The organism is Flavobacterium sp. H4147, assembly GCF_029360735.1.
Classification (GTDB): Bacteria; Bacteroidota; Bacteroidia; order Flavobacteriales; family Flavobacteriaceae; genus Flavobacterium; species Flavobacterium endoglycinae.
Map to the genome: position 1 here is coordinate 346029 of NZ_JARKNB010000005.1, position 95993 is coordinate 442021.

The 95993-nt window shown below is 33.6% G+C and carries 101 protein-coding genes, 4 tRNA genes and 1 rRNA gene (1 of these 106 only partly in view); 35 read left to right on the forward strand and 71 right to left on the reverse strand.

Going from position 1 to position 95993, the window contains the following annotated elements:
- A protein-coding gene (locus tag P2W75_RS21905) for a MarC family NAAT transporter (RefSeq protein ID WP_276382080.1) crosses the window boundary here: on the forward strand, positions 1–347 show its 3' portion. It extends 283 nt beyond the left edge of the window; only the last 347 of its 630 coding nucleotides appear in the window; the start codon falls outside the window, past its left edge; it ends in the stop codon at positions 345–347.
- Positions 348–416: 69 nt separating this feature from the next.
- Here the strand turns inward: P2W75_RS21905 and ctlX are convergent, their stop codons facing one another.
- From ctlX to rpsL, 37 genes are all read right to left on the reverse strand, one after another.
- Complete coding sequence (gene ctlX / locus P2W75_RS21910) at positions 417–1352, reverse strand: citrulline utilization hydrolase CtlX (RefSeq protein ID WP_276382081.1); 936 nt, start codon at positions 1350–1352, stop codon at positions 417–419.
- A gap of 52 nt (positions 1353–1404) precedes the next feature.
- Positions 1405–2319 (reverse strand): dimethylarginine dimethylaminohydrolase family protein, encoded by a 915-nt coding sequence (locus P2W75_RS21915; RefSeq protein WP_276382082.1) that lies wholly within the window; start codon positions 2317–2319, stop codon positions 1405–1407.
- Between the two features lie 65 nt (positions 2320–2384).
- Positions 2385–3659, reverse strand: a complete 1275-nt coding sequence (locus P2W75_RS21920) for a citrate synthase (protein ID WP_207294659.1) — start codon at positions 3657–3659, stop codon at positions 2385–2387.
- A gap of 157 nt (positions 3660–3816) precedes the next feature.
- Positions 3817–5109: a phosphopyruvate hydratase gene (gene eno, locus P2W75_RS21925; protein WP_207294658.1), complete on the reverse strand. Its 1293-nt coding sequence runs from the start codon at positions 5107–5109 to the stop codon at positions 3817–3819.
- 102 nt (positions 5110–5211) lie between these two features.
- Positions 5212–6330, reverse strand: a complete 1119-nt coding sequence (gene carA, locus P2W75_RS21930) for a glutamine-hydrolyzing carbamoyl-phosphate synthase small subunit (RefSeq protein WP_207294657.1) — start codon at positions 6328–6330, stop codon at positions 5212–5214.
- Between the two features lie 241 nt (positions 6331–6571).
- Positions 6572–7063: a 50S ribosomal protein L17 gene (gene rplQ, locus P2W75_RS21935; RefSeq protein ID WP_207294656.1), complete on the reverse strand. Its 492-nt coding sequence runs from the start codon at positions 7061–7063 to the stop codon at positions 6572–6574.
- 62 nt (positions 7064–7125) lie between these two features.
- On the reverse strand, positions 7126–8118 hold the full coding sequence (locus P2W75_RS21940) for a DNA-directed RNA polymerase subunit alpha (protein ID WP_008464329.1): 993 nt from the start codon (positions 8116–8118) through the stop codon (positions 7126–7128).
- Positions 8119–8139: 21 nt separating this feature from the next.
- Positions 8140–8745 (reverse strand): 30S ribosomal protein S4, encoded by a 606-nt coding sequence (gene rpsD / locus P2W75_RS21945; protein WP_111364450.1) that lies wholly within the window; start codon positions 8743–8745, stop codon positions 8140–8142.
- Between the two features lie 91 nt (positions 8746–8836).
- Positions 8837–9220 carry a 30S ribosomal protein S11 gene (gene rpsK / locus P2W75_RS21950; RefSeq protein WP_012022477.1) on the reverse strand — a complete coding sequence of 128 codons (384 nt, stop codon included), beginning with the start codon at positions 9218–9220 and terminating at the stop codon, positions 8837–8839.
- An 8-nt stretch (positions 9221–9228) separates the two neighbouring features.
- Positions 9229–9603: a 30S ribosomal protein S13 gene (gene rpsM, locus P2W75_RS21955; protein WP_026727867.1), complete on the reverse strand. Its 375-nt coding sequence runs from the start codon at positions 9601–9603 to the stop codon at positions 9229–9231.
- 2 nt (positions 9604–9605) lie between these two features.
- Positions 9606–9722 carry a type B 50S ribosomal protein L36 gene (gene ykgO, locus P2W75_RS21960; protein WP_002987490.1) on the reverse strand — a complete coding sequence of 39 codons (117 nt, stop codon included), beginning with the start codon at positions 9720–9722 and terminating at the stop codon, positions 9606–9608.
- A 12-nt stretch (positions 9723–9734) separates the two neighbouring features.
- Positions 9735–9950, reverse strand: coding sequence for a translation initiation factor IF-1 (infA, locus tag P2W75_RS21965; protein WP_007136545.1), 216 nt, complete (start codon positions 9948–9950; stop codon positions 9735–9737).
- Positions 9951–9958: 8 nt separating this feature from the next.
- On the reverse strand, positions 9959–11305 hold the full coding sequence (gene secY, locus P2W75_RS21970; RefSeq protein WP_207294655.1) for a preprotein translocase subunit SecY: 1347 nt from the start codon (positions 11303–11305) through the stop codon (positions 9959–9961).
- Positions 11306–11318: 13 nt separating this feature from the next.
- Positions 11319–11771 carry a 50S ribosomal protein L15 gene (gene rplO / locus P2W75_RS21975; RefSeq protein ID WP_012022480.1) on the reverse strand — a complete coding sequence of 151 codons (453 nt, stop codon included), beginning with the start codon at positions 11769–11771 and terminating at the stop codon, positions 11319–11321.
- Between the two features lie 11 nt (positions 11772–11782).
- Complete coding sequence (gene rpmD / locus P2W75_RS21980; protein WP_012022481.1) at positions 11783–11965, reverse strand: 50S ribosomal protein L30; 183 nt, start codon at positions 11963–11965, stop codon at positions 11783–11785.
- 11 nt (positions 11966–11976) lie between these two features.
- Complete coding sequence (rpsE, locus tag P2W75_RS21985) at positions 11977–12501, reverse strand: 30S ribosomal protein S5 (protein ID WP_085949269.1); 525 nt, start codon at positions 12499–12501, stop codon at positions 11977–11979.
- Between the two features lie 3 nt (positions 12502–12504).
- Positions 12505–12855, reverse strand: a complete 351-nt coding sequence (rplR, locus tag P2W75_RS21990) for a 50S ribosomal protein L18 (protein ID WP_035650451.1) — start codon at positions 12853–12855, stop codon at positions 12505–12507.
- Between the two features lie 11 nt (positions 12856–12866).
- A complete protein-coding gene (gene rplF / locus P2W75_RS21995) occupies positions 12867–13409 on the reverse strand; it encodes a 50S ribosomal protein L6 (protein ID WP_012022483.1) in 543 nt (180 codons plus the stop codon).
- A gap of 18 nt (positions 13410–13427) precedes the next feature.
- Positions 13428–13826: a 30S ribosomal protein S8 gene (rpsH, locus tag P2W75_RS22000; RefSeq protein WP_008464306.1), complete on the reverse strand. Its 399-nt coding sequence runs from the start codon at positions 13824–13826 to the stop codon at positions 13428–13430.
- A 105-nt stretch (positions 13827–13931) separates the two neighbouring features.
- On the reverse strand, positions 13932–14201 hold the full coding sequence (gene rpsN, locus P2W75_RS22005) for a 30S ribosomal protein S14 (protein ID WP_008464305.1): 270 nt from the start codon (positions 14199–14201) through the stop codon (positions 13932–13934).
- Between the two features lie 3 nt (positions 14202–14204).
- Positions 14205–14756 (reverse strand): 50S ribosomal protein L5, encoded by a 552-nt coding sequence (gene rplE, locus P2W75_RS22010; RefSeq protein WP_207294654.1) that lies wholly within the window; start codon positions 14754–14756, stop codon positions 14205–14207.
- 2 nt (positions 14757–14758) lie between these two features.
- The gene (gene rplX / locus P2W75_RS22015; RefSeq protein WP_207294653.1) at positions 14759–15073 is read right to left on the reverse strand and encodes a 50S ribosomal protein L24; all 315 of its coding nucleotides are present in this window, start codon (positions 15071–15073) and stop codon (positions 14759–14761) included.
- An 11-nt stretch (positions 15074–15084) separates the two neighbouring features.
- Positions 15085–15453 carry a 50S ribosomal protein L14 gene (gene rplN / locus P2W75_RS22020; RefSeq protein WP_007803649.1) on the reverse strand — a complete coding sequence of 123 codons (369 nt, stop codon included), beginning with the start codon at positions 15451–15453 and terminating at the stop codon, positions 15085–15087.
- A 2-nt stretch (positions 15454–15455) separates the two neighbouring features.
- Complete coding sequence (gene rpsQ / locus P2W75_RS22025) at positions 15456–15716, reverse strand: 30S ribosomal protein S17 (RefSeq protein WP_008464298.1); 261 nt, start codon at positions 15714–15716, stop codon at positions 15456–15458.
- 17 nt (positions 15717–15733) lie between these two features.
- Positions 15734–15925, reverse strand: coding sequence for a 50S ribosomal protein L29 (gene rpmC / locus P2W75_RS22030; protein ID WP_026727874.1), 192 nt, complete (start codon positions 15923–15925; stop codon positions 15734–15736).
- Between the two features lie 12 nt (positions 15926–15937).
- On the reverse strand, positions 15938–16363 hold the full coding sequence (gene rplP, locus P2W75_RS22035; protein ID WP_008464295.1) for a 50S ribosomal protein L16: 426 nt from the start codon (positions 16361–16363) through the stop codon (positions 15938–15940).
- 19 nt (positions 16364–16382) lie between these two features.
- Entirely contained in the window at positions 16383–17141 is a 759-nt protein-coding gene (gene rpsC / locus P2W75_RS22040; protein ID WP_121360089.1) for a 30S ribosomal protein S3, read from the reverse strand.
- A gap of 5 nt (positions 17142–17146) precedes the next feature.
- Complete coding sequence (gene rplV / locus P2W75_RS22045; protein ID WP_007803631.1) at positions 17147–17560, reverse strand: 50S ribosomal protein L22; 414 nt, start codon at positions 17558–17560, stop codon at positions 17147–17149.
- Positions 17561–17568: 8 nt separating this feature from the next.
- Positions 17569–17847, reverse strand: a complete 279-nt coding sequence (rpsS, locus tag P2W75_RS22050) for a 30S ribosomal protein S19 (RefSeq protein ID WP_008464288.1) — start codon at positions 17845–17847, stop codon at positions 17569–17571.
- Between the two features lie 6 nt (positions 17848–17853).
- Positions 17854–18678 (reverse strand): 50S ribosomal protein L2, encoded by an 825-nt coding sequence (gene rplB, locus P2W75_RS22055; RefSeq protein WP_091496650.1) that lies wholly within the window; start codon positions 18676–18678, stop codon positions 17854–17856.
- Between the two features lie 9 nt (positions 18679–18687).
- Positions 18688–18978, reverse strand: a complete 291-nt coding sequence (rplW, locus tag P2W75_RS22060) for a 50S ribosomal protein L23 (RefSeq protein ID WP_207294652.1) — start codon at positions 18976–18978, stop codon at positions 18688–18690.
- Positions 18979–18985: 7 nt separating this feature from the next.
- Positions 18986–19615, reverse strand: a complete 630-nt coding sequence (gene rplD, locus P2W75_RS22065) for a 50S ribosomal protein L4 (protein WP_135222813.1) — start codon at positions 19613–19615, stop codon at positions 18986–18988.
- Positions 19615–20232, reverse strand: a complete 618-nt coding sequence (rplC, locus tag P2W75_RS22070; RefSeq protein WP_276382095.1) for a 50S ribosomal protein L3 — start codon at positions 20230–20232, stop codon at positions 19615–19617. Before rplC ends, rplD begins: the two co-directional genes overlap by 1 nt.
- Before the next feature lie 404 nt (positions 20233–20636).
- Complete coding sequence (gene rpsJ, locus P2W75_RS22075; protein ID WP_007803605.1) at positions 20637–20942, reverse strand: 30S ribosomal protein S10; 306 nt, start codon at positions 20940–20942, stop codon at positions 20637–20639.
- A gap of 10 nt (positions 20943–20952) precedes the next feature.
- A complete protein-coding gene (gene fusA / locus P2W75_RS22080; protein WP_073418342.1) occupies positions 20953–23109 on the reverse strand; it encodes an elongation factor G in 2157 nt (718 codons plus the stop codon).
- A gap of 11 nt (positions 23110–23120) precedes the next feature.
- A complete protein-coding gene (gene rpsG / locus P2W75_RS22085) occupies positions 23121–23597 on the reverse strand; it encodes a 30S ribosomal protein S7 (RefSeq protein WP_012022493.1) in 477 nt (158 codons plus the stop codon).
- Positions 23598–23621: 24 nt separating this feature from the next.
- Complete coding sequence (gene rpsL / locus P2W75_RS22090; protein ID WP_007136570.1) at positions 23622–24005, reverse strand: 30S ribosomal protein S12; 384 nt, start codon at positions 24003–24005, stop codon at positions 23622–23624.
- Between the two features lie 181 nt (positions 24006–24186).
- On the opposite strand from rpsL, the gene P2W75_RS22095 reads away from it, so the two are divergent.
- The 5 genes from P2W75_RS22095 (at position 24187) to P2W75_RS22115 (ending at position 32369) form a co-directional block, all read left to right on the forward strand.
- Positions 24187–25890 (forward strand): hypothetical protein, encoded by a 1704-nt coding sequence (locus P2W75_RS22095; protein WP_306801553.1) that lies wholly within the window; start codon positions 24187–24189, stop codon positions 25888–25890.
- Positions 25891–25974: 84 nt separating this feature from the next.
- Entirely contained in the window at positions 25975–29226 is a 3252-nt protein-coding gene (locus tag P2W75_RS22100) for a SusC/RagA family TonB-linked outer membrane protein (RefSeq protein WP_207294649.1), read from the forward strand.
- Positions 29227–29229: 3 nt separating this feature from the next.
- Positions 29230–30696: a SusD/RagB family nutrient-binding outer membrane lipoprotein gene (locus P2W75_RS22105; protein ID WP_207294648.1), complete on the forward strand. Its 1467-nt coding sequence runs from the start codon at positions 29230–29232 to the stop codon at positions 30694–30696.
- Positions 30697–30782: 86 nt separating this feature from the next.
- Complete coding sequence (gene rlmB, locus P2W75_RS22110) at positions 30783–31517, forward strand: 23S rRNA (guanosine(2251)-2'-O)-methyltransferase RlmB (RefSeq protein ID WP_207294647.1); 735 nt, start codon at positions 30783–30785, stop codon at positions 31515–31517.
- A gap of 51 nt (positions 31518–31568) precedes the next feature.
- The gene (locus P2W75_RS22115; protein ID WP_276382096.1) at positions 31569–32369 is read left to right on the forward strand and encodes a DUF2490 domain-containing protein; all 801 of its coding nucleotides are present in this window, start codon (positions 31569–31571) and stop codon (positions 32367–32369) included.
- Between the two features lie 3 nt (positions 32370–32372).
- On the opposite strand, the gene P2W75_RS22120 is transcribed toward P2W75_RS22115, so the two are convergent.
- Both P2W75_RS22120 and P2W75_RS22125 read right to left on the reverse strand, forming a co-directional pair.
- The gene (locus P2W75_RS22120; RefSeq protein WP_276382097.1) at positions 32373–32873 is read right to left on the reverse strand and encodes a hypothetical protein; all 501 of its coding nucleotides are present in this window, start codon (positions 32871–32873) and stop codon (positions 32373–32375) included.
- A gap of 57 nt (positions 32874–32930) precedes the next feature.
- Positions 32931–33701: a rhomboid family intramembrane serine protease gene (locus P2W75_RS22125; protein ID WP_276382098.1), complete on the reverse strand. Its 771-nt coding sequence runs from the start codon at positions 33699–33701 to the stop codon at positions 32931–32933.
- A 154-nt stretch (positions 33702–33855) separates the two neighbouring features.
- Here P2W75_RS22125 and P2W75_RS22130 point away from each other — a divergent pair, with 154 nt between their 5' ends.
- Positions 33856–35133, forward strand: coding sequence for a replication-associated recombination protein A (locus tag P2W75_RS22130; RefSeq protein ID WP_276382099.1), 1278 nt, complete (start codon positions 33856–33858; stop codon positions 35131–35133).
- 44 nt (positions 35134–35177) lie between these two features.
- Here the strand turns inward: P2W75_RS22130 and P2W75_RS22135 are convergent, their stop codons facing one another.
- From P2W75_RS22135 to radC, 3 genes are read right to left on the reverse strand one after another with little or no spacing between them, the layout of a single operon-like run.
- Positions 35178–35936, reverse strand: coding sequence for a hypothetical protein (locus tag P2W75_RS22135; protein WP_306801554.1), 759 nt, complete (start codon positions 35934–35936; stop codon positions 35178–35180).
- Positions 35936–36622, reverse strand: a complete 687-nt coding sequence (locus P2W75_RS22140; protein WP_207294642.1) for a YjjG family noncanonical pyrimidine nucleotidase — start codon at positions 36620–36622, stop codon at positions 35936–35938. Before P2W75_RS22140 ends, P2W75_RS22135 begins: the two co-directional genes overlap by 1 nt.
- Positions 36623–36625: 3 nt before the next feature.
- Positions 36626–37315, reverse strand: a complete 690-nt coding sequence (gene radC / locus P2W75_RS22145) for a DNA repair protein RadC (RefSeq protein ID WP_276382100.1) — start codon at positions 37313–37315, stop codon at positions 36626–36628.
- A gap of 100 nt (positions 37316–37415) precedes the next feature.
- Between radC and P2W75_RS22150 the strand changes: the two genes are divergently transcribed.
- Positions 37416–38048, forward strand: coding sequence for a DUF1287 domain-containing protein (locus P2W75_RS22150; protein ID WP_276382101.1), 633 nt, complete (start codon positions 37416–37418; stop codon positions 38046–38048).
- A 101-nt stretch (positions 38049–38149) separates the two neighbouring features.
- On the opposite strand, the gene murC is transcribed toward P2W75_RS22150, so the two are convergent.
- A complete protein-coding gene (gene murC / locus P2W75_RS22155) occupies positions 38150–39505 on the reverse strand; it encodes a UDP-N-acetylmuramate--L-alanine ligase (RefSeq protein ID WP_276382102.1) in 1356 nt (451 codons plus the stop codon).
- Between the two features lie 62 nt (positions 39506–39567).
- Positions 39568–40254, reverse strand: coding sequence for a lipopolysaccharide assembly protein LapB (locus P2W75_RS22160; protein ID WP_276382103.1), 687 nt, complete (start codon positions 40252–40254; stop codon positions 39568–39570).
- Positions 40255–40383: 129 nt separating this feature from the next.
- Here P2W75_RS22160 and P2W75_RS22165 point away from each other — a divergent pair, with 129 nt between their 5' ends.
- Both P2W75_RS22165 and P2W75_RS22170 read left to right on the forward strand, forming a co-directional pair.
- Entirely contained in the window at positions 40384–44352 is a 3969-nt protein-coding gene (locus tag P2W75_RS22165; RefSeq protein ID WP_276382104.1) for an MG2 domain-containing protein, read from the forward strand.
- A 51-nt stretch (positions 44353–44403) separates the two neighbouring features.
- Positions 44404–46947 (forward strand): alpha-2-macroglobulin family protein, encoded by a 2544-nt coding sequence (locus P2W75_RS22170; RefSeq protein ID WP_276382105.1) that lies wholly within the window; start codon positions 44404–44406, stop codon positions 46945–46947.
- Between the two features lie 179 nt (positions 46948–47126).
- Here P2W75_RS22170 and P2W75_RS22175 read toward each other — a convergent pair whose 3' ends face one another.
- From P2W75_RS22175 to hpt, 5 genes are all read right to left on the reverse strand, one after another.
- A complete protein-coding gene (locus tag P2W75_RS22175; protein ID WP_276382106.1) occupies positions 47127–49271 on the reverse strand; it encodes a S46 family peptidase in 2145 nt (714 codons plus the stop codon).
- 187 nt (positions 49272–49458) lie between these two features.
- On the reverse strand, positions 49459–50460 hold the full coding sequence (obgE, locus tag P2W75_RS22180) for a GTPase ObgE (RefSeq protein WP_207294636.1): 1002 nt from the start codon (positions 50458–50460) through the stop codon (positions 49459–49461).
- Positions 50461–50600: 140 nt separating this feature from the next.
- Entirely contained in the window at positions 50601–51875 is a 1275-nt protein-coding gene (locus P2W75_RS22185) for a hemolysin family protein (RefSeq protein ID WP_207294635.1), read from the reverse strand.
- Positions 51876–52078: 203 nt separating this feature from the next.
- Positions 52079–52651, reverse strand: a complete 573-nt coding sequence (locus tag P2W75_RS22190; protein WP_207294634.1) for an adenylate kinase — start codon at positions 52649–52651, stop codon at positions 52079–52081.
- A 74-nt stretch (positions 52652–52725) separates the two neighbouring features.
- Complete coding sequence (hpt, locus tag P2W75_RS22195) at positions 52726–53256, reverse strand: hypoxanthine phosphoribosyltransferase (protein WP_207294633.1); 531 nt, start codon at positions 53254–53256, stop codon at positions 52726–52728.
- 186 nt (positions 53257–53442) lie between these two features.
- On the opposite strand from hpt, the gene P2W75_RS22200 reads away from it, so the two are divergent.
- The 7 genes from P2W75_RS22200 (at position 53443) to P2W75_RS22230 (ending at position 62684) form a co-directional block, all read left to right on the forward strand.
- Positions 53443–54714 carry a sorbosone dehydrogenase family protein gene (locus tag P2W75_RS22200; protein WP_276382107.1) on the forward strand — a complete coding sequence of 424 codons (1272 nt, stop codon included), beginning with the start codon at positions 53443–53445 and terminating at the stop codon, positions 54712–54714.
- Positions 54715–54941: 227 nt separating this feature from the next.
- The gene (locus P2W75_RS22205) at positions 54942–57032 is read left to right on the forward strand and encodes a TonB-dependent receptor (protein ID WP_276382108.1); all 2091 of its coding nucleotides are present in this window, start codon (positions 54942–54944) and stop codon (positions 57030–57032) included.
- Between the two features lie 24 nt (positions 57033–57056).
- The gene (locus P2W75_RS22210; protein WP_276382109.1) at positions 57057–57614 is read left to right on the forward strand and encodes a hypothetical protein; all 558 of its coding nucleotides are present in this window, start codon (positions 57057–57059) and stop codon (positions 57612–57614) included.
- Positions 57615–57747: 133 nt separating this feature from the next.
- Positions 57748–58905: a 5-(carboxyamino)imidazole ribonucleotide synthase gene (locus P2W75_RS22215; RefSeq protein WP_276382110.1), complete on the forward strand. Its 1158-nt coding sequence runs from the start codon at positions 57748–57750 to the stop codon at positions 58903–58905.
- 345 nt (positions 58906–59250) lie between these two features.
- Positions 59251–59736 (forward strand): 5-(carboxyamino)imidazole ribonucleotide mutase, encoded by a 486-nt coding sequence (gene purE / locus P2W75_RS22220; RefSeq protein WP_110305564.1) that lies wholly within the window; start codon positions 59251–59253, stop codon positions 59734–59736.
- 123 nt (positions 59737–59859) lie between these two features.
- Positions 59860–61887, forward strand: coding sequence for a M3 family metallopeptidase (locus P2W75_RS22225; protein WP_276382111.1), 2028 nt, complete (start codon positions 59860–59862; stop codon positions 61885–61887).
- A 137-nt stretch (positions 61888–62024) separates the two neighbouring features.
- A complete protein-coding gene (locus P2W75_RS22230) occupies positions 62025–62684 on the forward strand; it encodes a vancomycin high temperature exclusion protein (protein WP_276382112.1) in 660 nt (219 codons plus the stop codon).
- A 109-nt stretch (positions 62685–62793) separates the two neighbouring features.
- On the opposite strand, the gene P2W75_RS22235 is transcribed toward P2W75_RS22230, so the two are convergent.
- From P2W75_RS22235 to P2W75_RS22260, 6 genes are all read right to left on the reverse strand, one after another.
- Positions 62794–64056 (reverse strand): sodium:proton antiporter, encoded by a 1263-nt coding sequence (locus P2W75_RS22235; protein WP_276382113.1) that lies wholly within the window; start codon positions 64054–64056, stop codon positions 62794–62796.
- Between the two features lie 165 nt (positions 64057–64221).
- The gene (locus tag P2W75_RS22240) at positions 64222–65697 is read right to left on the reverse strand and encodes a hypothetical protein (protein ID WP_276382114.1); all 1476 of its coding nucleotides are present in this window, start codon (positions 65695–65697) and stop codon (positions 64222–64224) included.
- A gap of 163 nt (positions 65698–65860) precedes the next feature.
- Positions 65861–66274, reverse strand: a complete 414-nt coding sequence (locus P2W75_RS22245; protein ID WP_207294621.1) for a DUF1842 domain-containing protein — start codon at positions 66272–66274, stop codon at positions 65861–65863.
- Positions 66275–66553: 279 nt separating this feature from the next.
- Positions 66554–67045: an AidA/PixA family protein gene (locus tag P2W75_RS22250; RefSeq protein WP_276382116.1), complete on the reverse strand. Its 492-nt coding sequence runs from the start codon at positions 67043–67045 to the stop codon at positions 66554–66556.
- 33 nt (positions 67046–67078) lie between these two features.
- Positions 67079–67594: an AidA/PixA family protein gene (locus P2W75_RS22255; protein WP_276382117.1), complete on the reverse strand. Its 516-nt coding sequence runs from the start codon at positions 67592–67594 to the stop codon at positions 67079–67081.
- 63 nt (positions 67595–67657) lie between these two features.
- Entirely contained in the window at positions 67658–68173 is a 516-nt protein-coding gene (locus tag P2W75_RS22260; RefSeq protein ID WP_207294618.1) for an inclusion body family protein, read from the reverse strand.
- Positions 68174–68482: 309 nt separating this feature from the next.
- Between P2W75_RS22260 and P2W75_RS22265 the strand changes: the two genes are divergently transcribed.
- The 5 genes from P2W75_RS22265 (at position 68483) to P2W75_RS22570 (ending at position 71515) form a co-directional block, all read left to right on the forward strand.
- On the forward strand, positions 68483–68986 hold the full coding sequence (locus tag P2W75_RS22265) for a GbsR/MarR family transcriptional regulator (RefSeq protein WP_207294617.1): 504 nt from the start codon (positions 68483–68485) through the stop codon (positions 68984–68986).
- Between the two features lie 101 nt (positions 68987–69087).
- Positions 69088–69435 carry a hypothetical protein gene (locus tag P2W75_RS22270; RefSeq protein WP_207294616.1) on the forward strand — a complete coding sequence of 116 codons (348 nt, stop codon included), beginning with the start codon at positions 69088–69090 and terminating at the stop codon, positions 69433–69435.
- A gap of 18 nt (positions 69436–69453) precedes the next feature.
- Entirely contained in the window at positions 69454–69840 is a 387-nt protein-coding gene (locus P2W75_RS22275) for a hypothetical protein (protein ID WP_276382118.1), read from the forward strand.
- A gap of 107 nt (positions 69841–69947) precedes the next feature.
- Positions 69948–70856: a TIGR01777 family oxidoreductase gene (locus tag P2W75_RS22280; protein ID WP_276382119.1), complete on the forward strand. Its 909-nt coding sequence runs from the start codon at positions 69948–69950 to the stop codon at positions 70854–70856.
- Positions 70857–71275: 419 nt separating this feature from the next.
- Entirely contained in the window at positions 71276–71515 is a 240-nt protein-coding gene (locus tag P2W75_RS22570) for a hypothetical protein (RefSeq protein ID WP_306801555.1), read from the forward strand.
- Between the two features lie 472 nt (positions 71516–71987).
- On the opposite strand, the gene P2W75_RS22290 is transcribed toward P2W75_RS22570, so the two are convergent.
- Positions 71988–72803: a hypothetical protein gene (locus P2W75_RS22290; protein WP_276382120.1), complete on the reverse strand. Its 816-nt coding sequence runs from the start codon at positions 72801–72803 to the stop codon at positions 71988–71990.
- 193 nt (positions 72804–72996) lie between these two features.
- Between P2W75_RS22290 and gcvP the strand changes: the two genes are divergently transcribed.
- From gcvP to P2W75_RS22320, 6 genes are all read left to right on the forward strand, one after another.
- Entirely contained in the window at positions 72997–75846 is a 2850-nt protein-coding gene (gene gcvP / locus P2W75_RS22295) for an aminomethyl-transferring glycine dehydrogenase (protein WP_276382121.1), read from the forward strand.
- A gap of 436 nt (positions 75847–76282) precedes the next feature.
- The gene (locus P2W75_RS22300; protein WP_207294610.1) at positions 76283–77341 is read left to right on the forward strand and encodes a 3-oxoacyl-ACP synthase III family protein; all 1059 of its coding nucleotides are present in this window, start codon (positions 76283–76285) and stop codon (positions 77339–77341) included.
- Positions 77342–77504: 163 nt separating this feature from the next.
- Positions 77505–78026, forward strand: a complete 522-nt coding sequence (locus P2W75_RS22305) for a methyltransferase (RefSeq protein ID WP_207294609.1) — start codon at positions 77505–77507, stop codon at positions 78024–78026.
- A 128-nt stretch (positions 78027–78154) separates the two neighbouring features.
- Positions 78155–79003 carry a glycosyltransferase family 2 protein gene (locus tag P2W75_RS22310; RefSeq protein ID WP_276382122.1) on the forward strand — a complete coding sequence of 283 codons (849 nt, stop codon included), beginning with the start codon at positions 78155–78157 and terminating at the stop codon, positions 79001–79003.
- Between the two features lie 79 nt (positions 79004–79082).
- Complete coding sequence (locus P2W75_RS22315) at positions 79083–79829, forward strand: ABC transporter permease (RefSeq protein ID WP_207294607.1); 747 nt, start codon at positions 79083–79085, stop codon at positions 79827–79829.
- The gene (locus P2W75_RS22320; RefSeq protein ID WP_207294606.1) at positions 79829–80590 is read left to right on the forward strand and encodes an ABC transporter ATP-binding protein; all 762 of its coding nucleotides are present in this window, start codon (positions 79829–79831) and stop codon (positions 80588–80590) included. The genes P2W75_RS22315 and P2W75_RS22320 overlap by 1 nt, the downstream gene beginning before the upstream one ends.
- Before the next feature lie 76 nt (positions 80591–80666).
- Here P2W75_RS22320 and P2W75_RS22325 read toward each other — a convergent pair whose 3' ends face one another.
- The 6 genes from P2W75_RS22325 to P2W75_RS22350 all read right to left on the reverse strand — a co-directional run bounded on the left by P2W75_RS22325 (position 80667) and on the right by P2W75_RS22350 (position 85180).
- Positions 80667–81203, reverse strand: a complete 537-nt coding sequence (locus P2W75_RS22325) for a hypothetical protein (protein WP_276382123.1) — start codon at positions 81201–81203, stop codon at positions 80667–80669.
- An 11-nt stretch (positions 81204–81214) separates the two neighbouring features.
- Positions 81215–81817 carry a SprT-like domain-containing protein gene (locus tag P2W75_RS22330; RefSeq protein WP_207294604.1) on the reverse strand — a complete coding sequence of 201 codons (603 nt, stop codon included), beginning with the start codon at positions 81815–81817 and terminating at the stop codon, positions 81215–81217.
- A 12-nt stretch (positions 81818–81829) separates the two neighbouring features.
- Positions 81830–82198 carry a four helix bundle protein gene (locus tag P2W75_RS22335; RefSeq protein WP_276382124.1) on the reverse strand — a complete coding sequence of 123 codons (369 nt, stop codon included), beginning with the start codon at positions 82196–82198 and terminating at the stop codon, positions 81830–81832.
- 28 nt (positions 82199–82226) lie between these two features.
- On the reverse strand, positions 82227–82904 hold the full coding sequence (locus tag P2W75_RS22340; protein WP_276382125.1) for an SDR family oxidoreductase: 678 nt from the start codon (positions 82902–82904) through the stop codon (positions 82227–82229).
- A gap of 35 nt (positions 82905–82939) precedes the next feature.
- Positions 82940–83917, reverse strand: a complete 978-nt coding sequence (locus tag P2W75_RS22345) for a M20/M25/M40 family metallo-hydrolase (protein WP_276382127.1) — start codon at positions 83915–83917, stop codon at positions 82940–82942.
- A gap of 120 nt (positions 83918–84037) precedes the next feature.
- Positions 84038–85180, reverse strand: coding sequence for an acyl-CoA dehydrogenase (locus P2W75_RS22350; RefSeq protein WP_207294600.1), 1143 nt, complete (start codon positions 85178–85180; stop codon positions 84038–84040).
- Positions 85181–85659: 479 nt separating this feature from the next.
- Here P2W75_RS22350 and P2W75_RS22355 point away from each other — a divergent pair, with 479 nt between their 5' ends.
- The 3 genes from P2W75_RS22355 (at position 85660) to P2W75_RS22365 (ending at position 88811) form a co-directional block, all read left to right on the forward strand.
- The gene (locus tag P2W75_RS22355) at positions 85660–86235 is read left to right on the forward strand and encodes a chalcone isomerase family protein (RefSeq protein WP_207294599.1); all 576 of its coding nucleotides are present in this window, start codon (positions 85660–85662) and stop codon (positions 86233–86235) included.
- 142 nt (positions 86236–86377) lie between these two features.
- Positions 86378–87604 (forward strand): Glu/Leu/Phe/Val dehydrogenase, encoded by a 1227-nt coding sequence (locus P2W75_RS22360; RefSeq protein WP_207294598.1) that lies wholly within the window; start codon positions 86378–86380, stop codon positions 87602–87604.
- 301 nt (positions 87605–87905) lie between these two features.
- Entirely contained in the window at positions 87906–88811 is a 906-nt protein-coding gene (locus tag P2W75_RS22365; protein WP_276382128.1) for an energy transducer TonB, read from the forward strand.
- Between the two features lie 435 nt (positions 88812–89246).
- On the opposite strand, the gene P2W75_RS22370 is transcribed toward P2W75_RS22365, so the two are convergent.
- Together P2W75_RS22370 and P2W75_RS22375 are read right to left on the reverse strand one after the other, a co-directional pair.
- The gene (locus tag P2W75_RS22370; RefSeq protein WP_125723780.1) at positions 89247–89642 is read right to left on the reverse strand and encodes a biopolymer transporter ExbD; all 396 of its coding nucleotides are present in this window, start codon (positions 89640–89642) and stop codon (positions 89247–89249) included.
- Between the two features lie 3 nt (positions 89643–89645).
- The gene (locus tag P2W75_RS22375; protein WP_207294596.1) at positions 89646–90338 is read right to left on the reverse strand and encodes a MotA/TolQ/ExbB proton channel family protein; all 693 of its coding nucleotides are present in this window, start codon (positions 90336–90338) and stop codon (positions 89646–89648) included.
- Positions 90339–90469: 131 nt separating this feature from the next.
- On the opposite strand from P2W75_RS22375, the gene P2W75_RS22380 reads away from it, so the two are divergent.
- From P2W75_RS22380 to P2W75_RS22395, 4 genes are all read left to right on the forward strand, one after another.
- Entirely contained in the window at positions 90470–91696 is a 1227-nt protein-coding gene (locus tag P2W75_RS22380; protein ID WP_276382129.1) for a folylpolyglutamate synthase/dihydrofolate synthase family protein, read from the forward strand.
- A gap of 178 nt (positions 91697–91874) precedes the next feature.
- A tRNA-Val gene (locus P2W75_RS22385) sits at positions 91875–91949 on the forward strand.
- A gap of 155 nt (positions 91950–92104) precedes the next feature.
- A tRNA-Val gene (locus P2W75_RS22390) sits at positions 92105–92179 on the forward strand.
- 333 nt (positions 92180–92512) lie between these two features.
- The gene (locus P2W75_RS22395) at positions 92513–92920 is read left to right on the forward strand and encodes a helix-turn-helix domain-containing protein (RefSeq protein ID WP_276382130.1); all 408 of its coding nucleotides are present in this window, start codon (positions 92513–92515) and stop codon (positions 92918–92920) included.
- Positions 92921–92999: 79 nt separating this feature from the next.
- Here P2W75_RS22395 and P2W75_RS22400 read toward each other — a convergent pair whose 3' ends face one another.
- The 7 genes from P2W75_RS22400 to rrf all read right to left on the reverse strand — a co-directional run bounded on the left by P2W75_RS22400 (position 93000) and on the right by rrf (position 95980).
- A complete protein-coding gene (locus P2W75_RS22400) occupies positions 93000–93503 on the reverse strand; it encodes an endonuclease V (protein WP_276382131.1) in 504 nt (167 codons plus the stop codon).
- A gap of 16 nt (positions 93504–93519) precedes the next feature.
- Entirely contained in the window at positions 93520–94086 is a 567-nt protein-coding gene (locus P2W75_RS22405; RefSeq protein WP_276382132.1) for a DUF4256 domain-containing protein, read from the reverse strand.
- A 12-nt stretch (positions 94087–94098) separates the two neighbouring features.
- Entirely contained in the window at positions 94099–94545 is a 447-nt protein-coding gene (locus tag P2W75_RS22410; RefSeq protein WP_276382133.1) for an SRPBCC domain-containing protein, read from the reverse strand.
- Positions 94546–94555: 10 nt separating this feature from the next.
- Positions 94556–95149: a YdeI family protein gene (locus P2W75_RS22415; RefSeq protein WP_276382134.1), complete on the reverse strand. Its 594-nt coding sequence runs from the start codon at positions 95147–95149 to the stop codon at positions 94556–94558.
- A 495-nt stretch (positions 95150–95644) separates the two neighbouring features.
- A tRNA-Leu gene (locus P2W75_RS22420) sits at positions 95645–95730 on the reverse strand.
- A gap of 6 nt (positions 95731–95736) precedes the next feature.
- Positions 95737–95809 (reverse strand) — tRNA-Phe (locus P2W75_RS22425).
- 62 nt (positions 95810–95871) lie between these two features.
- Positions 95872–95980 (reverse strand): 5S ribosomal RNA (gene rrf, locus P2W75_RS22430).
- Between the last annotated feature and the right edge of the window lie 13 nt (positions 95981–95993).

The following is a 95993-nucleotide window of genomic DNA, read 5'->3' on the forward strand; positions in this document are numbered from 1 at the left end:
AACGAGGAATCAATAAAAAAATTGAGAATGAAGCGCAACAGAGAAATGATATTGCATTAACACCTCTCGCAATTCCTATGCTGGCCGGACCAGGTTCTATTTCTTTATTAATTGCATTTTATCAGGAACATCACCAGATAGACGAAATCATTATTTCATCTCTTGCTATTCTAGCTATAGGGATTGCAATTTTTATAATTTTAAAAAGTGCTCATTATCTCGCAAGGATATTAGGAGCTTCTGGGATTGTAGCAATTTCTCGAATTGTTGGTTTTATTGTAATTTCTATCGGAATTCAATATATCGTGAGTTCGATTATAAATATCATTAAAGGAAATCTAATGTAGTTTTAAAGTAATAAAAAACGGGATAGTTAAATGGCTATCCCGTTTTTTATTTTTATATCGAATAAATTTTTAATTTCTTGGTAAAAAAACTTCGGCCATCATGCATCTGGCACTTCCACCTCCGCAAGCCTCTATTGTATCTAAACTAGAACTTAAAATTTCGGCATGTTTTTCTAATTGTTCAATTTGTTTAGGAGTCAAACTTTGATGTGCAGACGCACTCATAACAATATATCGTTTGTCATTTGTTCCTCGTACTTCGAGCATATTACCCGCAAAATTATTCACTTGATCTTCTGTAATTAAAATGATTTCTTTTTTATCATCTTTTAAATTATCAAGAACCATTTTGCGTTCTTTTTTATCATCAATACAATCTGCACAAATAACAGCAAAAGTTTCACCTAAACACATCATCACATTGGTATGATAAATTAGTTTACGTTCTCCATCAACGGTTTGAAATGCTTCAAAAATGACTGGAGCGTAATCAAAATCTTCGCAGAATTCAATAAACAACTCTTCGTCTGCTCTTGGAGACAATGCACAATACGCTTTTCCATTTGCTCTGTCTAACAATAAACTTCCTGTTCCTTCTAAGAAAATCTCATCTTCTTCTGCAGACGTATAATCCATAATATTAGAAATCTCAAAACCTTTTTCTTCAAGTGTATCTAAGATATCTTCACGACGCTCCTGACGACGATTTTCTGCAAACATCGGATAAAGAGCTACATCTCCATTTTCATGAAATGAAACCCAGTTGTTTGGAAAAATACTATCGGGAGTATCTGTTTCTAAAGTATCTTCTATTACTGTAACATCAACTCCAACAGCTCTAAGCTTTTCAACAAAAGTATCAAACTCTTGCTGCGCTTTTGCATTTACTGTACTTGGCAATAATCCATCTAATACTTTTTGGTAATAATTATTTACTGCAGTCTGTTCGTTCATTCTAAAAGCAACAGGCCGAATCATAACGATTGCATTTGTTGTCTGTTTCATATGTATATTTTTTAATATAGAAGATGCACTGCAGTGCGCCTCTACTGATTTTTTAGTCTCTAATTAATGGTAAAGTGGAACATCTCAACAACCCTTCTTGCTTTGCAATTTCGGCATACGGAATTTCTTCGACTGTAAAACCATTTGCACGCAGCCAGTTATTTAATCGGGTAAAGTTTTTCTCAGAAACCACAACATTTTTATCGATTGAAAAAACATTCGAAAACATGTGATACATTTCTTCTCTTTCAATATGAAATAAGTTTTCTTTTCCGAAAAGATTTACCAAATACAAATAGTCAGCTTCTTCTCGGAAACCTCTTTTATAAATGATTCCTTTATTTTCTCCAACTGGCTGAAAACAGCAATCTAGATGTAATGCGTTATCTCTTGCTTCTAATTTGGATTTAACTAAATCGAACTCCTTTACAATTTTATTTGGAAACAATTCCTTAATGAAATTAACGCCATGCATATTTGTTCTTGCCGTAATATAATCTTTGTAGTCACTTCCTTTATAAGTTCCTATAAAAATGTGATCATTCCAAAGCATAACATCACCACCTTCAATATGTACTTCTTCAGGAGGACGAACTACTTTTTGAGGATCCATTTGATCAATTACGTATTGAATTGCGTCTAATTCGCGCTCACGATCAGGAAGAATATTAGATTTTATAAAAACATCATCAATTACAAATCCAATATCTCGGGCGAAAATCTGATTGTAATTCTCAATCATTTCAGGTCGATATACTTTAACATCATATTTCTGAAAAACGGAATTAAAAGCATCCATTTCAGCAACCATGTCTTTTTCGATTGGATATGTTCCTGCTTTAATATGTTCCAATGATTTAGGATCATAGGCTTCCTCTAAACTAGGAGTTGGCCCATTATGAACGGCTGAACCCAAGACAACTGCTCGCAATCTTGACGTTTCGTTCTTTACATTTAATTGCAACATAACTTTATTATATTTTGGACAAAGATAAAAAAAGCTTCACAGTAAGTGAAGCTTTCTATTTTTATTTATTTACGTTTAAACTCACGTAAAGGATGTCCTGTATAAATTTGTCTTGGTCTTCCAATTGGTTCTTTATTTTCACGCATTTCTTTCCATTGCGCAATCCAACCTGGTAATCTACCAATTGCAAACATTACTGTAAACATATCTGTTGGGATTCCTAATGCTCTGTAAATAATTCCAGAGTAGAAATCAACATTTGGATATAAGTTTCTTGATTTGAAGTATTCGTCTTCAAGAGCAGCTGTTTCTAATTTTCTTGCGATATCTAAAATTGGATCTTCAACTCCTAAAGTTTCTAAAACTTCCTGAGCCGCTTTTTTAATGATTTTTGCTCTTGGATCGAAATTTTTATAAACTCTGTGTCCAAAGCCCATTAAACGGAAAGGATCATTTTTGTCTTTTGCTTTCGCCAAAAATTTATCTGTATCGCCACCATCTTTGTTGATCTCTTCAAGCATCTCAAGTACCGCTTGGTTAGCACCTCCGTGAAGAGGTCCCCAAAGAGCAGAAACACCTGCAGAAACTGAAGCAAATAAACCCGCATGAGATGAACCAACCATTCTAACAGTTGAAGTAGAACAGTTTTGCTCATGATCTGCATGAAGAATAAATAATTTATCTAAAGCATTTACAATTACTGGATTTGCAGAGTAAGGCCCCGTAGGCAATTGGAACATCAATTGCATAAAGCTTTCTACGTAACCTTTTGTATTATCATAATAATTCAAAGGATAGCCCATTGATTTTCTGTATGTCCATGTAGCAATTACAAGGAATTTTGCCATTGTTTTGCAAATAGCCTCATACATTTCTTTTTCGTTATCAACATTTACTGCTTTAGGATTAAATGCTGTTAAAGCACTTGTTAAAGCAGATAATACTCCCATTGGGTGAGCTGTTTTTGGAAAACCGTCAATGATATTTTTCATTTCCTCGTTTACCAAAGAATGTTTTCTAATACCATTTTCGAACTGCTCTAATTCTTCTGCAGTTGGTAATTCTCCGAAAATCAAAAGATAAGACACTTCTAAGAAACTAGCTTTTTCTGCTAAATCTTCGATTGAATATCCTCTGTAACGTAAAATTCCTAATTCTCCGTCAAGGAAAGTGATTTCACTTTTACAAGATCCTGAATTTTTATATCCCGGGTCAATTGTAATAATACCAGTTAAATCACGTAATTTGTTAATATCGATAGCTGATTCATTTTCACTTCCTGTAATTACTGGAAGTTCAATTTTCTTACCATCTACTTCTAATGTAGCTATTTTTGACATAATATATCGGAAATAAATCTTATAAAATAATAATTTCTCAAATCTAAGGAATTTAAGACTAATTTAAAAAAGAATACTGCTATGAATTTGTTAAAAGTCCAAAAAAAAACCATTCGTTAAAAAACGAATGGTTAATCTTAATATATAACTCTAAAAATTATTTAATCTTAAAAGCTTTTAAGCCTGGGAAATAAGCAGTACTTCCTAATTCTTCTTCAATTCTTAATAATTGGTTGTATTTTGCCATACGATCAGAACGAGAAGCAGAACCAGTTTTAATTTGTCCACAGTTTAAAGCAACTGCTAAGTCAGCAATTGTATTATCTTCTGTTTCTCCAGAGCGGTGAGACATTACTGAAGTATATCCAGCGTTTTTAGCCATATTTACAGCAGCAATAGTTTCAGTTAAAGTACCTATTTGATTTACTTTTACTAAGATTGAATTTGCAATACCTTTCTCAATACCAGTTGATAAACGAGCAACGTTAGTAACAAATAAATCATCACCTACTAATTGAACTTTATCTCCAATTTTCTCAGTTAAAGCTTTCCATCCATCCCAGTCATCTTCGTACATACCATCTTCAATAGAGATAATTGGATATTTAGCAGCAAGTTCAGCTAAGTATTGAGCTTGTTCTTCAGAAGTTCTGATTTTTCCTGTTTCACCTTCAAATTTAGTGTAATCGTATTTTCCGTTTACATAAAACTCAGAAGCAGCACAGTCAAGAGCAATCATAATTTCGTCACCAAAAGTATATCCTGCTTTCTCAACAGCTAATTTAATAGTATCCAAAGCATCTTCAGTTCCACCAGCTAAGTTTGGAGCGAAACCACCTTCATCACCAACAGCAGTACTTAAACCTCTGTCGTGTAAAACTTTTTTCAAGCTATGGAAAATTTCAGTTCCCATTTGCATAGCATGTGTAAAAGAAGTTGCTTTTACTGGGAAAATCATAAACTCTTGAAATGCAATAGGTGCATCAGAGTGAGAACCTCCATTAATAATATTCATCATTGGTACTGGAAGCGTGTTTGCAGAAACACCACCTACGTATCTGTATAATGGCAATCCTAATTCATTTGCAGCAGCTTTTGCAGCAGCTAATGAAACACCTAAAATTGCGTTAGCTCCTAATTTAGATTTGTTTGGAGTTCCATCTAAATCAATCATTAATTGATCGATAGTGTTTTGCTCAAATACAGAAGTACCAACTAATTCTTCAGCAATAACAGTATTTACATTGTTCACTGCGTTTAAAACTCCTTTTCCTAAGTAGGCTTTACCTCCATCACGTAATTCAACAGCTTCGTGCTCTCCAGTTGAAGCTCCAGATGGAACAGCAGCTCTACCTAAAACTCCATTTTCAGTTACTACATCAACTTCGATAGTAGGATTTCCTCTGGAATCCAAAATTTGTCTTGCGTGAACTTTAATTATAATACTCATTATTTTTGTTTTTTATTAATAGATTATAGATTTTTTTTCGAAATTATAAAAATATTTAATATTAAAAACGGATTTTCTCTACTAAACACCTTTATTTATTAACTACATCGTTTTAGACACAGCTAGTTTTATATTCTCAACAAATTGATCAAATAAATATGACGAATCATGCGGTCCAGGACTTGCCTCTGGGTGATATTGTACTGAAAAACAATTTTTATTCTTCATTCTCATTCCAGCTACTGTATCATCATTTAAATGAATATGTGTAAGCTCTAATTCTGGATGTCCCTCTAAAGCTTCTCTTTTTACAGCAAATCCATGATTTTGAGAAGTAATTTCACCTTTACCTGTTAAAAGATTTTTTACCGGATGATTAATTCCTCTATGTCCACCAAACATTTTATAAGTTTGGACTCCATTAGCCAAAGCAATAATCTGGTGGCCTAAACAAATTCCGAATAATGGTCTGTCATCAGCAATAATTTTTTTAGCTACTTCAATAACTCCGTGTAGCGGATCTGGATCTCCAGGACCGTTTGACAAGAAAAACCCATCTGGATTAAAAGAATTTAATTCCTCGTATGAGGCATCATAAGGAAAGACTTTAATGTAGCAATCTCTTTTTGCAAAGTTTCTTAAAATATTTTTCTTAATTCCAAGATCAAGTGCCGAAATTTTGTACGTTGCATTTTCATCACCAACAAAATAAGGTTCTTTAGTTGAAACTTTAGAAGCTAATTCCAGACCTTCCATATTTGGAACATTTGCTAATTCTTTTTTCAAATCTTCAATTGAAGTTCCATCTGTGCAGATCACGGCATTCATTGCACCATTATCACGAATATAACTAACCAGAGCTCTTGTATCAACATCCGAAATACAAATTAAGTTTTGTTTTGCGAAATAATCCTCTAAGCTTCCAGAAGCACCTACTCTTGAATAATTAAAACTAAAGTTTTTACAAACTAAACCAGCAATTTTTACATCTTCAGATTCTACCTCCTGATCATTTACACCGTAATTACCAATATGCGGATTAGTAGTTACCATGATTTGTCCAAAATAAGAAGGATCTGTAAAAATCTCCTGATATCCCGTCATTCCAGTGTTAAAACAAACTTCACCAAAAGTTTTACCGCTAATACCGATAGATTTACCATGAAAAATAGTTCCATCACTTAGTAATAAAATGGCGCTTTGTCGTGTTGTGTATTTCATTCTTTAATTGTATTGTTTTTAATCGTCTTATGAAACTTTACAGTTTCACTGTAATTAGATATTTTGCAAATTTACTTCTTTAAAAGAGCGCTTCCAAGATTTTTTAAAACTTTCATTCGTAAAAATAAAACCGATCATTTTAAATAAGTTAGATTTTTTTTATGTTTCAAAAAAATCAAAAAAAAAGGATAAACTAAAAATTAGCTTATCCTTGATTTTTATAGAATCATTACTTTCATAATTATTCAGAAGCTTCTGTAGTCGTTTCTGATTCAGCAGCTGGAGCTTCAGGAGCAGTACCTTCAGCTTTTTTAGCTTTACCACCACGACGGCTTTTAGCTTTTTTAACTTCTTTTTTACCTCCGTTGTAAAGTTCGTTAAAATCTACAAGTTCGATCATAGCCATATCAGCATTATCTCCCAAACGATTTCCAACTTTAATGATACGAGTGTATCCTCCTGGACGGTCACCTACTTTAGCAGCAACATCTCTGAACAAATCAGTTACAGCATATTTGTTACGTAAGTATGCAAAAACAACACGACGGTTATGAGTCGTATCTTCTTTTGATTTTGTGATTAAAGGCTCAACAAATTGTTTAAGCGCTTTAGCTTTAGCAACAGTTGTGTTAATACGTTTGTGCTCAATAAGAGAACAAGCCATATTAGCTAACATAGCTTTTCTATGTCCAGTCTGTCTGCTTAAGTGGTTGATTTTTTTTCCGTGTCTCATGACGTGTTTTTTTTATCTTCATCTTGCTACAATCCAGTCTGGAGAGCAAAATATGAAGTAAATTATTCTTTATCTAATTTGTATTTAGCTAAATCCATTCCGAAAGTTAAATTTTTAACTGCTACAAGCTCATCAAGCTCAGTTAAAGATTTTTTACCGAAGTTACGGAACTTCATTAGGTCATTTTTATTGAAAGATACTAAATCACCAAGTGTATCAACTTCAGCCGCTTTCAAGCAATTTAATGCTCTCACAGATAAATCCATATCAACAAGCTTAGTTTTAAGCAATTGTCTCATATGCAATGACTCTTCATCATACGATTCTGTTTGCGCAATTTCGTCAGCCTCAAGTGTAATTCTTTCATCAGAAAACAACATGAAATGGTGAATTAAAACTTTAGCAGCTTCAGTAAGAGCATCTTTAGGATTAATAGATCCATCAGTTTTGATTTCAAAAACTAATTTCTCGTAATCTGTTTTTTGCTCAACACGGAAATTTTCGATTGCATATTTTACATTTTTTACCGGAGTAAAAATAGAATCTGTAAAAATTGTTCCAATTGCAGCATTCTGTTTTTTGTTCTCTTCAGCAGGAACGTATCCTCTACCTTTTTCGATAGTTAAATCGAAATTTAGTTTGATTTTAGAATCTAAATTACAGATTACAAGGTCTGGATTCAACACTTGGAAACCTGAGATAAATTTTTGAAAATCACCAGCTGTCAATTGATCTTTACCAGAAACAGAAATAGTAACTGATTCATTATCGATATCTTCGATCTGACGTTTGAAACGTACTTGTTTTAGATTAAGGATAATTTCGGTAACATCTTCAACAACACCTGAAATAGTAGAAAACTCATGATCTACACCTTCGATACGAACAGATGTAATTGCATAACCTTCTAATGCTGAAAGCAAAACTCTTCTAAGTGCATTACCAACTGTCAATCCGTAACCAGGTTCTAAAGGTCTAAATTCAAATTTACCTTCAAAATCGGTTGAATCGATCATGATAACTTTATCGGGCTTTTGAAAATTAAATATTGCCATAAATTTCGACTAAGTCAATTATTATTTGTTGTACAACTCTACGATTAATTGCTCTTTAATGTTTTCTGGAATTTGTAATCTTGCAGGTACAGAAACAAAAGTTCCTTCTTTAAGATCATTGTTCCAAGTAATCCATTCATAAACATGACTTGAATTTGATAAAGAACGCTCGATAGCTTCTAAAGATTTAGATTTTTCACGAACTGCAACTTTATCACCAGGCTTAAGGTGGTAAGAAGGAATATTAACAACTTCTCCATTTACAGTAATGTGTCTGTGAGAAACGATTTGACGCGCACCTCTTCTAGATGGAGCAATTCCCATTCTAAAAACAACATTATCTAATCTTGCTTCGCATAATTGTAATAAAACTTCACCAGTAACTCCTTTTGTAGCTGATGCTTTTTCGAATAAATTTCTGAATTGTTTTTCTAAAATTCCATAAGAATATTTAGCTTTTTGCTTTTCCATTAACTGAACAGCGTACTCAGATTTTTTTCCTCTTTTTTTAGCCATCCCGTGTTGTCCAGGTGGGTAATTTCTTTTTTCGAAAGATCTGTCATCTCCGAAGATTGCTTCGCCGAATTTACGAGCGATTTTGGTTTTAGGACCAGTATATCTTGCCATTTTAAAAAAATTTTAAGGTAGAGATTATGAATTCAGGTCTAATCCTCCGATAATCTATGTTCTACCTTGTTTATACTATAAAAATAAAAAATTAAACTCTACGTCTTTTTGGAGGACGACATCCGTTGTGTGGCATTGGAGTAACATCAATAATTTCAGTAACTTCAATTCCACCGTTATGAATAGAACGGATAGCAGACTCACGTCCGTTACCTGGTCCTTTTACATAAACTTTTACTTTTTTAAGTCCTGCCTCAAGAGCTACTTTACTACAATCTTCTGCTGCCATTTGAGCTGCGTACGGAGTATTCTTTTTAGAACCTCTGAAACCCATTTTACCAGCTGAAGACCAAGCAATAACTTCACCTTTCTTATTTGTCAAAGAAATGATAATATTGTTGAAAGTCGAAGAAATATGCGCTTCACCCGTTGATTCAACGATAACTTTACGTTTTTTTGCAGTTGCTTTAGCCATATTACTTATTATTTAGTTGCTTTTTTCTTGTTAGCAACAGTTTTTCTTTTTCCTTTTCTTGTTCTAGAGTTGTTTTTAGTTCTTTGTCCTCTTAATGGAAGACCAGATCTATGACGAATTCCTCTATAACAACCAATATCCATTAAACGTTTGATGTTCAAAGAAATTTCAGAACGTAATTCTCCTTCAATTTTGTAAAATGAAACGGCATCACGAATTGCTCCGATCTCGTCATCATTCCAATCTTGAACTTTTTTATCTTGGCTAACTTGAGCTTTCTCTAAAATCTCAATAGCTCTACTTTTCCCTAATCCGAAGATGTAGGTAAGTGCAATAACACCTCTTTTGTTTTTTGGGATATCTACCCCTGCTATTCTTGCCATAATTATCCTTGTCTTTGTTTAAATCTAGGATTCTTTTTGTTTATCACGTACAATCTTCCTTTTCTACGCACGATAATGCACTCGGCACTTCTCTTTTTTACTGATGCTCTAACTTTCATATTGAATATCCTTTAATATCGATAAGTAATTCTTGCTTTTGACAAATCGTAAGGACTCATTTCTAGTTTCACTTTATCACCAGGTAATAATTTGATGTAATGCATTCGCATTTTTCCAGAAATATGAGCAATTACAATATGTCCATTTTCTAACTCCACACGGAACATGGCATTTGACAATGCTTCAATGATTGATCCGTCTTGTTCTATTGCTGATTGTTTTGCCATAAATAATATTAAGCTACTGCTTTTCTATTTTTACCAGTCTTCATTAAACCATCATAATGTTTGTTTAACAAGTATGAATTGATTTGTTGAATAGTATCTATTGCAACTCCAACCATAATTATTAATGAGGTACCTCCAAAAAACATTGCCCAAGATTGTTGTACATCCATAATACTTACAACAATAGCTGGGAACACAGCAATCAAAGCAAGGAATAAAGATCCTGGGAAAGTTATTAAAGACATCACTTTATCAAGAAAATCCGAAGTTTCAGCTCCAGGACGTACTCCAGGAATAAAACCACCACTTCTTTTTAAATCATCAGCCATTTTATTAGTAGGCACAGTGATCGCAGTGTAAAAGAATGTAAATACAATAATTAAAGTTGCAAAAACAAAATTATACCAGAAACCAAAGATATTACTAAATGCACCAACAATTGATTGTGATGTATCTGATTTAGACAATCCAGCTACAGCAGCCGGAATAAACATAATTGCCTGAGCAAAAATGATTGGCATAACTCCAGAAGCATTAAGCTTTAGAGGAATCCATTGTCTATTACCACCTGCCAAATCTTGTTCGTAATCACCAGTTGTTGTACGACGAGCGTATTGAACTGGAATTCTACGTACTGCCATTGTAAGCAATACACAAGAAATGATAACTAATAACCACACAATAATTTCAATAACTAACAACATTGGACCTCCATTGTTATTGGTAACTCTCGTAGTAAACTCTTGAATAAAAGCTTGTGGTAAACGAGCTAGGATACCAACCATAATTAATAATGAAATTCCATTTCCAATACCTTTATCTGTAATTTTCTCACCAAGCCACATAGCAAAAATTGTACCTGTAACTAAGATGATAACTGAAGAGAACAAAAATTCAGGAGAATTAAAGCCCAGTAGAAATGCACTACTAGGCAATGTTCTATACAAATTATAGATATAAGTTGGACCTTGAACCAGTGTAATAGCTATAGTCAACCAACGAGTGATTTGATTAATCTTTTTTCTACCACTTTCTCCATCGTTTTGAAGTTTTTGTAAATAAGGAATAGCAATTCCCATTAGCTGAACTACAATAGATGCAGAAATATAAGGCATAATACCTAAAGCAAAAACTGAAGCTTTAGAGAAAGCACCCCCAGTAAACATGTCTAGGATAGATCCTAAACCATTTTTAGTTTGTCCCGCTAAACCTGTCAATTGAGTTGCGTCAATTCCAGGAAGCGTAACGTGTGCACCAAAACGATATACTAAAAGCAATCCTAATGTAATTAAGATTCTGTTTTTCAGTTCTTCGATTTTCCAAACATTACTTAGTGATTCAATAAATTTCTTCATCTTAATAGATAAGTTATATAGTTACAGCTTCACCACCAGCAGCTTCAATAGCCGCTTTTGCAGTAGCAGTAAATTTGTGGGCAGTTACTTTTAATTTTGCTTTCAATTCTCCTCTTCCTAAAATCTTAACGATTTCATTTTTAGAAGCTAGACGATTAGCTACGAAATCTGTCATAGAAACAGAATCAGTAATTACACCATTGTCTACTAATAATTGAAGCGTATCTAAATTAACACCTTCGTATTCTTTACGATTGATGTTTTTGAAACCAAACTTAGGAACACGTCTTTGAAGTGGCATTTGTCCACCCTCAAAACCAATCTTTTTAGAATAACCAGAACGAGATTTTGCTCCTTTGTGTCCTCTTGCAGCGGTACCACCTTTTCCAGAACCTTCTCCTCTACCTACTCTTTTATTTTGATTGTGCGTTGATCCTTCAGCAGGCTGTAAGTTACTTAAATTCATAACAGTATTTGTTATTTAGCTTCTTCTACAGAAACTAAGTGTTTAACTTTGTTTATCATCCCAAGGATAGCAGGATTTGACTCATGCTCCACAACTTGTCCTAATTTACGTAGACCTAAAGCTTCTAAACCTCTCTTTTGAGAAAGAGGACAGTTGATCTTGCTTCTTACTTGTTTTACTAATAATTTAGCCATAATTTCCTTGATTAACCTTTAAAAACTTTTTCTAAAGAAACACCTCTTTGTTTTGCAACAGTGTGAGCGCTTCTCATTTGTAATAAAGCATCAAAAGTTGCTTTAACTACGTTATGAGGATTTGATGATCCTTGAGATTTAGATAATACGTCGTGAATACCTACTGACTCAAGAACTGAACGAACAGCTCCACCAGCAATAACTCCTGTACCATGAGAAGCAGGAATTAAGAATACACGTGCACCACCAAATTTTCCTTTTTGTTCGTGAGGAACAGATTGACCATTTAAAGGAATTCTAACTAAGTTTTTCTTAGCATCTTCTACTGCTTTCGCAATTGCTTCAGAAACGTCTTTAGATTTTCCTAATCCGTGACCAACTACTCCATTTTCATCACCTACAACTACAATAGCAGAAAAACCGAAAGCTCTACCTCCTTTTGTAACTTTAGTAACACGATTTACACTAACCAGACGATCTTTAAGTTCAAGACCACTAGGTTTTACCAATTCTACATTTTTGTATTTAGACATAATATATTAGAATTTAAGTCCAGCGGCTCTTGCGCCTTCTGCTAATGATTTAATACGACCGTGATATAAATAACCACCTCTATCAAAAGTGATTGTATCAATCCCAGCTTTTAACGCTTTCTCTGCAACTAATTTTCCAACAGCAGCAGCTACTTCAACGTTAGTACCTTTTCCTATTTCTTTTTCTCTTGAAGATGCAGCTAATATAGTAACTCCATTTACATCATCAATAATTTGAGCGTAAATTTCTTTATTACTTCTAAAAACAGAAAGTCTAGGTCTTGCAGCAGAACCACTAACCGATTTTCTAATTCTGAATTTAATTCTCTGTCTTCTTTCAGATTTTGTTAATGACATAATCTTATATTTTAAGCTGATTTACCTGCTTTTCTTCTTAATACTTCACCCACAAACTTAACACCTTTTCCTTTGTATGGCTCTGGCTTACGGAAACCTCTGATTTTCGCAGCAACTTGTCCTAAAAGTTGTTTATCAAATGATGTTAATTTTACGATTGGGTTCTTACCTTTTTCAGATATTGTTTCTAAACTTACTTCTGGAGCAATTTCTAAAACAATATTGTGAGAATATCCAAGAGCTAAATCTAATTTTTGACCTTGGTTTGAAGCTCTATAACCAACTCCAACTAATTCTAGTTCTTTTGTGAAACCTTCAGAAACACCAACAACCATATTACTGATCAAAGATCTAAATAATCCGTGTTTTGCTCTATGGTCTTTATGATCAGACGATCTTTCAACTAAAACTTGATCGCCTTCAACAGTTACATTTACGTCCGAAAACTCCTGAACTAGTTGACCTTTTTTTCCTTTTACTGTAATAATACCGTCTTTAACTTCAACAGTTACACCAGCAGGGATTACAATTGGGCTTTTACCTATTCTTGACATCTTATCTAGTGTTTAAAATTAGTATACGTAACAAATTACTTCACCACCTACATTTAACTGCTTAGCTTGTTTTCCTGTCATCAAACCTTTTGATGTAGAAACAATAGCAATTCCTAATCCGTTAAGGATTCTCGGTAATTTGGCAGCACCTGCGTACTTACGTAAACCAGGTTTACTAATTCTTTGGATATCTTTGATTACAGGCTCTTTAGTATCTTTATCATACTTCAAAGCAATTTTGATAGAACCTTGAACTGTGTTCTGCTCAAATTTGTAACTTAAGATGTAACCTTGATCAAATAAGATCTTAGTTATCTCTTTTTTAAGATTAGATGCTGGAATTTCAACAACTTTGTGGTTTGCAGCCACAGCGTTACGAACTCTAGTCAAATAATCTGCAATAGGATCTGTATACATATGTATTTGATTGCGATTATGGTTTTCGGGAGATACTCATCTCCCGAACCTTTAATCAATTAAAAATTATTTTTTGGATTGCAAAAGTAATAACTTATTGCCAGATTACCAAGATGCTTTTTTAACACCAGGAATTAATCCATTGTTAGCCATTTCACGGAAAGTTACACGTGAAATACCGAATTGACGGATGTAACCTCTAGGTCTACCTGTTAATTTACAACGATTGTGTAAACGAACTGGTGAAGCATTTTTAGGCAATCTTTGTAAGCCTTCGTAGTCACCAGCTTCTAATAAAGCTTTTCTCTTCTCAGCATACTTAGCTACCGTTTTCTCTCTTTTCACCTCGCGGGCTTTCATTGATTCTTTAGCCATGTCTTAATTCTTTTTAAAAGGTAATCCTAATTCAGCCAATAATGACTTTGCTTCCTTGTCTGTTTTTGCAGTGGTAACAAAAGTAATATCCATTCCTGAAATTTTGTTTACTTTGTCAATATCAATTTCTGGGAAAATGATTTGCTCTAAAACTCCAAGATTGTAGTTACCTCTTCCGTCGAAACCAGTAGCTTTAATACCACTAAAATCTCTAACTCGTGGTAAAGATGAAGTAATAAGTCTATCTAAAAACTCATACATTCTTTCTCCACGTAAAGTAACTTTTGCTCCAATAGGCATTCCTTTTCTTAATTTAAAAGACGCAACGTCTTTCTTAGAAATTGTAGCTACTGCTTTTTGTCCAGTGATCTTTGTTAACTCATCAACTGCGTAGTCAATAAGTTTTTTATCAGATACAGCTGCACCAACTCCACGGCTCAAAACGATTTTTTCAAGTTTAGGAACTTGCATTACGTTTTTATATCCGAACTCTTCTGTAAGAGCAGAGATTACTCTACTCTTATATTCTTCTTTTAGTCTAGGTGTATATGCCATTACTATAGTACTTGATTAGATTTTTTTGAAAATCTTACTTTCTTATCTCCTTCTACTCTAATACCTACTCTAGTTGTTTCCTTACTTTTAGGATCAATTAGAGCAATGTTAGAAATTTGAATAGAAGCCTCTTTCTTAACGATACCACCTTGAGGGTTTTTAGCACTTGGTTTAGTATGTTTTGAAACCAGGTTTACACCTTCAACGATCGCTTTGTTTTTTTCACGGTAAACACGTAAAACTTTACCTTCAGCACCTTTATGGTCTCCAGCAATAACTCTTACGATATCTCCTGATTTTATTTTTAGCTTTATCATCTTAAAACGAATTAAAGCACTTCTGGTGCTAATGATACAATTTTCATGAATTGTTTTTCACGAAGTTCTCTTGCTACCGGACCAAAAACACGAGTTCCTCTCATTTCTCCTGCAGCATTCAAAAGAACACATGCATTGTCATCGAAACGGATATAAGAACCATCAGCTCTTCTCACTTCTTTTTTAGTACGTACAACAACTGCAGTTGAAACAGCTCCTTTTTTTACGTTTCCGTTTGGAGTTGCATCTTTGATAGAAACTACAATTTTGTCACCAACAGAGGCATATCTTCTTTTAGTACCTCCTAAAACACGAATAGTTAAAACTTCTTTAGCTCCCGTGTTATCTGCTACTTTTAGTCTTGATTCTTGTTGTACCATAATTATTTAGCTCTTTCTAAGATTTCAACTAATCTCCAACATTTTGTTTTACTTAAAGGACGCGTTTCGCTAATTCTTACAGTATCTCCAATGTTACAGTCGTTTTTTTCGTCGTGTGCAACATATTTCTTAGTTTTCAACACGAACTTACCGTATAATGGGTGTTTTACTTTTCTTACTTCCGAAATAACGATAGATTTATCCATCTTATTTGAAGTAACAACACCTATTCTTTCTTTTCTTAAATTTCTTTTTTCTTCCATCTTTCAGCAGAATACAATTATTGTAACTCTCTTTTAGTTAACTCTGTAGCTAGTCTTGCAACTGTTCTTCTAACACTTCTAATTTGAAGTGGGTTAGCAATTGGAGAAATAGCATGAGCCATTTTTAGGTCAGCATATAGTTTCTTAGTTTGACTAAGCTTTTCTTGCAACTCCGCTGCAGAAAGATCTTTTATTTCTGATTGTTTCATAATAAATATAAATTATGCTTCGAAATCTCTAGCAACGACGAACTTAGTTTTTACTGGAAGTTTTTGAGCTGCAAGACGTAAAGCCTCTTTTGCAACTGACAATGGAACCCCTCCAACTTCAAACATAATTCTTCCTGGTTTAACAACAGCAGCCCAATATTCAACTGCTCCTTTACCTTTACCCATACGTACTTCAAGAGGCTTCTTAGTGATAGGTTTGTCTGGGAAAATTTTAATCCACAATTGTCCTTCTCTCTTCATGTAACGAGTTGCAGCAATACGCGCAGCTTCGATTTGACGTGAAGTTAAAAACATTCCATCTTCATGCACAGATTTAATACCAAACATTCCATTTGAAAGTTCATGCCCTCTTTGAGAGTTACCCTTCATTCTACCTTTTTGTACCTTACGGTATTTTGTTCTTTTAGGCTGTAACATTTTTCTTTAGTTTAAAAATTTACTTTCTTTTACGAGCGTCTGGTTTTCCACCTTTATTAAAGTTAGATTTACCTCTAGGGGCATCTCCACCTTTACCACTGCCAGTACCAGATTGTTTTTTATCCATTCCAGCTAGCGGAGAAAGATCTCTCTTTCCATAAACTTCACCTTTCATGATCCATACTTTGATACCCATTCTACCGTAAGTAGTGTGAGCTTCAGCCAAAGCATAATCAATATCAGCTCTGAAAGTTGATAGAGGAATTCTACCTTCTTTGAAACCTTCAGAACGTGCCATCTCAGCACCATTCAAACGTCCAGAAATCAAAACTTTGATACCTTCAGCGTTCATACGCATTGAAGCAGCAATAGCCATTTTGATTGCACGTCTGTAAGAAATACGGCTTTCGATTTGACGAGCGATGCTTGTCGCCACAAGATAAGCATCTAACTCAGGTCTTTTAATTTCAAAGATGTTAATTTGAACCTCTTTATCAGTAACTTTCTTAAGTTCCTCTTTTAACTTGTCTACCTCTTGCCCACCTTTTCCGATAATAATACCAGGTCTAGCAGTAGTGATAGTAACGGTTACAAGCTTTAAAGTTCTCTCGATGATTACTTTAGATACACTAGCTTTTGATAAACGAGCGTGGATATACTTTCTGATTTTGTGATCTTCAGCTAATTTATCGCCATAATCATTTCCACCATACCAGTTTGAGTCCCATCCTCTGATGATACCAAGTCTATTTCCAATTGGATTTGTCTTTTGTCCCATGCTGCTTAAGAATTGCTTTGTGTGTTATTGATAGCTCCAAGCACGATTGTTACGTGATTAGAACGTTTTCTTATTCTGTGTGCACGACCTTGTGGAGCTGGACGAAGTCTTTTTAACATCATTCCACCATCTACTCTGATCTCTTTAACAAATAATCCAGCTTCTTCTAAATTACCTTCACTATTTTTTTGCTCCCAGTTGTTGATTGCAGATAATAATAGTTTTTCTAATTTTCTTGAAGCTTCTTTAGAACTGAATCTTAAAATGTTAAGTGCTCTTTCTACCTTCTGACCTCTTACCAAGTCCGCTACTAAGCGCATTTTTCTAGGTGAAGTAGGGCAGTTATTCAATTTTGCGAAAGCGATAGACTTATTAGCCTCTTTTCTCGCATCTGCTGTTTCTCTTTTACGAACTCCCATTGCTTCTTTTATTTTTTACCTTTATTTTTTGCTCCAGCATGACCTCTAAAAGATCTAGTTGGTGAAAACTCTCCTAATTTGTGACCTACCATGTTTTCTGTTACGTAAACTGGTACAAATTGACGACCGTTATGAACTGCGATAGTTTGTCCAACGAAATCTGGAGTAATCATTGAAGCTCTAGACCAAGTCTTTACAACTGCATTTTTACCACTTTCTACGTTTTCTTGAACTTTTTTATCTAATTTATAATGAACAAAAGGTCCTTTTTTTAATGAACGTGCCATATCTTATTATTTCTTTCTACGTTCTACGATATACTTGTTACTCGGGTTTTTCTTAGAACGAGTTCTGTAACCTTTAGCTGGCAATCCTTTTCTTGAACGTGGATGCCCTCCAGAAGAACGTCCTTCACCACCTCCCATAGGGTGATCAACTGGGTTCATCGCTACTGGTCTAGTTCTAGGTCTTCTTCCTAACCATCTTGTTCTACCTGCTTTTCCAGATACAACTAATTGGTGGTCAGAATTAGAAACAGCTCCAATTGTAGCCGAACAAGTTAACAAGATTAATCTTGTCTCACCAGATGGCATTTTAATTGTTGCATATTTCCCGTCTCTTGCCATTAACTGAGCAAAAGTTCCAGCTGAACGAGCGATTACAGCTCCTTGTCCTGGACGTAACTCAATACAAGATATAACAGTTCCAAGAGGAATTCTGCTTAAAGGTAAAGTATTACCAATCTCTGGTTGAGATTCTGGTCCAGAAACTAATTTCTGACCAACTTTCAATCCGTTTTGAGCGATAATATAAGTTTTCTCTCCATCAGCATAAGCTAATAAAGCGATAAATGCAGTACGATTTGGATCGTATTCGATTGATTTCACTGTAGCTGGAATTCCATCTTTAGTTCTTTTGAAATCAATAATACGATATCTCTGCTTGTGACCACCACCCGTATAACGCATGGTCATCTTTCCTTGACTATTTCTACCTCCTGAGTTTTTTATCGGCGCTATCAAAGAGCGTTCCGGCTTATCAGTTGTAATAGCGTCATAACCATTCACAACTCTAAATCGCTGACCCGGGGTAATAGGTTTTAATTTTCTTACTGACATTTTTCTATCTTAGATATTGTTGTAAAAATCAATTGTTTCTCCTTCTTGTACTTGAACAATTGCTTTTTTAATTGCATTTGTCTTTCCACTGATTAAACCACTTTTAGTGTATTTAGTAGATCTATCCGGTCTAACATTCATTGTATTAACAGAAACGATAGTTACTCCATAAGCAGCTTCAATAGCTTTCTTAATTTCAACTTTGTTTGCTTTTTTGTCAACAACGAATCCAAAGCGGTTTAAAACTTCACTTTCTTTGGTTACTTTTTCAGTTACTATAGGTCTAATTATGATACTCATACTCCTATTATTTGCTTAAATTTTCTTCAATTAACTCTAAAGAACCCTCCAAAAGCACTAAATTATTAGTGTTTAATATTGCGTAAGTGCTTAATTCTGAGCTAGTTACGACATTAGAAGCCTTTAAATTGCGTGACGACAAATATACATTTTTATTTGACTCACCCAATACAAATAGAGATTTTTTATTTTCTAACCCTAAAGCTTTCAAAACGTTAATGAAATTTTTAGTGTTTGGCACATCAAAATTAAAGTCTTCAAGAACGATAATATTTGACTCCTTTGCTTTGATTGAGAAAGCTGATTTTCTAGCCAATCTTTTTAAACCTTTATTCAATTTGAATGAATAACTTCTTGGTCTTGGCCCGAAAACTGTTCCTCCACCTTTAAACAAAGGATTCTTAACACTTCCAGCACGAGCTGTACCCGTACCTTTTTGTTTTTTAATCTTACGAGTACTTCCAGTTACTTCAGCTCTTTCTTTAGCTTTATGAGTACCTTGTCTTTGATTAGCAAGATATTGCTTAACATCAAGATATACTGCGTGATTGTTTGGTTCAATTGCGAATACTGAATCAGAAAGTTGAACTTTTCTACCAGTATCTTTTCCGTTGAAATCTAATACTTTTACTTCCATTACTTCTGAATGATTACGTAAGAGTTTTTGTGACCAGGAATACATCCTTTAACAACAAGTAAGTTCTTTTCAGCAACTACTTTTAAAACTCTAAGGTTTTGAACTTTTACATTATCTCCTCCCATTCTTCCAGCCATACGCATTCCTTTGAATACTCTAGATGGATAAGAAGAAGCTCCTACAGAACCCGGCGCTCTTAAACGGTTGTGCTGACCATGAGTAGCTTGTCCAACCCCACCAAAACCGTGACGCTTAACAACACCTTGGAAACCTTTACCTTTAGATACACCTTGTACATCTACAAATTCTCCTTCTTCAAAAATAGAAACATCGATAAGATCTCCTAATTTTTGTTCAGTTGCAAATTCTTTGAATTCAACGACTTTTTTCTTAGCAACAGTTCCAGCTTTTTTAAAGTGACCTAAAGCCGCTTTAGTAGAATGTTTCTCGTTTTTGTCATCGAAACCAAGTTGCAACGCTTCATACCCGTCAACCTCGTTGGTTCTGACTTGGGTAACAACACACGGCCCAGCTTCGATTACTGTACAAGGAATGTTTTTCCCGTTTTCATCGAAAATACTAGTCATGCCGATTTTTTTACCAATTAACCCAGACATAAATATTAATTATTAATTACTAAAATTCCCTTCAATTTGAAAATAACAGAAATTTTCAAACAGGGAGTGCAAAAGTAGTTATTAAAAATGAATATACCAAACAGTTACAAAAATTAAATCGCTCAGTATCAAAATCCAAGCTTCAAATCAACCATCAAAGCACTTTCATGTTCTAAAAATTTATCTCTTTATTTTCAACTCTAAAAAATCTATCTGCTTAATGATTAATTAATCAAAATAAAACAAAAACGTTCGCACAGCCTTAAAACAAAGGGATTTAAAAACCATCCCCACTAATACAAACTTAAAATCAATTGCAAAAACTAAATACATAATAATATTCAACAACAAAAAAAAGCGAGACATTTCTGACTCGCTTTTTGTATGTAAAATTTAATAAAAAATTATACTTTAATCTCTACTTCAACTCCACTTGGCAATTCAAGTTTCATTAAAGCATCAATAGTTTTAGATGAAGATGAATAAATATCAATCAATCTCTTGTATGACATTACTTCAAATTGCTCTCTCGCTTTTTTGTTAACGTGCGGAGAACGCAATACAGTGAAAAGTTTTTTGTGAGTTGGCAACGGAATAGGACCTGTTACAACCGCTCCAGTAGTTTTTACTGTTTTTACAATCTTTTCAGCAGATTTATCTACCAACATGTGATCGTAAGATTTTAGTTTTATTCTGATTTTTTGACTCATTTTCTTAAAATTAAGCGTTACCTTTTGCTTTTTTGATTACCTCTTCTGAAATGTTAGAAGGTGTTTCTGCATAATGAGAAAACTCCATTGTAGATGTTGCTCTACCAGATGATAATGTTCTTAATGTAGTAACATAACCAAACATCTCAGCCAATGGCACATCTGCCTTAATAGTTTTCGCTCCGTTTCTATCACCCATATCATTTACCTGACCTCTACGACGGTTCAAGTCACCTACAATATCACCCATGTTTTCTTCTGGAGTAATAACTTCGATTTTCATGATTGGCTCTAAGATAACAGCTCCAGCAGCTTTACCAGATTCCTTATAACCCATTCTTGCAGCTAATTCAAAAGAAAGAGCATCAGAATCCACAGGGTGGAAAGATCCATCTAATAAAGTAACTTTCAAACTATCCACAGCATACCCAGCTAAAGGTCCAGTTTTCATAGCTTCACGGAAACCTTTTTCAACTGCAGGAATATACTCCTTAGGAACGTTACCTCCTTTTACCTCATTCACAAACTGTAATCCAACAGGAACTTTTCCATCAACTTCATCAGCAGGCTCGATTCTAAATACGATATCACCGAATTTACCACGACCTCCAGATTGTTTTTTGTAAGTCTCTCTATGTTGAGCAGATCTTGTAAACGCCTCTTTATATTCAACTTGAGGCTCACCTTGATTTACCTCTACTTTAAACTCACGTTTCATACGATCAACTAAGATATCTAAGTGAAGCTCACCCATACCAGAGATAATCGTTTGACCTGAAGCTTCGTCAGTTCTAACTGTAAATGTTGGATCCTCTTCAGCCAATTTAGCCAAAGCCATACCCATTTTATCTACGTCAGCTTTAGTTTTAGGCTCAATAGCGATACCAATTACTGGATCTGGGAATTTCATAGATTCCAAAATAATTGGATTCTTTTCATCAGAAAGTGTATCCCCAGTTTTAATATCTTTAAATCCTACAGCAGCCCCAATATCTCCAGCCTCAATAAATTCGATTGGATTTTGTTTGTTAGCATGCATTTGGTAGATACGAGAGATTCTCTCTTTGTTACCAGAACGAGTATTTAAAACATAAGAACCAGCATCTAAACGCCCAGAGTAAGCACGGAAGAAAGCTAAACGTCCAACGAATGGATCAGTAGCAATTTTAAATGCTAAAGCAGCGAAAGGCTCTTTTACATCTGGTCTACGTAAAATTTTCTTTTGATCTTCTTCTAATAAATCAGCATCATCAGGGTGAATTCCTTCAATACCTTCTTTATCTAATGGAGATGGTAAATACTTACAAACAGCATCTAACATAAATTGAACTCCTTTATTTTTGAAAGAAGAACCTGCAAGCATTGGAATGATCGCCATATCAATAGTAGCAGCTCTTAAAGCATTATTGATTTCTTCTTCTGTAATAGAGTTCTCATCCTCCATGTATTTATCCAAAAGATTTTCATCATAAGTTGCAATCTCTTCGATAAGGATAGAACGGTAGTGCTTCACATCATCAACCATATCCGCAGGGATATCAACGATATCAAAAGTAGCTCCTTGTGTTTCATCATGCCATACAATAGCTTGATTTTTCACTAAGTCAACAATACCTTTAAAATCTGCCTCATCACCGATAGGTAAAGTAATTGCAACCGCATTCGATTTCAACATATCTTTAACCTGTCCGCATACAGCTAAAAAGTTAGCACCTTGACGGTCCATTTTGTTTACGAATCCCATACGAGGAACTCTATATTGATCTGCAAGTCTCCAGTTAGTTTCCGATTGTGGCTCAACACCATCAACAGCACTAAATAAGAAAACTAAACCATCAAGTACACGTAAAGAACGGTTTACCTCTACAGTAAAGTCAACGTGTCCAGGAGTATCAATAATATTAAAGTGGTAAGGTAATGATTCTGGAAGAACTTTACCTTGCTCTGTTGGGAAGTTCCAAGTACAAGTTGTAGCAGCAGAAGTAATTGTAATACCTCTTTCTTGCTCTTGCGCCATCCAGTCCATTGTTGCAGCACCATCGTGCACCTCACCAATTTTGTGTGACTTTCCAGTATAAAAAAGAATACGCTCAGTAGTTGTTGTTTTACCAGCATCAATATGAGCAGCGATCCCGATATTTCTTGTATATTTTAAATCTCTAGCCATTTCTTTACGAATTAAAATCTAAAGTGAGAGAATGCTTTGTTAGCTTCTGCCATTTTGTGAGTATCCATTCTTTTCTTAACCGCAGCACCTTCTTCTTTAGCAGCAGCTAAACATTCTGACGCTAAACGTTGTGCCATAGATTTTTCGTTTCTTCTTCTAGCATAAAGTATTAACCACTTCATAGCCATAGAAATTTTTCTGTCTGGACGAATCTGCATTGGGATTTGGAATGTAGCTCCACCAACTCTACGGCTACGTACTTCTACGTGAGGCATAACGTTTGTTAAAGCATCTTTCCAAATTTCTAATGAAGTTTTCTCATCATTTTGCTTTTTAGTTTCGATGATATCAATAGCATCATAAAATACTTTAAAAGCTGTAGATTTCTTACCATCCCACATTAAGTTATTCACAAAACGCGTTACTAATTGGTCGTTAAACCTCGGATCCGGTAAAAGTGGTCTTTTCTTTGCCGCTCTTTTTCTCATGTCTTTTTCTTAAAAGTTTTTAAATTACTTTTTTGCTTCTTTTGGGCGTTTAGCACCGTACTTAGATCTTCTTTGCGTTCTTCCTGCAACACCTGACGTGTCAAGCGCTCCACGAACGATATGATATCTAACACCTGGTAAATCTTTTACCCTTCCACCTCTAACTAATACTATCGAGTGCTCTTGTAAATTGTGTCCTTCTCCAGGGATGTAAGCATTCACCTCATTACCATTTGTCAAACGTACACGCGCAACTTTACGCATTGCAGAGTTTGGTTTTTTTGGTGTAGTAGTGTAAACACGCGTACAAACCCCTCTTCTTTGAGGACAAGAATCTAAAGCAACCGATTTACTCTTCTTAGTTATCTGAGTTCTTCCTGTTCTTACTAATTGTTGAATTGTTGGCATAATTAATACTAAAAATTAATATGATATTAAATTCCCGCTTTTTACGGGGTTGCAAATGTATAAAATAAATTTCACTATACAAACGTTAATCTATTAATTTTCAATAACATTATTTCTCTTCTATGTTTTTACAAACAAACAATAGATATTTGCAATTCATATAATTACAAAAACCACACGCTTGAAACTTTTTTTTCAGACATTCTTTTTTATAATGCTAAGCTTATCAGCTTACACTCAAAACTTGTATCTTAAAATAAACGGAACAAATAATATCGAAAACCAAATTATTGATTCCATTAATTACAATATTAAACATCCAAATTTAAAATCATTATTTAATGAAATAGAAAAAACCTCTAAAACCCTGTCAAAAAAAGGTTTTTTAAACAACAAAACACTAAGCATCAATAAGATAAATGACACCACATACAACTCTATCATTAACCTAAAAGAAAGAATAAAAACTATACATATATATATAGGTATAAATAATTCATTTTTCAGTTCAAACAAAAAACAAAAAGACACTATAATATTACCCTACGATCAAGTCGAAAACTACTTAAACAACAAAATTATTGAGGCAGAAAAAAATGGCTACTCCTTAAATAAAATAAAACTGGAAAATATTAGAAAAGAGAAATCGATAATTTATGCTGATCTAAATTTTAAATCCGAAAAAAAACGCAGTTTAAATTCCATTATTCTAAATTATAAAAACGAAGATTCAAAAGATTTTTTCCCAAAAGGATATTTAAAACAACTCAATAAAAAATATCTCAACAAAACATTCAACCAAGAAATCACCAAAGAGCTTTATAACGAAATTAACAGTTACGAATTTTTAAGCCAAACAAAATATCCTGAAATTTTATTCACCGACGACTCCACAAAAGTTTTTGCATATATCGAAAAAAGAAAAGCAAATACATTTGACGGCTACATTGGATTTTCAAATGATGAAAATAAGAAAGCTGTCCTAAATGGATATTTAGATATTTCGTTATTAAACACTCTTCATGCAGGAGAAAAATTTTCTTTATATTGGAAAAGCGATGGCAATCAACAAAAAACATTTAATACAAAACTAGAATTACCATATATATTCAAATCGCCATTTGGAATAAAAGCCCAATTAAACATTTTCAAACAAGACAGCACTTTCCAAAACACAAAAACATCTATTGATCTTGGGTATTACATTAATTACAATTCAAAATTATACTTAGGATATCAATCAATAGAATCTAGTGATATACAAAATATAAATAATTCTATAATAAGCGACTTCGATAATTCATATATCACATCCACATATGAATACAAAAGAATTGATCCGAACAACAATCTGTTACCTCAAAAAGCATTTTTAAATTCAATTATTGGATTTGGAAAACGAGAAACAAATAACAACACAGAAACAGCTCAACCAAGCAAACAATTTTACATAAATTTAAATGCAGCTTATAATTTTGAGCTTAATACTAAAAATTTTATTAACATAAATTCTCAAAATTTCTATTTAGACAGTAAAAATTACATTTCGAACGAATTATTTAGATTTGGCGGAATGAATTCAATTAGGGGATTTTCAGAAAATAGTCTTCAAGCAAATTTCTATTCAGCAATTCTTACAGAATATAGATATATGTTTTCAAAAAACACTTATATTCATTCTGTTACGGATTACGCTATATATCAAGACTTAACGAATATTTCAAATCCTAAAAAAATTAAGAAATTAATAGGAATTGGAATTGGTGCAGGAATACAAACAAAAAGCGGAATTTTACGAATAATTCTCACGAATGGTCACGAAAATCAACAGGAAATACAATTATATAACACTATCATAAACATATGTTATAATGTTAAATTTTAAAGTTTACCAAAAAAAGATTTTTATTTATTAGGAAAGTTAACAAATTATTAAGAGTTTTGCGATACTAATTCAAAATATTTAAAAATGAAACTAAAGTTCAATGGATTCTTAGTGCTTTTATTAGTACTAGTTGCGCAACTTTCTTTTGCGCAAGAAAGAGCTGTTTCGGGAACAGTTTCTGACAATGCAGGAATGCCTCTACCAGGTGTTAGTGTATTAGTTAAAGGAACCAAAGCTGGAACGCAAACCGATTTTGATGGTAAATACACTATCAAAGCATCATCAAGCCAAGTATTGGTATTTAGCTACATTGGGATGAAATCTCAAGAAATAGCTGCAACTTCATCAACAGTTAACGTAAAATTAGCTGGAGATGCACAAGAACTTGAAAGTGTTGTTGTAACAACAGCTTTAGGTATTAAAAGAGAGAAAAAATCTCTTGGTTATGCTACACAAGAGGTTAAAGGAGGAGATTTAAGAAATGGTACTTCTAGTGGTAACTTCTTAAATGAGCTTTCTGGTAAAGTTGCCGGTGTTAACATCACTAGAAACTCTAACTTTGGAGGTTCTACAAGTGCAATTTCACGAGGAGTTAAAGCTATTGGTCAAACAAACGAAATGTTAATTGTTATTGACGGTATGCCAATTAACAACGGAAATAACACTAACGATGGAACAACAGCTCAATCATCTGGTGGTCGTGGATTTGACTATGGTAACAACGGTATGGATATTAACCCAGAAGATATCGAAAGTGTGAACGTATTAAAAGGTGCAGCTGCATCTGCTTTATACGGATACTTAGCTGGTAACGGGGTATTAATGATCACAACCAAAAAAGGTAAAGCTAAAAAAGGATTAGGAATTACTGTTTCTTCTGAGGTTGTAACAGGTGCTCCAGATAAAAATACTTTCGTAAAATACCAAAAACAATATGGTGCTGGTTACGGATCTTCTTTCTCATCACAAGATATTGATGGTGATGGTGTAAATGACAGAGTAGTTTTCTTTGGAGATGATGCTTCTGTAGGTAATGCTTTTGATCCTTCATTAAATGTTTACCAGTGGGATGCATTCTCTGCATATCCAGGAAACAATAATTATGGACAAAAAACTCCATGGAAAGCAGCTGCTAATGATCCTTTTAAATTCTTCCAAAATTCACTTTCTTTAGTGAATACAATCTCATTTGAAGATGGAAATGAAAAAACAAATGTTGTTTTCAACTATACTAACACTAAACAAACAGGTGTATTACCAAATAGTGAATTAAGAAAAAACAACTTCAGTTTAAAATTAAACCACCAATTTACAGACAGATTGTCTTTAAGCACATTTGCTAATTTCTCTGCTCAAGAAACTATAGGTAGAAACATGACTGGATATAGCGACAACATGATTTCTGGTTTCCGTCAGTGGTGGCAAACAAACGTTGATATCAAAGAATTAGAAAGAGCATACAACAATTCAGGTGGACAAAACATCACTTGGAACAGAAAATCTGTTGATGATGCAACTCCAGCATATTGGAACAACCCTTATTTTGAGCGTTATAAAAACTACCAAAATGATAGCAGAAACCGTTTCATAGGTTATGCTAACTTTACATACAAAATTGCTGACTGGGTTTCTGCAACTGCTAAAATCTCTACAGATACGTATTCTGAAATCCGTGAAGAAAGAGTTGCTCAAGGTTCTGTTTCTAAAACTTTCGGTATTAATGCTCTTGATGAAACTTCAGGATACCAACGTTATAATGGTAACTTCTCTGAGCAGAACTACGATTTACTATTGACTTTCAACAAAAAATTTGGTGAAGATTTTAGTTTAAATGGAGTAGCTGGGGGAACAATTAGAAATACGTATTTCAACCAAATTACAGCTTCAACTCAAGGAGGTTTAATTATTCCTGGAATCTACAGTTTATCTAACTCTAAAGCTGCTAGCCCATATCCTTACGAAAGAGAAACTAATGCTTCTGTAAATAGTTATTACGTTTCTGCTTCTTTAGGTTATTTGGATACATATTTCATCGATGCAACTGCTCGTAGAGATGCTTTCTCAAACTTACCTGCTGATGATAACCACATTCCAAGTTATTCAGTTTCTGGTAGCTGGGTTTTCTCTAAAAACATTGATGCAAGCTGGTTAACTTTTGGTAAATTAAGAGGAGGTTACTCTGAAAGCCCACTTGGAACACCACCATTAGCTTTAGTTGATACATATACAAAATATGATCCGTTCAACAACAACCAGATGTACTCTGTTAACTCTATCAAAAACAATCCTGATTTAAAGCCTATCAAAACAAATACTACAGAGGTTGGTCTTGAGATGCAGTTCTTAAATAGAAGAATTGGATTTGACGTGAGTTTGTACAAAAACATAAATGATGGAGAAGCTGTAAGAGTTCCTTATTCAACTGCTACAGGTTATACATCTAAATATGTAAACGCTGCAACAATTGAAAACAAAGGTATCGAGGTTCAATTCAATGTTACTCCAATCAAAACAAGCAACTTTGCTTGGGACATCAATGTTAACTGGTCTAAAAATGACAACGAAGTTACTGCTTTAGCTGATGGTGTAACTAACTTACAAGTTGCTTCTTTCCCTGGTACAGTATCATTAAATGCTGTTGTTGGACAACCATTCGGAGTATTAAAAGGAACAGATTATACTTACACTGCTGATGGACAAAAAATTGTTAACCCAACAACAGGTAGATATGTAATCAACACTTCTACTAACAACATTATTGGTAACATCAATCCTGATTGGATTGGAGGTATTAGAAACAAATTCTCTTACAAAAGTTTATCTTTCAGTTTCTTAATTGACATGAAAAAAGGTGGAGATATCTTTTCTACTGACCAATGGTATGGTGTTGGAACTGGTTTAACTGATGAAACAGCTGGAAACAATGATCTTGGAAACCCAAAAAGAAATACTATTGCTAACGGTGGTGGTGTAATCAACCCTGGTGTTTATGCAGATGGAACTCCAAATACTACAAGAACAGCTTACTCTACTGGTGGTGCTATTACAAACGCTTATAGTAATGGTCCAAGAAGCCAGTACGTTTACGATGCAAGTTTTGTTAAGTTAAGAGAGGTAAATATTACTTATACATTACCATCTTCATTAGTTCAAAAAATCAAATTAGTAGACGCAAAAATCTCTCTTATTGGTTCTAACTTATGGATAATCCATAAAAATCTTCCAGATGCAGACCCAGAAAGTGGATTAGGATCTAACATAGGATCTCAAGGTCTTTCTATCGGTTCTCTACCAACAACTAGAAATATCGGTTGTAACTTAACAATAAAATTCTAAGCTATGAAAAATAGACTAATAATATTACTATCGTTCATAACCTTATTTTCATCATGCTCTGATGATTTTGGGAACATGAACCAAGACACAAAAAACCCTACTACCACTGCTCCAGAATATTTATTCACAAATGCTGAAAAATTCATGATGGATCAGGTGACAAGTACATCTGTAAACTTTAACGTATTCAGATTATTTGCTCAACAATGGGCTGAAGTACAATACCCACAAGAAACTCAATATGACTTAACTGGACGTACTATTCCAGATCGTCATTGGGCGACTTACTATCGTGATGTATTAAAAGATTTTAAAGAAGCTAAATCTCTTTTGAATCAACAAAAAGCAAACTATACTGGAGCTCCTGAAGGATTAGTGGTAATTGATAACAAAATCGCAATTATTGATATTTTATCTTCTTACTGCTACGGAATCTTAGTTGATACTTTTGGAGATGTACCTTACACTGAAGCATTAGATATTGACGGTCATCCACAACCAAAATACGATGATGCTGAAACTATCTACAGAGATTTGCTTACTGTATTAACTGCTGCATCTCACAAATTAGATCAATCTGCTGAAAGCTATGGTGATGCAGATCTTATTTACGGTGGAGACACTGCTAAATGGGCTAAATTTGCTAACTCTTTACGTTTCAGAATGGCTATCACAATGGACGATGTTGATCATGCTTATGCTAGCACACAAGCATTAGCTGCACAAGCTGATGGTTTAATCCTTAACAGTGCTGATGGAGCTTACATGCCATACGCTACAAATACTACAAATAACAACCCGTTATACCTTGACTTAGTAGCTAGTGGACGTGATGACTTTATTCCAGCTAACACTTTTGTAAACAAATTGAATGCTTTATCTGATCCAAGAAGAGCTAAATACTTTACAGAGTATCCAGCAGGTTCAGGACAATACAAAGGTGGTGTATATGGAACTGTTAACGTTTATGGAGACTTCTCTCACATCACTGAAACAATTAAAGATCCTGTTTATCCAGGTGTAATCTTTACTTACTCTGAAGTTGAATTCTTATTAGCTGAAGCTGTAGAAAGAGGTATTCCTGTAGGTGGTACTGCTGCAACTCACTACACTGCCGCTGTAACTGCATCTTTACAAGATTGGGGAGTAGCCGCTGCTGATATTGCAACTTACTTAGCAAGAACTGATGTTGCTTACGCTACAGCAACTGGAACATGGAAACAAAAAATTGGAGAACAAGCTTGGATCGCTTATTATAACAGAGGTTTCGAAGCTTGGACATCTTACAGAAGATTAGATTTCCCTGCTTTAGTAGCTCCTCCAGTAACTTTCGGTGATATCACTGAAGTTCCAAAACGTTACTCTTACCCAGGTATCGAGCAAACATTAAATGCTGCTAACTTACAAGCTGCAGTTGCTAAACTTGGTAACAACAATGTAACAACAAAACTTTTCTGGGATAAACACTAATATTTATACCAAAATTTAAATAATAAACCACTCCGTTCATTCGGGGTGGTTTTTTTTTATATAAACATTATACCTATATTTGTTCCATGGAAAAAGAACATCAAATATTTGGCATTAGAGCCATTATAGAAGCAATACAAGCTGGTCAGGAAGTTGATAAAGTATTCATTCAGAAAGAGATTTCAGGAGACTTAATGAAAGACCTAATGAAAGTGATGAAACGAGCTAACATCAATTTTTCATATGTACCAGTTGAAAAACTAAACCGATTAACTCCAAATAACCATCAAGGTGCTGTTGCTACAATTTCGCCAATTGGTTTTATTGATATTGAACATTTAGTAGAATCAACTATTGCTTCGGGTTCTAAACCCCTTTTTTTAATATTAGATCAGATTTCTGATGCACGAAACTTTGGCGCTATCATTAGAACTGCAGAATGCACCGGAGTGAATGGTATTATCATTCAAAAAGCAGGATCGGCACCAGTAAACGGTGACACGGTTAAAACTTCTGCAGGAGCTGTATTTAATGTACCAATATGCAAAGTTGAACATATTAAAGATGCTATTTTTTATCTTCAGGGATCAGGTATAAAAACTGTTGCCGCTACCGAAAAAACAGATCACAATATTTACGATATATCCCTAAATGAGCCTTTGGCAATTATTATGGGGTCTGAAGACAGAGGAATCAACCCTTCAGTTCTTAAAATTGTCGATGAAAAAGCCAAATTACCAATGTTTGGATCAATAGGTTCTTTAAATGTTTCTGTTGCCTGCGGAGCATTTTTATACGAAGCTGTACGCCAGAGAAAATAGAATACTGTTTTTGAGAATTTGAATTCGAATAAGTAATTAAAATACTTAATAATGCTTTCAAAATCTATTCTAAAATCGTCAGTTAATTTATTCTGCTGCTTGTTTGTATTGTTACCAATTACAAAAAGCAACGGACAAAATACTACTTACAATCAGTTTTGGAGTGAAATTCAATTCAATCAAACTATAAGCAAAAAGTGGTCTACTGAAATAGATTTCGGAGCAGCTTATTCAAGTACCGAATCATCTTCGAATTTATTTGAAAATACTATTCAGAGATCCGTAAGAGGATGGGGACATTATTATTTTTCTCCAAGATGGAAATTTTCCTCTTTTCTAGCGTATTACAGCAATAAAGATGTTCCCGAAATTGGCCAATTTGAATCTCCAGAATGGCGTTTTGCATTACAGGGAATTTATTATTTTCACAAAACAGGTTACACATTGAGTACTCGCGCGCGTACTGAATTTCGTTACATGAAAAATCAGGATGATGATTATGAAAATGTCATTCGTTACCGCCAGCAGATAAAATATCTTCAACCCTTAAACAGTAAAGCTCTAAGAGAAGGTGTTGTTTATGCTGTGGCATCTGATGAAATTTACATAAAATCAGGAACTAAAGTTACAGGAGAGAGTTTTTTCGACAGGAATCGATTTAATATAGGAGCCGGATATTTATTTACAGATAATATTCAAATCGAATTGACTTATGCAAATGAATATTTACCAAGAAACAGTGGAAACCAATTTACAAATGCGCTTTCTCTTAATTTGAGTTTCAATAATCTTATGCGAAATATCAAAAAGAGAATTCTAGAGAATATTCATAAGGACAGTGATGATGAATAAATTCTATTCTTCTTTTCGAATACATTTAATCTGTTCCATTATGGCAGTTTTATGGAGTTTAAAATTATAATCTCGAATGAATTCTGTGCCTTTCATATTAATTTTTGCCGTTACTGCCTCGTAGTTCGAAAATGCTTCTAAATCTTTTTGATCCATTAAATACAAAACCTCCATTATTGAATCATTATTTCTATATTGAGTATCAAAATGTGACAATGTATAGGTATTATGATCTGCCAGAATAATTGTTAAATCATCTTTGATTTTCTTCCCTTCTTTCCTATCAGGAAAAGGTGTAGGTTGCAGAGCAATGAAATAATGTTCTTTGTCGGTAAGAATATTAATTTTCAAAGATTTAGATTTAGTCGAATAGAAAACAGCTGGATCAAAAAAATATACCATCGTTCCATCAGGCTGGATTTTATTTTTGATTTCACATTGCCCGACAGCCTGAAAACTTGAAAAATAAAAACAAAGCAAAATTAAATAACTTATTTTTTTCATAATCTAAATTATTCAATTGGTTAGTAATCACAAATTTAGTCTTTTAATCTCATATGACTACTCCATATTTCCTTTATCTTCTGATTCTGTTTTAGTTACAACATAATTTACTGGATAGCTAGAAATAAAATATCCATCTTCAGGTATAAGTTCTTCTTCATGAACAGTATTAACAAAATTTCCGTTTTCATCAAAGTGCTTCATAAAAGGGTCATTTTGCGGATCAAAATCAGGCTTCTGCCAATCGTAAACAATCGGTTTAGAATATTCGGGAGTTTTGTAGTAAAGTGTCAATAGAAATCCACCAATTAAACCTCCTAGATGACCTTCCCAGGAAATCGACTGATCGACATCTGGAAAAACATACCAAATCATACCGCCGTAAACCAAAATTACAGTTAGTGATAAAGCAACCAATCGATAGTATTTAGTTTGAATTCCTTTAAAAAATATAAAACTGACCAAAACGTAAATCAAGCCACTAGCACCAATATGGAAATTGTTACGACCAATTAACCATGTAATGAATCCTGACAACAAAATTCCATAAACAATAACTCCAAAAGTTTGTTTAGGATAAAAGAAAGGCATCGCCGCTAAAAGGATTAAAAGCGGAATTGAATTATTATAAAGGTGATCTAAGTTTTCGTGTATAAACGGACTAAAAATCACGCCTTGCAATCCTGAAAAATCTCGTGGATAAATCCCATTTTTGTAAAAATCAAAGTCAAAACGAATCTGAATCCAATAGATTATCCAAAGCAATAAAACAAAGAGAACTGGTAATCCAACAACGGAAGTAGAAAACTTAAATTGGTTGTCATTCATTTTTTTCGGTTTTGATTTATAATACGATATCAAAAAACTTTCCAATTGCATATTACTGATATTTTGTCAGCTGCAAAAATTCAATAATTGGTTTTATAAAGTTAAAAGATTCAAAACCTCTAAAAATAAATTCTGAAAATAGTAAATTTACAAAATGGAAGCACCTTTAGCAGAACGAATTCGCCCGCAAAAATTAGAAGATTATGTTAGTCAGCATCATTTGGTTGGACCAAACGGATCGTTGACACAGCAAATTGCAAAAGGAATAATCCCTTCTTTAATTTTTTGGGGACCTCCGGGAACTGGAAAAACAACTTTGGCACAAATTATTGCTCAGGAATCAAAACGTCCTTTTTATGTTTTGAGTGCGATTAATTCTGGTGTTAAAGACATTCGTGATGTTATTGACAAAGCCAAACAAAGCGGCGGACTCTTTACTGCCAAAAACCCAATTTTGTTTATTGATGAGATTCACCGTTTCAGCAAATCACAACAGGATTCTCTTTTAGCTGCTGTAGAAAAAGGCTGGATTACACTTATTGGTGCCACGACCGAAAACCCAAGTTTTGAGGTTATTCCCGCTTTATTATCGCGTTGTCAGGTATATGTTTTAAATGCTTTTACAAAAGATGATCTAGAAGCGCTATTACATCGTGCAATGAAAGTAGATACCTATATGGCTTCCAAAAACATTAATTTAAAAGAAACCGAAGCTTTATTAAGACTTTCAGGCGGAGATGGCAGAAAACTGCTCAATATATTTGAACTTGTTGTTAATGCATCAGCTGGAGATGAAGTAACGATTACAAATGATCGTGTTCTAGAACTGGTACAGCAAAATACCGTTTTATATGACAAAACAGGCGAACAGCATTATGACATTGTTTCGGCATTTATAAAATCGATGCGAGGAAGCGATCCTAATGGAGCAGTATATTGGTTAGCCCGCATGATTGAAGGTGGTGAAGATGTAAAATTTATTGCCCGAAGAATGTTGATTCTGGCAAGCGAAGACATTGGAAATGCAAATCCAACGGCACTTATAATGGCCAATAATACTTTTCAGGCGGTTACTACAATTGGATATCCTGAAAGTCGTATTATCTTAAGCCAATGCGCAATTTATTTAGCGACTTCTCCAAAAAGCAACGCTTCGTATATGGCAATTGGAAATGCACAGCAATTAGTAAAACAAACTGGTGATCTCCCCGTTCCTATTCATTTAAGAAATGCTCCTACCAAACTTATGAAAGAACTTGGTTATGGAGAAGATTATAAATATTCACACGATTATGCTAATAATTTTGCTGAACAGGAATTCTTGCCAGATGCTATAAAAGAAACGGTTCTTTACAATCCTGGAAACAATTCTAGAGAGAACAGTACCCGTGAATTCTTAAAGAACCGTTGGAAAGATAAATATGGTTATTAGTTTTTGTCTTTACAAAAAGAAACCTAAGTGTTGAATTCTAAAATTTAAAACTTAACAGAAACTTTTTCAGAAACTAATTTGTCATTTTGATAGTATTCGAAATACCACTGATTGTCTTTAGCATTTAAAGAACCTTGAATTCCATCTTTAACAGCAATAAATGAATCTGCGCGAGAAGTTTTGAAAAGCTTCATAACAACCTTTGGTGTTTTATCAATTAACTGATATCCATTTTCCGTTGGTTGAGCATAAAGCAAATTCGGATCTGAAACATTAACTGCAGGTGTTGAAACTACTGCAGTTTGTACGGGTGCTGTAGTATTCACTGCTGGAAGTGTTTCTGCTGTAACGGCTCTCGAAGGTGCAACTGGAGATTTACCACTGTATTTATAATGAAGATTGGCAATCGAAACAAAAGCATTGTCTAAACTTTCTCTGTAAGCTACTTCATATTCTTTTTCCCTGCTTTTTCCTGTTTCAGAAGTATAGATCACTTTTCCATAACAATCTTTAAATTCAACAAAAAGTTTAGTTACCAAAAAAGCATTATCCTTTTTCACATCAATATACAAAAGATCACAGCGATCTGCATAACCTGCAGGAAGTTCTTCATTTGTATAATATGCCGTAAAACCAGCTTTTAATAAATTAGATTTCGTTAAAGTCGCCAGACGGTATTGATTTTCTGTTTTTATGAAATCATACTTTAAAGGTATAATCACCGCTTTATAATCATTTACAGACTGTGCAAAACCAACAGCTGAACAAATTAATGCAGTTAATAAAAATTTTATCTTCATCATTATAAATAATTTTTTAGTTCTAATAAATGGTTTATTTGTTTGAAATTCTGAGTTATTTCAATTTTTTTATCGTTAAAAAAGATAGCATCTAAACCGGCATTCAAAGCTCCATTGACATCTGCATCAAGATCGTCTCCAATCATAATGCTGTTTTCTTTGGAAGTATTAGCTAGTTTAAGAGCATAATCAAAGATAATACTATTTGGTTTTTTAACACCTGCTAATTCAGAATTTGTAATAGTTGTGAAATAACCGCCTAAAGCAGCGTTTCTAATTTTCTTTTCCTGAACGTTTGCAAAACCATTAGTGATGATATGCAATTTGTATTTTGGTTTTAAATATTCCAATACTTCAATTGCACCATCAAAAAGGTAATTGTTATCTGTTAAAAACTCAATATAATCATTTGCGATCTCTAGAATATTTTCATCAGAAATCACATAATTTAAAGCATTAAAAGAAAACTTTAATCGGTTGTAACGAAGTTCTTCGTGTGTTATGAGATCGTTTTGGTACAATCTCCAACATTCCTGATTAATGGGTACGTATTCTTTAATAAAATCCTGTGTTTGTATTTCGGCATATTTACTTTTAAAGATCCGTTCAAATGCCATTTCTGAATTTTTGTCGAAATCCCAAAGCGTATGGTCTAAGTCAAAAAAGATATCTGTGATTTTGGTATTCATAAATTAAAAAATTCCTTCATCTACAAAACTATAATATTTTGCTCCAGATATAATCAAATGATCCAAAACTTTAACATCTAAACTCTCCCCCGCTACTTTTAATTTCTTTGTAACTTGCTTATCAGCATCACTTGGTATTAGACTTCCAGAAGGATGATTGTGGCACAAAATCACGCCTGTAGCGAAATATTCTAAGGCAAGTTTAAAAACTAATCTTGCGTCTACAACAGTTCCAGCAATTCCTCCTTTACTTAATTGCGCTTTAGAAATTACATTATTAGAATTATTAAGAAAAAGCACCCAAAATTCTTCATGAGAAAGTTCCCCAATAATAGGCTGCATAATTTCAAAAACCATTTTACTAGAAGTAATTTTTTCTGTTTCAACTGCTTTCTCAGATCGTAAACGCCTACTTAATTCGAGAGCAGCCATAATTGATATTGCTTTTGCCTCACCTATCCCTTTAAAATTCATTAATTGGGAAATAGATAATTTTGTAAGGGAATTTAAGTTACCTGCACTTGCTAAAATTCGTTTACTTAATCCAACAGCTGTTTCATTTCGGCTTCCGGAACCAATTAAAATAGCAAGTAATTCGGCGTTGCTTAATGCTTCTTTCCCTTTCAACATTAATTTTTCACGCGGTTTGTCATCTTCTGACCAATTTTTAATAGGGAAATAAGATTCTTCCATAAGTACATTTCAAAAAACGAAGATATAAAAAAGAAGAAAAATCTTTCAATTTATTTTGTCTATTTTAAAATTCGCTAACTTTAGAAACTAAATAATCAAAATGAAAAGATTTTGTTTCCTTTTATTCTTTCAAATTCTCATTTCTTGCCATCAAAGTAATAAAGATGTTGCAGTAAGTAACGATAATTTTATACCAAAAACATTCTCTGAAAAATTATCTCGGGCTGCAATTTCAATCATTGATCCTTCAATTCATTATGATCCTTCTTATTTTAAAATTGAATATCCAAATGGTGATGTCCCAAAAAACAAAGGAGTTTGTACCGATGTTATCATTCGTTCATATCGAAAATTAGGTGTCGATTTACAAAAAGAAGTACATGAAGATATGCTTCAAAATTTTACAGCGTATCCAAATCTTAAAAAATGGGGAATGACTAAAACCGATACTAATATTGATCATCGCAGAGTTCCAAACCTAGAAATATTTTTTGAACGAAAAGGCATTAAACTTCCAGTCACAAAAAATCCAAATGATTATAAAACTGGTGAAATTGTAACCTGGATGATTAACGATAAACTTCCGCACATCGGAATCGTAACTCATAAAAAATCACACGATGGAAAACGAAATCTTATTGTTCACAACGTTGGAAACGGTCAGGTTTTAGAAGACTGTTTATTTGCGTATAAAATTGTAGGTCATTTTAAATATGAAGGAACTTCAAATTAGAAAATGTGGCAATGTGAGAATGTGTCAATTAGATAATTAAAAAAAATGTGCCAACTGCATAGCAATTGACACATTATCTAATTTTCTAATTGGCTAATTAATTACTCAATCAAACCTTTTACTTCATCAAAATTCAAACCACCATAATTACCTGAACTCATTAATAAAAGAGCAGAATTATCAAGGTTCAAATTGAATAAATATTCTTTGAATTCAGCCGGATTGGTATAAATCACTAAATCTTCACGGTTAAAAGCTTTTGCTATTTGTTCGTAAGTTACTTCTTCAAGCTGTTTAATTTTTACGGCATCTGGCGAATAAAACACAACTGCAACATCTGCATATTCTAAAGCACCTTCATATTCTTTTAAAAATGCAGCATTTAAACTGCTGTATGTATGCAACTCTAAACAAGCTACTAATGTTCTATCAGGATATTGTTCTTTTACTGCTTTTGTTGTTGCCGCTACTTTACTTGGCGAATGTGCAAAATCTTTGTAAGCTACTTTTCCTTTACCTTCTGCAATTTTTTCCAAACGTTTAGAAGCTCCTTTAAAACTTGCAATCGCTTCGTAGAAATCGGCTTCGTCTACACCCATATTTTGGCAGATCCATTTGGCTCCGGCAAGATTATTTAAATTATGCGCTCCAAAAACTTCAATAGGCATATCGCCTTCTGGAGTTTTTAATAAAGTAACACCATTATTTACGGTATACTCTGGTGTATGATAAGGAAGTTTACGAATTGGATTTGTTGCAGCTTCAGAAACACGTTTTACTTCAGGATCGTTTTCGTTGTATACTAAAATACCTCCATTTGTAATCTTTTCAATGAAAATTTCAAACTGCTCTACATAATTTTCATAAGTTGGAAAAACATTAATATGATCCCAAGCAATTCCAGAAATCAAAGCAATGTTTGGCTGATATAAATGAAACTTAGGGCGACGGTCAATTGGTGATGATAAATACTCATCGCCTTCCAAAACTATAAAATCATTTTCTTCTGTAAGATGCACCATCGTATCAAAACCTTCCAACTGTGCTCCTACCATGTAGTCAACCGCAATATTATGATAGTTCATTACATGCAGAATCATAGACGTAATGGTTGTTTTACCATGCGAACCACCAATTACTACACGAGTTTTATTTTTAGACTGTTCATATAAAAATTCAGGATATGAATAAATCTTCAATCCCAATTCCTGCGCTTTTAATAATTCAGGATTATCTGCTTTTGCATGCATTCCTAAAATAACTGCATCGATATCGGCAGTTATTTTTTCTGGAAACCAGCCCATTTCTGCTGGAAGAATTCCTTTTTTCTCCAATCTTGATTTTGATGGCTCAAAAATAGCATCGTCACTTCCTGTAACCAGATATCCTTTATTATGTAATGCCAATGCTAAATTGTGCATTGCGCTTCCGCCAATAGCGATGAAATGTGTTTTCATTTAAACTCTAATTTTTAAATTCCAAATTCCAATTTCTTCGAATTTGCCTTTGAGATTGTATTTTATTCTTCGAATTTTTCTTTTAAATCTTTAGCCTTTTTTGGGTCTTTTAATTTATTCAAATATAGATTATATAATTTTTGAAATGTCACTTTTGAATTGCCAATTTCATGTGCTTTCTTATAATTTTTCTCAGCCAGATTGTATCTCTTAAAATAATCTTCAATTCTTCCTCTTGATAAATAGCCGTCTACAGGAGAAAACTGTGCCAGTTCATTAGAATAAGCAATTGCTTTTGATTCGCTTCCACCTAAAATTCCTGGCAGCTGCAAATATATTTCAATTAAAGCCCATCTTGCCTGCACATGTTTTGGATTTAATTCGATGGTTTTTTCAAAAGCTTCTTTCATATCTCCCACCATTGTAAACGCTTTTATTCGGTTTATTTCTGTCGCTCGCATGGCCAGACATCCGCCATATTTAAAAAAATAATCTGCATTATTGGGTCTAAGTTCTTTTAGTTTTTTAAAATATGCAGCTCCTTTTACCCATGATTTTTGATGTCCCGCTATTTCACCCAAACACTCTAATGTTTTTATATCGGAAGGATTGTTTTTTAAAATCCCTTCAAAAATTGGCTGTGCTTCACTATACTTTTTAGAATGAAATAATTTCTCTGCCCTCTCAAAATTAGATTGCGTCCATCCAAAAACCGGCAAAATAAAAAGAAACAGTACAAGATTTTTCATGTCTCAAAAATAACGAAATATAAATCTTCTCTTTGCTTTTAATGATTAATTACTAATTTGTACGAAATTTATTTGACCCGTTTCCCAACCTTTTTCAAATAAAAATGCTCTATTTATTAAAACTAACTTATGAAAAATTTATTATTGGCCTTTTTATTGGTTTCAGCGACTTTATTCGCCCAGCAAAATGAAAAAAAATGGGATAAAATAATTGCTAACGAAAACGAAGGTAAAATTAAATCTGCAAATGAAATCGTTTCTTCTATTTACAAAAAAGCAATAAAGGAAAAAGATGAAATTCAAATAATAAAATGTTTCTTTTATCAAGCAAAATATCTACAGATTCTTGAAGAAAATGCACAAGTCAAAATTCTAAGTAATTTAAAAGATGATATTGATCGTGTTTCAACACCTTCAAAAGCCATTTTGAATTTGGTTTATGCAAAATGTTTAACCGAATATTACAATCAAAACAAATACAAAATCACAAAACGAACGAATACTGATGAAACTAATGATAATTTCTTGACATGGACAGTTAAGGAGTTAACTTCTCAAATCGATCTCATTTTACAAAAATCACAGGAAAACGAAGCTCTTTTAAAAACTACTCCTCTAACTAAATACGAAGCCATTTTTGATTATTCCGAAGCAGACAAATTCAAAAAAATGAATTTATTGAGTTACGTAATCTCAGAAAATATTGCTTTACAATCTCAAAGAATTAATTCATGGGAAATTCAAAAAAGTAATTTCTTAGACATCAAGAAAGAGCTTTTAGCCAATTCCGATCGTTTTGTAAAACTGGATATGGATTCTGTTTCAAACGAAAATCTTAAACTGACTTTAAAGCTTTATCAAAAACAGGAAATCAATAATTCTACACCTGAAAATATTTGGGAAAGAATTCAATTTTGTAAAAAATATATTATTGATACAAATGAAGATTATATTCAAGCCATAACTTTACTACAGAAAACAACCAACAACAAATTTCTCATTCAGAACATTCAGTTAGAAAAAGCAAATTATTTATCACAAAATGCTTCTAAACAAACTCATCCAGATTATAATATAAAAGCTCTTGCGACTTTAGATAGTATTCTTCAAGTTAATAATAGATCAAATGCACACAAACTTGCTATTGAGAAAAAAGATAACATTCAATATAAAACTTTAAATGTACAGCTTCAGAAATACATCTATAACAACGAAAATACAAGAGCTTATATACAGTATAAAAATGTAGAAAACTTAAAAATTTCTTTTTTTAAAATTGATCAAGTACGTCTTATTGAACTGTCAAAATCTTATATGACAAGAGAAAGAATTAGAGATAGTATTGTTAAAAATATAAAACCCACAATTTCAAAGCCATATACTCTTTCTAATAAAGGAGGTTATTTTGAATATACCACAGAGGTTCTTCTTCCTCAATTGCAAACGGGATCCTATCTGGTTTACTTTGAAAGTGATTCAGATTCAAAAGATAAAAAAGCAACTGCATTTGAAACCATAACGGTTTCTAATTTTATTGTAATGGCTTCACAGGATTTTAACTCAGAAAATTATCAGGTTTTAGATCGAAAAACTGGAAAACCTTTAGAAAATGTCACTATTAAATCTCCATCGTTCACTATTACAACCGATAAAAAGGGGTTGGCGTTTTTTAAAAAAGAAAACAATCTATACAACAATAATGAGTCAATAAAATTATATACGGTAAACGATACGCTTTCAATTCAAAAAAACTATATCTCGTACAATTCACAATATGACCAAACAAAAAAAGATGATTTTAAAGGAAAAGTAGAATTCTATCTGGATCGAGCGATTTATCGCCCGGGACAACCCGTATATTACAAAGCCATTGCATTCCAGAAAAAAAACGAGAAAAAATCAGTGGTTCCTTACACGACGTTTTCTATTATTATTGAAGATGCTAATAGTAACGAATTCAAAAAGTTTAACGTAACCACAAACGAATTCGGATCATTTTCAGGTGATTTTATATTACCTAAATCAGGAGCAACAGGAGAATTTTCTATAGAAGCTGAAGAACCTATAGATTATGAAGAAGATAAAATATATGACAAAGAAAATGATGAACATCCTTTCTGGGATAGTGTTGACTTTGAAGATTCTAAATTATATTTTAATGTTGAAGAATACAAACGTCCAAAATTTGAAGTGACATTTGAACCTAAAAAAGAAAGTTTTCAGCTTAATCAATCGGTCAAAGTAAATGGAACAGCAAAAGCATTTGCTGGAAGCAGTATTTCTGATGCTCCAGTAACGTATACTGTAATACGATCGATCAATTATTACAGAAATTATTATGCTCAGGAACAAAACGAAGTAGTAGAAACAGGAAAAATCAAAACGGATGCTTCTGGAAAATTTGCAATTAATTTTACTGCAATTCCTGCTAAAAATTCAGTAAAAGAACAGCTTCCTATTTTTTCTTATCTAGTAAAAGTTTCTGTTACAGATATAAACGGAGAAACACATGATGCCGAAACCACTATAAAAGTTGGCTATCATGATTTACAATTAGATGCTATAGTTCCGAATCAGATTTTTACAAACCGCAAAAATGCCATTAAACTCACGAGTACCAACCTTAACGAAGAATTTAAAGAAACTACTGGTGAAGTAAAAATATATTTTGTAAATCCACTTTCAACAAAATTCAAAACAAGAATTTTTCCACAGCCTGATATAGAAACTATTCCTCTTTCAGAATTCGAAAAGTTATTTCCATACGAAAATCAGTCAAAAATTGAAATTGCTAAAACCGAAAGATTAGTTTATTCTAAAAATGTCAATACTAAAAAAGACAAAGAACTTGCACTCGATTTTATTTCAAATTATAAATCTGGTTATTACAAAATTGTGTTTTCGGCAAAAGACAGTTTCGGGAATTTAATCGAAAAAACTTCAGATTTTACAATTAAACAAAGTAAAGACAAGTTTGACACCAGTGCTTTATATTCTGTTAAACAAGTAAATTTAGACGCCGCAAAGGACGGTTTTGCTTTAATAAAATTGACTTCGGTCATTCCTGATTTATATGTTTCAGCAACAGCAAATTATGGAGATAAAACTTTCTTAGAAGATACTTACCATATTCAAAATCATGAGAGCATAATTAAAATCCCTGTAAAAAAAGAATTCAAAAATGGCTTGACAGTTAATTTTACAAGTGTATTTGAAAATGAAAAATTTAACAGTAATACCTATATTATTTTAAGAACACCTCAGCCACAATTAAAACTCGATGTGGAAACCTTTAGAAATAAAATACAACCTGGAAGCAGTGAAAGCTGGTCATTTAAGTTAAGCGCGGAGACATCAAGAACTGAGGCCGAGGTTTTAGCATCTATGTATGACAGCTCTTTAGATCAATTTACTACCAAAGACTGGGAAACTTTATCGCTTAATGACGGGACTATTATTGGCAATAATTACAAATCTCTTTTGGGCAGTGAAAAAACATATTCTATAATCCAAAATTTAAATGCTCCTCTTTTAAGAATTAATCTTAAAAACGAAAACACAACATTAATGTGGTTTGGATTTGATTTCAATAATACAAACAGCAATTTGTTTTATCTAAGAAGAGAATATCAAAGACAATTAACTCAAAAAGCGAAGAAACCACTAAATGTAAAAATGATTTCCGGTATTGTCAAAGATGGAAATATGATGCCGCTTCCAGGAGTAAGTATAACCGTAAAAGGTACGCAAAGAACGATTATTACTGATTTTGATGGTTATTACGAAATTGAAGCCGGCGAAAATGAAGAACTTGTTTTCGCATACATAGGTTATACAAGTAAATCTGCTACTGTAGCAAAAAACAAAGTTATAGATATCATTTTAGATCCTGAAGAGTCGAGTTTAAATGAGGTTGTTGTTGTTGGTTATGGAACTCAAAAAAAGAAATCAGTAACCGGATCAATGACACAAATAATACGTTCAGAAGTAGTTGAAGAAGATAATGAGGTTTATAATACAGCTTCTGCATTATCAGGAATGGTTTCCGGAGTTCAGATTTCAAACGTTGCAAGTAGTCCAGAATATTATTTTAATTAAAATAATGTAAAATTTATTCCCGGCAAAAAAATCGTCAGCGGTTTAACATCAATGGTTGTCGATTCATCAACGTTGTATATAATCGATGGAGAAGTTTCATCAGAAAATGATTTTTCAAAAATTAATCCAAGTGATCTGGTAGCCATAGACTTTTTAACTGGAGATCGTGCAAAAGCTCAATATGGAAATAAAGCTGCTAATGGAGTAATAATTATTACTACCAAAAAGGCCTTAGAAGTCTTAACTCAGGTTAAAGCCAGAAAAAATCTTTCTGAAACTGCTTTCTTTTTGCCAGATTTAAAAACAGATTCTAAAGGAAAAGTAAGTTTCAATTTTACATCACCTGAAGCTCTAACCGCTTGGAAATTCCGCTTACTCGCACATAATAAAGATGCCGTTTCTGGATATTTAGAAAAAAGTGTCATTACGCAAAAGGAATTAATGGTTCTACCTAATTTCCCGCGTTTCTTTAGAGAAAAAGATACAATCGTAATCAGTGCTAAAATTTCGAATATAACTGCCGATACTAAAACCGGAATTGCCAGTTTACAGTTTTTTGATGCCGTAACAATGCAGCCAATAGATGCAAAAATGCTTAACGCAAAAAACATTAAAAACTTTACAATTCCTGCATACGGAAATACTACTGCAAACTGGACAATTACTATTCCCGATGGTCTGCAAGGTATTCAATATAAGATTGTGGCAAAATCTGGTAATTTTTCTGATGGTGAAGAAAGTATACTTCCAGTGTTAACGAATACTATGTTGGTGACAGAAAGTATTCCTATTTGGGTTCGCGAGAATTCGACAAAAGAATACACTTTTGAAAATTTAAAAAACAATACTTCAACTTTAAAAAACCATCAATTTACGTTAGAATATACTTCTAACCCGACTTGGCTTGCCCTTCAATCTTTGCCTTACTTGATGGAATACGAGCATGAATGTGCCGAACAGACTTTTGCACGTTATTATGCTAATGCATTAGCATCTGAAATTATTACAAGTAATCCGAAGATTGCAGCTGTTTTTGAAAATTGGAAAAAAAACGGAAAACTGAATTCCAAATTAGAAGAAAACGAAGAATTGAAATCTCTTATTCTTGCCGAAACACCATGGCTGAATGATGCCCAAAGTGAAGATGAAAAGAAAAAGAATCTTGCTCTACTATTTGATTTAGAAAAAATGAAAACTTCTCAGGAAGCTACCTTTCAAAAATTAAAGCAAAAACAAAAATCATCTGGAGCATTTGGATGGTTTGATGGCGGTAATGAAAGCGAATACATTACCAGACATATTCTAGCTGGTTTAGGACATTTAGAAAAATTAAGCTCGAAAGATACTGCTGATATCGACAAAATTACTAAAACTGGAGTTCCATTTCTAGACAATAAATTTTTAGAATATCATAAATCCAGAACCGAAAACTTAAAGTCAAGCAATAAATTAATTTGGATCAACCCGTATTCTGATCTACATTATTTATATACCAGAAGTTTTTATTTAGAAAAATATCCATTGTCTGACACTTTAAAAAAAGCAGCCAAATTATATTTAGAAACTGCCAAAAAAGATTGGCTGAATTATTCTATTTACGAAAAAGGACTAGCGGCTTTAACTTTAAATCGTTTTGGTGAAAAAGAAAGCGCTAAAAAAATCATCGAGAGTTTAAAAGAAACCGCTTCGAATAATGAAGATTGGGGAATGTACTGGATTGCCAACAAAGCAGGTTGGTATTGGTATCAGGCTCCTATTGAAACTCAGGCTCTATTAATTGAAGCTTTCTCCGAAATTAATAACGATACCAAATCGGTTGATGCGATGAAAGTCTGGTTATTAAAAAACAAACAAACCAAAAACTGGCCGACAACCAAATCAACAACCGAAGCTATATATGCTTTATTAATGCAAGGAACCGATTGGCTTTCGGTAAAAGACAATACCGTGATAAAATTGGGAGATGAAAAAATCATCACTAAAAAATTAGTCGAAAATGAAAAAGAATCCGAGACGGGTTACATCAAATTAAACTGGAAAGCTGATGAAGTGAAAAAAGAAATGGCTTCGATTAAAATACAAAATAAATCAAAAGTTGTTGGTTTTGGTGGTGTGTATTGGCAGTATTTCGAAGGTTTGGATAAGATTAAAAATAATAGTGGAACTGTTTTATCAGTGTTGAAAGAATTGTATCTAAAGAAAAACACTTTAAAAGGAGATGAGTTGGTCAAAATTTCATCTAAAAATTCTTTAAAAACTGGTGATTTAGTAACCGTCCGATTAATTATTAATGCAAAAGAAGATACTGAATACATTCATTTAAAAGATATGAGAGCTTCTTGTTTTGAGCCTGTAGATGTACTTTCTGAATATCGCTACAAAGATGGTTTAGGATATTATATGAGCACAAAAGATGCCGCAACCCATTTCTTCTTTGATCAAATAAACAAAGGAACTTATGTTTTAGAATATGACATTAGAGTAAATAACAGCGGAGAATTCTCTAACGGAATTACGACAATTCAAAGTATGTATGCGCCGGAATTTACGAGCCATACCAAAGGAATCAAAATAAAAGTAAATTCCAATTTTTAAATTTCAAAAAAGAAATTCTGATAATAATCTAATATTTTTTTGTCAGGCTAAGCGAAGTCTAAGCTCTTTGCGTAAGCTTCGACCTCGCTCAGCCGGACATACTTTCTTTAAATCAAGACAATAAAAAACCCGACAAGCTTTAGAAACCTGTCGGGTTGTATTTTAAAATGAAGATTGGATTACTTTACAATCGTCAATTCATCGATAATGTTTTTAGCACCGGCGTATTTGTCGATAATCCAAAGCACATAACGAATATCTACGTTGATCGTTCTTTGTAAATTTGAATCAAAGATAACGTCACCTGCCATTGCTTCGATATTTCCATCAAAAGCGATTCCGATTAATTCTCCTTTTCCGTTAAGAACTGGTGAACCAGAATTTCCTCCAGTAATATCATTATCTGTTAAAAAGTTTACCGGCATGTAACCAGCTTTGTCAGCATATTGTCCGAAATCTTTTTTCTTGTTCAACTCTAATAAACGAGCTGGCAAGTCAAATTCCTGATCTCCTGCTTTGTATTTTTTAACCATACTTTCCATTGTAGTATAGTTGTTGATTTTAGCATCATTACGAGGATCTGCAGGTAAAGCACGAACTTTTCCGTATGTTAATCTCAATGTAGAGTTAGCATCTGGATATTTAATGGCGTTTAATTTTGATTCTCTTAAACCTTCAACTAATTCGCGGTAAGCCGTTGCAAATCCATCATCAGCTTTAGCTTGATCATCTGTTTTTGAACGATATTTGGTTAAAAGATCATTAGAAATGATATACAATGGATCATGTGCAATTGCCAATGGTTTTGGATCAGCCATAAATGCCTTTATTTTCTCTTTTGAAGTAAAATAACTTTGTTGTGTCGCTGTATTCACATCAGCAGTAAAATCACCATTGTTTGTTGTTTTCATTTTGGCAATTTGCGGAGCTAAACCATATTCTGCCGCTTTTGCTGCATATAAATTTAGCTGGGCGATTAACACCTCTTTTTCTAACGGCTCATAGAAATCTCCGTAGATATTATCAATCATAGTATTGATTTTCGGAAGCATTTCTGCTCTCTTAGCTTCGTTTTCGTTAAAGTAAGCGATCAATGCATTTCCTAAATTTGCAGGACCTGTTGCATAACTTGAAGTACGTAAAACCTGCATTAAATAATTATCGTGACGCGCTTTTAGATTCGTCTCTCTGTAATAATCATTAATCGTTGGAATTACATTTTCGTATTTTTCTTTATTTGCAGGTTTAGTTGCCCACTCATAGAATTTATCTTCTTGTTCCGTTTTTGTGTCTACCGTTCCTGCTTTTGTTAAAGCATCGATCATACCTTGACGATTTTTCCAGTAGTTTGCTGTTGAAGCATATTTAGAAGCATACTGTAAACGAACAGTTGCATCTTTGTCCATATACTTTTTCATGACATCCATTGAAGTTTTTGCACCTTCAACCCACGCAGGATAAGCATATTTAATGTTTTGCTCAATTCCTCCAGCAGGCATCCAACGATTTGTTCTTCCCGGATATCCTAATATCATAGCAAAATCATTTTCTTTTACCCCTTTTAAACTTACTGGTAAATAATGTTTTGGTTGTAACGGCACATTGTCTTTAGAATATGCAGCAGGATTTCCATCTTTATCTGCATATACTCTAAACATAGAGAAATCTCCTGTTTGGCGAGGCCATTCCCAGTTATCAGTATCTCCACCAAATTTACCAACGCTTTCAGGAGGAGTTCCCACTAAACGAACGTCTGTGTAATCTTGATAAACGAAATAATAATATTCATTTCCTTGAAAGAAAGGACGAACAGAAACGGTGTATTTTCCGTTTTCGCTGTTTTCTTTTTCAATTAAAGCGATTTCCTGCTGAATGATTTTATTTCTTTCGGTTTCTGTCATAGTATCATTTACTTTAGACAAGATTCTTTTAGAAACATCATCCATACGTACAAAGAAACGAACGTATAAAGATTTTGGCTTCAGTTCTTCCGAACGATTTTTTGCCCAGAAACCATTTTTCAAATGATTTTGTTCTGCAGTAGAAAGTTCTGCAATCGCGCTGTAACCACAGTGGTGATTCGTAAGAACCAAACCACTATTTGAAACGATTTCTGCTGTACAACCTCCGTTAAACTGTACAATCGCATCTTTTAAACTGTGGTGGTTAATACTGTAGATTTCTTCGGCTGTTAATTGCAAGCCCATTTTTTCCATATCTCTATGGTTCAGTCTTTCGATAAACATCAAAAACCACATTCCTTCATCAGCTCTTACAGGAAAAGCCATAAGGCACATGGTAAAGAATAAAAATATTTTTTTCATGTTATTTTGTTTAAGTAATGCGAATATAATTCATTTTCATAATTATCTAATCCAAAACGATTCTAAAATTGCTTATCACAATAAATTTTTAGCCTTTTATTACGAATTTAACATTTCTAAAAACAAAAAAGGTGCTCAATTTTATGAACACCTTTTTTACTGTATTATCTTTAACTGAATATTATCCTTATTCATTAAGCATTTTCCAAAGCCTGTCTTTTAAATCGGTTAAACCTTGCTGGGCAACAGAAGAAATAAACATATAAGGAACATCTTTAAAAGAAACATCTAATTCTGCTTTCAGCTCCGCCTTCAATTCGTCATCAAGCATATCACATTTTGAAATCACAACAAGACGTTCTTTGTCTAGCATTTCTGGATTGTATTTGGTCAATTCATTTACCAAAATATCATATTCTGCTTTAATATCTGCTGTATCAACAGGAATTAAAAACAATAAAGTAGAGTTTCGTTCGATATGACGAAGAAAATAATGCCCTAAACCTTTTCCTTCTGCAGCACCTTCAATAATTCCCGGAATATCGGCAATGACAAAAGATTGAAAATCTCTATAGGCTACAATTCCTAAATTGGGTTTTAAAGTGGTAAATGGATAATCTGCAATTTTTGGTTTTGCCGAAGTCAGCACAGACAATAAAGTAGATTTTCCCGCATTAGGAAAACCAACCAATCCAACATCAGCTAGAACTTTAAGTTCCAGAATAACATCCATTTCAACTCCTGGCAAACCTGGCTGTGCATAACGAGGTGTTTGATTAGTTGAACTTCTAAAATGCCAGTTTCCTAATCCTCCCTTTCCTCCTTTTGCTAGAATCTTTTTCTCGCCATGTTCTGTAACTTCAAAAAGTGTTTCTCCAGTTTCTTTGTCTTTTACAACAGTTCCCAGCGGCACTTCAATAAATTTATCTTCTCCATCAGCTCCGGTACTTCTGTCAGAACCTCCATCACCTCCATATCCTGCTTTAATGTGGCGTGCAAATTTTAAATGAAATAATGTCCAAAGCCCTTTATTTCCCACTAAATACACATGTCCACCGCGACCACCATCACCTCCGTCAGGGCCACCTTTTTCAATAAATTTCTCTCTATGTAAATGCGTAGATCCTTTTCCTCCTTTTCCGGAAGAAACATATATCTTAACGTAATCTACAAAATTTCCTTCTGTCATTTTTCTAAATTTCAGACTTTAGACTTTAGATTTTAGATTTCTCTATCTTCTATTTCTAAATTCTATTTTTATTCATTTTTCAGTCACAGTCGCAGTTTTCAGTATCAAATGTGACTGAAAACCGTACTGAAAACTTCACTTTACTCTTTAAGCGCTTTCACAAGCACTTTGTCAATTTTAACTCCATCCATATCGACTACTTCTAGAACGAATTTCTGCCAAACTAATTTTTCGCCTTCTTTTGGAATATGCGAAAGCTCAGTCATAATCATACCGCTTACCGTGTTTACTTCGTAATCATTTGTTAGCTCGTCAAGTTCAAAATAGGTTAAGAAATCGTGTAATGAATAATGCCCGTCAACCAACCATGAACCGTCTTCTCTTTCAACAAGCTGAAATTCATCTTTATAAAACTCAGAAGCATCACCTACTAAAGCTTCCAAAATATCATTCAAAGTAATCATTCCTTGAAAAACACCATATTCATCAGAAACTAACGCATAGTGAACGCCTGTTTTTTTGAAATTTTCCAACGCTTTATAAGCTGTTGTCTGCTCCATTAAGTAAGGCGCATCTGAAACTATAGCCGACAAATCAAATTGTTCGTTTTCTATGTTGGCAAAGATATTTTTAAGAGTTACAACCCCCACAATATCATCGTAATTTTCATTGTAAACCGGATAAACGGCGTGCAGATCCTGAACAACTAATTCTTTGATTTTTGCTTTATCTTCTTTTAACGGAAGCATGTCAACCGATTTACGGTGTGTCATTAACGAACTTACTTTTCTATCTCCAATATGAAAAACACGCTCTACAATATCTTGTTCAATTTCCTGTACCTCTCCTACTTCAGTTCCTTCCTTAATAATCGCTTTAATTTCTTCCTCAGTAACCTTTCCGTCAGCGGTTGGTTTTATCTGCAGAATATTCAGTAAAAATTCTGTTGAAGAAGTTAACAACCAAATGAATGGTGCTGTAATAATCGAAATTATTCTCATTGGCATTGCCACCATTTTGGCAATCGATTCAGGATAATTTAATCCGATACGTTTTGGCAGTAATTCTCCTAAAACCAAAGAGAAAAAAGTAAGAACCACAACCACTATTCCAACTGCAATAGAGTGTGCATAAGGTTTTAAAGCAGCAAAACCTGCCACAAAAAGTTCTACATCGGCTGTAATTTTATCACCAGAATAAATACCCGTTAAAATTCCAATTAAGGTAATTCCAATTTGTACAGTCGATAAAAATTTATTTGGCGAGTTTGCCAGATCAAGTGCTGTTTTGGCACTTTTATTTCCTTTTTTAGCGGCAGTTTCCAGTCTATTTTTCCTGGCCGAAATAAGGGCAATTTCGGACATAGAGAAAACTCCATTTAATAGTATTAGAAAAAATATTATTAGTATTTCCAATGTTTAGTAGATTCGTTATTAGTTTGGTTCTTTTTTAGTATGGTATTCTTCTTTTTTGCATCATTCTCACCATGGTCAGGAGAGCGAAAAAGCCCGGAGCTAAAAAACTATTTTTTTATTCCAAAAATTCAGAATAGAAAAATAGACTTTAGCATTCCAGACTTTAAAAACGTCAGCTGTCCCGAAAAAATCTCGGAAAGCTTCTACAAATTATCTATAACTGACGTTAATCGTTTTGTAATTTCTTCGATAGTTCCAATACCGTTTACAGCGTGAAACTTACCTTGTTCTTTATAATATCCAATTAATGGAGCTGTTTTTTCGTTGTATTCCTGATATCTCACACGAATTTTTTCTTCATCCTGATCATCAGCTCTTCCGCTTGTTTTTCCTCTTTCCAGCAAACGCGCTACCAAAATCTCGTCATCAGCTTCTAAAGCAATTGTAGCAGTTACGCTAGAGCCAATTGTTGGTAAAAATTTATCTAAAGCCTCTGCTTGATTAATTGTTCTTGGGTAACCGTCGAACAAGAATCCTGCTGTATCTGGGTGTTTTTTAACTTCGTCAATTAACATTGCAGTTGTAACTTCGCAAGGAACCAATTCTCCATTGTCCATATAAACTCTTGCTTGTTTTCCTAGTTCAGTATCATTTTTTAAATTGAAACGAAAAATATCTCCAGTAGAAAGGTGTGTTAAATTGTATTTTTCTTTTAAAAATTCTGCCTGAGTTCCTTTTCCTGCACCAGGCTTTCCAAATAAAACGATATTAATCATAATGAATTTGAGTGTTGTTACTTCTTATTTTTCAAGAAGTTTTAAATGAATATATAGTTGTGTTTTGTTTTTACTTATTCTGCTAATTTGTAAACTTCTGTTAAGTTTCGTCCTAAACCATCGTAGTCAAGCCCGTAACCCACAATAAATTTATTTGGGATTCTAATTCCCACATAATCAATCTTCATATCTTTTTTATAAGCTTCTGGTTTAAAGAACAATGTTGCCACTTTAAAATGTTTTACATTTTGCGCTTTAAACAAATGCTTCAATTCTTCGATAGTATTTCCAGTATCGACGATATCTTCAATGATAACAACGCTTCTTCCTGACAAATCCTGATTGATTCCAATTAATTCTTTAACCGAATTGGTACTTTCAGTTCCTTCGTAAGAAGCCATTTTTATGAATGAAACCTCGCAAGGTTTTTTATACTTTTTTAAAAAATCCGAAACTACCATAAAAGCTCCGTTCAAAACCCCAATAAAAATTGGCGTATCATCTCCAAAATCATCTTCTACCTGTGCCACTAATTTGGTTAAAGCAAAATCAATTTCTTTAGCCGAAATAAACGGAACAAATTGTTTATCGTGAAGTTGTATCATTATTTTTAATTTTAAAATAATGGACAAAGATACAGAATTAGAACTTAACAGTTTATATCAAAATAGACTGTCCTAACATATTTTTTACGAATGTTAAATATCAGTTAATATTTACAAAACAATTCCAGACACTATTTTAAAATTCAGTAAATTGTTGTGATATAAATATTTAACTCCAAGACACTGATGAGAAAATCCTTAACCTTATTTTCAATACCACTATTAGCCCTGATGACTGCCTGTAATGGACAGGTAAAAAAAGAAGAAAAAGAAGCGCTTGCCAAACAACCTGGCAATGTTGTAAAAACTGCTATTGGAGATATTACACTCCCTCCTCCATACGCTACAGAATCTAAAACAAACAACAGCAAAGTTATTGGCTGGCCAAAGGGCAAAACGCCTATAGCACCACAAGGTTTTACAGTTACAAAATTTGCCGATGGTTTCGAAAATCCGCGTTGGACTTATATTGCGCCTAATCAAGATATTTTTGTAGTAGAAAGCGGTACGCGCGCCAGCAAAAATCAAATTACCGTTTTACGTGATAAAGACAAAGACGGAAAATTTGAAACGCGCGAAGTTTTTATTAAAGACCTCAACAAGCCTTTTGGCATGCTGGTTTTAAAAGACTTTTTCTATATCGCCAATACAGACGGATTATACCGTTATCCTTATAAAAACAATCCGCTGAAATTAGAAACAAAAGGCGAAAAAATATTAGAACTTCCTGCCGGAGGTTACAACAACCACTGGACACGAAATTTATTAGCAAGTCCTGACGGAAGCAAAATTTATGTTTCTGTAGGTTCTGGAAGTAATAATGCCGAACATGGAATTGACAAAGAAGTGCGCCGCGCGGCCATTCTTGAAATTAATCCTGATGGAACTGGAGAAAAAACCTATGCTTCAGGACTTAGAAATCCTGTTGGGATGGATTGGAATCCTGTAAATAAAGAATTGTGGACTGCCGTAAATGAACGCGATGAATTAGGCGACGATCTAGTTCCCGACTATATTACGAGTGTAAAAAGAGATGGTTTTTACGGATGGCCATATGCTTATTTTGGAAATATTCCTGATCCAAGAATGAAAGGCCAAAGAAAAGATTTAGTTGAAAAAACAATTGTTCCAGATGTGCCTGTGGGTTCTCACACCGCTTCTTTAGGATTGGCTTTTTATACCAAAGATGCTTTTCCTGCCAAATATAAAAACGGTGTTTTTGTAGGACAACATGGTTCTTGGAATCGTTCTAAAATTTCGGGTTATAAAGTATTATTCGTTCCTTTTAAAGATGGCAAACCTTCAGGAAAACCAGAAGACTTTTTAACTGGTTTTATCTCTGATGAAAATAAAGCTGAAGTTTACGGACGTCCGGTTGCCGTAACCGTTATGAATGACGGATCGCTTTTAGTAAACGATGACAGCGGAAATACCATTTGGAAAGTTTCGGCTAAATAAAAATTTCCATTTATAAAACTCAAATTCCAATCTAAATGCTGATTGGAATGAACTAAAAAGAAAATTTTAAACACATAGAGACATAGATTTTTGCTTAAAAAGAAGTTGTTACATAAACTGTTTTTACACATAATCAATATGTGAATTTAAATAAGTCAAACGCCTTTTTTGCCTCAATCAAAACTATGTTTCTATGTGTTAAAATTATAAGCCTTTAATCTCATTTTATGCTTCTAAAAAAATATTGTTTTTTTCTTTCCGCACTATTGGTTCTCCAAAATATTTCGGCACAAAAGAAACAAAACAAAACTACTGATTCCACAAAAACTGAAAAACTCAAAGAAGTTGTTATAAGTCCGCTTCATATTGGTACCAATTTGTTAAATACACCTGCTGCAATTGGTATTCTTTCCAAAAAAGATTTACTTCAAAATAACACAACCGATATTACAACAGTTATCAATACGATTCCGGGTGTATTCATGCAGTCTTCGAATTTTACTACAAGCCGAATTTCGATTCGCGGTATTGGCGCAAGAACGACTTATGGAACCAATAAAATCAGAGCTTTTTACGGCAGTATACCGCTGACTTCTGGAAACAGCGAAACTGTAATTGATGATATTGACCTTGAAAACCTCAACCAAATCGAAATCATTAAAGGTCCGCTTTCGAGCGTTTACGGCGCTGGATTGGGCGGCGCAATTTTAATTTCACCTCAGCTTTCTAAAAACAACGGACAATCTGCCGGCATAAGCACCGTTTTTGGTTCTTACGGATTATTGAAGAACAGTTTGAATTATAGTATAGATGAAAAAACAGGAAGTTTAAACATTAGTTATCATAACTTAAAAACCGACGGCTGGCGGGAAAACAGCGCTTACAATCGCGAAGGCGTTACACTTGCCGGAGAATTATTTAGAAAAGAAAACAGTAAACTTACCTACTTTTCTAACTATACCTATTTGAAAGCCTATATTCCTAGTTCAATTAGTAAAGAAGTTTTTAATACAAATCCAAAAGCTGGAGCGCCAACTTGGGTGGCTTCAAAAGGATATAAAGAATACAAATCAGTTTTAGGCGGATTGGCTTATGATTTTAAAATTAATGACAACTTGAACAATTCCACTTCAGTTTTCATTAATTATAAAGACAGCAACGAACCTCGTCCGTTTGATATTCTCCGTCAATATACATTTGCAACAGGTGCCAGAACTCAGTTTTCGGGGGATTTTAAAATCGGAAAAATTAAAAATCAATTTATTGCTGGTGTAGAATATTTCACAGATACCTATAATGGAAATACGTTCCAAAATCTGTATCAGCAAAATAATGGTTTAGGAAGTCTGCAGGGAAATCAGCTTACAGAAAACGATCAAAAAAGACATTTTTACAATATATTTTCTCAATTAAGAACTTTACTGTCGGAACAATTTGAAATTCAAGCCGGCTTAAATTATAACAAAACCAGATTTGATCTTACTAATTATACTCAAAACATCAATGAGGAATATAGTTATGATGGCATTTTCTCGCCTCAAATTTCACTTCTTTACAAACCCAATTCTTTACAAACACTTTATTTTTCTGTGAGCCGAGGATTTTCACTTCCAGCAACAGAAGAAACTCTAACAAGTGAAGGCACAATTAATCCGGACATAAAACCCGAAAACGGTTATAATTTTGAAGTTGGCGGAAAATTCTACTTTCTTAATAAAAAGCTTTACACCGAAATTTCTTTATACCGAATGGAAATTAAAGATTTACTCGTTGCCAAAAGAGTCGGTGATGATCAATATGTGGGAACAAATGCTGGAAAAACATCTCACGAAGGAATCGAAATTACTTTAAATCACAATTGGCCCATTAATCGTTTTTTAACATTGAACTCTTACGCCTCGGGATCTATAGGAAATTACAAATTCAAAGAGTTTATCGATAATGGCAATAATTTTTCTAGAAACAAACTCACAGGTGTTGCACCACAAAAAATTAATGCCGGCATAATAGTAAACACTAATTTTGGCATTTACTTAAGTGCCGATTATCAATTTGTAGGCGAAATTCAGTTAAACGATGCCAATACCGCTTATTCAGATTCATACGATATTCTAAATTTAAAAACAGGTTATCGATTCGAGATTTTACGAGGATTAACAAGTCATATCGCCGCTGGTGTAAATAATGTAACGAATGAAAAATATGCTTCACTAATTCTGCCAAATGCAGTGCCAACAGGAAACTCATCTCCAAGGTATTATTATCCCGGACTTCCTGTAAATTATCATGGAACTGTATCTTTAAATTATTTATTTTAGATGCTTGAAACCAAATTAAATTCAATGACCGTACTTTCTGAATTACAGGAAAAACTGGATTATGTAAGCGCCTACCGGGAAAACCGTTTAAAGTGCGCGCAGGTTATTCTCGAAAATCCATATTTGTTTACTGAATTAATTTCCATTTGTTTCTCGCCCGAAGACAAGAACAATCACAAAGCCTGCTGGATTTTAGAATTTGTATCGTATGAAGAATTGCTTTGGCTCCAGCCGCATCTGGATTTTTTCTGTTCTAATTTGAAAATTCTAAAAGATGAAAGTTCCATTCGTCCCATTGCAAAAGTGATGCAGCTTTTAGTCAAATCTCATTATAAAAAAGATGAAAACAGTATTCATTTATCAGAAGAAAACCTTCAGGAATGTATAGAAGCAAGTTTTGACTGGTTGATTAATGATGTGAAAGTGGCTACAAAAGCCTACTCGATAAGAACATTATATATTTTAGGGAATCATTACGATTGGATTCATCCAGAACTAAAAATGATTATTGACAAAGATTTCGGAGATCATTCTGCGGCATACAAAGCCGTCGCAAAGGAAGTTTTGAAGAAAATAAAATAGGTTATTGACAGCCACGAATTCACGAATTTTTTTTACACAAAGCAAAAAAGAAAATTCGTGAATTCGTGGCGGGAAAAACTAAATTTTGGCTGAAAAAAGATTAAAAAGTATCTTTGCAAAAACACAACTCAAAATGAATTATTTTTCTTCTGATTTTAAATTAGGAATATTAGGCGGCGGACAATTAGGTAAAATGCTTCTGTTCGACACCAGAAAATTTGACATACAAACTTACGTTCTCGACCCAAGCGACGAAGCGCCTAGCAAAATTGCCTGCAATAAATTCTTTCAAGGCGATTTAATGGATTACGATACGGTTTACAACTTTGGTAAACAAGTCGATGTTTTGACTTTCGAAATCGAATTGGTAAACCTTGAAGCTTTAACACAATTAGAAAACGAAGGCTTAAAAGTATATCCATCTCCAAAAACCTTAAAAGGAATTCAGAATAAAGGAACTCAAAAAGACTTTTATACAGAAAGTAATATCCCTACGGCTTCTTATCTACGATTTGAAAACCCTGAACATTTACAAAAGTCGGTTGGAAATAATGAAATAACAATTCCATTTGTATGGAAATGCACTGAATTTGGTTACGATGGAAATGGCGTAAAAGTAATTCGTCAGATTTCTGACATGGATGATTTACCAAATGTTGAATGTATCGCCGAAACTATGGTTCCGTTCAAAAACGAACTCGCAGTAATTGTGGTAAGAAATCCATCAGGAGAAATAAAAACCTATCCAGTTGTCGAAATGGAATTTCATCCAGAAGCTAACCAAGTGGAATACGTAATCTGCCCGGCAAGAATCGACGAAAAAGTCGCGGAAAAAGCAAGAGCAATTGCATTAAATGTTTCTGAAAAATTCAATCACGTTGGACTTTTAGCAGTTGAAATGTTCCAAACTCAGGATGACGAAATTTTGGTAAACGAAGTAGCGCCGCGTCCGCACAACTCTGGTCATTATTCTATCGAGGCAAGTTATACCTCGCAATTTGAAAATCATTTACGCGCTATTTTAGATCTTCCGTTAGGAAATACAGACAGCAAAGTAGCTGGAATTATGGTAAATTTAGTAGGTGCCGAAGGTTATTCTGGAAATGTCGTATATGAAAACATCGAAACCATTTTAGGATGGAACGGCGTTACACCACATATTTACGGAAAAAAACAAACGCGTCCTTTTAGAAAAATGGGTCACGTAACGATCGTAAATGAAGATATGCAGGAAGCTAGACGTATTGCAGAAGATGTTAAGAATACTATTAAAGTTATTAGTGCATCATAATTTAAATGAAAAAAGTATTAAAAATCTTTGGATTAATAGTCTTACTTTATATCACAGCACAATTAATACCTATAACTAAACACGGGAGAGGTTTTACAATAGGTTTTCCATTTCGCGTATTTGGAAAAGTTGATGAAGAATGTTATATTACAAAGTATTTTTATCCAGAATTTTTGATTATAAATTTCATTATAATTACAATTGTTGTACTTATAATTTATTCTATAAGTAAATTAATCAAATCCCGATTAAAAAAATACCCTGCAAACAGGAAAACATAAAACAAATGGCAATTTTCAGACTCAGCAAAACTTGAAACCTGAAACTTGAAACAAAAATAAAAACATGAGCAAAGTAGCTATTATAATGGGAAGCATCTCAGATATGCCAGTTATGCAAGATGCAATCGACATATTAAAACAATTCAATGTTGAAGTTGAAGTAGATATCGTTTCGGCACATAGAACGCCGGAAAAATTATTCGATTTCAGTAAAAATGCACACAATCGCGGGATTTCGGTAATTATTGCCGGCGCGGGCGGTGCAGCACATTTACCAGGAATGGTGGCTTCTATGTCTCCGCTTCCTGTAATTGGAGTTCCAGTAAAGTCAAGCAACTCAATTGATGGCTGGGATTCTGTTTTATCTATTTTACAAATGCCAGGTGGCGTTCCTGTTGCAACAGTAGCTTTAAACGGAGCAAAAAATGCCGGAATTTTAGCAGCTCAAATCATTGGAAGCCATGACAAAAAAGTTTTGGACACGATTATTGCTTATAAAGAAGAATTGAAAGCGGCGGTTAATAAAGCGGCTGAAGGATTGAAAAAATAATTCTCCTATAAATTCCTGCAAGGTTTTCAAAACCTTGTAGGTTTGATTATTGCAATCAAAAATTAGAATACTTCAAAAATACCTACAAGGTTTTGAAAACCTTGCAGGACAAAAATCTACAATATGAGCGTATTAACACAATATTTCAATACCAAACATAACACCGCGCCTTTTTCGCAGATTAAAATCGAAGATTACGTTCCTGCTTTTCAGGAAGGGATTGCTTTGGCTAAAGCTGAAATTGATGCGATTGTAAATAATCCAGACGCGCCAACTTTTGAAAACACAATTGTCGCAATGGATTATTCGGGCGACATTTTAGATCGTCTTTCTAGTATTTTCTTCAATTTAAATTCGGCTGAAACGAATGACGAAATGCAGAAAATTGCGCAGGAAGTTTCGCCTTGGCTTTCTGAATTTGGAAATGACATTCGCTTAAATGCGGAATTGTTTGCACGCGTAAAAGCAGTTTACGATCAAAAAGAAAGTTTGAACCTCAACCCAGAGCAAACGACTTTATTAGATAAAAAATACAAAAGCTTTTCCAGAAACGGAGCGAATTTGCCAGAAGACAAGAAAAATCAGTTAAGAGAAATCGACAAAGAATTATCGAAATTGAGTTTACAGTTTGGCGAAAATGTTTTGGCAGAAACCAACAACTTCGAATTGCATTTAACCGACGAGAAAGATCTTTCAGGTTTGCCAGAAGGCACAATCGAAGCGGCTAGATTATTAGCCAAAAACCAAGAAAAAGAAGGCTGGATTTTTACTTTAGACCATCCAAGCTATGTTCCGTTTTTAACTTATGCTGATAATCGTGAACTGCGTAAAAAAATGGCCATTGCTTTTGGCGCAAAAGGTTTTCAGAAAAATGAATTCAATAACGAGGAAAATGTTTTAAAGATTGCGAAATTGCGTCATGAAAGAGCCAATTTACTGGGTTATAAAACGCACGCTCATTTTGTTTTGGAAGAAAGAATGGCCGAAAGTCCAGAAAAAGTATTTTCTTTCTTGAATGATTTATTGGCAAAAGCAAAACCTGCTGCTCAAAAAGAATTTGCAGAATTATCCGCTTTCGCAAAAGAGTTGCACGGAATTGAGCAATTAGAAAAATGGGACGGCGCTTATTATTCTGAAAAATTAAAACAACAGCTTTTTAATTTAGATGATGAAAAACTAAAACCTTATTTCCAATTAGAAAAAGTTTTGGAAGGTGCTTTTACAGTCGCTAAAAAATTGTACGGTTTGACTTTTACCGAAGTTTTCGATATCGATAAATACCATGAAGAAGTAACAACTTATGAGGTTCGTGATGCTAATAATAATTTAGTTTCGATTTTCTATGCTGATTTCTTCCCTAGAAAAGGAAAAAGAAACGGCGCTTGGATGACTTCATTCAAATCACAATATGTAAAAGATGGCGTAAACGAAAGACCGCACATTTCGAACGTTTGCAACTTTACAAAACCAACCGAAACAAAACCTTCCTTATTGACTTTTAACGAGGTAACGACTTTATTCCACGAATTTGGTCATGGATTACACGGAATGTTGGCAGATACGGTTTATCCAAGTTTATCTGGAACTTCTGTTTATTGGGACTTTGTAGAATTACCAAGCCAGATTATGGAGAATTGGTGTTACGAACCAGAAGCTTTGGCCTTATTCGCAAACCATTACGAAACAGGAGAAATTATTCCGATTGAATATGTTCAGAAAATTAAAGAAAGTGCAAGTTTCCAAGAAGGTTTAGCAACATTGCGTCAGTTAAGTTTCGGATTGTTAGATATGGCTTGGCACGGACAAGACCCAACCAATATTACAGATTTGAAAACTTTCGAAACCGAACAATTTGCCAACACGCAATTGTATCCAGATGTGAAAGAAAACGCAATGAGTACTGCTTTTTCGCATATTTTCCAAGGTGGGTATTCTTCTGGATATTACAGCTACAAATGGGCAGAAGTTCTAGATGCAGATGCTTTTGAATATTTCCATGAAAATGGAATTTTCAATGAAGAAATCGCTAAAAAATTCAAAGACAATGTTCTTTCAAAAGGAGGAACAGAACATCCTATGACTTTATACAAACGTTTTAGAGGCCAGGAACCAAAACCTGAAGCTTTGTTGAAGAGAGCAGGACTTTTATAATTTTAGATTTCTGAATTTAGATTAAGATTCTTTACCCAATAAATTTAGATTAAACCGAAGCTTTTTGCTTCGGTTTTTTTATTTGATTTTGTCTAACTATATTAGTATTTTTAAATCTTAATCTTACAAAATACATTTTGAAAAAATATTTTAAAATAGCACTTTATCTTGTCATTATCGGATTGGTTACGATTGTTTCTGTAAATTATTATGTGGTTTCTTCAACTAAAACTAAAATTTATTATTCCGCTAAAAAGTTTCCAAAGAATGATGTCGGAATTATTTTTGGCGCTGGAATTAATGACAATCAGCCAAGCAAATATTTAAAAGACCGACTTGATGCCGGAATCCTGCTTTGGAAAACAAAACGCATCAATAAAATTCTGCTTTCTGGAGATAATGGTCGTGAAGAATATGATGAATTGACGGTAATGAAGAATTATTGTTACTCGCACGGAGTTGACACTACAAAAATTTTTATTGATTATGCTGGTTTCGATACCTATTCGACAATGTATCGGGCAAAACATATTTTTAAAATCAAAAGAGCTACTTTGATTTCTCAGAAATACCATTTAAACCGCGCGATTTACATAGGAAATAAATTGGGAATAAAATCAGCTGGATATTCTGCAAATAAAGGAGAATATTTAGGTTATAATTATGTCCAGTTTAGAGAATGCCTTTCAAGATGTAAATCCTTTTTTGATGTTCTAAGAAATCGCGAGCCGAAGTTTTTAGGCAGAGAAATTAATATTAATGGAGAATCGAATTATTCAAAAGATGATAAACGATAAAAAACAAAACCCTGCAAAAAAATTACAGGGTTTTCAGTTAATAATTTAATGACAAAGAAAAAATCTTTCTTCTTTACTCTTTTCTCTATTCTCTATTTTCTATATTCTTTTACTCTTTCTCCAAAACTCGTTTCGCCAACTTTCCAACTGTCAATCCTTGAACTACAATTGAGAATAAAACAACAATATAAGTCACCTCTAAAAGTAAGTTTTTATATTCTCCTTCCGGCATAGAAAGCACTAACGCAATAGAAACTCCACCACGGATTCCTCCCCAAACTAAAACCATCAAAGAACCTTTGTTGTAAGCCGATTTAATTCCGAAGAACTTAAAGATATCAAAGAATTTCCATGGCAAAACTATTGAGGTTAATCTTGAAAATAATACAATAAAAATTGCTACAAAACCTGTTAGCAATTGTTTGTTCAAATCTGGAAGCAATAACAATTCAAATCCAATAAAAAGAAATAAAACAGCATTTAAGATCTCATCAATCAGTTCCCAAAACTTTCCTAAGTAATCTTTAGTCACTTCGCTCATCGCAACTTTTTTACCGTAATTTCCAATAATCAATCCAGCAACAACCATTGCTAGCGGACTAGAAACATGTAATGCTTGTGCAACTAAAAAACCTCCTGTTACGATAGAAAGCGTGATTAAAACAGAAACTTTATAATCATCAACTTTCTTCATGACTCTTGAAGCTGTAAATCCGAAAACGGCTCCTAATAAAAGTCCGCCGATTCCTTCTTTGGCGAAAAGCCAGGCAATAGATCCAAAACTAACATCAAATGTGGGATCGGTGGCCATTTTTAAAACTACCGCAAACATTACTACTGCTACTCCATCATTAAACAAGGATTCCCCAACAATTTTGGTTTCGATTCTTTTCGGAACTTTTGCTTCTTTTAAAACTCCCAAAACCACGATTGGATCGGTAGGAGAAATTAAGGTTCCAAAAACCAAACAGAAAACGTAAGGGATTTTTATTCCTAAAAGCGGTGCTATATAATAAAGCAGTAAAGAAATAATTATAGCTGATAACACTACACTAACGGTAGAGTAAATCATAATGGGCACTTTTTGTTCTTTAAGATCGGATATATTTACGTGAAGCGCTCCCGCAAACAAAAGAAAGTTCAGCATGGCTCCCATTAAAATTTCATTGAAATCAAATTGTTTGATTAAATCAAAAAAATGTTTGGTGGTTGCTGGAAAATAAGAATCTCCCAACAGACGGATTCCAACAGAAACCAGCATGGCAATAATCATGATTCCGATTGTTCCTGGAAGTTTTAAAAATCTTAAATTTAAATAGGCGAAGAAAGAAGCTAGTACGATTAGTACCGAAAATGTGTAGTATAATTCCATAAAATGTGATTTTTACAAAAATATCCTTCTCATTACTTAATGTAAAATTCAGGCTCTCAATTAACATAACTTTATAATTAGTTTAATCGTTAAGGGCTTTACATAATTGAAAAGCCGAAGCAGATGCTTCGGCCTTTCTGTGATAAACTTTTTATAATTAACAATTTATTTATTATCACGAACAAACTCTTTAAATTGTTTAAGCTTAAGTGTTTTTGTTTCCTTAATACGATCCGTTTTGGTATTAGCATTTTTAGCTGTTGTTTTAGATTTCGTAGTGTATAAATAAGATTCAAAAACATGACTTAAATATAGAGGTGATTTTCCGATACCTCGGGATTTATCAAAGTTTTGAGATTGATGACAGGTAAAGCAATTTACTAAATTTCCAGCATTAATATCATGTACATCGCTCTTAAAGGTTTGAGTATAAGTTTCCATCGTAATATTAGCCAAATTAGAAGAACCTCTTGCTAATGAGTCAGGAAGTACACTCGAAATCTTGCTTTTTACAATCATTTTAGCCTGCTGTTCTGCAGACATTCCATCTGTATCTAGCCAAATAGATCCGTTGTAGAAATAATTTTTAAAAACGTCTTTTAATTTAGACTGCACGCATTTATTGATCGTTTCAATATTATCAATATTTACAGGTTCAGACTGACTAGTTTTCATAAAATCATTAGATCCTAAAACTTTTGGCACACCATATTCATATAAAACAAACGCTTTGGTTGGTGTTAATGGTTGTTGAATACTGTCGTTATAAGTGATTCCTTTTAATCCTGAAGTTGTTCCTTTTTCATAAAATAAAGTCTCGTCAACAGAAGTCACAGAATTATTTTTCCAATCGTAAACTGGTGCCATTCCTTTATGTTCAAAAGTTGCCCAGATAAACTCAGGATGATTTTTGACCACACCAACAACGTGCATTCCAAGCAATGCCATCGATTTTGCAACATATTGGCCTTTGCTGTTTTTAACAGCTGCTTTTGTTACAAAATAATCTGCAATTTTATTTTGAGGAATTGCATCGGTACTGATCCATGAAACTTTTAATTCAAGTGAACCAACTGGAAATGTTTCTAAATTAGAATAAGGAGTTTTTCCACTGTTAATGTCAGACGCTGCATGTACTGCTTTATCAAACAATATTTTATTCATATGAATAGAATAATACACGGTATCTCCTGCTTTTTTACCAGGAACAAATTTAGGATTAGACACTAAAATTCCTTCCGGTCCAGCCTGATTAATTGAATTTAAAACTAATTTCAAACCTAATTGAGGGGCAACTGGTGCCATTTCTGGACTTACAACATCAAGTGAATCTAAAAATAAAGGCTGTCCGTTTACAGGTTTTGTCAACCATAAAAATTTCTGCCATGACCACTGATGGAAAATACAATTGGTTGTACTTGGAACATCAAACGGACTTCCGTCACCTTCTTTCGGTGCAGGAGTTTGTTCATGAGGAAACCAGCTTTCTTCGCATTCGCAGGGTGCAGATGGTGCTGCCGAAGCATATCCAGAAGAAGTTCCAAATTTGTTTATTATCTTTTCTTTATTCAGAAAAAATATAACTGCAGCAGTTATTAGAAAAAGAACTAATAAACTGATGATAATGGGTTTTCTTTTCATTTGTTTTTGATTGTTTTTAGGAGAAACAAAACAGAGAGAATGTTATAGTAAAAAAGGCCGTCGAAAAAGACGGCCCTTTAAATCAAAACTGTAACCAAATCAGGAAACCTTAATAAATCCTAACTGTTTCGATTTTGGAGTTGTTTAATTTGGGGGCTTTTTATTATACCAACTCTGCTTGTAAATTTGCTGCAGCTTTTACCGGTACATTTTCGATATCGTGCTGGTAGTATGAAAAACCACCTGTACCATTCCATGAACCGTCGATAGCTAGATGAGCATCAAAATTTGCTAAGAAAGCACCAATTGCTGGTGGAGGAAAAGTGTGAACATATTGTCCTTGTAAACTTACCACCTGAGTAAATTGTCCAAATCCTGTTGCATATATTTTTCCAGTTACTGGAACCACAATATGACCATCAGGACCACTTATAGCCTGAGTAATTACTACTGTACCAGAAACAGAATTTTGTGATGGTACAACAACTAAACTAAATGATGCGATTGGAGCACCTGGTGTTCCAACATTTCCAATTGTGCCTTTTGCTAAATAAGCACCTGCTAATAGATCTGACATAACTTTTTGTTTTTGGGTTTCCTACTCATAAGGCTTTTCGGGTCCGCCTCGTTTTTTCTTGTGGGTTCTGCTCCACTTATTTGATTTGTTCTCCTATTTAAATACTTGAGGGAATATTTAAAAAGAGTTTCTGGGTTTATTTATACTTCAAAACTATATCTTACAGATAGACTTTAGTAAAAAAATGTTATGAAGTAGAAATTCTTTGACACGAAAAAGGAGAAGAATGACATTAGAAATTTTGGCAGGTAAAAACACTTGTTTCTCTATAAAACAAGTTTACTCTATTGAGAAATTCAGACGAAGTTCAAAAAATCCCTGAGGGGTAAAATCATAATTGAAAACACCAAAATGAATGCCGTATTCGCTTTCACCAGTATTTAAAATTTTATTTCTGTGAATTGAAAAAGTTCGTTTTTCTTTGGTCGTTTCAAGCGGATCAAAATGTGTTGGAATAATAGTCTCAATAGATTCATGTGAAATTTGAATTTGCTCGAGAATGCTGCTATTTCCATATTCTTTTAAATCATATACCAATATAGTATTATCAAAATTGGCACTCTCAGAAACCAAATGAAAATTGATCTCATCTACAGCTTCTTTTTTGAATTTTACCACATTCTTTTTCAGTTCCTCTATTCTATCTGAATATCCTGCTTTAACTATACAGACATATTCTTCAGAAATTAAAGTAGGTTCATTCTTCTCAAGACTGGGAGTGGAATATTCCCTCAATAAAAGAGAAGTTTCTATGATAATATAAATTTGCATATTGAAAGTTGTTTATATTCTGTTGATTCAATCTTAAAAAGCAACAACAACAGGTTTCCAACCAAAGAAGCCAAAAAGTTTTAGATCTGAATCGTACAAAGCAAATCGTAAACCATAATCTTGCTTTCCTTTTTTTTGAACTGTATTTTGGGCAAACCAAAAATTCTGTGTTGATGATTCAACTTCCAAAGGATTAAATTCATCAGGAACAACGACATCAGCATCGGGGAAATTCTCAAGAGTAAAATCGGGGTTTTTAAAAATACGATCTTTACCAAAATTGTCTAATTCATATAAAACCACTGGATTATCAAAATTGTTATATTCAGAAGTCGCATAAAAACGAACCACATCTCCCTGTTTCGCACCAATATTTAGATTTCCAGTTCCTTGTCCGTTCAAACCAGCATGACCAGAAGCTACCATAAACTGATAATTACTCCCAATAAGAGTGGGATTTTCCTGATCTGTGCTTGGATCTCCGTAATCAATCATTATACGACTGGTATCGATAATGATGTTAACGTTTATAATTTTATTTTTAGACATAATTCTATTTCGTTTTAAGATAAAAAGGTTCTGCCGTATGACAGAACCTTTTTTTAAAATTAATTACTGAGCTGTAATGGCTGGATCCCAGCTAAAATAGCCGTACAGATTTAAATCTGAATCGTACAATGCAAACTGCAATCCGTAATTTTCAGTACCTTTTGCATTTACAGTATTCTGAGCAAACCAGAAATTTTGAGTAGATTGTGCTGTTACAAGTGGATTAAAACTAGTTGGAACTACAATGTCTACACCTGGAAAATTTTGAAGTTCAAAGTTTGGATTTTGAAATACATTGTCTCCGCCAAACTTGAAAAGCTTGTATAAAATCACCGGATTATCATAATTATTGTATTCAGAAGTTGCATAAAAGCGAACAACATCTCCTTGATTAGCAAGGATACTTAAATCGCCTGTTCCTTGTCCGCTAATATTTGCTGTATCAGAAACTACCATAAATTGATAATTATGTCCAATCCCTGTTGGGTTGTTCTGATCTTTACTTGGCGATGGAAAATCATTTATTAAACGACTAGAGTCGATAATGATATTCACGTTTATAATCTTATTTCTAGACATGATAATTTTGTTTTTGGCTCTTACTCATAAGGCTTTTCAGATTCCGCCTCGTTTTTTAAAGTGGGTTCTGCTCCACATAAGTTAAGTTGAAAATAGATTTGGACCGGTTTATTATATTTTCTATTTCAAAATTATATTACAATTCCTACATGAATAAAAAAATTGTCATGAAACATAAAATATTATGAATGAAATACTTAAAATACATACATAAAACTATTCTTACAATGAATTGATTTCAAAAACAATATCTGCAATCAAGCTTTCAATTATTTTTGAAAGTTTAAAAACTTTTATTATATTTGAACTATGGATTACAAAGAAGCAAAAAATAAATTCGTTCAAACTTGGGGAGCATTGGGTTCTCAATGGGGTATTAATAAAACGATGGCACAGATCCACGCTTTATTAATGGTATCCAACGAAGCTGTTTCGATGGAAGACATTATGGAAGAATTGCAAATTTCCCGTGGTAACGCCAGCATGAACTTAAGAGCTTTAATGGATTGGGGAATTGTATATAAAGAATTTAAAGCGGGCGAAAGAAAAGAATTCTTTACTGCCGAAAAAGATTTAGATGAATTGGCCGTAAAAATTTCGAGAGAAAGAAGTAAAAGAGAAATCAAACCGACTCTTAAAATTTTAAAAGAAGTTTCGACTATAGAAGTAAAAGATTCAGCAGAAGAAAAACACTTCGTAGATCAAACTTCCAAATTGTATGATTTTGTTTTAAAAGCCGACAATATGCTGGACAAAATGACTGAGTTTAATGATAACTGGTTGGGAAAACTGGTTATCAAAATGATGAAATAAAAAAATTTAATTTTTACTTTCAATTATTTCTGAAAGTTTAAAAACAACAATAATTATAGTATTCTTCCTGACATTTATTATTTATAATCAAAAAAGAAATTATGAACTTCAACGTTATTGGATATTTTATCTACCTCATTATTACGATTCTAATAATTCTAAAGGTTGGGAAAATCTGTTATAAAAATGGAAACATCTACGTTTCAGAATTAATTCCGAATCATGCAGATATCTGTCAAAAAATAAATCAGGTTTTACTGATGGCGTATTATCTTTTAAATATTGGCTATTGTGCCATGACTTTAATATCCTGGCAAAAAATAATCTCCATCACCCAATTAATCGAAACCATTGGATCTAAAACTTCTCTTATCATTTTTATTATATCAGTTTTGCATTACCTCAACATTGTACTTATTACAAAATACATTCAAAAATTAATCAAGTAACAACTAAAATTAAATATCATGGAAACTACAAAAATCTTAATCGGTTATAGCATTTATTTACCAGTTGCTTTGTTTTTAACTTATTACGTTTCTAAAACGCTTTTTAAAAATGGAAAAATATTTATGCTGGATATTTTTAAAGGAAGAGAAGATATTGCTCAGGCTACGAATAAACTTTTCGAAACGGGATTTTATCTTTTAAATATTGGTTTTGCTTTAATGATTTTAGAATTACAATTAAGCAGAGACAGTTATCAGCAATTAATCGAAAACTTAAGTTATAAAATTGGAGGATTTTCTATTTATCTTGGTATCATGTTGTTCTTCAATTTGTATTTCTTTTTTAGAGGAAAAAGAAAAGCTAAAGAGAGTCAACGTGAAGAAAGATTGGTTTTTAAAGCTTAATCATTAAAATTATTCGTCACGAATTCACGAATTGAAAATTAAAAAAAATCTTGAATTGCTTCGCCTGTTCTATGTCGCTCGGGTCATGCAAAAAAAAAATTACACAAATGAAAAAACTCATTATAGCAGCAGGAACTGGATTTCTCGGACAGGTTTTAGTAAATCATTTCAAAAATAAATTTGATGAAATTGTAATTTTCACCCGAGAGAAATCAAAAACAGAAAACGGAATTAAATATGTAAACTGGAATGCCAAAACATTTTCTGGCTGGGAAAAGGAATTAGAAAACGCAACGGTTTTAATTAATCTTGCCGGAAAATCTGTTGATTGCCGTTACACCAAAGAAAACAAAAAAGAAATTTTATGGTCCAGAATTGACAGCACCAAAGTTCTGAACAAAGCGGTTTTAAATTGCCAGAATCCGCCGAAACATTGGCTGAATTCATCAACAGCAACTATTTATCGTTTTTCATTAGACAAACAAATGGATGAAGTTGACGGAGAAATTGGAAATGATTTTTCTATAAATGTGGCCTTGTCTTGGGAAAAAGCTTTCTTTAAAACTGAAACTCCGAGAACATTGAAAACGGCTTTACGAACTTCTATTGTTTTAGGAAAAAACGGCGGCGCTTTGGTTCCGTTAAAGGCTTTGGCTAAAATTGGTTTTGGAGGAAAACAAGGAAATGGAAACCAGTTTGTGAGCTGGATTCATGAAGAAGATTTTGCGAATGCCGTTGATTTTAGTATTGAAAAAGAAATGACGGGCGTTATCAATGTCGTTTCTCCTGAACCAATTCGAAACAAAGATTTCATGCAGAAACTTAGAAAAACTGTTGGTTTTCCATTCGGAATTCCGTTGAATAAATTCTTGCTGGAAATTGGATCATTTTTTATTAGAACCGAAACGGAATTGGTTTTGAAAAGCAGGAATGTGATTCCGAAACGACTTTTGGAAAATGGATTTCAGTTTAAGTTTGGGAATATTGATGAGGCATTTGAAGATTTACTTCATTAAAAAAACTTTTGGAAAATTAGAAAGCTTTTTTTGTACTCCAGAGGAGCAAAATATTTATAGAATCCGATAACATTCGTTTGTTAAGCTCCAGCGGAGCGAAATTTTTTTTTTAAAATAGATATATCACTCCGCTGGGCTCTAATTACTCATAATTCTATTGCTATAAAATGTCGTCCCTCTGGGACTTAAATAATCTAAAATCGTGACCTCAATAAATCTGACCACAAAAATAAACGCAACAAAACAAAGCGTTTTCGATGCCTCAAGAAACATAGACATTCATCAAAAAATCTGCAAGTCCTTCAAAAGAAAAAGCAATTGCGGGAATAACTTCTGGTTTAATCAATTTAAACGATACTGTGACTTGGCGTGGTAAACATTTTGGATTTTATATTACGCACAAGAGCCGAATTACCGCCATGAATCTTTACGATTATTTTGTGGATGAAATGGAAGAAGGCAAATTCGAATCTTTCAAACATCAACATTTTTTTGAAGAAGAAAATGGAATCACAATCATGAAAGATAAATTACAATATGAAACTCCATTCGGAATCTTCGGAAAATTATTTGATGTTTTGTTTTTGAAAAGACATTTGACAAGTTTTCTATTGGAAAGAAATAAAGTTTTAAAAGAGGTTTCTGAAATGCAATATTGATTTTTGAATTGCCTCCAGCTTTAGCTGGAGGTTAAAGAGATCCTTCCAATCTGGCTTTAGCCAAACTTGAGTTTTGGCTAAAGCCCAAAACATCGATTAAATTTCTCCTCCATCTAAAGCTGGAGGCAATTCAAAAAAATCAAATAAAAATTCAATTTTTCAAACAATCTATTTCAAAAATAGCCCAAGGTTTCCACCTTGGGAAACCTTATCAAAATTCTTGTGAAATACAAAACAAAAGCGTCTCAAAGATTGAAACCTTGGGCTATGTTTCTTCAAATATTCTGTTTAATTTCTTTTGAAAATGATACTTTCTCACTTTCCTAATTGCGTGAGGGATTGAGGCGGTATCCTTTTATGAAGCGGAGCGGAGTAAAAGATATAGCCGAAAGCCCGACAGCATTTAAGAAAGGCCTAATGTGCGCAAAGATTGTTAAGGCCTTTTTTAAATGGTGGCACGCCCAAAATAGTTTTATCTCAAAAAAACAATCATCAGCCACCAAAAAATCGGTACGCTTTCTACCCAAAAAGAAGTATAATATTTGGAACGATTAGGATTAGCGAAAGCAATAAACAACATCAGCATAGTTACCATAATTAAATTGATAATGGCATCATGAATGTTGAATGTTGAAATAAAAACTTCCAAAAACCAAAAAGGAATCAATAATAGAAATCCTAAAAGTTTGGTTTTCTTAACTCCTATGGTCTGGGGAACAGTCTGCAAATGCGGATCGTCATTGGCTAAATCTATAATTTCAAAAACTAAAATCAGTACAAAAACCAAAACAAATCGTTGAATACATTTGATAAAGAAATCTATCGCAAAAGGAACTTCGGCATTTATTAATGGAAGAACCAAAGTAGCGCCAACCCAGCAAAGTGCTACGATATAAATTTTTACGCCTGCCCAGTTTCTCGCATTTCTTCGATTTGGAAAAAAAGGCAATGTATAAAGTGCAGTTATGGCAAAAATTACAACCGAAACTATTTGCGTAATTCTTTTAAGATGAAAAAAATAATAACCGACTAAAACAACAGAAATAAGACTCAAAACAGCAATAATTTTCAATTGAGTTCCAATTGGTTTTTTCTTCACTCGAACTAGTGCATCATATTTTACGAAATTATATCCTACAATTGTTCCAAAAAAAACAAACAAAGCCATCGACTCATCATACTGAACATGAAACACATGAAACGTAATTTGCACCAAAGCATAACACGAAAAAGCCACGTGAATACTGCTGTTTAAATAAAAATCAAATATTTGTTTTAGAAGTTTCATAGCTCAAATCTAATCAATTAGTAACAAATCAACTCTTTAGTTAGAAATTTGATAAAAATTGAAGTTAAAAATACCTATTAAATTATTAATAATACTTAATTTTGCGCCACAAAAAACAACACATTTACTTTTAAATGTGATTCGTATGATACGAGATTGTACAATCACATCAATTTAAACATTAAATAGCTACATGAAAACAGATGCTTTTGCTTTAAGACACATTGGTCCAAGAGAAACTGATCTTCAGCACATGCTGAAAACTATTGGAGTTGACTCAATTGAACAACTTGTTTACGAAACCCTTCCGGACGATATTCGTTTAAAAGCACCTTTGAATTTAGATCCTGCGATGACTGAGTATGAATTCGCAAATCACATTCAGGAATTAGGAAAGAAAAATAAAGTATTCAAGTCTTATATTGGTTTGGGTTATCATCCAACTATCGTTCCGGCTCCAATTCAAAGAAATATCTTCGAAAACCCGGGATGGTACACCGCTTACACACCTTACCAAGCAGAAATCGCTCAAGGTCGTTTAGAAGCTATTTTGAATTTTCAAACTACAGTTATTGAGTTAACCGGAATGGAAATTGCCAATGCGTCATTATTAGATGAAGGAACTGCAGCTGCTGAAGCTATGGCTTTATTATTTGACGTTCGTACTCGCGATCAAAAGAAAAACAATACACATAAATTCTTCGTCTCTGAAGAAATTCTACCACAAACTTTATCTGTTCTTCAAACACGTTCAACTCCAATCGGAATTGAATTAGTGGTTGGAAACCACCAAACATTTGATTTTTCAAATGAATTCTTCGGAGCTATTTTACAATACCCAGGAAAATATGGGCAGGTAAACGACTACAGCGATTTTGTTGCTAAAGCAAAGGAAAATGAAATTAAAGTGGCGTTTGCTGCTGATATTTTATCACTAGCAACTTTAACTTCTCCGGGGGAAATGGGAGCTGCGGTTGTAGTTGGAACTACACAACGTTTTGGTGTACCAATGGGTTACGGCGGTCCTCACGCTGCTTACTTTGCAACTAAAGATGAGTACAAAAGATCTATGCCAGGCCGTATCATTGGAGTTTCTGTTGATGCAAACGGAAACCGTGCTTTGCGTATGGCATTAGGAACTCGCGAACAACACATTAAACGTGAAAAAGCAACTTCAAACATTTGTACTGCTCAAGTTTTATTGGCAGTTATGGCTGGAATGTATGCTGTTTACCACGGTCCAAAAGGATTAAAATACATTGCAAACAAAGTGCACGCATCAGCGGTTACTACTGCTGAGGCTTTAAATAAAATTGGAGTTTACCAAACTAACACCGCTTACTTTGATACTATTTTAGTAAAAGCAGATGCTCAAAAAGTAAAAGCTGTTGCTGAGAAAAACGAAGTAAACTTCTTCTATGTTGATGCTGATACAATTTCTATTTCGTTTAACGAAACAACTTCTGTTGCAGACATCAACCAAATTATTGCCATTTTTGCTGAAGCTTTAGGAAAAGAAACGGTTTCTGTTTCTGAATTAACTGAAACTAGTCAATTACCGGCTTCTTTAGAAAGAACGTCTTCTTTCTTAACGCATGATGTTTTCAACAATCATCATTCAGAAAGTCAGTTGATGCGTTATATCAAAAAATTAGAACGTAAAGATTTATCATTAAATCACTCAATGATTTCATTAGGTTCTTGTACAATGAAATTAAACGCAGCTTCTGAAATGCTGCCTTTATCAATGCCAAACTGGAACAGCATTCACCCGTTTGCACCGGTTGAGCAAGCTGAAGGTTACATTACAATGCTTAAAAAATTAGAGCAGCAATTAAATGTAATTACTGGATTTGCTGGAACAACTTTACAGCCTAACTCTGGAGCGCAAGGAGAATATGCTGGTTTAATGGCAATTCGTGCTTACCACATGTCAAGAAACGAAGGTCACCGTAATGTATGTTTAATTCCTTCATCGGCTCACGGAACAAACCCTGCTTCTGCAGCGATGGCTGGAATGAAAATCATTGTTACGAAAACGACTCCAGAAGGAAATATTGACGTAGAAGATTTAAGAGAAAAAGCAATTGAGCATAAAGATGATTTATCTTGTTTAATGGTAACGTATCCTTCTACTCACGGAGTTTTCGAATCTTCAATTATCGAAATCACAAAATTAATCCACGAAAATGGCGGATTAGTATATATGGACGGTGCAAACATGAACGCGCAGGTTGGATTAACAAATCCTGCTACAATTGGTGCTGACGTTTGTCACTTAAACTTACACAAAACTTTCGCTATTCCTCACGGTGGCGGCGGACCTGGTGTTGGACCAATTTGTGTAAACGAAAAATTAGTTCCGTTTTTACCAACAAACCCAATCTTAAAAGTTGGTGGTGAGAAAGCAATTACTGCTATTTCATCTGCACCTTACGGATCTGCTTTAGTTTGTTTAATTTCTTACGGTTACATCACCATGATGGGAGCTGAAGGATTAAAAAGCGCTACAGAACACGCAATATTAAATGCTAATTACATGAAAGCCCGTTTCGAAGGTCACTACCCAATTCTTTACACTGGAGAATGCGGAAGAGCTGCTCACGAAATGATTTTAGATTGCCGTGCATTCAAAGAAAACGGAATCGAAGTTGGTGATATTGCGAAACGTTTAATGGATTACGGTTTCCACGCTCCAACGGTTTCTTTCCCAGTTGCAGGAACGTTAATGATCGAGCCTACAGAATCTGAAGATTTAGCAGAATTAGATCGTTTTTGCGATGCTCTTATTTCAATCAGAAAAGAAATTGAAACAGCTACAGCTGACGATAAAAACAATGTATTGAAAAATGCACCTCATACATTAGCAATGCTAACGAATGATGCTTGGGATTTCCCTTATTCAAGAGAAAAAGCAGCTTACCCATTAGACTACATCGCTGACAATAAATTCTGGCCATCTGTTCGTCGTGTAGATGATGCTTATGGTGATAGAAATTTAGTTTGCAGCTGTGCTCCTATCGAAGCGTACATGGAAAACTAAAATTAGTTTTTCTAATTCATATTATTTCAAACCCGACACGTTTTAAAAACCTGTCGGGTTTATTTTTGTTTCAAATTTCAGGTTTCAAATTACTCGCTTAACTTGAAACCCAAAACTTGAAACTTTTTAAAACTTCTATTGAGTCTTCACACGATCAAAACAATAAAGAAGAAATTAAACACAAAAAAATAACTGTCTATTGACTTTTGTGAAATTAATCTCGACAAACAAAAATATTTCCAAAAAATCTTGTTCATAAAAGTTGCTTCAATCGTTTGAAATCTCGGAAATATTAAAAAATCATTAAAAATTACACAATATATCAATTCAAAAATCGTTATTCCATAATTATATGCATGCATACTATTTTTTATGACAGTTATCATAATATTATTTATACTTTAGCAATATATTTATCGGATAATTAACGGGCAAAATGAAAATAAAAATTATTGGTATTGGGAGTTATATTCCTAATTTAGAAGTAAAAAACACAGATTTTGATAAACATGTTTTTTTAAATGAGGATGGAACTCCTTTTGGTTATCCTAATGAAGTTGTAATTAAAAAATTTAAAGGCATTACCGGAATTCAAAATCGTCGCTATGCCGAACCTCAATATACCGCATCTGATTTAGCTTTTTTTGCCGCTCAAAAAGCAATTGAAAACGCAGGAATAGATGCCGAAACTTTAGACTACATTATTTTCGCTCATAACTTCGGTGATGTAAAAACGGGAACACATCAAACTGATATTTTACCAAGTTTAGCAACCCGCGTTAAAAACAAATTAGGAATCAGAAATCCTAAATGTGTGGCTTACGATATTCTTTTTGGTTGTCCAGGCTGGATTGAAGGCGTTTTACAAGCCAATGCTTTCATTAAATCTGGAATGGCAAAAAGGGTAATGGTAATTGGTGCCGAAACCTTATCAAGGGTCGTAGACGATCACGATCGTGATTCAATGATTTATTCTGATGGAGCAGGAGTTTCAATCTTAGAAGCATCAACTGACGAAGCAGGATTATTATCTTACGAAAGTGCCACTTTTGCTAACGACGAAGCAAATTATCTTTTCTTCGGAAAATCATACAATCCAGATTTAGATCCAGACATTAAATACATTAAAATGTACGGACGTAAAATTTACGAATTTGCTTTAAGCAATGTTCCTTGCGCGATGAAAAACTGTTTGGATAAAAGCGGAATTGCAATTGATGAAGTGAAAAAAATCCTGATTCACCAGGCAAACGAAAAAATGGACGAAGCTATTATCGAACGTTTCTACAAACTTTACGATAAAACTCCTCCAAAAGATATTATGCCAATGAGTATTCATGATTTAGGAAATAGCAGCGTTGCAACCGTTCCTACTCTATTCGATTTGATTTTACAAGGAAAAATCGAAAATCAGGAAATCAATAAAGGCGATGTAATAATTTTTGCTTCAGTAGGAGCGGGAATGAACATTAATGCTTTTGTTTACCGATATTAGTCGCAGTATACAGTCACAGTTTACACTGGCAGTATTCAGCTTTTTAGGACTGAAAACTGAGACTGAAAACTAAAAAAAGTCCGTACCAAAAGGTGCGGACTTTTTTAGTATATTTGCGACCTAATTAAAATCAAGAACGAGAGATTGTTCGTTCGCAATAACTATGTACGAAAAAACGTTTCCGAATAAAAGATTCAAACTTACCTTAGAGTTTTTACAAAAGCACGTTAGCACATCAGAAACCATTTTTGATTTTGGAGTTCCAAATCCGTTTTCTAAAATAATGGAAGAAAATGGTTATACTGTAAAAAATACTAAAGGAGAAGATTTAGACAACGATCATACTGCTTTGCAAACGGAAGAATATACTGTTTTTACGGCTTTTGAAATTTTCGAACATTTATTAAACCCATACACCATTCTGCAAAATGTAAAATGTGACAAATTGTTAATTTCAATTCCGTTACGTTTATGGTTTTCACCAGCATATCGTTCTAAAACGGATATGTGGGACAGGCATTACCATGAATTTGAAGATTGGCAATTAGACTGGCTTTTAGAAAAAACAGGCTGGAAAATCACCGACCGTTTACAATTTACGCATCCTGTAAAAAAGTTTGGATTGAGACCTTTACTAAGATATTTCACTCCGAGATATTATATTGTTGTAGCAGAAAGAGCCTAAAGGCAAATTCCAAGAATAAAATTCCAATTCCAACTTTGGAAAGCTCAAAAAATAAAATTCCAAATTCCAATTGAACCCAGTTTGATTGGAATTTGGATTTTAAAAATTGGAATTTAAATTGAAGATTTATGAAGTACTATATTGTTATACCCGCACACAACGAGCAAGATCTTATTGGTCTTACTTTGCAATCTTTGGTAACTCAAACTGTTTTGCCAACAAAAGTGGTGGTTGTAAATGATAATTCAACCGATAAAACAGAAGAAGTTGTCTTAAGCTTCGCAAAAGAGAATCCATATATTTCTGTTGTTAATAAAAACTCAGATGCGATTCATATGCCGGGAAGTAAAGTAATTCAGGCTTTTCAAAAAGGCTATGAAACTTTAGATTCTAATTACGATATCATTGTAAAAATAGATGGTGATTTAATTTTTCCTCCAAACTATTTCGAAACCATAATTAAACATTTCGAGTCAGATCCAAGAATTGGAATGGCAGGAGGATTTTGTTATATTGATAAAAATGGCGAATGGGTTTTAGAAAATCTTACCGATAAAGATCATATCCGCGGCGCTTTAAAAGCATATCGAAAAGAAACTTACCAACAAATTGGAGGTTTACGTCCTGCAATGGGCTGGGATACGGTTGACGAATTACTTTGTAAATATTACGATTGGAAAATCGTTACCGACGAATCTCTACACGTAAAACACCTAAAACCAACTGGAGCAAATTACAACAAAACAGCTCGTTACAAACAAGGTGAAGCTTTTTATACTTTAGGATATGGTTTCTGGATCACAGCAATTGCTTCGGCAAAATTGGCTATGATGAAGAAAAAGCCATTTCTTTTTTTAGACTATATTAGAGGTTTTTGGAAAGCTAAAAAAGCCAAAACCCCTTTATTGGTTACCCCCGAACAAGCTAAATTTATTAGAAATTATCGTTTGAAAAAAATGAAAGAAAAGTTAATTTGATTGGTAAAACACTCGAAAAACGAGAACTCATAACCCAAAACTCATAACTTCTTTTTAACTTAGCCAATATTTAAAAATTATGATGCTAATCCGTTATTTATCCCAAATCGGGAAATATTTTTTAATGCTGAAGGAAATTTTCAATAAACAGACCAAATGGCCTGTTATGAAAAATCTAATTCTAAAAGAAATTGACGACCTTATTATAGACTCTCTTGGAATTGTTTGTTTCATCTCTTTTTTCATTGGAGGAGTTGTTGCTATTCAAACAGCATTGAACCTGACCAATCCGTTAATCCCAAAATATTTAATTGGTTTTGCTACACGTCAATCTGTAATTTTGGAGTTTGCTCCTACTTTCATTTCGGTAATTATGGCCGGAAAAATGGGATCATACATTACTTCAAGTATCGGAACCATGCGTGTAACCGAGCAAATTGATGCTTTAGAAGTTATGGGTGTAAATTCATTAAACTATCTTATTTTTCCAAAAATAATAGCCTTATTAATGTATCCGTTTGTAATTTGTATTAGTATGTTCTTAGGTATTTTTGGAGGATGGCTTGCTTCTGCTTACGGCGGATTTTCAACCAGCCAGGATTTCATTGCAGGAGCTCAAATGGAATTTATTCCTTTTCACATTACATATGCTTTTATTAAAACTTTGATTTTTGCAATGTTATTAGCTACAATTCCTTCTTTTCATGGGTATTACATGAAAGGTGGTGCATTAGAAGTTGGTAAAGCAAGTACGGTTTCATTTGTGTGGACATCGGTTTGTATCATTCTTCTAAATTATATATTAACCCAATTATTGTTAGGATAATGATCGAAGTAAAAAACATAGAAAAATCATTTGGTGACAGCAAAGTCTTAAAAGGCGTTTCCACGGTTTTTGAAACTGGAAAAACCAACTTAATTATTGGGCAGAGTGGATCTGGAAAAACCGTTTTATTAAAAACACTTTTAGGAATTCACACACCCGATTCCGGAACAATTGAATTTGACGGAAGAGTTTATTCTGATTTAGATAAAGATGAAAAACGTGAATTGAGAACCGAAATTGGAATGGTATTTCAAGGTAGTGCGTTATTTGACTCGATGACTGTTGAAGAAAATGTAGCTTTCCCGCTAAAAATGTTTACCAATAATAATAAAGCACAAATTAAAGAACGCGTAGATTTTGTTTTAGAAAGAGTAAACTTAGTTGAAGCGCATAAAAAACTGCCGTCTGAAATTTCTGGAGGTATGCAGAAACGTGTGGCAATTGCACGTGCGATTGTAAATAATCCGAAGTATTTATTTTGTGATGAACCAAACTCAGGACTTGATCCCAATACTTCTACTTTAATTGATAATTTGATTCAGGAAATTACAAGAGAATATAATATCACAACCGTAATTAATACGCACGATATGAACTCGGTAATGGAGATTGGAGAAAATATCGTTTTCTTAAAAAAAGGATTAAAAGCTTGGCAGGGAAATAAAGAAGAGATTTTTAGAACTGACAATAAAGACATTGTGAAGTTTGTTTATTCTTCTAACTTATTCAAGAAAGTAAGAGAAGCATATTTGAAAGGCTAGTCTTTTTAAATTCCAAATATCAAAAATTTCCAAATTCCAATTGTCGTAACCTTTGGAATTTGGAATTTGGAATTTTTTATTGAAAATTTGGGGAATAAATTTCGTACTTTAATTTACCCGATTCCTCTAAAAATATTTTTAATTTATCTGAATGTTTTTCTGAATTCAACCTAATTATTGATTCCTTTTCTAAATGGTTTTGACTTAACAAAACAAAATCCTGAATAGCAAAGTTATAACTCACATCTGCTCCTCCAGCACTTAAGTAGTCATTTCGCTGAAATGCTTTTTTATATAAAATAGAGAAGATTTTGCTGTCTTTTGGATTTATCTTTGTGGAATAAAAATTGAAATCTAAAAAAGATAATATCTTATAAAGATCATTATCTAGAACTTTAAATCCAACTCTAGAAAATGTCAAAGCCAATAAAGAAATTCCAATAATTGAAAAAATAAACAACATAATAAAGAAGGTAATATTTAGCTCTTCTATTTTGTGATTTAAAAATGTCTGTAAGCCCACAGACGAAAAGTATAAGAAAAAAAATGTTGGTACTAGAAGTATTGCTTTTTGCTTAAATTCGAAATTGTCTTTCAGTATTATTTTATTCATTATTTAATTTTTTATTGAACATTTATCAGTTCCACTTCTGCATTTGGATTAAAAAGATATGTTTTTCCGGAACTGATTTCGATGCATTCAAAACGTTTCGTTCTTACAGCTAATTTTTTAAAAATCTTTCCATTCGAAATACGGAAAACACTTCCATACGGAATTTCAAAAATGTAATTTTTATCGTTGTCCTTATCATATTGTTTTAAAGCCAAAGATAATGTAGTATCTGTATCGCTACTTGCAGAAGGATTCTTAAAATGTCTTGCCAAAAGTGGCAGAATATGACTTGGAAATATTTCTGGTCTTATAAACGGAACCATTAAACGCTGAAAAGAATATTTCCATTCGTTACCGTGCGGTTTTATATTTCGCCCAAATTTCTCAAAAGCAACCAAATGTGCAATTTCATGAATAAGCGTAATCAAAAACCGATACTTATTTAAACTTGCATTAACTGTAATTTCATGTTTCCCACTTGGTCCGCGTCTGTAATCACCATGACGTGTCTGACGCTCGTTTACAATTTTCAAGTGAACCTGGTTGGCCACAATCAAATCGAAAACAGGTTTCACCGCGTGCTCGGGAATATATTTAGCTAAAGTGTCGCTCAAAATAATTATGAGTTATGAATTATGAGTTATAAGTTTTCTCTTTGACGTTATTATAATACTTCTAATGATCTTTAGAACTTCTTTGCATTGCTGATGAATTGAATCAAATTCAATCAAAGAAATATAATTTGTTTCCTTTAAAATTTCAAGCCAATACATTGATTCATCGCATTCTTTTTGAGCAATTGACAATTTATGTATAAAATCAGGCTTACTTTGTGCATTAACCGCTTCTCTTACATTCGCGCCAACCGAAGTAATAGAACGTAAAAATTGCTTACTAATTACGAATTCTTTCTTTTCAGACACAAACCATTTATAAAAATTAACTCTTCTAACAGCCAATTCAAAACTTTTGATTTTAACAATACTCTCACTCATAACTCATAATTCATAACTAATAATTTAACTACGGATTAGTAGAAGAAACTTCTAAAACCTTTCCGTTAAAATATTTATTTCCGTTTAAGGTAAAATCATAAATATAAGTTGCCATTCCTTCAGCAGAAATTGGAGCTTGATATCCTGGAAAAGCTTCATTCAGCATTTCAGTTTGAACAGAACCTAAAGCCAAAACGTTAAACGAAATGCCTTTTTCTTTATATTCTTCAGCCAATAATTCGGTTAAAGTAATTACAGCACCTTTACTGGAACTATAAGCCGCTAATCCCGCGAATTTTAAACTTCCGCGTACACCACCTATTGAACTGATAGTTACGACATGACTTCCTTTTTCTAAATACGGAATACAAATACGAGTTAAATTCGCAACCGCAAAAACATTCACTTTATAAATGCTTTCAAAATCTGCCTGAGTAGTTTCTGTAAAAGGCTTTAAAAGTAAAGCACCAGCATTATGAACCACTGCATCTACTTTTTTCCAAGTTGAAGAAAGAAAACTTTCAACCTGACTCAAAGCAGTTTCATCTGCCAAATCAACAGATAGACAAGTTACATTTTGATGTTCTAAAAGCGCTTGCGGTATTTTTCTGGAAATGGCCAAAACCCGATGACCAGCCTCAGCAAATTTCAAAGCTAATTCATAGCCAATTCCTCTGCTTGTTCCTGTAACAATAATATTTTTCATGTCACAAAAATAATCAAATGCTGTAAAACAGCCTCTTATTTATTCATTGTTATTTCCTGTGTTGGCGATTCGCTGATACGAGTCACAGCTGGAAGTAATTCCTGTACAAAAGCTGTAATATGAGGAATATCCATTACTTTAAATTCATCTGAAACGTGGTGGTAAAAATCAAAATTTTCAAAATCAAAAGTACTCAAAGATTGGCACGGTTTTCCAAAAGCTTCAAAAAATGAATAATTATCTGAGCGGTAGAACAATTTATACTCTGCTTCTTTTGGCAGAAATCCAATTGTTTTTTTACCAGTATATTCATTTATTTTTTCGGCCATATTCGATTTATCAAAACCGGTGATGTAAGCCAAATAATCTCGTTTCATAGGAACGCCGATCATTTCGATATTTAGCTGGGTGTATAAATTGAAGTTTTTCGCTTTCAGTTTGGGAGCCATACTTTTTGATCCTAAAAGCCCTTTTTCTTCTCCTGCAAAAAACACAAAAAGAATACTTCGTTTATTCGATTTTGTTTTACTGAAATATTTCGCGATTTGTGCAACAGCAGTAACTCCAGAAGCATCATCATTTGCTCCGTTATAAATTTGATCTGGTTGTTGTTTCTTTTCAACTCCAATATGGTCGTAATGCGCACTTAAAACAACATATTCATTTTTAAGAACTGGATCAGTTCCTTCCAAAACACCAACAATGTTATAAGCAGGTGATTTAAAATTAGTCAGCGTATCTCTGTAAGTTTTGAAATACGGTTTTATATGATTTTTTTTAAAGAAGTCTTCTAAAAAAACAGCTGCTTTTTCAATTCCTTTTGTTCCTGTCTCACGGCCTTCTAATTCATCCGAAGACAAATATTTTAAGAAATCCGAAACTTCAGATTCTTCTACTTTATAATTAACTACAATTGGTTTTGAATCTGAATGAGATGACTTTTCACTTACAGTTGAAGTATTCGATTTGCAAGCTAAAAATACGAACGGAAGAAGAAAATAAAGTTTTTTCATATTATAAATATTGGGTTCAAAAAGAATAAAGTTTTGCGAAAAGTAACAAAAAAATATCAAAAAACCCTTTCAAAACTAAAAAAGCTGAAAGGGTTCCTATTTTATATTCTATAAAGAAAATTATCCTGCAATAACAGATCTTGAAATTACAATTTTCTGAATTTCCGAAGTTCCTTCGTAAATCTGGGTAATTTTTGCATCACGCATTAATCGTTCAACATGATACTCTTTTACATAACCATTTCCACCATGAATCTGAACGGCTTCAACTGTTGTATCCATAGCCACTTGCGAAGCAAAAAGTTTCGCCATCGCGCCACTTACATCATAACTTTTATGTTGATCTTTATCCCACGCTGCTTTCATACATAAATGACGAGCGGCTTCGATATTTACAGCCATATCGGCCAATTTGAAAGCAATTGCCTGATGATTGCAGATTTCTGTTCCAAAAGCTTTACGTTCTTTAGAATATTTTAAAGCCAGTTCGTAAGCTCCAGAAGCAATACCTAATGCTTGAGAAGCAATACCAATGCGGCCTCCGGCTAAAGTTTTCATGGCAAATTTAAATCCGAAACCATCTTCTCCAATTCTGTTTTCTTTTGGAACTTTTACATCAGAAAACATTAAAGAATGCGTATCAGAACCACGGATTCCCATTTTTTGTTCTTTTGGACCAATAGAAAATCCTGGCATATCTTTGGTCATAATCAAAGCATTGATACCTTTATGCTTTAATTCTGGATGCGTCTGCGCAATTACCAAATAAACCGAAGCTGTGTTTCCGTTTGTAATCCAGTTTTTAGTCCCGTTTACTAAGTAGTGATCTCCCATATCAACCGCAGTTGTTTTTTGAGAAGTAGCATCACTTCCTGCTTCTGGCTCGCTCAAACAAAAAGCACCGTGAATTTGACCTGATGCCAATCCCGGAAGGTATTTTTGTTTTTGTTCTTCGGTACCAAATTCCTGAAGTCCCCAGCAAACCAAAGAATTATTTACCGACATTACTACAGAAGCAGAAGCATCGATTTTCGAAATTTCTTCCATTGCAATTACGTATGAAATGGCATCAAGACCACTTCCTCCATATTTTGGATCAACCATCATTCCCATGAATCCTAGTTCACCCATTTTTTTTACTTGTTCCGCTGGAAAAATTTGTTTTTCATCGCGCTCAATAACTCCCGGTAATAATTCATTTTGCGCAAAATCTCTTGCTGCCTGCTGAATCATTAAATGTTCTTCGGTAAGATTAAAATCCATAGTTTTTTTATTTTATTGTTTTTTCTAAACAGAATTAAATACTGTTTATGCGGTTTTTTATTTTATTTTTTGAAAAACCAATCTATAAGGAAAGGCTTTCAAAGATAATTTTTAAATACCTAATTTACAATGCATGCATATAAATTTAATAGATCAGCAACAATAACGATAACGTTTTCGTTAATATTTAGATTTTTGCTTCTACCACTTATAATCATGCAGCAATTTTTCAAAAAGTTCCAAATATCGAAAACCTGTAAAACACCCTTTTGAAGTAATTTTTGTGCTTATTTTTTCATGCAAAAGATTAAACAAAACCTAAAATAGGCAAATCCACGTAAAACAACTCTTACTAATTTGATTATTAAAGTAATAGCTAAAAAATAAAGTATTTTATTTAGAAAAAAACTTTGCAGCAGAATCAAAAATATTGAGAAATTAACATTATTTTTGCCCAAAAAATAAATAATTGATAGAACATGAGAAAGATTTTACTACTACTTATTTTGCTTCTAAGTCTACCTGTTTCTAGCATTTTTGCTCAAACTCATTTAGAAGTTAACGGAGTGACTGTGCCTAGAAAAATAGACTTTCAAAATAAAGCTTTACAGCTTAACGGAGCAGGCGGAAGATCAAAAATGTGGTTAGAAGTTTATGTACAGGCTTTATATTTATCACAACTAAGCCAAGATCCGCAATTTATTATTGACAGCGACACAGAAATGGCGATCAGAATTGAAATCACGTCATCTATGGTTTCTTCCAATAAGTTAACTAAAGCCATGAATGCTGGTTTCGAAAAATCTGCTGGAAGCAATCTTGAGCAATTACGTCCGCGTATCGAACAGTTAAAAAGCTATTTAAGTGATGCCATTACAGAAAAAGATGTTTTCGTTCTGGCGTACAATCCGCTGGATCAAAGCGTGTATGTTTCTAAAAACGAAGTTTTGAAAGGAAAAATTCAGGGATTTGATTTCAAAAAAGCATTATTCGGAATCTGGCTTTCAGACAAACCAGTTGACGAAACTTTAAAAAAGCATTTATTAGGAATATAATCTTCCCGATTTCAAAATATCAAAAGCCGAAAACTCACAAGTTTTCGGCTTTTATTTTATCTTTCTTAAAATTTGATTCGAAATACATTATTCGCATTATTCTATTTTATACATTTACGCAAAATAAACATATCACAACAAAATGAAAGATTTATTACAACAATTTGAAAATAAAGAACCTGAAATTGTTTTCAACTGGAAAGACTCTGAAACTGAGGCAGAGGGATGGACAGTCATTAATTCGCTGCGCGGAGGAGCTGCGGGCGGAGGAACAAGAATGAGAAAAGGCTTAGATATGAACGAAGTTCTGTCTTTGGCCAAAACGATGGAGGTTAAATTTTCAGTTTCCGGACCAGCAATTGGCGGAGCTAAATCTGGAATAAATTTTGACCCAAACGACCCGCGTAAAAAAGGAGTTTTACAGCGCTGGTACAAAGCCGTTTCGCCACTATTAAAAAGTTACTACGGAACTGGTGGAGATTTAAATGTTGATGAGATTCATGAAGTAATCCCAATGACAGAGGAATGTGGTGTTTGGCATCCGCAGGAAGGTGTTTTTAACGGACACTTTAAACCAACTGAAGCGGATAAAATTAATAGAATTGGACAATTGCGTCAGGGTGTAATTAAGGTAATTGAAAATCCTAAATTCTCACCAGATGTAACCAGAAAATATACAGTTGCCGATATGATTACTGGTTTTGGCGTTGCCGAAGCCGTTCGTCATTTTTATGCCACTTATGGTGGAGACATTCAAGGTAAAAAGGCAATCGTGCAAGGATTTGGAAATGTGGGATCTGCTGCTGCTTTTTATTTAGCCGAAATGGGTGCGAAAGTAATTGGAATTATCGATCGTGATGGTGGATTAATTAAAGAAGATGGTTTTTCTTTTGAAGAAATCAAAACGTTGTTTTTAAATAAAGACGGGAACAAATTAGTTGCCAACAATATGATTCCGTTTGAAGAAATCAATTCTAAAATATGGACAATTGGTGCTGAAATTTTTACACCTTGTGCCGCTTCAAGATTGGTAACTCAAGCTCAAATAGACAATTTAATTGCAAACGGATTGGAAGTAATTTCATGTGGTGCAAATGTTCCTTTTGCCGACAAAGAAATTTTCTTCGGTTCTATTATGGAACAAGTAGACCAAAAAGTAAGTTTGATTCCAGATTTTATTTCAAACTGTGGAATGGCAAGGGTTTTTGCTTATTTCATGGAGAAAAAAGTTCAAATGACCGACGAAGCTATTTTTAACGACACATCAGAAACAATTAAAAATGCAATCGTAAAAGCTCATGCTTTAAGCGCTTCAAAAACAAACATAAGCGCAACTGCTTTTGAAATTGCTTTGAAACAGTTGGTGTAATTTTTTATACTTTATTTCTAAAACGGGCTAATTATTTAGCTCGTTTTTTTTAAACCGCAAGGAATGCAAAGATTTACGCAAAGAACGCTGGTTTATTTCTCGCAAAGTCGCGAAGTCGCAAAGTTTTTCTTTTTTAAGTTTCTCTGCGACTTCGCGACTTTGCGAGATTTAAAAACAAATCGCTTTGCGAACCTTGCGTAAACCTTTGCGAACTTAGCGTTTAAATTCTCTCTTTCATTCTAAACAATTTTTACTACTTTTAAACGTTTTTAAAATAATACATTTCAAAATTCGCAATTCGATGAGTTCCTCAATTTCTTCAGATAAAAAGAAATCATTATTATTTACTACTGCAATATATGTGGTAATTATTGCATTGCTGTTTTTTATACGTTTTTGGCCTCCATACAATCCTGAAAATAACGTTGCACTTGCTGAAGGCGGTGGTGGCGGTGGCGGCGTTACGATTAACTTTGGAGACAGCGATTTAGGTTCTGGAGCTAATTATAAAAGTGAAGTTCTGGATGTAAAAAACAATGTAAAACAAACACCTTCAAAATCGACTCCTGAAGAAGAATCGATTATCACTCAGGAAAATACAACTACAGATAATGATGTGGTTATACCAACAAAAGAAAAGCCTAAAAAACCCGTTCCCGTTGAGAAACCAATACAAAAACCTGTGCCTGAAAAACCAAAAGTTTCAAACTCAACAAACGATGCTTTATCGAGCATTTTAAAAGGTTCAAACAAAGGTGGTGATGGAGATGATAAAGTTTCTGGAAATAAAGGAAAATCGAACGGAAGCCTAAACTCTAATGGTTATTACGGAAGCGGTGGTTCTGGCGGAGGAACTGGAGGCGGTAACGGAACCGGAAATGGTATTGGTACCGGAAGCGGTTACGGAGCTGGAAGCGGCGGCGGTTCTGGCGGTGGATCAGGATATTCTTTAAACGGAAGAAAAGCATTATCTAAACCTGCTCCAAAATACACTTGTAATGAAGAAGGAACCGTTGTTGTGGAAGTTACAGTAGATCAAAATGGAAAAACAATAAGTGCGACAGCTGGAATAAAAGGAACCACAAACAAGGCAAGTTGTTTGCTAGAACAAGCTAAAATTGCTGCTTTAAATACCAAATGGTCCGCTGATCAAAATGCAACACCAAAACAAGTTGGAAAAATTATTTATAATTTCAATTTGAATTAAAACACGAATTTCACAGATCTACACTAAAATCTTCTCTTATAAAAAAAGGCTTTCAGAAATCTGAAAGCCTTTTTTTGTCTCTAATCTTTTCCGTCGATTGTCTACATAGCCCAAGGTTTCAACATCGGGAAACGTTTTGCAAAACCGTAACGTTAATTTCATTGCGTACCCAAGGTTGAAACCTTGGGCTATGTTGAAATATTGAAAATTATAATTTATCAAATCCGTGTGTGATTTGCTTCGCCTATTCGCTATTGCTCAGGTATTCTTTAGGTCGAAACGACAAAACGATGTGTTCTTTTGATTTTCTTTGCATGAGGGATAGGAGTTGGCTACCGAAGTAGCACGGATAGCCCGACCGCAACAAAAAAATGGGCTCATCAACGTTTTGCTGATTAGCCCATTTTTTTATTGTGGTCACGCCCTAATAATAATTTACTTCGGACTTGTGGCAATTACAAATTTTAAGTTGTTCTTCACTCCGATTTGTAAAACATCGACTAAGTCTTGAACTTGCAGATTAAACGGAATTCGAACGACAACAGTTTGTTCTTTATCTGTTCCTATTTTTGACATTAAACTTGTTTCTAGATTTTCAAAATCAACTTGTTCTTTGTCAATGTAGAACTTTTTATCTTCTGTAACCGATAAACTAATTAATTGTTTATTGGTTTTTTCATTCGCTTTAGCTTTTGGCAAAGTCATTTTGATAACATTCGGATTCGCCAGTGTTGAAATAATTAAGAAAAACAACAGTAGGAAAAACATAATGTCACTCAAAGATGAAGTCGCAACTTCGGCGTGAAATCTTCTTTTTCTTTTAATAGACATGGCTTATGCTCTTTGAATTATATTGACAAATTCTAAAATCTGTTTTTGAATTTTTAAAGCAAAATTATCAATCTTTGCGTTCAATAAGTGGTAAGCACTATAGGCAATAATACCCACAATTAATCCAGAACCTGAACTAATCATTTTTTCGTACAAACCTCCAGAAATATTTCCGATGCTAATATTTTCGGTAACCGAAATGCTATAGAAAATTTTAATAACCCCAGAAATTGTTCCAATGAAACCTAACGTTGGCGCAATACCAGCAATAAGTCCAAGATGACCTAAATGCTTTTCCATTTCTCCAATTTCGATATCGGCAGCACGATCCATGTTTGATTCAATTTCAGCAATTGGCCTTCCAATTACGAGAACTCCTTCTTTTAAAATATTGGCAGCAGCTGTATCGTTTCTTTCTACAATTGTTCTAGCTAATTCAATATTCCCAGAGTGTAATTTTTCACTAACATCCTGCATTAATCTGCTGTCAATTTTTGAGGCGCGGTTAATGTACATATAACGTTCAAAAATCACATAAATAGTATAAAACAATAAAATCGCGATTGGAATTAAGAAAACTCCCCCTTTCATAATAAACCCAAACATCGAAATCTCTGTTTCTGGTGCAATCTTCTCGACTACGGCATTTGAAGCATTTGCGATTGTATCTGTTTGTAACTGAATAAAACTAAACATATATTAATTCTGGTTTTTAATAATTAATTCTAAAAAATATTTGAAATTTGCAATAAAGATAATTTTCGCTGTAATATTAAACTACAAAAATCGAAATTTATTTCAATCAGCAACCATTTTATCCAAAATAAATGAACTATCAAGAGACTACCAATTGGATGTTTAATCAGCTCCCAATGTACCAGTTGCAGGGTGCTTCTGCCTATAAAGAAGATTTAACTAATATCAGAATATTGGCTGATCATCTTAACAATCCGCAAAATGAACTCAAATGCATTCACGTTGCCGGAACAAACGGAAAAGGATCTACTTCGCATATGTTGTCTTCGGTTCTTCAGGAAACGGGTTATAAAGTGGGATTGTATACTTCTCCACATTTAAAAGATTTTAGAGAAAGAATTAAAATCAACGGTAAAGAAATCTCGGAAGAGTTTGTAATTGAATTCATCGCGAAACACAAATCGTTTTTTGAATCGAATGATATGAGTTTCTTCGAAATGTCGGTTGGATTGGCATTTGATTATTTTGCTGCCGAAAAAGTAGACATTGCCATTATAGAAGTTGGCCTTGGAGGAAGATTGGACGCAACTAATATTATAACACCATTGGTGTCGGTAATTACGAATATTGGTTTAGATCATACTCAGTTTTTAGGAAATACCTTGGAAGCTATTGCTGGTGAAAAAGCAGGAATTATTAAACCAAATGTTCCTGTTGTTATTGGCGAATATACTGACGAAACAAAACCTGTGTTTTTGGCTAAAGCCGAAGCGAATAACGCTCCTATTTCTTTTGCATCGGATTTAATTGATCAAATTTATTTATCGGACTTAATTGGAGACTATCAGTTTCACAATAAAAAAACGGTGCAGCAGACGATTTCAATTCTGAATAATGAAACCAATTTTAAAGTTTCAGTCGAACAATTAAAAGAAGGTTTACTGAATGTTGTAAAAAATACTGGTTTGCAAGGCAGATGGCAGCAATTGGGAGAAAATCCGAAAATTATTTGCGACACGGCTCACAATAAACATGGATTAACAGTCGTGATGAATCAGCTGAAGAATGAAAAATTCGAAAACCTTCATATTGTTTTGGGTGTGGTTAACGATAAAGATTTAGATTCTATCCTGCCTTTATTCCCAAAAGAAGCGCAATATTATTTCTGCAGTCCGAATTCTTCGAGAGGTTTACCTGCCGAAACGTTAAAAAATGCAGCTGAAAAATTCAATTTATTAGGAAAAAAATATGATTCGGTTGAAAACGCTTTCGCGGAAGCGAAAAAAAATGCTTCAGAAAATGATTTTATTTACGTTGGCGGAAGCACTTTTGTGGTTGCCGAACTGCCTTTGGATTAATTAAAACCCTACATGAAGAAAGAAATTTCAAAGAACCGTTTTAATAACAAATTCATAAACAAATAGATAAAAGTTATTTTAAAAAAAGTTTTACCTTTTCTTAATTTTTCTTTGCAGAACTCGAAAACTAACGTATATTTGCACTCGCAATCACAAACGATAGCAGCCTAGTAAAATAGGGCGATTAGCTCAGCTGGTTCAGAGCACCTCGTTTACACCGAGGGGGTCGGGGGTTCGAACCCCTCATCGCCCACAAAAAACTCCTTAAGAAATTAAGGAGTTTTCTTTTAAATAAGAGGACTAAACAGAATATTCAAAAACTCACAAAAGTTTAAATTTCTTTGCAGAACTCGAAAACAAACGTATATTTGCACACGCTATCACAAACGATAGCAGCCTAATAAAATAGGGCGATTAGCTCAGCTGGTTCAGAGCACCTCGTTTACACCGAGGGGGTCGGGGGTTCGAACCCCTCATCGCCCACAAAAAAACTCCTTAAGAAATTAAGGAGTTTTTTTATGCCCATTTTTCGATATTTTCACATCAATCAAATAACTGCAAAGTATTGTCATTTCGACTGAAAGAAAAAATCACACTCGGGATCGATAAAGAATGACGACATACTTACGGAATTTCTCGTGTGATTTCTCATTCCTCGAAATGACAAACTTTATCGAGCACAAAACCTACAATCTCAAAATACTTATCAGAAAAATTGTATTTTTGTTTACCGCTCCCAAAGAACACTGTAACTTACATTTTAAATTATGTTTTTTACGATTCCGGTTTATTATACTTAATTATTATCTTTGAATTATGAGCACACAAACAAGACCAAATCATATAGGGCGAAAAATAAGCCGTATTCGTGAACTTCGTGATATGAAGCAGGAAGCATTGGCATATGCTTTAGGCACTAGTCAGCAAACAATTTCTACTATCGAAAATAGCGAAACTGTAGATGACTCAAAATTGGCTGAAATTGCAAAAGCACTTGGCGTAACAGTTGAAGCTATTAAGAATTTTTCAGAGGAAGCTGTTTTAAATATTATTGGCAATACTTATAATGTAGATAATTCTTCTGCTGTAAATTATGGATGTACTTTCAATCCTTTAGACAAATTAATTCAAGCTCACGAAGAACAAATAAAACTTTACGAACGTTTGGTTCAGGCCGAAAAAGAAAAAGTTGAATATCTTGAAAAAATAATAAAAGGCAAATAACCTTTCTTAAACATAGAAAACTCCATTAGAAATAATGGAGTTTTCTGTATTTTATTATTATTGATCAGAATACAACCAATTAATTTTCTTTCGTCAATCGATCCAATTCTTTCAGTAAAGTTGGCATTCGAAATTCTCCGTGCATGCTTTCAATATTTTTAAATGCTTCTTCTAAATCAATTCCTATAGAAGTTATGTATAACGGTTTTATGCTATCTCCTCTATACAAAGCTTTTTTATCTTTTTCGATACTTGCAAAATTGGTTTTGGCAACTCCAATAATCGGAATTTGTCTGTTTAATTTTTCATATAAATGTCCGCCCAAACCATATTTTTTGTCATCATCTAAATACACAAATCCGTCTACAATTATAACTTCTATATTCTCCAGATTTATTTGATTTAACACACTCATTATACATGGCAGTTCTCTTTTGTAAAATTCTCCTGGAATATATTCTTCTACATTTTCGATTATTTCGGTATGAACCTTAAAATTTTCTTTTTGATTGTATTCAGAAAATTCAAGGCAGACTGTTTTTGCTTTGTTATCAAAATAATGGGTATCGAAAGCTAATATCATATATTTTTCTAATAAATTAAACCCTCACTGAACCACGAAAACCTCTCGCCGCGTAATACGATTCTGCACCATTGTGATAAATAAAAATGGTATCGTAACGGAAATCTGCAAAAATAGCACCTCCCAGTTTTCGAATAGTATCGGGTGTCGCTATCCAGCTTGACGTTTTTGTATCGAATTTGCCAAGTTTTTGCAATTCTCGATATTCTTCCTCATTTAAAATTTTCAAGCCCATTTCTGAGGCTAAATTTAAGGCGCTGTCTTTTGGTTTGTTTTCTTTGCGTTTTTCCAATGCTTCGTGATCATAACAAAGACTTCTTCTTCCTTTCGGACTTTCTGCAGAACAATCGAAAAAAATATATTCATTTGTTTTTTCATCATACGCTACAACATCAGGTTCTCCTTCCGTGCGCTCCATTTCATCAAGAATCCAAAGTTTTTCAGGATTATTTTTAAGCTTAGACAACACTTGATCCCATTTGATATTTTTATGACGATTCATATTATTTTCGAAACGTTTCTCTAAAACACTCAGCAATGATTCTTGTTGATCTGGTGATAGCTTTTTATTCTGAACACTCATAATCGTATGTCTTTATTTTGAAATTAATTCTGATAAATATTTTTCAAGTTTTTCTAAGTTCTCTTTCTGTCCTTGATCAGCTTTGTGAGTTTTGACCACAATATTAAACATTTCTTCAGTATCAAATAAAAGCGACCAGTTTAATACAGTTTCCGAATTTTGAGATTGAAACAAAACTGTAGTAATAAAATGCGGATTGAAATGCTCAAAGACAATTTTTTCAAACGGAATAATTTCTTTAAAAATAATTTTATCAGGATAGTTTTTTCCATCAGGTCCGTGCATGGTTAAATTCCACTCACCATCTTCTAAAAAATCCATTTTATGAATGGTATTAGTAAAACCATTGGGTCCCCACCAATTTGCAATATGCTCTGGATTTGTCCAAACTCCCCAAACCAAATCAATAGGAAACTTTAGCAAAGTTGTACTTTGTAATTTTCTATTATCTTCATTCATAACTATTCTATTAATCGTTCAAACCTTTTCCTTTTAAAATATTTGGAATATTCTTTTCAACTCTACTCTCTCTAGTTTTGGATTGTTTAGGTTGAGAGAAATGCAGAAGATAAGCTCTCTGCCGACCAGGAGTTAGTCCATCAAATGCTTTTTTGAGATCTGGCATTTCATTTAGCTTATTTTGAAATTCCTCTGAAACCGCAAATTCAGTAGTCTTTTTTAATTCAACTTTCAAACCAGCTTTCTCGACTTCTATAGCTTGATAAATATAAGTTTTCAAAATCGTTTTTAAATCAACGATTTCTTCTAAACTAGTAAATCGTATCTGCCGTGCAGCTTGAACATTTTCTGATTGCTGAATTAAGATTCCATCTGTATCTTTCAACAAAGCGCCTTTAAAAAATAAAAAAGCGCAATATTCTTTAAAAGCATGTATTAAAAGAATATTACGATCACCTAAAGTATAACAAGGGGTTCCCCATTTCAATTCTTCAGTAAGCTGGCAATCTAAAGTAATTACCCTTAATTGCTCTAATTCTTTCTGCCATTTTTCAGCTTTATCAAAATAAAAATCAACTTTTGGATTTTGTGTACTCTCACTCATAATCTTTGCTGTTTTATGAATTACAAAATAATTTTTTTTTGAATGCTGGCTAAGTTAAAAAATACAAGCTGAATTTTCTTAAAATTTTATTTTATTTCAAGTAAAACTATTTAGACTATTCAATGCGATTTTAATCTCTAATTCTTAACGATACCACGTTTTTATATTTTTACTCTTATTATAAAATAAGGCTTTCTAAAGACTTATTTTTGTAAGGGAAATAAGCAGACATGTAATTATTCTAAAAATGTGTATTTGGAAACTATTCCAAAGCAGCATAATTATTGAAGAATTAATACAGATACAATATGTTACAATTTATAAGTTGTAAGACCGGGAATTTATTCTAGAATTGTATCAAACGGGGATTTTCAGGATTTAAATACCAAATAAATACATTTTACTGTAGATAGATCATAAAGATAATCTGTAAAATGTTATTTAAATAAACTCCAAAAAAAAACTCCAATTAGCTTTAGCCAATTGAAGTTTTAGTACTCAGAGCGGGACTTGAACCCGCACGAACATTGCTGTTCACTGGATTTTAAGTCCAGCGTGTCTACCAATTTCACCATCCGAGCATTAAGTGGTACCTCCAGGGATCGAACCAGGGACACATGGATTTTCAGTCCATTGCTCTACCATCTGAGCTAAGGTACCTTATGCTTATATAAGCAAAAAAGAATAAAAAACCCCGTTTTACAAAAACAGGGTTTTAAAAAGAAAGGCGGCGACATACTCTCCCACAATATGCAGTACCATCTGCGCAGGCGGGCTTAACTTCTCTGTTCGGGATGGGAAGAGGTGAGCCCCGCCGCAATAACCACCTTAAGGCTGTTAGTCT

Bases quoted from the DNA above. Each gene is read 5' to 3' on its own strand.
- P2W75_RS22305 (WP_207294609.1), top strand. From the start codon at position 77,505: ATGTACGAAAAAACGTTTCCGAATAAAAGATTCAAACTTACCTTAGAG.
- rplW (WP_207294652.1), bottom strand. From the start codon at position 18,978: ATGAGTATCATAATTAGACCTATAGTAACTGAAAAAGTAACCAAAGAA.
- P2W75_RS22115 (WP_276382096.1), top strand. From the start codon at position 31,569: ATGCTTTCAAAATCTATTCTAAAATCGTCAGTTAATTTATTCTGCTGC.
- rpsG (WP_012022493.1), bottom strand. From the start codon at position 23,597: ATGAGAAAAAGAGCGGCAAAGAAAAGACCACTTTTACCGGATCCGAGG.
- purE (WP_110305564.1), top strand. From the start codon at position 59,251: ATGAGCAAAGTAGCTATTATAATGGGAAGCATCTCAGATATGCCAGTT.
- P2W75_RS22350 (WP_207294600.1), bottom strand. From the start codon at position 85,180: ATGGATTTTAATCTTACCGAAGAACATTTAATGATTCAGCAGGCAGCA.
- P2W75_RS22190 (WP_207294634.1), bottom strand. From the start codon at position 52,651: ATGATTAATATCGTTTTATTTGGAAAGCCTGGTGCAGGAAAAGGAACT.
- murC (WP_276382102.1), bottom strand. From the start codon at position 39,505: ATGAAAACACATTTCATCGCTATTGGCGGAAGCGCAATGCACAATTTA.
- rplR (WP_035650451.1), bottom strand. From the start codon at position 12,855: ATGTCATTAACAAAATCTGAAAGAAGACAGAGAATTAAATTCAGAATT.
- secY (WP_207294655.1), bottom strand. From the start codon at position 11,305: ATGAAGAAATTTATTGAATCACTAAGTAATGTTTGGAAAATCGAAGAA.
- P2W75_RS22410 (WP_276382133.1), bottom strand. From the start codon at position 94,545: ATGAATGAAGATAATAGAAAATTACAAAGTACAACTTTGCTAAAGTTT.
- rpmC (WP_026727874.1), bottom strand. From the start codon at position 15,925: ATGAAACAATCAGAAATAAAAGATCTTTCTGCAGCGGAGTTGCAAGAA.
- P2W75_RS22165 (WP_276382104.1), top strand. From the start codon at position 40,384: ATGAAAAATTTATTATTGGCCTTTTTATTGGTTTCAGCGACTTTATTC.
- P2W75_RS22225 (WP_276382111.1), top strand. From the start codon at position 59,860: ATGAGCGTATTAACACAATATTTCAATACCAAACATAACACCGCGCCT.
- P2W75_RS22215 (WP_276382110.1), top strand. From the start codon at position 57,748: ATGAATTATTTTTCTTCTGATTTTAAATTAGGAATATTAGGCGGCGGA.
- rpsH (WP_008464306.1), bottom strand. From the start codon at position 13,826: ATGTATACAGATCCTATTGCAGATTATTTGACTAGAGTTCGTAACGCT.
- P2W75_RS21920 (WP_207294659.1), bottom strand. From the start codon at position 3,659: ATGTCAAAAATAGCTACATTAGAAGTAGATGGTAAGAAAATTGAACTT.
- P2W75_RS22120 (WP_276382097.1), bottom strand. From the start codon at position 32,873: ATGAAAAAAATAAGTTATTTAATTTTGCTTTGTTTTTATTTTTCAAGT.
- P2W75_RS22290 (WP_276382120.1), bottom strand. From the start codon at position 72,803: ATGAAACTTCTAAAACAAATATTTGATTTTTATTTAAACAGCAGTATT.
- rplN (WP_007803649.1), bottom strand. From the start codon at position 15,453: ATGGTACAACAAGAATCAAGACTAAAAGTAGCAGATAACACGGGAGCT.
- rpsK (WP_012022477.1), bottom strand. From the start codon at position 9,220: ATGGCTAAAGCAACTGCAAAAAAACGTAAAGTTATCGTTGAATCAACG.
- P2W75_RS22125 (WP_276382098.1), bottom strand. From the start codon at position 33,701: ATGAATGACAACCAATTTAAGTTTTCTACTTCCGTTGTTGGATTACCA.
- eno (WP_207294658.1), bottom strand. From the start codon at position 5,109: ATGAGTATTATAATTAAAGTTCACGCAAGACAAATTTTGGATTCCAGA.
- rplE (WP_207294654.1), bottom strand. From the start codon at position 14,756: ATGGCATATACACCTAGACTAAAAGAAGAATATAAGAGTAGAGTAATC.
- radC (WP_276382100.1), bottom strand. From the start codon at position 37,315: ATGGAAGAATCTTATTTCCCTATTAAAAATTGGTCAGAAGATGACAAA.
- P2W75_RS22345 (WP_276382127.1), bottom strand. From the start codon at position 83,917: ATGAAAAAACTTTATTTTCTTCTTCCGTTCGTATTTTTAGCTTGCAAA.
- rplV (WP_007803631.1), bottom strand. From the start codon at position 17,560: ATGGGAGTTCGTAAAAGAGAAACAGCAGATGCGAGAAAAGAGGCTAAT.
- P2W75_RS22255 (WP_276382117.1), bottom strand. From the start codon at position 67,594: ATGTCTAAAAATAAAATTATAAACGTTAACATCATTATCGATACCAGT.
- P2W75_RS22105 (WP_207294648.1), top strand. From the start codon at position 29,230: ATGAAAAATAGACTAATAATATTACTATCGTTCATAACCTTATTTTCA.
- P2W75_RS22270 (WP_207294616.1), top strand. From the start codon at position 69,088: ATGAACTTCAACGTTATTGGATATTTTATCTACCTCATTATTACGATT.
- P2W75_RS22335 (WP_276382124.1), bottom strand. From the start codon at position 82,198: ATGAGTGAGAGTATTGTTAAAATCAAAAGTTTTGAATTGGCTGTTAGA.
- P2W75_RS22130 (WP_276382099.1), top strand. From the start codon at position 33,856: ATGGAAGCACCTTTAGCAGAACGAATTCGCCCGCAAAAATTAGAAGAT.
- P2W75_RS22100 (WP_207294649.1), top strand. From the start codon at position 25,975: ATGAAACTAAAGTTCAATGGATTCTTAGTGCTTTTATTAGTACTAGTT.
- P2W75_RS22570 (WP_306801555.1), top strand. From the start codon at position 71,276: ATGAATCTTTACGATTATTTTGTGGATGAAATGGAAGAAGGCAAATTC.
- rpsM (WP_026727867.1), bottom strand. From the start codon at position 9,603: ATGGCAAGAATAGCAGGGGTAGATATCCCAAAAAACAAAAGAGGTGTT.
- P2W75_RS22150 (WP_276382101.1), top strand. From the start codon at position 37,416: ATGAAAAGATTTTGTTTCCTTTTATTCTTTCAAATTCTCATTTCTTGC.
- rpmD (WP_012022481.1), bottom strand. From the start codon at position 11,965: ATGGCTAAATTATTAGTAAAACAAGTAAGAAGCAAGATCAACTGTCCT.
- P2W75_RS22325 (WP_276382123.1), bottom strand. From the start codon at position 81,203: ATGAATAAAATAATACTGAAAGACAATTTCGAATTTAAGCAAAAAGCA.
- P2W75_RS22235 (WP_276382113.1), bottom strand. From the start codon at position 64,056: ATGGAATTATACTACACATTTTCGGTACTAATCGTACTAGCTTCTTTC.
- P2W75_RS22200 (WP_276382107.1), top strand. From the start codon at position 53,443: ATGAGAAAATCCTTAACCTTATTTTCAATACCACTATTAGCCCTGATG.
- P2W75_RS22360 (WP_207294598.1), top strand. From the start codon at position 86,378: ATGAAAGATTTATTACAACAATTTGAAAATAAAGAACCTGAAATTGTT.
- rpsL (WP_007136570.1), bottom strand. From the start codon at position 24,005: ATGCCAACAATTCAACAATTAGTAAGAACAGGAAGAACTCAGATAACT.
- P2W75_RS22310 (WP_276382122.1), top strand. From the start codon at position 78,155: ATGAAGTACTATATTGTTATACCCGCACACAACGAGCAAGATCTTATT.
- P2W75_RS22240 (WP_276382114.1), bottom strand. From the start codon at position 65,697: ATGAAAAGAAAACCCATTATCATCAGTTTATTAGTTCTTTTTCTAATA.
- P2W75_RS22265 (WP_207294617.1), top strand. From the start codon at position 68,483: ATGGATTACAAAGAAGCAAAAAATAAATTCGTTCAAACTTGGGGAGCA.
- P2W75_RS21915 (WP_276382082.1), bottom strand. From the start codon at position 2,319: ATGTTGCAATTAAATGTAAAGAACGAAACGTCAAGATTGCGAGCAGTT.
- P2W75_RS22315 (WP_207294607.1), top strand. From the start codon at position 79,083: ATGATGCTAATCCGTTATTTATCCCAAATCGGGAAATATTTTTTAATG.
- rpsC (WP_121360089.1), bottom strand. From the start codon at position 17,141: ATGGGACAAAAGACAAATCCAATTGGAAATAGACTTGGTATCATCAGA.
- P2W75_RS22245 (WP_207294621.1), bottom strand. From the start codon at position 66,274: ATGTCAGATCTATTAGCAGGTGCTTATTTAGCAAAAGGCACAATTGGA.
- hpt (WP_207294633.1), bottom strand. From the start codon at position 53,256: ATGATACAACTTCACGATAAACAATTTGTTCCGTTTATTTCGGCTAAA.
- ykgO (WP_002987490.1), bottom strand. From the start codon at position 9,722: ATGAAAGTTAGAGCATCAGTAAAAAAGAGAAGTGCCGAGTGCATTATC.
- P2W75_RS22415 (WP_276382134.1), bottom strand. From the start codon at position 95,149: ATGAGTGAGAGTACACAAAATCCAAAAGTTGATTTTTATTTTGATAAA.
- rpsN (WP_008464305.1), bottom strand. From the start codon at position 14,201: ATGGCTAAAGAATCAATGAAAGCCCGCGAGGTGAAAAGAGAGAAAACG.
- P2W75_RS22355 (WP_207294599.1), top strand. From the start codon at position 85,660: ATGAGAAAGATTTTACTACTACTTATTTTGCTTCTAAGTCTACCTGTT.
- gcvP (WP_276382121.1), top strand. From the start codon at position 72,997: ATGAAAACAGATGCTTTTGCTTTAAGACACATTGGTCCAAGAGAAACT.
- P2W75_RS22250 (WP_276382116.1), bottom strand. From the start codon at position 67,045: ATGCAAATTTATATTATCATAGAAACTTCTCTTTTATTGAGGGAATAT.
- rplB (WP_091496650.1), bottom strand. From the start codon at position 18,678: ATGTCAGTAAGAAAATTAAAACCTATTACCCCGGGTCAGCGATTTAGA.
- P2W75_RS21940 (WP_008464329.1), bottom strand. From the start codon at position 8,118: ATGGCAATATTTAATTTTCAAAAGCCCGATAAAGTTATCATGATCGAT.
- P2W75_RS22175 (WP_276382106.1), bottom strand. From the start codon at position 49,271: ATGAAAAAAATATTTTTATTCTTTACCATGTGCCTTATGGCTTTTCCT.
- rplD (WP_135222813.1), bottom strand. From the start codon at position 19,615: ATGGAAGTAAAAGTATTAGATTTCAACGGAAAAGATACTGGTAGAAAA.
- fusA (WP_073418342.1), bottom strand. From the start codon at position 23,109: ATGGCTAGAGATTTAAAATATACAAGAAATATCGGGATCGCTGCTCAT.
- P2W75_RS22405 (WP_276382132.1), bottom strand. From the start codon at position 94,086: ATGAGTGTTCAGAATAAAAAGCTATCACCAGATCAACAAGAATCATTG.
- P2W75_RS22365 (WP_276382128.1), top strand. From the start codon at position 87,906: ATGAGTTCCTCAATTTCTTCAGATAAAAAGAAATCATTATTATTTACT.
- P2W75_RS22370 (WP_125723780.1), bottom strand. From the start codon at position 89,642: ATGTCTATTAAAAGAAAAAGAAGATTTCACGCCGAAGTTGCGACTTCA.
- obgE (WP_207294636.1), bottom strand. From the start codon at position 50,460: ATGACAGAAGGAAATTTTGTAGATTACGTTAAGATATATGTTTCTTCC.
- P2W75_RS22260 (WP_207294618.1), bottom strand. From the start codon at position 68,173: ATGTCTAGAAATAAGATTATAAACGTGAATATCATTATCGACTCTAGT.
- P2W75_RS22275 (WP_276382118.1), top strand. From the start codon at position 69,454: ATGGAAACTACAAAAATCTTAATCGGTTATAGCATTTATTTACCAGTT.
- rplC (WP_276382095.1), bottom strand. From the start codon at position 20,232: ATGTCTGGGTTAATTGGTAAAAAAATCGGCATGACTAGTATTTTCGAT.
- rpsJ (WP_007803605.1), bottom strand. From the start codon at position 20,942: ATGAGTCAAAAAATCAGAATAAAACTAAAATCTTACGATCACATGTTG.
- P2W75_RS22395 (WP_276382130.1), top strand. From the start codon at position 92,513: ATGAGCACACAAACAAGACCAAATCATATAGGGCGAAAAATAAGCCGT.
- P2W75_RS22205 (WP_276382108.1), top strand. From the start codon at position 54,942: ATGCTTCTAAAAAAATATTGTTTTTTTCTTTCCGCACTATTGGTTCTC.
- P2W75_RS22170 (WP_276382105.1), top strand. From the start codon at position 44,404: ATGGTTGTCGATTCATCAACGTTGTATATAATCGATGGAGAAGTTTCA.
- rpsQ (WP_008464298.1), bottom strand. From the start codon at position 15,716: ATGGAAGAAAAAAGAAATTTAAGAAAAGAAAGAATAGGTGTTGTTACT.
- rplQ (WP_207294656.1), bottom strand. From the start codon at position 7,063: ATGAGACACGGAAAAAAAATCAACCACTTAAGCAGACAGACTGGACAT.
- P2W75_RS22400 (WP_276382131.1), bottom strand. From the start codon at position 93,503: ATGATATTAGCTTTCGATACCCATTATTTTGATAACAAAGCAAAAACA.
- P2W75_RS22380 (WP_276382129.1), top strand. From the start codon at position 90,470: ATGAACTATCAAGAGACTACCAATTGGATGTTTAATCAGCTCCCAATG.
- ctlX (WP_276382081.1), bottom strand. From the start codon at position 1,352: ATGAAACAGACAACAAATGCAATCGTTATGATTCGGCCTGTTGCTTTT.
- P2W75_RS22300 (WP_207294610.1), top strand. From the start codon at position 76,283: ATGAAAATAAAAATTATTGGTATTGGGAGTTATATTCCTAATTTAGAA.
- P2W75_RS22135 (WP_306801554.1), bottom strand. From the start codon at position 35,936: ATGATGAAGATAAAATTTTTATTAACTGCATTAATTTGTTCAGCTGTT.
- P2W75_RS22320 (WP_207294606.1), top strand. From the start codon at position 79,829: ATGATCGAAGTAAAAAACATAGAAAAATCATTTGGTGACAGCAAAGTC.
- P2W75_RS22280 (WP_276382119.1), top strand. From the start codon at position 69,948: ATGAAAAAACTCATTATAGCAGCAGGAACTGGATTTCTCGGACAGGTT.
- P2W75_RS22210 (WP_276382109.1), top strand. From the start codon at position 57,057: ATGACCGTACTTTCTGAATTACAGGAAAAACTGGATTATGTAAGCGCC.
- rplP (WP_008464295.1), bottom strand. From the start codon at position 16,363: ATGTTACAGCCTAAAAGAACAAAATACCGTAAGGTACAAAAAGGTAGA.
- rpsS (WP_008464288.1), bottom strand. From the start codon at position 17,847: ATGGCACGTTCATTAAAAAAAGGACCTTTTGTTCATTATAAATTAGAT.
- rpsD (WP_111364450.1), bottom strand. From the start codon at position 8,745: ATGGCAAGATATACTGGTCCTAAAACCAAAATCGCTCGTAAATTCGGC.
- infA (WP_007136545.1), bottom strand. From the start codon at position 9,950: ATGGCAAAACAATCAGCAATAGAACAAGACGGATCAATCATTGAAGCA.
- P2W75_RS22375 (WP_207294596.1), bottom strand. From the start codon at position 90,338: ATGTTTAGTTTTATTCAGTTACAAACAGATACAATCGCAAATGCTTCA.
- P2W75_RS22140 (WP_207294642.1), bottom strand. From the start codon at position 36,622: ATGAATACCAAAATCACAGATATCTTTTTTGACTTAGACCATACGCTT.
- P2W75_RS22340 (WP_276382125.1), bottom strand. From the start codon at position 82,904: ATGAAAAATATTATTGTTACAGGAACAAGCAGAGGAATTGGCTATGAA.
- rlmB (WP_207294647.1), top strand. From the start codon at position 30,783: ATGGAAAAAGAACATCAAATATTTGGCATTAGAGCCATTATAGAAGCA.
- carA (WP_207294657.1), bottom strand. From the start codon at position 6,330: ATGAAATACACAACACGACAAAGCGCCATTTTATTACTAAGTGATGGA.
- rplO (WP_012022480.1), bottom strand. From the start codon at position 11,771: ATGAATTTAAGTAACTTACAGCCTGCTGAAGGATCAACGCACAATCAA.
- P2W75_RS22160 (WP_276382103.1), bottom strand. From the start codon at position 40,254: ATGAAAAATCTTGTACTGTTTCTTTTTATTTTGCCGGTTTTTGGATGG.
- rplX (WP_207294653.1), bottom strand. From the start codon at position 15,073: ATGATAAAGCTAAAAATAAAATCAGGAGATATCGTAAGAGTTATTGCT.
- rplF (WP_012022483.1), bottom strand. From the start codon at position 13,409: ATGTCAAGAATAGGTAAAAGCCCAATTGTAATCCCTGCTGGTGTAACT.